Origin of the sequence: Chitinophaga sp. RAB17, assembly GCF_052114225.1 — a bacterium.
Classification (GTDB): Bacteria; Bacteroidota; Bacteroidia; order Chitinophagales; family Chitinophagaceae; genus Chitinophaga.
This window is the reverse complement of the sequence record NZ_JBFREI010000011.1, coordinates 115344-230686: the sequence shown is the minus strand read 5'-3', so window position 1 is coordinate 230686 and position 115343 is coordinate 115344. Positions and strand designations below refer to the sequence as shown.

77 protein-coding genes, 1 tRNA gene and 2 pseudogenes (2 of these 80 cut by a window edge) are annotated in these 115343 nt (G+C 44.7%); 59 read left to right on the top strand and 21 right to left on the bottom strand.

Features of this window, described 5'->3' with window-relative positions:
• The 12 genes and pseudogenes from AB4Z08_RS28700 to AB4Z08_RS28645 form a co-directional block, all read left to right on the top strand.
• Positions 1-7657, top strand: the 3' portion of a protein-coding gene (locus AB4Z08_RS28700; RefSeq protein WP_441577227.1) for an amino acid adenylation domain-containing protein. The gene continues 755 nt to the left of window position 1, outside the view; only the last 7657 of its 8412 coding nucleotides appear in the window; its start codon lies beyond the left edge, outside the window; the stop codon is at positions 7655-7657.
• A 41-nt stretch (positions 7658-7698) separates the two neighbouring features.
• A pseudogene (locus AB4Z08_RS28695) lies at positions 7699-14721 on the top strand (amino acid adenylation domain-containing protein); the annotation flags it as partial.
• An 87-nt stretch (positions 14722-14808) separates the two neighbouring features.
• Positions 14809-16206, top strand: a pseudogene (locus tag AB4Z08_RS28690) (non-ribosomal peptide synthetase); the annotation flags it as partial.
• Positions 16186-19341, top strand: coding sequence for a condensation domain-containing protein (locus tag AB4Z08_RS28685; RefSeq protein WP_441577270.1), 3156 nt, complete (start codon positions 16186-16188; stop codon positions 19339-19341). The pseudogene AB4Z08_RS28690 and the gene AB4Z08_RS28685, both read left to right, overlap by 21 nt.
• 34 nt (positions 19342-19375) lie before the next feature.
• Entirely contained in the window at positions 19376-21022 is a 1647-nt protein-coding gene (locus AB4Z08_RS28680) for a cyclic peptide export ABC transporter (protein WP_441577226.1), read from the top strand.
• A gap of 39 nt (positions 21023-21061) precedes the next feature.
• Entirely contained in the window at positions 21062-22360 is a 1299-nt protein-coding gene (locus tag AB4Z08_RS28675; protein ID WP_441577225.1) for a hypothetical protein, read from the top strand.
• Between the two features lie 53 nt (positions 22361-22413).
• Positions 22414-22848, top strand: coding sequence for a cobalamin B12-binding domain-containing protein (locus AB4Z08_RS28670; RefSeq protein WP_441577224.1), 435 nt, complete (start codon positions 22414-22416; stop codon positions 22846-22848).
• 26 nt (positions 22849-22874) lie between these two features.
• Positions 22875-23579 carry a thioesterase II family protein gene (locus tag AB4Z08_RS28665; RefSeq protein WP_441577223.1) on the top strand — a complete coding sequence of 235 codons (705 nt, stop codon included), beginning with the start codon at positions 22875-22877 and terminating at the stop codon, positions 23577-23579.
• A complete protein-coding gene (locus AB4Z08_RS28660; protein ID WP_441577222.1) occupies positions 23576-24280 on the top strand; it encodes a 4'-phosphopantetheinyl transferase family protein in 705 nt (234 codons plus the stop codon). Before AB4Z08_RS28665 ends, AB4Z08_RS28660 begins: the two co-directional genes overlap by 4 nt.
• Positions 24281-24330: 50 nt before the next feature.
• Positions 24331-26781 carry a TonB-dependent receptor domain-containing protein gene (locus tag AB4Z08_RS28655; RefSeq protein WP_441577221.1) on the top strand — a complete coding sequence of 817 codons (2451 nt, stop codon included), beginning with the start codon at positions 24331-24333 and terminating at the stop codon, positions 26779-26781.
• A 408-nt stretch (positions 26782-27189) separates the two neighbouring features.
• Positions 27190-28224 carry an endo alpha-1,4 polygalactosaminidase gene (locus tag AB4Z08_RS28650; RefSeq protein ID WP_441577220.1) on the top strand — a complete coding sequence of 345 codons (1035 nt, stop codon included), beginning with the start codon at positions 27190-27192 and terminating at the stop codon, positions 28222-28224.
• Between the two features lie 102 nt (positions 28225-28326).
• Entirely contained in the window at positions 28327-29439 is a 1113-nt protein-coding gene (locus tag AB4Z08_RS28645) for a serine hydrolase domain-containing protein (RefSeq protein WP_441577219.1), read from the top strand.
• 97 nt (positions 29440-29536) lie between these two features.
• Here the strand turns inward: AB4Z08_RS28645 and AB4Z08_RS28640 are convergent, their stop codons facing one another.
• Both AB4Z08_RS28640 and AB4Z08_RS28635 read right to left on the bottom strand, forming a co-directional pair.
• Positions 29537-31177 (bottom strand): dihydroxyacetone kinase subunit DhaK, encoded by a 1641-nt coding sequence (locus AB4Z08_RS28640; RefSeq protein WP_441577218.1) that lies wholly within the window; start codon positions 31175-31177, stop codon positions 29537-29539.
• A gap of 34 nt (positions 31178-31211) precedes the next feature.
• A complete protein-coding gene (locus tag AB4Z08_RS28635; RefSeq protein WP_441577217.1) occupies positions 31212-31583 on the bottom strand; it encodes a hypothetical protein in 372 nt (123 codons plus the stop codon).
• A 187-nt stretch (positions 31584-31770) separates the two neighbouring features.
• On the opposite strand from AB4Z08_RS28635, the gene AB4Z08_RS28630 reads away from it, so the two are divergent.
• From AB4Z08_RS28630 to AB4Z08_RS28615, 4 genes are all read left to right on the top strand, one after another.
• Positions 31771-32793 carry an LLM class flavin-dependent oxidoreductase gene (locus tag AB4Z08_RS28630; RefSeq protein ID WP_441577216.1) on the top strand — a complete coding sequence of 341 codons (1023 nt, stop codon included), beginning with the start codon at positions 31771-31773 and terminating at the stop codon, positions 32791-32793.
• A 38-nt stretch (positions 32794-32831) separates the two neighbouring features.
• Positions 32832-33464, top strand: a complete 633-nt coding sequence (locus AB4Z08_RS28625; protein WP_441577215.1) for a class I SAM-dependent DNA methyltransferase — start codon at positions 32832-32834, stop codon at positions 33462-33464.
• 32 nt (positions 33465-33496) lie between these two features.
• Positions 33497-34621, top strand: coding sequence for a helix-turn-helix domain-containing protein (locus tag AB4Z08_RS28620; protein ID WP_441577214.1), 1125 nt, complete (start codon positions 33497-33499; stop codon positions 34619-34621).
• Between the two features lie 97 nt (positions 34622-34718).
• Positions 34719-35366 carry a hypothetical protein gene (locus AB4Z08_RS28615; RefSeq protein ID WP_441577213.1) on the top strand — a complete coding sequence of 216 codons (648 nt, stop codon included), beginning with the start codon at positions 34719-34721 and terminating at the stop codon, positions 35364-35366.
• Between the two features lie 183 nt (positions 35367-35549).
• Here AB4Z08_RS28615 and AB4Z08_RS28610 read toward each other — a convergent pair whose 3' ends face one another.
• Positions 35550-37127 carry an arylsulfatase gene (locus tag AB4Z08_RS28610; protein WP_441577212.1) on the bottom strand — a complete coding sequence of 526 codons (1578 nt, stop codon included), beginning with the start codon at positions 37125-37127 and terminating at the stop codon, positions 35550-35552.
• A 318-nt stretch (positions 37128-37445) separates the two neighbouring features.
• On the opposite strand from AB4Z08_RS28610, the gene AB4Z08_RS28605 reads away from it, so the two are divergent.
• From AB4Z08_RS28605 to AB4Z08_RS28590, 4 genes are all read left to right on the top strand, one after another.
• Positions 37446-39962 (top strand): hypothetical protein, encoded by a 2517-nt coding sequence (locus AB4Z08_RS28605; protein ID WP_441577211.1) that lies wholly within the window; start codon positions 37446-37448, stop codon positions 39960-39962.
• A 251-nt stretch (positions 39963-40213) separates the two neighbouring features.
• Positions 40214-43471, top strand: a complete 3258-nt coding sequence (locus AB4Z08_RS28600; RefSeq protein ID WP_441577210.1) for a SusC/RagA family TonB-linked outer membrane protein — start codon at positions 40214-40216, stop codon at positions 43469-43471.
• A 9-nt stretch (positions 43472-43480) separates the two neighbouring features.
• Positions 43481-45262 (top strand): SusD/RagB family nutrient-binding outer membrane lipoprotein, encoded by a 1782-nt coding sequence (locus AB4Z08_RS28595; RefSeq protein ID WP_441577209.1) that lies wholly within the window; start codon positions 43481-43483, stop codon positions 45260-45262.
• 12 nt (positions 45263-45274) lie between these two features.
• Positions 45275-46381: a glycoside hydrolase family 99-like domain-containing protein gene (locus tag AB4Z08_RS28590; RefSeq protein ID WP_441577208.1), complete on the top strand. Its 1107-nt coding sequence runs from the start codon at positions 45275-45277 to the stop codon at positions 46379-46381.
• 113 nt (positions 46382-46494) lie between these two features.
• On the opposite strand, the gene AB4Z08_RS28585 is transcribed toward AB4Z08_RS28590, so the two are convergent.
• Entirely contained in the window at positions 46495-46866 is a 372-nt protein-coding gene (locus tag AB4Z08_RS28585) for a winged helix-turn-helix transcriptional regulator (protein ID WP_441577207.1), read from the bottom strand.
• Positions 46867-46958: 92 nt separating this feature from the next.
• Between AB4Z08_RS28585 and AB4Z08_RS28580 the strand changes: the two genes are divergently transcribed.
• Both AB4Z08_RS28580 and AB4Z08_RS28575 read left to right on the top strand, forming a co-directional pair.
• Positions 46959-47855, top strand: a complete 897-nt coding sequence (locus tag AB4Z08_RS28580) for an NmrA family NAD(P)-binding protein (protein ID WP_441577206.1) — start codon at positions 46959-46961, stop codon at positions 47853-47855.
• Positions 47856-47957: 102 nt separating this feature from the next.
• Complete coding sequence (locus AB4Z08_RS28575; protein WP_441577205.1) at positions 47958-48722, top strand: hypothetical protein; 765 nt, start codon at positions 47958-47960, stop codon at positions 48720-48722.
• 67 nt (positions 48723-48789) lie between these two features.
• Here AB4Z08_RS28575 and AB4Z08_RS28570 read toward each other — a convergent pair whose 3' ends face one another.
• On the bottom strand, positions 48790-49686 hold the full coding sequence (locus AB4Z08_RS28570) for a glycoside hydrolase family 25 protein (RefSeq protein WP_441577204.1): 897 nt from the start codon (positions 49684-49686) through the stop codon (positions 48790-48792).
• 534 nt (positions 49687-50220) lie between these two features.
• On the opposite strand from AB4Z08_RS28570, the gene AB4Z08_RS28565 reads away from it, so the two are divergent.
• The 10 genes from AB4Z08_RS28565 to AB4Z08_RS28520 all read left to right on the top strand — a co-directional run bounded on the left by AB4Z08_RS28565 (position 50221) and on the right by AB4Z08_RS28520 (position 65690).
• Positions 50221-50508 carry a hypothetical protein gene (locus AB4Z08_RS28565; RefSeq protein WP_441577203.1) on the top strand — a complete coding sequence of 96 codons (288 nt, stop codon included), beginning with the start codon at positions 50221-50223 and terminating at the stop codon, positions 50506-50508.
• A gap of 171 nt (positions 50509-50679) precedes the next feature.
• Positions 50680-53247, top strand: coding sequence for a hypothetical protein (locus AB4Z08_RS28560; protein WP_441577202.1), 2568 nt, complete (start codon positions 50680-50682; stop codon positions 53245-53247).
• Between the two features lie 295 nt (positions 53248-53542).
• The gene (locus AB4Z08_RS28555; RefSeq protein WP_441577201.1) at positions 53543-55600 is read left to right on the top strand and encodes a tetratricopeptide repeat protein; all 2058 of its coding nucleotides are present in this window, start codon (positions 53543-53545) and stop codon (positions 55598-55600) included.
• Positions 55601-55603: 3 nt separating this feature from the next.
• Positions 55604-55993 (top strand): SxtJ family membrane protein, encoded by a 390-nt coding sequence (locus AB4Z08_RS28550; protein WP_441577200.1) that lies wholly within the window; start codon positions 55604-55606, stop codon positions 55991-55993.
• Between the two features lie 21 nt (positions 55994-56014).
• Entirely contained in the window at positions 56015-56164 is a 150-nt protein-coding gene (locus AB4Z08_RS28545) for a DUF5989 family protein (protein ID WP_331961853.1), read from the top strand.
• Positions 56164-58020, top strand: coding sequence for a carbamoyltransferase family protein (locus tag AB4Z08_RS28540; RefSeq protein ID WP_441577199.1), 1857 nt, complete (start codon positions 56164-56166; stop codon positions 58018-58020). Before AB4Z08_RS28545 ends, AB4Z08_RS28540 begins: the two co-directional genes overlap by 1 nt.
• A gap of 139 nt (positions 58021-58159) precedes the next feature.
• Positions 58160-61150 carry a SusC/RagA family TonB-linked outer membrane protein gene (locus AB4Z08_RS28535; RefSeq protein ID WP_441577198.1) on the top strand — a complete coding sequence of 997 codons (2991 nt, stop codon included), beginning with the start codon at positions 58160-58162 and terminating at the stop codon, positions 61148-61150.
• A 48-nt stretch (positions 61151-61198) separates the two neighbouring features.
• Complete coding sequence (locus AB4Z08_RS28530) at positions 61199-62728, top strand: RagB/SusD family nutrient uptake outer membrane protein (RefSeq protein WP_441577197.1); 1530 nt, start codon at positions 61199-61201, stop codon at positions 62726-62728.
• A gap of 115 nt (positions 62729-62843) precedes the next feature.
• Positions 62844-65099 (top strand): GH92 family glycosyl hydrolase, encoded by a 2256-nt coding sequence (locus AB4Z08_RS28525; protein ID WP_441577196.1) that lies wholly within the window; start codon positions 62844-62846, stop codon positions 65097-65099.
• Between the two features lie 87 nt (positions 65100-65186).
• On the top strand, positions 65187-65690 hold the full coding sequence (locus tag AB4Z08_RS28520; RefSeq protein WP_441577195.1) for a 2'-5' RNA ligase family protein: 504 nt from the start codon (positions 65187-65189) through the stop codon (positions 65688-65690).
• A gap of 83 nt (positions 65691-65773) precedes the next feature.
• Here the strand turns inward: AB4Z08_RS28520 and AB4Z08_RS28515 are convergent, their stop codons facing one another.
• The 4 genes from AB4Z08_RS28515 to AB4Z08_RS28500 are packed head-to-tail and all read right to left on the bottom strand — an operon-like array spanning position 65774 to position 72220.
• Entirely contained in the window at positions 65774-66739 is a 966-nt protein-coding gene (locus tag AB4Z08_RS28515; protein WP_441577194.1) for a DUF5007 domain-containing protein, read from the bottom strand.
• Between the two features lie 23 nt (positions 66740-66762).
• Positions 66763-67446 carry a hypothetical protein gene (locus tag AB4Z08_RS28510; protein ID WP_441577193.1) on the bottom strand — a complete coding sequence of 228 codons (684 nt, stop codon included), beginning with the start codon at positions 67444-67446 and terminating at the stop codon, positions 66763-66765.
• 18 nt (positions 67447-67464) lie between these two features.
• Positions 67465-68940: a RagB/SusD family nutrient uptake outer membrane protein gene (locus AB4Z08_RS28505; protein ID WP_441577192.1), complete on the bottom strand. Its 1476-nt coding sequence runs from the start codon at positions 68938-68940 to the stop codon at positions 67465-67467.
• A 19-nt stretch (positions 68941-68959) separates the two neighbouring features.
• Positions 68960-72220 (bottom strand): SusC/RagA family TonB-linked outer membrane protein, encoded by a 3261-nt coding sequence (locus AB4Z08_RS28500; protein WP_441577191.1) that lies wholly within the window; start codon positions 72218-72220, stop codon positions 68960-68962.
• 484 nt (positions 72221-72704) lie between these two features.
• Between AB4Z08_RS28500 and AB4Z08_RS28495 the strand changes: the two genes are divergently transcribed.
• From AB4Z08_RS28495 to AB4Z08_RS28485, 3 genes are all read left to right on the top strand, one after another.
• The gene (locus AB4Z08_RS28495; RefSeq protein ID WP_441577190.1) at positions 72705-73211 is read left to right on the top strand and encodes a hypothetical protein; all 507 of its coding nucleotides are present in this window, start codon (positions 72705-72707) and stop codon (positions 73209-73211) included.
• A 218-nt stretch (positions 73212-73429) separates the two neighbouring features.
• Positions 73430-73732 (top strand): hypothetical protein, encoded by a 303-nt coding sequence (locus AB4Z08_RS28490; RefSeq protein WP_441577189.1) that lies wholly within the window; start codon positions 73430-73432, stop codon positions 73730-73732.
• A complete protein-coding gene (locus AB4Z08_RS28485; protein ID WP_441577188.1) occupies positions 73729-74412 on the top strand; it encodes an ATP-binding cassette domain-containing protein in 684 nt (227 codons plus the stop codon). The genes AB4Z08_RS28490 and AB4Z08_RS28485 overlap by 4 nt, the downstream gene beginning before the upstream one ends.
• A gap of 216 nt (positions 74413-74628) precedes the next feature.
• Here the strand turns inward: AB4Z08_RS28485 and AB4Z08_RS28480 are convergent, their stop codons facing one another.
• Positions 74629-75381 carry an XRE family transcriptional regulator gene (locus AB4Z08_RS28480; RefSeq protein WP_441577187.1) on the bottom strand — a complete coding sequence of 251 codons (753 nt, stop codon included), beginning with the start codon at positions 75379-75381 and terminating at the stop codon, positions 74629-74631.
• A gap of 62 nt (positions 75382-75443) precedes the next feature.
• Entirely contained in the window at positions 75444-76589 is a 1146-nt protein-coding gene (locus AB4Z08_RS28475) for a redoxin domain-containing protein (protein ID WP_441577186.1), read from the bottom strand.
• Between the two features lie 87 nt (positions 76590-76676).
• Here AB4Z08_RS28475 and AB4Z08_RS28470 point away from each other — a divergent pair, with 87 nt between their 5' ends.
• Together AB4Z08_RS28470 and AB4Z08_RS28465 are read left to right on the top strand one after the other, a co-directional pair.
• Positions 76677-76979 (top strand): hypothetical protein, encoded by a 303-nt coding sequence (locus AB4Z08_RS28470; protein ID WP_441577185.1) that lies wholly within the window; start codon positions 76677-76679, stop codon positions 76977-76979.
• A 79-nt stretch (positions 76980-77058) separates the two neighbouring features.
• Positions 77059-77826 (top strand): LuxR C-terminal-related transcriptional regulator, encoded by a 768-nt coding sequence (locus tag AB4Z08_RS28465; RefSeq protein WP_441577184.1) that lies wholly within the window; start codon positions 77059-77061, stop codon positions 77824-77826.
• A 135-nt stretch (positions 77827-77961) separates the two neighbouring features.
• Here the strand turns inward: AB4Z08_RS28465 and AB4Z08_RS28460 are convergent, their stop codons facing one another.
• On the bottom strand, positions 77962-79149 hold the full coding sequence (locus tag AB4Z08_RS28460) for an MFS transporter (RefSeq protein WP_441577183.1): 1188 nt from the start codon (positions 79147-79149) through the stop codon (positions 77962-77964).
• Positions 79150-79406: 257 nt separating this feature from the next.
• Between AB4Z08_RS28460 and AB4Z08_RS28455 the strand changes: the two genes are divergently transcribed.
• The 7 genes from AB4Z08_RS28455 to AB4Z08_RS28425 all read left to right on the top strand — a co-directional run bounded on the left by AB4Z08_RS28455 (position 79407) and on the right by AB4Z08_RS28425 (position 89847).
• A complete protein-coding gene (locus AB4Z08_RS28455) occupies positions 79407-80015 on the top strand; it encodes an RNA polymerase sigma-70 factor (protein ID WP_441577182.1) in 609 nt (202 codons plus the stop codon).
• A 275-nt stretch (positions 80016-80290) separates the two neighbouring features.
• A complete protein-coding gene (locus tag AB4Z08_RS28450) occupies positions 80291-81307 on the top strand; it encodes a FecR family protein (protein WP_441577181.1) in 1017 nt (338 codons plus the stop codon).
• A 47-nt stretch (positions 81308-81354) separates the two neighbouring features.
• Entirely contained in the window at positions 81355-84837 is a 3483-nt protein-coding gene (locus tag AB4Z08_RS28445; RefSeq protein ID WP_441577180.1) for a TonB-dependent receptor, read from the top strand.
• Between the two features lie 19 nt (positions 84838-84856).
• A complete protein-coding gene (locus tag AB4Z08_RS28440; RefSeq protein WP_441577179.1) occupies positions 84857-86464 on the top strand; it encodes a RagB/SusD family nutrient uptake outer membrane protein in 1608 nt (535 codons plus the stop codon).
• A 25-nt stretch (positions 86465-86489) separates the two neighbouring features.
• The gene (locus AB4Z08_RS28435) at positions 86490-87611 is read left to right on the top strand and encodes a SusE domain-containing protein (protein ID WP_441577178.1); all 1122 of its coding nucleotides are present in this window, start codon (positions 86490-86492) and stop codon (positions 87609-87611) included.
• Positions 87612-87619: 8 nt separating this feature from the next.
• Positions 87620-88765 carry a glycoside hydrolase family 76 protein gene (locus AB4Z08_RS28430; protein ID WP_441577177.1) on the top strand — a complete coding sequence of 382 codons (1146 nt, stop codon included), beginning with the start codon at positions 87620-87622 and terminating at the stop codon, positions 88763-88765.
• A gap of 14 nt (positions 88766-88779) precedes the next feature.
• On the top strand, positions 88780-89847 hold the full coding sequence (locus AB4Z08_RS28425; RefSeq protein WP_441577176.1) for a glycoside hydrolase family 76 protein: 1068 nt from the start codon (positions 88780-88782) through the stop codon (positions 89845-89847).
• 79 nt (positions 89848-89926) lie between these two features.
• Here AB4Z08_RS28425 and AB4Z08_RS28420 read toward each other — a convergent pair whose 3' ends face one another.
• On the bottom strand, positions 89927-90982 hold the full coding sequence (locus AB4Z08_RS28420; RefSeq protein WP_441577175.1) for an AOC03_06830 family ribosome hibernation factor: 1056 nt from the start codon (positions 90980-90982) through the stop codon (positions 89927-89929).
• Positions 90983-91230: 248 nt separating this feature from the next.
• Here AB4Z08_RS28420 and AB4Z08_RS28415 point away from each other — a divergent pair, with 248 nt between their 5' ends.
• From AB4Z08_RS28415 to AB4Z08_RS28405, 3 genes are all read left to right on the top strand, one after another.
• Complete coding sequence (locus AB4Z08_RS28415; RefSeq protein ID WP_441577174.1) at positions 91231-91635, top strand: carbohydrate-binding protein; 405 nt, start codon at positions 91231-91233, stop codon at positions 91633-91635.
• 84 nt (positions 91636-91719) lie between these two features.
• Positions 91720-91803: transfer RNA gene (locus AB4Z08_RS28410), tRNA-Leu, on the top strand.
• Between the two features lie 284 nt (positions 91804-92087).
• Positions 92088-92885: a hypothetical protein gene (locus AB4Z08_RS28405; protein ID WP_441577173.1), complete on the top strand. Its 798-nt coding sequence runs from the start codon at positions 92088-92090 to the stop codon at positions 92883-92885.
• A gap of 785 nt (positions 92886-93670) precedes the next feature.
• Here AB4Z08_RS28405 and AB4Z08_RS28400 read toward each other — a convergent pair.
• Positions 93671-94018: a 4Fe-4S binding protein gene (locus AB4Z08_RS28400; protein WP_441577172.1), complete on the bottom strand. Its 348-nt coding sequence runs from the start codon at positions 94016-94018 to the stop codon at positions 93671-93673.
• 250 nt (positions 94019-94268) lie between these two features.
• On the opposite strand from AB4Z08_RS28400, the gene AB4Z08_RS28395 reads away from it, so the two are divergent.
• Both AB4Z08_RS28395 and AB4Z08_RS28390 read left to right on the top strand, forming a co-directional pair.
• The gene (locus AB4Z08_RS28395; protein ID WP_441577171.1) at positions 94269-95321 is read left to right on the top strand and encodes a DUF2167 domain-containing protein; all 1053 of its coding nucleotides are present in this window, start codon (positions 94269-94271) and stop codon (positions 95319-95321) included.
• A 453-nt stretch (positions 95322-95774) separates the two neighbouring features.
• Complete coding sequence (locus tag AB4Z08_RS28390; protein ID WP_441577170.1) at positions 95775-96023, top strand: hypothetical protein; 249 nt, start codon at positions 95775-95777, stop codon at positions 96021-96023.
• Positions 96024-96125: 102 nt separating this feature from the next.
• Here the strand turns inward: AB4Z08_RS28390 and AB4Z08_RS28385 are convergent, their stop codons facing one another.
• Positions 96126-96359 (bottom strand): helix-turn-helix domain-containing protein, encoded by a 234-nt coding sequence (locus AB4Z08_RS28385; protein ID WP_441577169.1) that lies wholly within the window; start codon positions 96357-96359, stop codon positions 96126-96128.
• A 341-nt stretch (positions 96360-96700) separates the two neighbouring features.
• Here AB4Z08_RS28385 and AB4Z08_RS28380 point away from each other — a divergent pair, with 341 nt between their 5' ends.
• The 5 genes from AB4Z08_RS28380 to AB4Z08_RS28360 all read left to right on the top strand — a co-directional run bounded on the left by AB4Z08_RS28380 (position 96701) and on the right by AB4Z08_RS28360 (position 103173).
• Positions 96701-97699 (top strand): sensor histidine kinase, encoded by a 999-nt coding sequence (locus AB4Z08_RS28380; protein ID WP_441577168.1) that lies wholly within the window; start codon positions 96701-96703, stop codon positions 97697-97699.
• Between the two features lie 653 nt (positions 97700-98352).
• The gene (locus AB4Z08_RS28375) at positions 98353-99093 is read left to right on the top strand and encodes a hypothetical protein (protein WP_441577167.1); all 741 of its coding nucleotides are present in this window, start codon (positions 98353-98355) and stop codon (positions 99091-99093) included.
• Positions 99086-100795, top strand: coding sequence for a hypothetical protein (locus tag AB4Z08_RS28370; protein WP_441577166.1), 1710 nt, complete (start codon positions 99086-99088; stop codon positions 100793-100795). The genes AB4Z08_RS28375 and AB4Z08_RS28370 overlap by 8 nt, the downstream gene beginning before the upstream one ends.
• Positions 100783-101139, top strand: coding sequence for a hypothetical protein (locus AB4Z08_RS28365; RefSeq protein WP_441577165.1), 357 nt, complete (start codon positions 100783-100785; stop codon positions 101137-101139). Before AB4Z08_RS28370 ends, AB4Z08_RS28365 begins: the two co-directional genes overlap by 13 nt.
• A gap of 486 nt (positions 101140-101625) precedes the next feature.
• Positions 101626-103173: a M20/M25/M40 family metallo-hydrolase gene (locus AB4Z08_RS28360; RefSeq protein ID WP_441577164.1), complete on the top strand. Its 1548-nt coding sequence runs from the start codon at positions 101626-101628 to the stop codon at positions 103171-103173.
• 348 nt (positions 103174-103521) lie between these two features.
• Here AB4Z08_RS28360 and AB4Z08_RS28355 read toward each other — a convergent pair whose 3' ends face one another.
• Positions 103522-104265: a hypothetical protein gene (locus AB4Z08_RS28355; protein ID WP_441577163.1), complete on the bottom strand. Its 744-nt coding sequence runs from the start codon at positions 104263-104265 to the stop codon at positions 103522-103524.
• A gap of 662 nt (positions 104266-104927) precedes the next feature.
• Here AB4Z08_RS28355 and AB4Z08_RS28350 point away from each other — a divergent pair.
• Together AB4Z08_RS28350 and AB4Z08_RS28345 are read left to right on the top strand one after the other, a co-directional pair.
• A complete protein-coding gene (locus AB4Z08_RS28350) occupies positions 104928-105782 on the top strand; it encodes a hypothetical protein (RefSeq protein ID WP_441577162.1) in 855 nt (284 codons plus the stop codon).
• A gap of 1 nt (position 105783) precedes the next feature.
• The gene (locus AB4Z08_RS28345; protein ID WP_441577161.1) at positions 105784-107538 is read left to right on the top strand and encodes a DUF262 domain-containing protein; all 1755 of its coding nucleotides are present in this window, start codon (positions 105784-105786) and stop codon (positions 107536-107538) included.
• A 717-nt stretch (positions 107539-108255) separates the two neighbouring features.
• Here the strand turns inward: AB4Z08_RS28345 and AB4Z08_RS28340 are convergent.
• The gene (locus AB4Z08_RS28340) at positions 108256-109632 is read right to left on the bottom strand and encodes an aspartate kinase (protein WP_441577160.1); all 1377 of its coding nucleotides are present in this window, start codon (positions 109630-109632) and stop codon (positions 108256-108258) included.
• 85 nt (positions 109633-109717) lie between these two features.
• On the bottom strand, positions 109718-110488 hold the full coding sequence (locus AB4Z08_RS28335; RefSeq protein WP_441577159.1) for a nuclear transport factor 2 family protein: 771 nt from the start codon (positions 110486-110488) through the stop codon (positions 109718-109720).
• A gap of 149 nt (positions 110489-110637) precedes the next feature.
• On the opposite strand from AB4Z08_RS28335, the gene AB4Z08_RS28330 reads away from it, so the two are divergent.
• From AB4Z08_RS28330 to AB4Z08_RS28320, 3 genes are all read left to right on the top strand, one after another.
• Entirely contained in the window at positions 110638-111015 is a 378-nt protein-coding gene (locus AB4Z08_RS28330) for a winged helix-turn-helix transcriptional regulator (RefSeq protein WP_441577158.1), read from the top strand.
• A gap of 127 nt (positions 111016-111142) precedes the next feature.
• The gene (locus tag AB4Z08_RS28325; RefSeq protein WP_441577157.1) at positions 111143-112006 is read left to right on the top strand and encodes an NmrA family NAD(P)-binding protein; all 864 of its coding nucleotides are present in this window, start codon (positions 111143-111145) and stop codon (positions 112004-112006) included.
• A gap of 5 nt (positions 112007-112011) precedes the next feature.
• Positions 112012-112941: a helix-turn-helix domain-containing protein gene (locus tag AB4Z08_RS28320; RefSeq protein WP_441577156.1), complete on the top strand. Its 930-nt coding sequence runs from the start codon at positions 112012-112014 to the stop codon at positions 112939-112941.
• 30 nt (positions 112942-112971) lie between these two features.
• Here AB4Z08_RS28320 and AB4Z08_RS28315 read toward each other — a convergent pair whose 3' ends face one another.
• The 3 genes from AB4Z08_RS28315 to AB4Z08_RS28305 all read right to left on the bottom strand — a co-directional run.
• Positions 112972-113352 carry a hypothetical protein gene (locus tag AB4Z08_RS28315; protein ID WP_441577155.1) on the bottom strand — a complete coding sequence of 127 codons (381 nt, stop codon included), beginning with the start codon at positions 113350-113352 and terminating at the stop codon, positions 112972-112974.
• Positions 113353-113449: 97 nt separating this feature from the next.
• A complete protein-coding gene (locus tag AB4Z08_RS28310) occupies positions 113450-114622 on the bottom strand; it encodes a DUF1624 domain-containing protein (RefSeq protein WP_441577154.1) in 1173 nt (390 codons plus the stop codon).
• A gap of 69 nt (positions 114623-114691) precedes the next feature.
• On the bottom strand, positions 114692-115343 hold the 3' portion of the coding sequence (locus tag AB4Z08_RS28305) for a 5'-methylthioadenosine/adenosylhomocysteine nucleosidase (protein WP_441577153.1). 110 nt of this gene lie beyond the right edge of the window; 652 of the gene's 762 nt are visible here — the last part of the coding sequence; the start codon falls outside the window, past its right edge — the gene reads right to left on this strand; it ends in the stop codon at positions 114692-114694.

Sequence of the window (115343 nt, the reverse complement as noted above, 5' to 3'; positions counted from 1 at the left end):
CATGAACGTAATGTTCCAGTCGGTATGGGGTATACTCCTGGCGGCATATAATAATACAAATGACGTGGTGTATGGCAACGTGGTATCTGGCCGTCCGGCGGAAATACCGGGCGTACAGGATATCCTGGGGCTGTTTATTAATACCGTACCACTGCGTATCCGCTTCGGCCATGAAACAAGGTTTAACCAGTTATTGCAACAGGTGCATCATGATGCGATCGAAGGATTGCCCTATCATTATTCACCACTGGCGGAAATACAGGCTGGTACTGCATTAAAACGGGAGCTGCTCCAGCATATCATTGCAGTGGAAAACTATCCGCTGGAAGAAGGTATCATGCAATCCGGCAGCACCGGCGATATATTTGATGTGAAGGAAGTGAAGATGTTTGAACAAACCAACTACCACTTTCATATCAACGTAGTACTGGGAGAACAAATGGAAGTAATTCTATCGTATAACCCTGCCTGTTATACGGCTGTCTACATGAATGAGATCCTTCAACAGTTTGAAAGGATCATAGATCAGGTATTGACAAATGAAGATATTCCGGTAAAAGAAATAGCGATAGATATTCCTTCGGAAGTAACATCACAACCGGCTTATCAGCTGGCTTACTGGAAGAAACAACTGAATGGCGTAGAGCCGTTACAGTTGCCAACAGACTTTCCCCGTCCACCAATAGCAGGCACATATGCAGCGGTAGCAGCGTACAAAGTGCCCGATCATATCCGGGATAGTCTGACCATTTTGTCAATGGATGAAAATACGACCATGTTCCAGGTGTTGCTGGCGGCATTTCACGTGATGCTGTACCGGTATACTGGTCAGCAGGTGATCAGTTCCGGTATTCCTGCCCCACGTGGAAACAGGCTGCTGCCGTTAAGTACGGACATCGGTCACGCCCCGCTGTTTGTAAACCTGCTGCAACAGGTAAAGGATAATATCCGCGAGGCGATAGCATGCCAGGATGTATCCTTGCCCGATATAGCTGCATCCTTAGGTATACCCGATAATAATGACCCCGGCGCACTTTTCCGGGTAACATTTGGTGTAGAGGACAGCAACGCTGTTTTATTATTTTCCGGAGATGACTATACCGACTATGATCTGCAAATGCAGTTCAGGGACGGAGAAGCAGGTCTGCACATCTCTATAAAATATCCAACCGATCTTTTTACCGCAGCTACCATTGAGCGGATGCTGGGACACTATCAGCAGTTGTTGCAGGATATATTGAGAAATCCTGAGCAAAGAAACGATACGCTGAGGATGCTCACCTTACCCGAAGAAACGCAGCTGTTACTGGCTTCCGCAGAAAAAACAGCCGGCTATCCGTATCATAAAACAATCACGGATCTTATTGAAGAACAGGTAGCTGCTACACCGGATAATGTAGCCGTAAACATAGGCGCGTTACAACTCACCTACAGGGAACTGAATGAAAAAGCGAATCAGCTGGCACATTTCCTTCGTAGCAAAGGCGTAACAGCAGATACGCTGGTGCCAGTATGCATCGACAGGAGCCTGGAAATGATCATCGCATTGCTGGGTATTCTGAAAGCCGGTGGGGCCTACGTGCCGGTGGACCCGGCTTATCCGCAGGATCGCATTGCCTTTATGCTGGAAGATACCGCGGCGAAAGTGGTGATATCAGCAGCATCCGTAGTAGCTGCGGTAAGTGATGCTACAAATGCCACCATCATTCTGCTGGACAGCGATGCAGCAGAGATCAGTAAAGAAAGCGTACATAATCCTGCTCCGGTGGCTGCTCCGCACCACCTGGCCTATGTAATATATACTTCCGGTTCTACCGGTAAGCCTAAAGGCGTGTTGATAGAACACCGCAACGTAGTGCGTTTATTTGAAACAGACGCGCCGTTGTACGACTTTAACAGTAAGGATGTATGGACGATGTTCCATTCTTTCTGTTTCGATTTTTCCGTATGGGAAATGTATGGGGCCCTGTTTTACGGCGGCCGCCTGGTCATAGTGCCGAAGGAAGTGGCAAAGGATACCACCTTGTTTGCCGCATTGTTACAGGAAGAAGGTGTAACCGTCCTTAACCAGACGCCTTCCGCCTTTTATGTATTGCAGGATGATATGGTTGCTAACCCTGCTGCTTTGCAAATACGTTACGTCATATTTGGCGGGGAAGCATTAAATCCTGCGGCTATCAGGCCATGGAAATCATTATATCCCGATTGCCGTATGATTAACATGTATGGTATTACAGAAACCACAGTGCATGTAACCTACCAGGAAATCGGGGAAGCGGAAATGGCCAGTAGCAGCAGCGTAATAGGGATGCCTATTCCTACGCTGGGGCTTTATATACTCGATGCCCGTTTGCAGTTATCGCCTGCAGGCATACCGGGAGAGTTGTACGTGTCCGGGGCAGGCCTCGCCAGAGGATATCTGCATCGTGACGAACTTACCCGGGAGCGGTTTATTGCTAACCCATTTAACAAAGAAAATAATTCCCGTTTATATAAAACCGGCGACCTTGCCCGCTGGCTGCCGGATGGCAATATCGAATACCTGGGTCGTATTGATGACCAGGTGAAGATCCGCGGTTTCCGCATAGAGCTGGGAGAAATTGAAACAGCCTTGCAGCAGAGTGGTTATGTGAAACAGGCCGTAGTGATGGCTGGTAACGATGCTACCGGTGCTAAAAGACTCGTGGCTTACCTGGTACCCGAAGGTGTCTTTAACCGCGATGGATTACTGGCTTATCTGAAAGACAGATTGCCCGATTATATGGTGCCGGCTATCCTGATACCATTGCCGTATTTTCAGCTTACATCCAATGGTAAAACCGATCGTAAAGCATTGCCTCATCCGGATGCTGCAGCCGTATCTGTTGCAGGATATGTAGCGCCCGTGGGCAAAACAGAAGAGGTGCTGACGGGTATCTGGCAGCAGCTACTGCGCGTGGAGCGTATAGGCGTGCACGATAATTTCTTTGAACTGGGCGGTCATTCCCTTTCCGCCATTCGACTCACGGCCGCTATCAACAAACAGTTGAACGCCGCCGTAAAAGTGGCGCTCGTATTTCAATATCCTACTATCCGGCAACTGTCGCAAAATATTGGTGGTGGAGAAAATGTATATGCTGCCATTCCGCTTGCACCGGTACAGGAAAATTACCCGCTGTCGCACGCGCAGCAACGGCTTTGGCTTGTTTATCAGCTGGAGGAAGACCGTGCGAATTACAACCTGCCTGTTGCCTGCACTTTCAGTGGTGCACTGGACGTTGCTGCATTGTCAGCTGCCTTTAACCTGTTGGTAGCGCGGCATGAAATACTGCGAACAGTGTTTATAACGGTCAACGGAGAACCCCGTCAACAGGTAGTCTTCAACGATGCCCGTTTCGGATTACAGGTAGAAGATCTGCGCGGTAAAGAAGATGTGAAAGACCGGGTGGCAGCGGCTACGAGAAAGGTATTCGACCTGGAACAATCTCCGCTCTTCCGTGCACATCTGTGGCAAATCGGTCAGCAGGAATATGTATTTCTTTTGGTCATACATCATATCATCACAGATGCCTGGTCTACCGGTATTTTGATGAAGGAGTTGATGCAGTTTTATAACGGATTGCTGGATCATAAAAATGTGCTCCCTGCCGCTTTAAAAATACAGTACAAAGACTTTGCAGTATGGGATCATGCACAAGCGGCTTTACCTGTTTACCAGGAACACCGCCGCTACTGGCTGGATCATTTCCGCGAAACGGTGAATGTGCTGGAGTTGCCGGCAGATTATCCGCGGCAAACCAATGGCATACAACAAGGAAAGGTAGTATATGCCACTGTGCCATCAGCATTGACAGATAAATTGAAAAGTATAGCCGGCCAACAAGGCGTAAGTCTTTTTATGCTGCTGTTGGCAGGTTTTAAAGCATTGCTGTACCGTTATACCGGTCAGCAGGATATTACTGTAGGCACCCCTGCCGCAGGTCGTGAACATAGCGACCTCGAAGACCAGGTAGGCTTTTACATAAACACCCTGGCTTTGCGGAGCCGGTTCAATGCAGATGCTTCCTTCGCTTCATTGCTGGAAGAAGTGCGGAAAAATACCCTGGCTGCTTATGAACATCAGCATTATCCATTTGATCAGCTGGTAGAAGAACTGGCGATAAAGAGAGAAGCCGGCAGGTCGCCGCTCTTTGATATTATGCTGGTGCTGCAGAATGCAGACGGCGGTACGCATCTCCCGGAAAAATATGACGGATTTAATATAAAGGAATATCCGCTGGAACTGCAGAGCAGCAAATTTGATCTTACTATAGAGATGTGGGAAGCAGCAGGTAGCCTGAAAATGTCATTCGAATATAATACCGGTCTTTTTAGCGAAGCCCGTATTACCCGGATGACTGGCCATTATATTAACCTGCTGGCGGCGGTTGCTGATAATATGCAATTGCCGGTAGCAAGACTGGAATACATCGGTGCTGCCGAAAAGCAACATATCCTCGAAGTACTTTCCGGTGATAACAGAAAGCTGCCACAAGACAGTACAGTAACGCAGTTGTTTGAAGCAACCGCGGCGCGCTATCCGGATGCACCGGCCCTGGCAGATGAACAACATGCTTACACTTACCGGGAGCTGAACGAGCGAGCCGGCAACTTAGCAGCTTATATCAGCAGGCATCACGCTGTTGCAACCGGAGATGTAGTGGCAGTGGTGATGTCCAGAACAGCCGGATTTATTACTACGATGTTGGCGGTATTGAAAGCAGGTGCTGCTTACCTGCCACTGGAGCGTAATACACCAGCCGATAGAATCAAATTCCTGTTGGCCCAAACCAACGCCACTTTGCTGATTACAGATGATGCAGTATTAAAGGCTATACTGGAAGATGATATTACTGTGCTGACGCCCGAAGAAGCATACTTTAGCATCTCCACTGAAGTGTATCCTTTAGCACCGGCTATTACAGGTGATTCACTGGCTTATATTATGTTTACCTCCGGATCCACCGGCACTCCTAAAGGTGTAATGGTAACACATAAGAGCATTGTCCGCCTGGTAAAAGATACCAACTATATCCGGCTGGGGACAGCTGATAAAATATTACAGACAGGGTCACTTTCATTTGATGCGGCCACTTTTGAAATATGGGGTGCGCTGTTGAACGGCGGAGAAGTGCATTTGCTGGACCTGGTGCACCTGTTGGATACACCCCGGCTGGCCACTGCTATCCGCGAAAAGGAAATTACCACGATGTGGTTTACTGCCTCCTGGTTTAATCAGCTGGCAGATCAGGACCCATCGCTTTTCAGGCCACTCCGCCATGTACTGGCAGGAGGAGAACAACTATCACCTGCGCATATACGAAAAGTACAGGTGGCTTGCCCTGATATTACTATTACTAACGGATACGGACCTACGGAAAATACTACCTTCTCTATTTGTGGTGAAGTTCCCCTGCTTCCTGATACCCCTGTACCGCTGGGCAGGCCTATTAGCCATAGCACTGTGTATATAGTGGATCGTCACCTGCAACCGGTAGGCGTAGGCATTCCAGGTGAAATATTACTGGGTGGAGAAGGACTAAGCACTGGTTATATGGGTGATCCGGAACGTACCGCACAACAATTTATCGCACATCCATTCCTTCCCGGTGAAAAAGTATATCGTTCCGGGGATCTGGGCAAGTGGCTGGAAAATGGCATGGTGGCTTTTCTCGGCAGAACGGATGACCAGGTGAAAATTCGTGGTTACCGCGTAGAGCCGGGAGAAATCGCGCATGCCATACAACGTATAACCGGCGTGAAAGAAGCATTTGTATTGGTAGAAAAAAATACGAATGGCGATAAAATGCTGGTATGTTATTACGTACCCGCAGCAGAAAAAAGCATTACTGCCTTTAAACCCGCACTCAAAGCAGAGCTGCCCGATTATATGATTCCTGCTTTATTTATACCGTTGGATAAGGCGCCATTGAATAAAAACGGAAAACTGGACAGAAACGCGTTGCCGGACATCAACGAATGGTTAGCGCAGCAGGAGCAAAGTGATGATATTCCTCACAGTGAAACAGCCGCACAGCTGCTGTTACTATGGGAAGAAGTGCTGGGCCGGAAAGGCATTGGTATGCAGGATAACTTTTTTGAATCAGGTGGTAGTTCCTTATCTGCCTACCGCATTATTACCCGTGTAGAAACAGTGATGCGTGTTAAGCTAGGACTGGCCACATTTTTCAAGCATCCTGATATTCATTCGCTTGCTGCCTGGATAGATGAACAGGAACAACAGGACAGCCACAGCATACCATTGGCACCTGCCGCAACATTGTATGAAGCATCGCGTGCGCAACAACGTTTGTGGATAGTAGATAAACTGGAAACAGAAAAGAATGCCTTTAACATCACGGGTGCTTTTGTCATCAATGGTAAGCTGGACGCGCATTTGCTCGAACAGGCATTCGGACAGGTGATAGCGCGGCATGAAATATTACGTACGGTATTTGTAGAGAAAGATGGAACACCTTATCAGCGCATACTGGATACGGCAGATTGTCCGGTTACCTTGCCTGTAACGGTGGCAGCCACTGGAACGGATATTATTGAACAGGGAACGGCATTGCTGCGTGAAGAAGAAGAGCATGTGTTCCGGTTGAATGAATGGCCGTTGATCCGTTTCCGTTTGCTTACCAACGGTGAAGAGCAGGTATTGGTGTTGAATATGCACCATATCGTCAGTGATGGATGGTCATTACAATTATTTTATACAGAAGCGCTGCAACTCTATACACAACAGGTGAATGGAGACACTCCCGGTTTGCCGCCACTTCGTGTACAATACAAAGACTTTGCCGCCTGGCAGCAACAGCAGTTACTGCAGGATACTACCCACGATGAAAAGTACTGGCTGCAACAGTTACAACGTACAGGAGAATACCCTGACTTACCACTGGACAGGGATCGTACCCGTACCCGTACCTATGGCAGCAATAGCCTGACCTTTAACCTGAACGCCCCTACGCTGCAAACATTCCGCGACTGGACGGGTGAAAAAGAAGTCAGCCTGTTTATGATATGTCAGTCACTGATTGTACTATGGCTGCAACAATACCAGCATACCAGCGACATTGTGGTAGGTACCACCACCGCAGGTCGTGAGCATCCGGACTTACAGCAACAGCTGGGATTTTATGTAAACGTACTGGCATTACGTACGGTGTTACAGGAAGACGATACTTTCTTCAGCTTGTTGGAGAAAGTAAAAGCAACTACGCTGGCAGCATACGAGCACCAATCCTATCCTTTTGATTTGCTGATAGAAAAGCTGAGACTGAAGCGCAACCTGGGGAGAAACCCATTGTTTGATGTCATGATTGCATTCAACGATGGCTTTGGTACACAAATCCCCGATGCCCCGGATGGACTCCGTTTCACTGAATTGCCACAGGAAGAAAGGTTAAACAAATATGATATTACTTTCTTCATTGAGTCAGACCCGGCAGCCGGTATCAGTATAAGACTGGTGTATAACAACGCATTATTTTATGAAGATACGATGATGGCGGTGCAGCATCGTCTGGAAACACTGGCGGCACAGATAGTAAAAGATCCGCAGGTACCGCTGCATACCCTGCTTCCCAAAACAACAAGACCAAAAGTGTTTAGTCTTGAAGATGATTTCAGTTAATCCGATATCCTTAATAACCCTATTATAACTGGTTTAGATTTATGAGCGAGTTTACTTTACAGGAGTCTGCTACCACGAGTTACTGGACTAATAAAATAAAAAATGCAGGAGGCGCATCCTTCTACAATATATTGCCGCTTCCCGGTCATGCAAAACGACAGCAATATACGCTGCGGTTTCCTGCGGCGCTGTCGGCTGCAGTTATCCATGCTGCAAAAGATAAAGACATCAATATCTATAAACTGGCAATGGCCGCATTGTATATCGTGCTCGGCAAATACAGTCAACGCCCGGAGCTGTTACTTACTACAGGCGGTGTGCGTATTGACGAAGAGTTGCCTATAAGTGAACCTGCCTTGTTGTTTTTTGCCGTATCCTACGAGGAAGAGATGTCAGCAAGGGAGCTGTTGAAACAAATACACCTGGAACTGGAAGCCAATATTATCCAACGTGATTATGATTTTTCCAGACTTGCAGCAGTATTGAAAGAAGAGCAGCAGGAGTGGGCAAAGTATGCTTTTACTACAGGCTTCGGTTACGATCCGGTTACCATTTTGCAGGAGGAATTATATCAGACAGATATATTTTTCCTTTTCAGCCGGGATGAGGAGGGGCTTACATTACAGCTGGATTATAATGCTGCATTGTATGAAGATGTATATCTTTCTCTACTGGGTGGGCATCTTCTTAAAACACTGGAAATTATCAGTCATGATCTTTCTACGCCTGTAGGGAATATTAATTTCATTACAGCAGGGGATCACCAGTTTATTCATGGCAGTTTTAATGATACTGCCGTGGCTTTCTGTGAGCAGGCTGTGATAGAACAGTTTGAGCAACAAGCCCTGTTTACACCTGATAGTATAGCGGTTAAAAGTGGTGATGTAATACTTACTTATAGAGAGTTGAATGAACGTGCCAACCAGGTGGCTTATTATCTGAAACAGGAGCGCGGTTTACTCCATCAGGATAAAGTAGCGCTGATGGTAAATCGTTCTGAAAAAATCATCATCGGTATTATTGGTATTCTCAAAGCCGGCGGGGTATACATTCCGATCGACCTGAGTTCACCGCCTGAGCGTGTGCGGTTTTTCCTGGAAGACAGTGAATGCGCTATTGTGCTGACGGAAAAAACATTGATAGAACAAACGCCGGATGCCGCTGCCCTCGGATATGTAGCGATTGATGAGCTAACTGATGAGAGAGCGGATAATCCTGTTATTCAGCGTGATCCGCATGAACTGGCCTACATGATCTATACGTCAGGTACTACCGGGAAACCAAAAGGGGCGATGATTCATCACCTGGGCCTGGCCAATCATGTGAGCTGGTTCCGTAAACGGTTTGCCATTACACCGGCAGACAGCACCATGCTCATTAACTCCTACAGCTTTGATGGCTGTTATAGTTATATATGGGCTACATTGACTGCTGGCGCCACACTTCACGTGCCTAACGATAGCTTTTTTGATCCGGAAAAAACGTTGAGGTATATTAAACAGGAGGGTATCACCTTCCTGAAAATGGTGCCTTCTACTTTTGGTGTGCTGGTAAACAGTGCCACTTTTGATGAGGATCCGTTGGTATGTAGTTCAGTGCGTATGATCAAGCAGGGAGGGGAAACCATCAACGTAAAAAACCTCCGTAAGTATCTTCAGCGTTATCCGCACGCTGAATTGGGTAATCACTATGGTGCCACCGAAAGCACCATTGGCTCTGTGGCCTGGTGGATGCGGGAACATAGTATCGATGATTTTGCCCGTCAGCCGGTGTTGGGAAAACCATTTGATAATCAGCGGGTATATATTCTGAACAGCAGGAATGAACTGCTGCCGGTAGGCGTGCCCGGTGAAATTTGCATTGGTGGCGTAGGTGTTGGCAAAGGATATTATAACCGGGAAGAACTGACAGCGCGTAAGTTCATCGATGATCCTTTTTCTCCCGGAGGAAAATTATATAAAACAGGAGATCATGGCCGCTGGCTACCTTCGGGTACGCTGGAATTTTTTGGCCGTATCGATAACCAGGTTAAAATAAGAGGATATCGCATTGAACTGGATGAGGTAGCGGAAACGCTGAAAGCTTATCCGGATGTACGTGATGCGATAGTGCTGGTATATACTAAAGATGGACAGGATCAGCTGGCGGCATATATAGTAACAGACAATGAACCGCATATCCCGGCGTTGCAGGAGTTTATGAAAGGCAGGTTGCCAGAGTATATGCTTCCCGTATATTATATACCGTTAGCACGGATTCCGTTAACACCCAACGGTAAAATAGATAAACGCGCCTTGCCGGATGCCGGCGACTACCGCCCACAATTCCAGGGAGCAGCGGTTGCCCCGCGTACTGCAACAGAAGCGTTGCTGCTACAGATCTGGGAAACGCTGCTGGACATTTCAGGCGTGGGGGTAACAGATAACTTTTTTGAGATAGGAGGACACTCGCTGAAGGCCACACAGCTCATCGCGCAGATCCATAAAAAAATGCAGGTGCTGCTGCCTTTAAGGGAAGTCTTTTTGCACGCTACTATTGAAGAGCAGGCGGTGTTGATAGATGCCAGCGGCAAAGATGGTTTTGCCGACATTCTGCCGGTAGGTGAGCAGGAAGATTACAGGCTGTCGCATGCACAACAGCGAATGTGGTTGCTGGCAGCAATGGAAGAAGCACAAACCAGTTATAATATTCCACATGCTGCCGTGCTGGAAGGCAACATCGATGTAGAAGCGTTCCGTCATGCACTGGATGCACTGGTGACAAGGCATGAAATATTGCGTACCGTATTCATCACAAAAAACGGAGTACCAGGGCAACAAGTGCGAACCCTAGCTGATTCAGGTTTTACGCTGGTGTATAAAGATCTGCAATCTGAACCGGAACGCGAAAGCATAGCCGCCGATATTGCAGCAGCAGAAGCAGGAACTGTGTTTGACCTGGAGAAGGGACCACTGGTAAGAGCCGTGTTGTTGCGGCTTTCCGGCAACAGGTTTACTTTTCTGTTTACATTGCATCATATCATTTCCGATGGATGGTCTACACAGGTATTTTTCTCAGATATACTTAATCTGTATTACGCTTTCAGTAAAAAAGAAGCCGCCTTACCTGAGCCGCTTCCCATACAATACAAAGACTTTGCGGCCTGGCAGCGGGAATTGTTGTCTGGATCTGCTGGCGCAAAGTATCGGGAATACTGGCTTCGCAAGTTAGGTGGTGAACGGCCGGTACTGGAATTGCCGGCAGATTTTATCCGCCCCAGGGTAATGACCTTTAACGGAGATTATATTTCCAGCCACTTATCGGGTGATGTACAGCAAAAGCTGCTGCAATATGCTGCTGCTAATAACCTGAGTCTGTACATGGTACTGATGGGTGCCGTAAAAACGCTGTTATACCGCTATACAGGGCAGCAGGACCTGATAGTGGGTACACCGGTAGCCGGACGGGAACACGTGAGCCTGGCGAACCAGATAGGCTGTTATGTGAATACACTGGCTATCCGCTCAAAGATCAGTAATGGAGCATCTTTCGACGACTTTGTAAAAACAGATATCAGGGATAGTTTGCTGGAAGGATATCAGCACCAGGCATATCCGTTTGATCAGCTGATAGATGATCTGCAACTGGAAAGAGATATGAGCCGCTCTCCACTGTTCAATGTAATGGTGGTGATGCAGAATAATAACAGCACCCGCAACGCGCTGCTGGATATGAATGAGCTGAAAGCTTATCCTTTTAACAACCAGCGCCCTGTCAGCAAGTTTGATCTGACCATAGATTTTGAAGAAACCAATGAAGGGCTGGTACTGGGCATTGAATATTACACGGATCTTTTTGCTGCACCACGCATCAATCGTATGCTGGGGCATTTGGGAAATATTATCCATGCCATAGCGGACAATCCGTATGAGCTACTGGATGATATAGATTATATGACGGGAGAAGAGCAGCAGGAGATCAGCTCTTTTAACGGAAGTTTCACGCCATCGTCTTCCGCTCTTACAGTACATCATGTTTTTGAAAAGATGGCTGCGCAATACGCAGATGCCGTTGCATTGGAAGATGAACGGTCTGCCTGGACCTATGCGCAGTTGAATAATCGCGCCAACCAGCTGGCAGCAGCCTTATCGCCGTATGCAGTCAGGGAAGGAGTAGTAGCAGTGGTCATGGGTCGCGGTGCGGATTTTGTGACCGCCATGCTGGCTATCTTAAAAGCTGGTTGCGCTTACCTGCCGATAGAGTCCCATACGCCTGTAGAACGCATCACCCAACTGCTGGAATATACGGAGGCAGTAGCTGTGATCACAGACGATGAAACTATTTTTTCGCATCTGCAAAGCAGGGCAGGTGTGTTGTATTTACCGGACATAGACCTGGATGCAAATGCAGCTGTAACACCGGAGTTGCCGGTGGTAGATGGTAATTCATTGGCCTATGTGATGTTTACCTCCGGCACAACAGGTAAGCCCAAGGGGGTGATGATAGAACATCATAGTATTATTAACCTTGTCAGGGAAAACCCTCCGTCCGTTATCACTGAAAAGGACAGGATACTCCAGACGGGGGCGTTGTCTTTTGATGCAGCTACACTGGAAATATGGGGAGCATTGCTGAATGGCGCAAGGGTGATTGTGCTGGGGCTGCAGCATCTGCTGGATCCTTCCACCATGGCCGCCACGCTCCGTGAGAAGCAGGTGACATTGGCCTTTTTTACTACTTCCTGGTTAAATCAGCTCATAGATCATGACCCGCTGATGTTTATGCCATTACAGCATATATACACCGGTGGGGAACAACTATCGGTATCGCATATACGTAAATTAATAGCGCAATGCCCGGCGGTGCGTGTCATGAATCTTTATGGCCCTACAGAAATAACTACTTACTGCACCTGCACGGAAATGAACGGATATAGCGGTGGCCCGGTATCAATAGGGCAGCCTATAAAGAATGACCTGGTATTGATTGTAGATCGTCGCGGGAAACCGGTACCCAAAGGTATTCCTGGTGAGATGTTGCTGGGTGGTGCCGGGTTAAGCCGGGGGTATATACAGGATGAAATACGTACTGCACAGCAGTTTATTACACTTGCTGGTGACCGTTTTTATAAATCAGGTGACCAGGCCCGCTGGACAGAAAATGGGGGCATTGAATTTATTGGCCGTATAGATGAACAGGTGAAGATTCGTGGTTACCGGGTAGAGCCGGATGAAGTGGCTACTGTATTGCAATCGCATCCTGCCGTAAAAGAAGGGATCGTGATTGTACACCGTAAGAGCAATGGAGATAAAATACTGGCAGGCTACTATACGCTCACGGAAACGGCTACACGGGATGAAATCAAAAGCTATCTCGGTAAATTATTGCCTGCTTACATGGTGCCTGATTCACTGATCGTACTGGACAGGATACCACTGAATGCCAACGGTAAAACAGATCGCAACGCCTTACCGGAACCGCAGCTGGTAACTGAAGCCTATCAGGAGGCCCGCAATGAAACCGAACAGGCGCTGGTGACCATCTGGGAAAGATTATTAGGGGTATCACCGATAGGGATATACGATAATTTCTTTGCACTGGGAGGACACTCACTATTGGCAACAAGACTGGTATCAGCGATCCGTAGTGAGATGAACCGGGCAGTGACTGTAAAGGAACTATTCATACAACAAACGATTGCTACATTGGCGCCGCTGCTGGAAGCTCCCGTGAAGGAGAAGCTACCAGCTATCAGTCGCTATACCGGCAAGGGTAGGGTGCCATTGTCTTTTGCACAGGAGCGCCTTTGGTTTATTGACCAGCTGGAAGGCAGCGTGCAATATCATATGCCGGTGCTCTTGCGATTGAAAGGAACATTGGATACCGCCGGCCTGACACATGCCCTGCGTGAAATGATAGACCGGCATGAAGTGCTGAGAACCGTGATCCTGCAGGAAGATGGCCGGGGCTATCAACAAACGCGGGACAGTAATGAGTGGCAGCTGACGCTGACAAATGATACTGCTTATTCCGATCCTGCATTATTACATGCTGCCGTAGAAGAATGGGTGGCGGCACCTTTCGACCTGTCTGCCGACTTCATGCTGCGCGCAAGGCTGATAAAAGTCGCCGAAATGGAACATGTATTGCTGATCGTGATGCATCACATTGCTACGGATGGCTGGTCTATGGGTATTATTATCCGTGAACTGACGGAATTATATAATGCATATACCACACAGCGTACCGCTGTATTACCGGTATTATCCGTACAATATACCGACTTTGCCATCTGGCAGCGCCGGCATTTTTCCGGTGACATACTGGATAAACAGTTACAATACTGGAAACATAAACTGGATGAAGTAACCCCGCTTAATCTGCTGACAGATTATGCGCGTCCTGCTATACAAAGCGCACGTGGCTCCTACGTTACCTTCCATATAGATGCTGCACTGACAGCGCAACTACAGGAACTGAGCAGGCAACAGGAGGCAACCCTCTTTATGACTTTGCTGGCTGCATTCAAAGTATTGCTGCACCGTTATACTGGTCAGGATGATATCAGTGTGGGAGCACCGATAGCCGGCAGAACACAACAGGAGGTGGAACAACTGGTGGGCTTCTTTGTAAATACCCTGGTGCTGCGCAGTGACCTGAGCGGTAATCCTTCTTTCCTGCAATTATTACAACAGGTAAAAGAAACTACCCTGGAAGCCTACGACCACCAGGACGTGCCTTTTGAAAAGGTAGTAGATGAAGTAGTGGTTTCCCGCGAGCTAAGCAGAAGCCCTCTTTTTCAGGCCGTATTTGCCCTGCAGAATGCCCCCCGTGCAAACGGTATGGACCTGGGAGGAATACAGTTATCCGAAGAAGATATCGAGCAGACTACTGCGAAAACAGACATCAGTTTTTCCATGGAAGAAACGCCGGAAGGATTACAGGGCAGTGTGGTATACTGCGCAGATCTGTTCAGGCAGGACACCATTGTACAATTGCTGGCGCATTTCAAACAATTATTACAGGCCATCGCAACGGCTCCTGCTACTACCATAGGATCACTGCCGCTGTTATCTGAAGCGGAAAAACAGCAGCTACAGGATTTCAATAAAACGATACCCGGATTCGATATCCCTGCCAACGCAAATATCCTCTCGGTATTTGCACAACAGGTGGCCTTGTATCCGCAAAATCCCGCACTCGTATACGAAGATATTACCTTAACCTACAACGAGCTGGATACGCGTTCCAATCGCTTTGCACACTATCTGCGTCAACTGGGTGTTGGCCCCGATACACTGGTGCCGGTATGCCTGGAGCGCTCACCGGAAATGATCATTGGCATCATAGGTATTTTGAAGGCCGGCGCGGCCTATTTACCTATTGATCCGGCATATCCGGCAGAAAGGATATTATACACGCTGGAAGACAGCGGTGCTGACATCCTGCTGAGCAGCAAGGCCTGCGAAGGTCTGGTGAATTATCCGGAACATATCCGGGTGATAAAAGCAGACAGCGATTGGGATGCCATCAGCCAAACAACGGATCAGCCGTTGGATATACCATCGGTAAATAATCAATTGGCCTATGTCATCTATACCTCCGGCAGTACAGGAAAGCCGAAGGGGGTGCAGCTGGAGCACAAAGGCGTAGTAAACATGGTGCAAGGGCAAACAACAGCGCTGAGATTGAAGCCCGGACTGAGAATGCTGCAATTTTCTTCCTTTGGCTTTGATGCTTTCTGTTACGAGCTGTTTTGCATGCTCCTCAGCGGCGGCTGCCTGGTGCTGCCCAAACGGGAAGATTTATTGTCAGCAGAGGGTTTTGAAGCTGTGGTAGACAGACACCAGGTAGAACTGGTGGTGTTACCGCCTTCTTATCAGCGGGCCGTCAGGGAGAGAACAGGTACACTACATACCATCGTTTCGGCAGGAGAGGCGCTGAATACAGAAGATGCGCGTTACTTCAAAGAAAAAGGTATCCGCCTTATTAACGCTTACGGACCTACGGAAAATACAATCATCGCTACCTATACAGATGATCCGGTGAAGCCACATGCTGTTGTGATAGGGGTGCCGGTACCTAATGTACAGGTGTATATCGCAGACCGGTATAATAACCTGTGTCCGATAGGAGTGGCTGGTGAAATATGCATAGGAGGAGATTCACTGGCACGGGGTTATCTGCACCGGGATGACCTGAATGCAGAGAAATTTGTCGGCAATATTTTTAATTCCGGTGCTGCCGGAAAGTGCTATCGTGCCGGTGATCTGGGACGTTGGTTGCCTGATGGCAACATTGAGTTCCTGGGCAGGATAGACGACCAGGTGAAGATCCGTGGCTATCGCATAGAGCTGGGAGAAATCAATACAGTATTATTGCAATCTCCGTTGGTAAGAGAAGGAATAGTGGTGGTACATAAAAACAGCCGCCACAAAATGCGGCTGATAGGTTATGTGGTGCCGGAAGGACCATTCGATAAGGAGGGCATCCTCACTTACCTGAAAGGTCAGCTACCAGACTACATGGTACCATCGTTGCTGATAGAAATGGCAGCATTGCCGGTAACTACCAGTGGTAAAATAGACCGGCGCGCATTGCCCAACCCCGATGAAGCTGCCTTCTCTGAGCATACCTATACCGCTCCCAGGAATGAAACGGAGCGGGAACTGGCCCGTATCTGGCAGGAACTGTTGAGAGTAGAACGGGTAGGCATATACGATAATTTCTTTGAGCTGGGTGGAGATTCCATCATCACCATACAGATGGTGAGCAGGGCCCGCCGGGCAGGTTACGTACTGCATCCGAGAGACCTGTTCCTGCATCAGCAGATCGCTGCGCTGGCAGGCGCGGTAACTACCAGCAGAGAGGTGATAACAGAACAAGGTATCCTCACCGGTGAAGCAGGGTTGCTACCGATTCAGCAATGGTTCTTTGACCAGTCGTTCGCCGAAAAAGATCATTTCAATCAGGCTATCCTGCTGAATATTGATAAAGCACTAGACGTAAGCAAACTGGATGCAGTAGCCGCCGCGCTGGCCGAACGTCACGATGTGTTGCGCTGCCGCTATCGCAGGAAGGATGACCGTTGGATACAGGAATATGGTTACCTGTTGTCAGGCGTCACCAGCGAAGAGGCCGCAGATGAAACGGCGATAACAGCCATATGCCAGCACTACCAGGAACAACTGGATATAAGCGCAGGTAAAATCTGGCAGTGCGTATTGATAAAAACACCGCATTCAGATGCCCATCACCGCTTGTTCATCGTTATCCATCACCTTGCGGTAGATGGTGTGTCATGGCGTATTATACTGGAAGACCTGATGATATACCTGGATGCAGTTACCAAAGGACAGGTATTGCAGCCGGCTTCTAAAACTTCCTCTGTTCGCCAGTGGCAGCAGGCACTTTGCCGTTATGCCATAGCACCGGCTACGGTGGCAGAGCTGTCATACTGGAAACATATCGTAAACGGGTATACGCCGCTGCCTGTGTCTAAAGACATACAAGAAGTATTGCGTAAAGAAACCGATACACATACCGTGCTGCTATCAGAAACGGCTACACGTCATTTGCTGGGTAAGGTGCAGCAGGTATATAATACCGGCATAAACGATTGGCTGCTGGCTGCCCTGGCTTATACCATCGGTAACTGGACCGGCAACAATAAAGTATTGATTACCCTGGAAGGCCATGGCAGAGAAGCCATCGCCCCCGAACTGGATACTACACAAACGGTGGGTTGGTTCACCAATATGTACCCGGTATTGCTGGAAGTGCCAGACAGCGCTTCCACAGCGCTGATAAGATCTGTGAAAGAACAGTTACGGATGGTGCCGGCAAAAGGCATGAGCTATGCTGCTCTCCGTTATCTGCATCCGGACGATGCTGTCAGAAAAAGTTTACATCTGCCGGCTACTGATATTCTTTTTAATTACCTCGGACAGCTGGATAATTTACTCCACGCAGATGGAGATCTCAGCCTGTCAGATGAATCTACCGGCGATGCGGTAAGTGGCAACAATGCCTTCAACAGCAAGCTGGAAATTACGGCTTCCGTATCAGGAGGACAGCTATATATTTCCTGGACTTATAGTCCGGATCAATACGACCCGGCTGAAATCACCCAACTCGCTCAAAGCAATATTTCTTTGCTGGAGGAACTGATTGCCGCTGCCGCTGTACAGGAAACGGCGGCGCCTACGCCATCTGACTATGGTTTATCCGGCCTGCTCAGTATACAGCAGCTGGACAGCTTCCAGGCAGCGCAGCAGGATGGAAGTTTACATGAAACACAGCTGCGTACATTATACCAGCTAAGCCCCTTGCAATCGGAAATGTACCGTTACTGCCGTTCATCGGTGAATGCAGGCACTTACATCATCCAGGTAGGTTTTGAAGTTTCCTTCCCTCATATCCAGCTGATGAAAAAAGCCTGGGAACATGTTATTGCACGTCACAGCATTTTGCGTACGGCTTTTCATGATGTGGGAGGTACGCCGCTACAAGCCGTATACAGCCCGGTGCGTCTGCCTTTCGCAGAACTGGACTATAGCGGTCTTACACCTGCGGAGCTGGAAAAAGCACTGGCCGCCTTCCTGCTGAAAGATAAATGTACCGACTTTGACATGGCTACGCCGCCACTCATGCGGGTTACATTTATTCAGTTGCCAGGTGGCAACACCAGGATGGTATGGACCTGTCATCATGTCATTATGGATGGCTGGTCTATGCCGGTAGTAATAGATGAATGGCTCTCTGCCTGTAACGCCCTGTTGAAAGGCGATGCCATCAGCAGTGGAACAGCCGATCAGTATGAAGCATTTATCCGTTTTCACGATACAACCGATCGTCACACAACAGCGGCTTTCTGGAAGCAGCACCTGAAAGGCATTACAGCACCTAAATGGTTGCCTTTTGCGGATGATCGCCCCGACAGAAATAAGCTGCCGGGAGTGTTTAACGATGTACGATTAGTACTTGATGAAACCATCACGTCCGATATGCAGCAGTTTGCACAAACGCATCACATCACGGTAAATACACTGATACAGGGTGTTTGGGCTACGCTGTTGTACCGGTATAACCGCAATAGAAAAGTAGTATTTGGAGCTACTGTTTCTATCCGGCCGGCAGAAATAGACCAGGTGGAACAAAAGGTGGGCCCTTATATCAACATCATTCCATTACGTGCAGATGTAACGGCTTTGCCGTTGGCAGACTGGCTCCGCGAGTTGCAGGATACACATAGTCTTTCCCGTAGTTATCAGCATGCAGGATTGGCTGATATCCGTACCTGGACAAACATCAAGGACGACCTGTTCGACAGCGTACTATTCTTTGAGAACTATCCACTGGGAGAAGTCAGTGAAAAAGAGGAACAGCAACCGGAGATCCTTCACCTGGAGATGAGTGAGCATAATAATTACCTGTTGTCTGTTTTTGTGGGAGTAGGCAGTGAGCTGGTGGTTCGTTTTAATTATAACAGCAGCTTATTGAGTGATGTCAGCGTTAACATCATCAGCGGACATTTTAAAACAATGCTGTTGCAGCTACTGAAAAACCCGGACAAGCCGGTTACACAATTCCGGCTCATCACACCACAGCAGCTGAAATCAGCCTTTGACGCAACTGGTATCGGACAACGAAAAAGAATATCATTGTCTGCAACTTCCAGCGAAAAACCCCGTAAATCAAAATAAGTCATCACCACCGCTAATCAACAAAAAAATGAGCATGTTAAAATTACTCCAGCAAAAATCGAAAGCGTTCTTCTGGCTGTTGGCCTTACTGGGGTTAATCAACAGTATATGGAGCAGTACCTTGTTATTATTGATTAATAACAAGATCACCAATACACCTTTACCGTTTGGTGGAGGATATGACTGGCAGATGTATTGTGTCCTCATCGTATTGGCTTTTGTTACCGCCAGGTTTTTTCAGTCGTATATGATCCGGCTCACCTACAATCTGGGCAATGATCTGGGCCTGTCTATATTCAATAAACTGCGATTCACCAATTACGAAGAATACATGAAGCTGGGTGATGAAAAAGTTCGTACATCCGTTGCGGATGTAACCACCTTGCAGCGCTTCCCACAGGCATTTATAGAGACCTTTAATGCCGTAGTAATGGTGGTGATAGGTGTACTCTATCTTTTTTATATCAACCTGGCCGGCGCTGCACTGATTACCCTTATCCTTGGGATGCTGGCAGGTATTTATTATTACCGCAACCTGGCAGTGCATCGTGATATGACCACAGTTAGAGACCTGGCCAATGTGTATCAGCAGAATGTAAACGACTTTCTCCGTGGTTTCCGGGAAATCAAGATGAGCACCCTGCGCAGTGATAATATTTATCATGAACACATCACCGTCAACAGAGGCAAGGCAAAGGATCTTACCGTGAAAACCCTCATCCGGCATATGGGCAATGAGTTGATGGGTAGCTATGTTTGGTACCTGATGATCGGTATTATTCTCTTTCTGCTGCCAGCTTTGTTGCATACCACTACTGGCGCCAACAGCAACTTTATTGTAACACTGTTATATCTCATGGGGCCGATGGGGATTATCATCACAGAAATACGTGAATTCACCCTGATGCACATCGCGGTAAAGCGACTGGAAGAATTTGATAAAATTATCAGTGCTTCCAAAACCATTGCGTTGGGACATGGCCGTGTAGGGAATACAGAAAAGTCTTTCCGCAGCATTCGTTTTGAAAACGTGATATATGAATATTATGATGAGATCAGGTCAGAAACATTCCGGCTGCAGCCATTGAACCTGGAAATCAACAGCGGGGAAAGCATTTTCATTACCGGTGGTAATGGCAGTGGTAAAAGCACTTTCGTGCATTTGCTTACCGGCTTGTTTATGCCGAAATCCGGCAACATTTATTTCAACGATGTACGTGTTACCCCGGAAACCTACCCCTGGTACCGTGATCAGATGGTAGCCATTTACACAGATCATTGTCTGTTTACGGAAAACTACGACAACTATAAACTGGACCGTAGCAATGAAAGACTGATGCACCTGCTGGATAAAATGCGTCTGACCGATATCGTGACTTTTAATGAAGGTAAAAATGTGATTAAAGCCACGTTGTCCAAAGGTCAGCAGAAACGGTTAGCACTGATATATGCGCTGCTGGAAGAAAAAGACATCATTGTGCTGGATGAGTGGGCGGCTGAACAGGACCCTGTTTTCCGCGCCTACTTCTATAAAGTGCTGGTGCCGGAAATGAAAATGATGGGTAAAACAGTGATCGCAGTATCACATGATGATGCCTATTTCGATTATGCAGAAAGACTGTTGCGTTTTGACTACGGGCGTGTGCAGAGTGATGTGAAACAGCCGGTGATGACAGCATAGCGGCATCTATTTTATTGTTGACCAATAACAAACGTTTTTATGGATCAGAGTACGGCATTTTTTCACAACTACGTAAAAGAGAACGCACGCAATAAACGGCTGGTGGTACAACCCCGTATGGGCTTCAGTGATAAGACAAAAATGCGTCATGGTTTACAGGAAGTGAAGCAGCTGGACGCACCAACCATAGGCACTATTACACTGGATAGTTTTACCCGCAGTGGTGATTTTCGTAGTGCCGCCAAAGCAGTGGAAGAAGGAATGATGTTGAACGGTTATCCCATTGTAAGTTATCCGCAGAAAGAAAATGAACAATTGATAGCTGGCTTGCGGGAGCCGGGTTTCCCGGTGCAGATCAGGCATGGTAGCCCGTTGCCGGTGGAGATCTTCAAAGCAACCATCTCCGCGGGCATTGATGCGATTGAAGGCGGCCCCGTTTCCTATTGTTTTCCTTATGGCCGTATTCCATTGGCGCGCAGCCTGGAAGCATGGCGTACCTGTTGCCGTTTGTTTGCTGATGCCAGCGATGATCCCTGGCATATAGAAAGTTTTGGAGGATGTATGATGGGGCAACTATGTCCGCCTGCTATCCTGATTGCCATCACCGTGGCGGAAGCCATCTTTATGATCCGTAATGGGGTGAAATCCTATTCTCTTAGCCTGGCGCAGGGCACACATACATCGCAGGATGTGGCAGCATTGCATGCACTACGGCTGTTGGGTGTCAAATACCTTGGCCCGCAAAGTGACTGGCATATTGTGTTTTATACGTTCATGGGGAAATTTCCGCAGTCATACCACGGCTCAAAAGCACTGATTGAAGAAAGTGCCCACGCAGCGGTGAAAGGCGGTGCAGAAAGATTGATTGTTAAAACCGTAAAAGAAGCACATCAGATACCATTGATAGAAGACAACCTCGATTCACTGGGCTGGTGTCATCAGGCGGCTACTGCAGAACGGATAACGCCCAGTCAGCATGCTGGTGTGGAAGAGTGGACTACGCAGATTTATGAAGAGGCCGACTTCCTCATAGACCTGTTGCTTAACCTGGATAGCAACCTGGAAAAGAGCATGGCCAAGGCATTTAAAATGGGTTACTGGGATGTTCCTTATTGTCTGCATCCGGATAACCGCCGCCTCACCAGTGCGCAGCTGGACGAAGCGGGATATGTATACTGGTCAGATCCGGGTAAAATTCCTTTTCCTCCGCATATCCGCAACAATGCGGTGAAGCGGAAAAAGAAACTTTCTTCCGGTGAATTGTTACACATGCTGTCCTTCAATCAACAAAAGTATGATGGGCTGTATGTGCCGCAGGAGCAGCTATACACGCCCTGAATCCTATTTTTTTTATGAGTAGAAATATTATCCTGTTTATAAAATAACATCACATGAAGCCTATTGCATTATTAACAACCATTCCATCGGATTCCCATAACTGGAACCTGGTTTTTATACAGCTTTTTTTACAGGAAAACGGCTTTGAAGTCGTGAACCTGGGGCCCAGCGTTCCCTATGATTTGTTGCTGGATGCCTGTGTGCAGCATCAACCGGATCTGCTCATCGTTTCCACTATTAACGGTCACGGCTATATCGAAGGAAAGGAACTGATCAAACGGGTGAGAGCCCTCGATATTATGAAAGAGAGGCCAGTGTTTATAGGTGGTAAGCTCAGCACAGATGCCAACATGTCTTATCTGTATGCCGTAGAGCTGGAGCAGGCTGGCTATAGCAAAGCTTACTGCAGTGATCAGGACATGCAGCATTTCAAAACACAGCTACAGCTTATTTCGCAGAAAGCGGCTGTCAGCAGAGAGGTACAATAATATCCGCTTTTATAAAGTATAGGAAGATGAAAATAAACCTGATCACACTGCCTTATGCAGGCGGCAACAAATATGCATATAACACACTGAAGCCCTTTCTGCATAATAGCATTGCGGTTGTGCCGGTAGAACTGCCTGGCCGCGGACAGCGCATGGCGCAACCACTGCTGGAAGATATTCACCGCATGGCAGACGACCTGTTATTGCAGGTAAGCGGATATACAGATAAAGATTATATACTGTATGGGCACTCTATGGGAGGCATACTCGGTAATTTGTTGCTGCATCGCCTGAAGGAAGCAGGGATGAGGTTGCCGCTTCATTTTTTTGTGACAGGTTGCGCCAGCCCCAAATCCAATCACCTGCGTACTATCCGCCATCGTTTACCGGATAATGGGTTAAAGGAAGAATTGCGGATACTGGGTGGTTTGCCGGAAGAGGTATTAAGTAACGATGACCTCATGGAATTTTTCCTGCCCATCATCCGGGTAGACATGAAGGCATTGGAACTTTACCAGTATCAGCCGCTGGGACGTTATGAAGTACCGCTGACCGTTATCTGCGGCACCGAGGAACCTATTTCAGATGAAATGGCCGCCGGTTGGGCAGATGAGTCTGTGTATCCACCCAACATCCTGCGCATGAAAGGGAACCATTTTTTCATCCTCCATCATTTTGAAACATTGGCGGAGTTGATTAATAAAGAAATAAAAGGAGCTGTTTACTTATGATCACGTATTCCTTTTTTTTGTACACCCAACAGTTGAATCCACATCTGTATGATACGCTGCTGCAATGTGTCCCGGAGCAGATGCGCCCTGTAATAGGGGCCTATCATCGCTGGGAGGACCGGCAGAATCATCTCTTTGGGAAGCTATTACTGAGGGACCTGCTTTGCCAGGAAGGATATGATCCTGATTCACTGGAGCGGATATACGCAAATCCATATGGTAAACTTTTCCTGGATGACAGCATCGATTTTAATATTTCGCATTCAGGCAATCTGGTGATGGTGGCGGTATCACGTTGCGGGCGTGTAGGCGTGGACGTAGAAAAGAAGGGATGTCTGCAACCGGAAGATATTGCCGCTGCACTTCGGCCGGATGAACTGAAACAGCTGAAAAACAAGCCTGCAAACGAGGCATTGTATCAGCTGTGGATCAAAAAGGAAAGCCTGGTGAAAGCGAAAGGAGCAGGGCTTTCCATAGACCTGAATACCATACACCTGTATGCGGATCGTGGTATCCTTAACACCGGAAATGGTCTTGAAACATGGTATTATCAGTCATTACCTGTGCATGCAGAATATGTGGCCATACTGTGTACAGAAAGCCAGCGGCCACTATTGCAGTATGCACCCGCAGAAGATATGATAGACAGGGCTATCAGGTATGCGGGAATAAATATGCCGGAAATACACCTTTTTGGCTGAACATAAATGTGTCTATCTCGAACAAATAATAATCATCTTAATAAAAAATAATGAAAGCCTTATTTATTGCTGCATTGGCAGTTTTGTTAACCGGAACCTCTTTTAATGCCTGGTCACAGGAAGTCACGGGAAAGCTTGTTGGGAGCGTAAAGGACGACGCCCGGCAGCCCGTCATTGCAGCTACGGTAGTGCTGCGGAAGGTAGCTGATTCTTCGCTGGTAAAGGCTGCCTTATCCGATACTGCAGGTGTTTATACCTTCGAACAGATCGTATACGGCGATTATTTTATTACGATCAGCAGTATTGGTTATCAGCAGGCAGTATTGCAACCGGTGAAAGTAGCCGGCCCGCTGCTGGAGTTACAACCGGGAATATTAGGTACCGGGTCCAAAACATTAAAAGGTGTAACGGTAACGGGCAAACGCGCATTAATTGAGCAGTATGCCGATCGCACTGTGGTGAATGTAGAAGGAGTGGTGTCTGCTGCCGGCGGCTCCGCTATGGACGTGCTGGAAAAATCGCCCGGTGTGGCAGTAGATAAACAGGGAAACATCACCATCCGGGGAAAGCAGGGGATAAAGGTATTTATTGACGGAAGGGCTACATATGTCACCGGCGCCGACCTCGCAGGCATGCTCCGTAATATGCAGGCAAGTCAGCTGGATCAGGTAGAAATCATCTCCAATCCTTCGGCAAAATATGATGCTGCCGGCAACGGCGTGATTAATATCCGCACCAAAAAGACCAATAACAAAGGTTTTAATGGCAGTATCGCCCTGGCTTATCTGCAGGGACGTTATCCCGGTACCACGCAAAACCTCAATTTCAATTATCGTATTGGCCGCATTAACCTCTTTGGGAATGGAGGCTACAGCTATCGCAAAGGCTTTGAGGATATTTACATCTTGCGCAACTTCCGGACAGAAGCCAACGGTGGCATCAAAACCATCTATGACCAACACTCTTTTACACGTAGTACCAATCAAAGTCTGAATGGTAAGCTTGGACTGGATTACGATGTTTCCGACCGCACCACACTGGGAGTGGCCGTAAGTGGTTTCCACAATCCATCCCGTTCAACAACAGATAACAACACGCTGCTTAAAGGAGGAGATAATAAAGTACAAACACAGATAGTGGCGCCTGCCGATATGGATGGTAAGTGGAATAATACGGAAGTAGACTTGTCTCTCAAACATCGTTTTGACTCCAGTGACCATGAATTACAAATCGATGCAAGTTACCTGCAATATAATACGGCCAGTTTGCAGCATTTCAATAACAACTATTTCGATGCGGAAGGAAAACCTACAGGAACGCCTACACGGTTTATGACGGATATGCCCGGGGAAATTCGTATTTACACCGCCAAAGCAGATTACTCCGTGCCTGCCGGTAAAAATGGTAAAATAGAAGCCGGTGCGAAGTTTAGCTACGTAAACACGGATAACAACGCCATGTACTCCGATCGTATAAATGATAAATGGGTCGGCAATGACTCTCTCAGCAATCATTTTTTGTATAAAGAATACGTGTATGCCGGCTATCTGAATTACCGGAAAACTATCAGGGACTGGGAATTCCAGGCGGGCGTGCGCGCAGAGCAGATGCAGATGAAAGGCCAGCAGCTGAATGGAGGTGGTTCATTTGACCGTAACTATCTGCAATGGTTTCCCTCTGCTATGCTGGCTTATACGCTCAACGAAAAAAATAAATTTAGTCTTAACTACAGCCGCCGCATTGAAAGGCCGGATTACCTCAGCCTGAATCCTTTCCGTTTTTATGTGGATCAATATACCTATACGGAAGGTAATCCTTACCTGTTGCCTCAATACAGCAACAACATAGAGTTGAGTCATATATTCATGGATGGCGCACTCACCACCACTTTGCTTTACAATAAAACAACGGACGTAATACAGGAAATTGTACAGCAGCGTACTGCTACCAATGAAACCTTTATCCGTCCGGAGAATATCAGCACCCGCACCATTGCAGGTGTGAACACCAATCTGCAGTTGCCGTTGAGCGATAAATTAACCACCGTGGTATACCTGGAACTCAATCATTATAAATATGATGGCACCATTAACAATGCACCTTTTTCGCTCTCTAATAATACCTTTTCAGGGCAGCTGAGACAACAGGTGAAGTTAACAGATACCTGGATGGTGGAACTGGCGGGTATGTATACTTCCAGTGTGATTGATGGTACCTTTATTCAACGGCCGGCAGGTACTTTCAGCATAGGTGTGCAAAAAGACCTGTTGCACAAAATGGCTACCCTGCGCCTCACCGGTGTGGATCTTTTTAAATGGTACAAGTACGAAGCCTCCAGCCGTTACCAGAATGTAGATGTATACGCATTAAACCGCTGGCAAACGCAGGCACTGCGGCTAATCTTTACCTATCGCTTTCGCAGTGGGGCTAAGTTGACGGAACGCAGTACGGAAAATACCGCTTCCCCTGAAAAGGAAAGGGTGAAGATCAAGGAAAAATAAGCGAATCAGTTATATCGGTTGTTCACAAGTAGTAAGCCCTGCGTTTAACGCGGGGCTTACTGTTTTTTGAAAGGGTTTATACAAAGAGCCTTTTTGGCCAGGGAAACTTACCCCCGTCACATGTAGGAAGACATATCCCAAAGTACAACATTCAAATAATATGGACGGCTGATCTGTAGAGAATTGTCTTTTGGGTATGCGTTATTATTGTGTTGCATATGCATATTTCAGTCAAACGATTGACTAAGGTTTTGTGGCAAATGTTTAAAATAAACGCCTACATTTATCACATCTGTACCATACGAATATTTTTTATAAACAAACGGACCCATGATGAAAAGCCCTATTGGTAAACCTTTGCCGTAGCATAACGATATCAGCATCTTTAATAACCATAACATATATTTTATGAAAACACTAAACAGACACCTGTTGCTGGCTTCCGTCGTGATCAGCAGTATTACAGGGTGTACGTCAAAAGAAATGTTGCAAACGCCTGCGCGTCCCGGTGCCGCAGATCTGCAGAAAAAAATAACAGCAGCAGCCATAGATTACCGGCAGGAAATGAGAAACTTTGTTATCGGGATTAGTCAGTATGCCAAAGCAAGAAACACACAATTTGCCATCATCCCACAAAACGGGCAAGACCTCGTTACTACCGATGGAGAATCTACCGGACCTCTTGCCACTGCTTATGTACAGGCCATCGATGCAGTAGGCCGGGAAGATCTTTTGTTCGGCTACACCGGCGATAACAAGCCAACACCCACTGCGGATAAAAACTGGATGCAGGGATTTCTGAACAGGATTAAAACGACCAAAAAAGTATTGGTAACGGATTATTGCAATGGGAGTGTAAATATGGGCAAGTCGTACACGACTAATAACGCCAACGGCTATATTTCTTTTGCAGCAGACCATCGAGGCCTGGATAATATTCCGTCTTATCCGGCTACACCATATGGTGTAAACAATACGGATATCAATAACATTATGCTGGCAAAGAATTTTCTTTACATCATTGATCCGGGAAAGTATGCGAGCAAGAATGCGTTTATTACAGCTGTCAGTGCCACCAATTATGATCTGATCATCATGGATCTTTTTTTCGACAGCACAACTATATTCACCGCGGCAGACATAGACCTGCTTAAACATAAAGCCAACGGGGGGAAACGTTTGGTGGTGAGTTATATGTCAATAGGAGAGGTAGAAAACTACCGCTACTATTGGAAAACCGGCTGGAAAGTAGGCAACCCTCCGTTTATCAGTGCAGAAGACCCCGATTGGGCAGGCAATTTTTACGCGGAATACTGGAACAAAGACTGGCAGAATATTATTTACGGTAATAGCACTTCTTACGTACAGAAAATTATTGACAGCCATTTCGACGGCGCCTACCTGGATTTGATTGATGCGTTTGAGTATTTTGAAAACAGGTAAACAAACGGTAATAAATTTTATGAAACCGTGGGGGTAATATCTTTTAATGGTGTCGTATAGGTGATACACAGGATTGTTCATCACCGAACCCACCATCATATTATGAAATATCTGACCATAGCGTTTTTAGCAATTGTGCTTTTTGCCTGCCGTAATGATCACACGCCAGTGCCTGATACCACGGTAGAAGGATTTGAAGCCGGCTCTTTTGAAGAAGCCAACATTGATAAGCGTAAAATCATTAGCCTGGAACAGGAGATCAGCGGCGGCAAATTTAATACGCATAGTATCCTGATTTTACGACACAATAAACTGATATACGAACATTACTTTCCGGGTGAGGATGCTGTATTTCCAATACCGGTGGGCAAAGTAGCGCATACCAGGGATAGCTTGCATGATTGCCGGAGTGTAACTAAAAGTATTGTATCGTCTTGCATCGCCATTGCAGTCGGGCAAGGGAAGATCAGGAGTATCAACGACTCCATTTTCCATTATTTTCCGGCATATAAAAAGTATGCTACCGGAACCCGGGGAGGGATGACTATCAAAGACCTGCTCACGATGAGTGCCGGTTTGGAATGGAATGAACATACACCCTACACGGATCCGGAGAATGGAGAACGACAATTGATGGCGGCAGCAGATGTGGTAGATTTTGTACTGAGCCGGAATAGTGTGGCTACACCAGGTACTGTTTTTAATTACAACGGAGGATGTACACAGCTCCTGGCGCAGCTGATACAAAAGGTAACGGGAATGCCTGTTCATCTTTTTGCAAAAAAGTACTTGTTTGAACCAATGGGTATTAAGGACTTTAACTGGGCAGTAAGAGACGACAGCACTGTATGGGCGCCATCAGGTTTGCGCATGCGTCCAATTGATATGTTGAAGATCGGACGTTTGTACATGCAGCAGGGGCGTTGGAATAATCAACAGCTGATAGCGGCGGATTGGATCAGTGAGGCCATGAAATGGCAGCTCAATACCAGCGATATACCGGAAGGATATGGTTACCAGTTCTGGTGTGCCAAACCAGCGATCGCAGGCCAGTCAGCCCCCATTACGCTGGCAGAAGGAAACGGTGGACAGATTATCTGTATGGTGCCCGCACTTGATATGGAAGTGGTGCTTACTGCCGGAAATTATAATGAAGATGGGGAAGGTTCTTATGATGTGTTGCTGAAATATATATTTACTGCGGTAAAGAAATAGCTACGGCAGGTTGAATGACATATCAACATCCTGCAGCCGAAGGCCCTGTCTACACGTATTCACTTTTGGAGATAGGTGTAGATAGGGCGCTTTGGTTTTAATGCGTGACTGATTTTAACCCCGCGATTTTTTCAAATACCCGGGCAATCACTTCTGCACCCGGATCCGGAATATTTTTTAATACTTCTTCAGAAAGATAAGAGGAGCGACCAAATTTTGTATGAATAATATGTTTCGTATCATCGGCTCCTTTGCGTGCCTGTTGAGCTGCAGTGCTGATGCTTTCCCCGGCAGCCAGTGCTTCAAAAGCAGGTTGCAGTGCATCAATCATGGTTCTGTCGCCCGCCTGAGCGCCGCCATAATCTTTTACTTTCTGAAGGCCGGCCAGCAATGCTGCGCCGAGATCGGGCTGGCTGGCATATGTATTACCGGCGGCAGTAAACAAAATGGATAGCAGTACTCCGCTGGAGCCGCCTGCTTCCCTGGCGAGAATACGACCTATCGTCTGTAATAGTTTCCCGGTATCGTTCAATGGTAACTGTGAAATGTTAGATAACAGGCGTTTGCCGGTGAGTGCAAAAGTAGATCCGGCATCACCATCACCAACTTTGGCATCGAGGTCATTGATTTCTTTTTCGATGGCTACCAGCAGACTACCTGTGGAGGTAATAATTTCCTGTACACGGCTATTATCCGAAGGTTCGAATGGCAGAGTGGCCGGCAGTGATGGTGCGGCAATACTGGCCGGCTTTTTAAATGCCTGTAACTGCCAGGCAGCAGGCGTTGCCGGCGCCAGTAAGGCTTTTTCAATCACCTCGTTTAGTTGAAGTAAAGACACGGAAAATCCGCTCATATTAATGGACGACATTAACGCGGCAGGACCGATCATGTAATCTACTTTATCACCTAAGGACGTTTTTCGGAAGGCATTCACCAGCACGCTCATTTCAACAGGGCTTACGCTACCCATGTTATTAAAAAGCAGGGCGTATCTGTTGTTTGTTTCCGGCAAACTGGCGGCCAGTGTATCTACGGCAATGGCCATGAGTTGATCTGCTTTATCGTATGCAATCACTTTGATACCGGGTTCTCCATGAATGCCCAAACCTAATTCCACCTGTTCATCGTTGAGACGGGAGATAGTTTGCTGGCCTAAGTGCCGGCATTCTGTAAGCGATAAACCAATAGATGCAGTGCGATCAATCACCTGTTGTGCGATGTCCGCAATTTCATCGAGTGACTTTCCTTCTTCTGCCAGTTGCCCCGCTACTTTGTGGACAAACAGGGTACCTGCCACACCACGTTTTTTTACATCAGGTCCCAGTGCCACGTCATCATCTACCGTCACGGTTCTTACTTCATGTCCCAGGGCGCGGGCCTGTTCGGCAGCCAAACCAAAATTAAGCCGGTCTCCGGTATAGTTTTTTATGATTAGTAAACAGCCTTTAGGACCTGTTGCAGCGAGGATGGCAGATAATACAGCATCTACGCTCGGGGAGGCAAAAATATCGCCGCATACGGCGGCTGTCAGCATACCTTTTCCTACAAAGCCGGCATGGGCAGGTTCATGCCCCGAACCTCCACCGGAAATGACAGCTACTTTCGATTTATCCCAGTCTTTACGTATTACTACCCTGATAGCAGGAAAGCTATCTAATTTCGCCAGATCCGGATTCGTCAATAATCCATCTATTGCTTCATTCACGATCTGATCTACTTCATTGATGAAAAATTTCATAGCGCCAATTTTCTACAAGATACCGAAATGATCATTATGCCCCTGCCGCCAATACATCTTCCAAAGTATAATAAACCGGTAGTCCACGTTCCTGCGCGATGCGTACATCCTCATCCGCTCCTTTGGAGGCGCCTGTTATTCTTAATACTGCATCACATTTTGTAATCAGGCGGCCCGCAACAGGATATAGGATTTCTTCATACACCGCATCACCGGGATGCGTGGATCCTCCTGCTCTCAGCAGCGGTAAGGCAAACCACTCCCCGATAACAGGAATATGTCCTGCCCGGAATATAGGCAGCGCCATCTCTTCCAGTTTTCTTAAATTCTGTTCCATTAAAACAGGATCATCGTTGGTGCCTGAACGATAGGGGCCTGCAATTAAAATAGTCAGCATCTGTTTCATATCATGATGTTTTTTAAATGATCATTTATGATCGTTTGTGATTAGTATTGATCAAGTTAGTATTTATTTCCAATTTCCCGGAAAATAATAAAATGAGGTAAGCCGGTATGCAAAAGCATAGCATGCCAGGCAATGGTGCTCCGCAAAAAATTGGATATCTTACAGATAGTTTAATAAAGCACATTTTATGGAAGTAGGAATCGACAGCTTTGCAGCTACAAATGCAAAAGACACCGCATTGGATGCGGCAGGTAATATGAATGAAATGGCCAATTTACTGGCAAGGATAGAAGCCGCCGACAAGGCAGGTTTACATGTATTTGGTATAGGAGAACATCATCGTAAAGAGTTCCTGGATTCAGCGCCCACCATGATATTGGCGGCGGCAGCTACCCGCACCAAACAAATCCGCCTCACGAGTGCGGTAACGGTTTTAAGTGCCGCCGATCCGGTAAGGGTTTTCCAGAATTTTGCTACACTCGACATTATTTCCCGCGGGCGTGCAGAAGTAGTGGCAGGCCGTGGCTCCTTCGTAGAAGCTTATCCGCTGTTTGGTTATAACCTGGAAGATTATGATGCACTGTTTATAGAAAAGCTGGACTTGTTGCTGCACATCAGAGACCATGAAGTGGTAAAGTGGAAAGGCAAATTCCGGGCGGCGCTGAACAACGTAGCCATTTATCCGCGGCCGGTTCAGGATCCTTTGCCGGTTTGGCTGGGAGTGGGCGGTACGCCACAATCATTTGTGCGCGCGGGTACACTCGGACTACCACTCATGGTGGCCATCATCGGAGGAGAAACACATCGTTTCAGGCCATTGATAGATCTGTATCGTGAAGCCGGCGCCAAAGCCGGACATGCCCCGGAAAAGTTAAAGGTAGGTCTCCACTCATTGGGATATGTAGCCGATACTACACAACAGGCAGTAGAAGATTATTTCCCAGGCTACGCCGAAACATTCACCAGGATTGGAAAAGAGAGGGGATGGCCTCCGGTTACCAGGGCTCAGTTCGATGCTCAGGCAGGCGCCCGTGGCGCTTTATTAATCGGCAGCCCGGAAGAAGTAGCCGAAAAAATAAAACGCCATAGCGAAGCCCTGGGGGGTATTTCAAGAGTGACTTTTCAAATGGATAACGCAGGTCTTTCTCACGAAAAATTAATAAACGCCATTGAATTAATCGGTAAACGTATTATTCCGGCATTACAGTAATCGGTGCTGTAGGAGCCGCTTTTCAAACATACCCCTATATGGATAATAACCAGATGTCCGTTGATGTATTCAATAAACGAGCGGACCTGTACCAGGAAAAATTCATGAATGTAGCGTTGTATCACGATACATTCGATTTGTTTTGTAACAGCATCCCGCGAAAACAGGCCGATGTGTTAGAAGTGGCCTGTGGACCTGGCAATATCACAAAGTACCTCTTGGAAAAGCGGCCAGACTTTAATATCACCGGCACTGATCTGGCGCCTGATATGATCCGGTTGGCTGCATTGAATAATCCGGAGGCGAATTTTCAGCTAATGGATGCCAGGGATATCGGCAAAATCAACCGGACTTATGATGCCATCCTATGTGGTTTTGGTTTTCCTTATTTGTCAAAGGAAGAAGTCATCACATTTATTGCAGCTGCCGCCGGATTACTATCTGCCACTGGCGTACTTTATATCAGTACCATGGAAGATGATTACAGTAAATCCGGTATTAAGAGATCTGTCAGTACCGGTGACACTACCTATACTTATTATCATCAGGCGGATTATTTAACGGCGGCACTGACCGAAAACAATTTCCATTTGATATCGCTTACGCGTAAAGTATATCCGGGCGCTGATGGCACGCCTACGACAGATCTGGTTATCATAGCAGGGAAATAATGCGCTTGCTTCTTTTAAAAATACAGGAATAAATGCTGCTTAGATCAATTATACTATCCGGCGCTATACAGGGATGCTTTCTCATACTGCTGTTGAATGCCAAAAGAAGGAATTCAACAACCGATTGGCTGTTAATGGGCTGGTTAGGGATCACAGCTTTGCAATTATTATTCTATTATGATAACCTCTCTGTATACCCTGTAGCTCCTGAATACCTGCAATTATTGGGGTTTTCACTTCCGTTGCTGAGTGCACCGGTGCTTTATCTGTACATTTATTCCCTGGCTTTCGGGCCTGCATTTAAATGGCGGCGAACCTGGGCGCATATATTGTCTTATGTGTTATTCAACGTGGTGATTGCGGGGTTGGTGAGCACGCATCCGGATAATGTGCATGCGGCAAATGGGTTCCTGCATTTTGGAATAAGTGTGCCCGGTTGGCTGGCGGGAGCTTTAAATATATTGCTGGCCATTGTTCCGGGAACCTATGCTATATTGAGTTTGCGGGTATTGCTGTTGTATCAGCGATCCTTACCGGATAGCTATTCCTATACGGAAGAAGTAAATCTGAACTGGCTGAAGTGGGTGGTGATCTCATTACTTATAGAGTTTGTGGTGTTATTTCTCCTCATTAGGTTTGGTGTGGATACGGGGCTGCTGACTTATTCTTATTTGTTTGCCGTGGTTGGAAGTGTACTGGCGGCATACATTTTCTTTATCGGTTATTTTGGCTTGCGGCAGACCGTGATTTTTACAAATATACCGGAAGCTGCCGTGACCAGTGCTGCGCCCAGTTATAAAAACTCCGGTTTGAATGAAACGATGGCAGCCGGGCTGTTTGATAAACTGAAACAGCATATGGACGAGCACAAACCTTATTTAGAAGAAGACCTGAGTCTGGCGACCCTGGCAGACCAATTAGAAATGACCACCAACCAGCTGTCGCAGGTGATCAATCAGCGGGCGGCCGTCAACTTTTTCACCTTCATCAACAGTTATCGGGTGGCTGCCGTCAAAGCGCGGTTAAAGGATCCTGCTTACGCACATTACGCTATTATTGACATCGGATATGATTGCGGGTTCCGGTCAAAATCGTCATTTAATAAAATTTTTAAGGAGATGGTGGGCATCACACCGTCTCAATACCAGAAATCCTGAAAACCCCGTATCTACTGGTCCGTCCCTACCTTGCAGGACTCCGGAGCGGGTTAAAAATCTTTCATTTGTATCATCTCCTCATTAAAAAAAGATGACGATGGAAGTATTACACCAGGCCAATATTTTGGTGCATATCGGGAGCGGTACAGCCGCCTTATTAACGGGTATCATGACATTAATTGTCAGAAAGGGAAGCCGGTTTCACCGGCGATTGGGAAAAGTATTCCTGATGCTTTTAGTGATCGTGATCATCACTGGTTTGCTGGGCGTCTTCGTTTTTGGCAGAAATACATTTTTGTTGTTGGTCACGGTACTAAGCGGGTATATGGGTTTTTCGGGTTACCGTGTTTTACAAACTAAATCCAACCGGCCGAAGTTATTGGATGTAGGTATTGCGTTGCTGGCGGTAGCAACAGTAATATATGTGCTGTATTATTTCAGGTTCTTGGGCATGATATGGGCGCCGGTAGTGATGTACAGCAGTGTAGGATACCTGGTTTTTATAGTGTCCTGGGATTTTGCCCGGTACCTGATCCCTACCGCTGCGTATACCAGTGCTAACATATGGTTGTACGAGCATATACTAAAAATGGTCAGCGCTTTCAGTGGATTGCTGTCTGCTTTTTCCGGTACTGTTTTATCGCAATACCAGCCACATAGCCAGTACCTGCCTTCGCTATTATGCTTCCTGGTAGCCATCGGGTTTATGGTGAGCAATTATAGAAAGAAGTCAGCAGTGATATGAAATTATTATTTCACCGTGTTATTTTAATCCGTTGATAAATAAAGGGATGGCAGGCTAGCCATCTCTTTATTTAATTTTGTGAGCGTGTATCGTTTGATTATAAAAGGAGCTTAGTGTTATTATGGGCTATAAGCGGGTGCCTCCAAAGGGCATCCGCTTATACCTTGTGGAGCCGGAATGATGTTACGGCAAATCTACTACACCTACTTTAGCGGCCCATGCATTATAATCCTGTTGCAGCTCGGCTACTTTGGCCGGATTTTTTGGGGCGATATTATGTGTTTCGGATCGGTCTTTTTCCATATCATACAATTCCCATGCATCCCCTTTTTCGGCTACCAGTTTCCATTTTCCTTTCCTCACAGCGCGACTGCCCTCATGTTCCCAACACAGCGTGGCATGGTCTTTAAATGGTTTATTGTGAAAGGCGTTGTAAAGAGATGTACCCGGTAATGGGGTAAGTTTTTTCTGATGGAAGGAAGCTGGATACGGGATCCCGGCTGCACTTAAACAGGTAGGCATAATATCTATCACATGCGCCACCTGGTGGTTGACGCTACCTGCTTTAATCACACCAGGAAAGTAAGCAATGAAAGGAGTGGAGATGCCACCTTCATGCGTATTTTTTTTAAATCCCCGGAAAGGCGTATTACTCACCGTTCCCCAGGGAATTTCATAGCTGTCGATAGACGCTACAGAACCGGGCGTACCGGATTGCTGGATTACGTAGTCCCAGTTTTTCACATCATCAGCGCTGCCGCCATTGTCAGACAGAAAAAGAATGAGTGTGTTATCGTCCTGGTGAAGAGCTTTCAGTTTATCGAGTAGTCTACCTATTTCCCTGTCCATGCGGTCTATCATGGCGGCATAAATGGCCATCCTGGTATCCTGTCTGTCTTTCTCTGCATCGGATAAGGTATTCCATGCCGGTATCTTCATTGGTTTGGAAGAGAGTAGCCACTCTTTTTTTATCAGTCCGGTAGCGATCAGCTTTTCGTACCTGCTTTGTCGTAAGCTATCCCAGCCACTTACGTATTTTCCTTTGTAGCGGGCAATGTCTTCCGGCAGGGCCTGTATCGGCCAGTGTGGCGCATTGTAGGCTAGATAGAGAAAGAATGGATTCGATTTGTTTTTTTGTTCTTCCAGTGCTTCCACCGCAAAGTTGGTAATCGCCTGTGTTAAGTAAAGAGAAGTATCTTCTCTGACTACTTCTTTATTATTCAACAGGAAGGTTACTTTTCTACCATCGTTATACAAAGGCTTTGAATTAAAATAATTGCTCCCATTGTTCTGCAGCGTGAATGATTTGTCGAAGCCCCGGTTGCCTGCCCATGCAGCAGGTACGAGTCCTACATGCCATTTACCGGAGATGATAGTGGTATAACCAGCCGTTTGCAGTAATTCGGCAATGGTAGCGCAGCTGTCGTTCAGATAGCCCTGGTAAGCAGGATAGCCTCTGTCCTGTACCATATCGCCTACACCTGCCTGATGGGGATATAAGCCTGTCAACAAAGCCGCTCTGGAAGGGCAGCACCTGCCTGCATTATAAAACTGGTTCATCACTAAGCCACCTTTAGCCAGCTGGTCGAGGTGAGGGGTATGGATTTCCGAGCCAAAGCAACCCAGATCAGAAAAGCCCATGTCATCCGCCAGTATGACAATGATATTGGGTTTCTTTTGCGCATGAATGGACGCTGAAGCCAGCAGCAGGCTTGTCGAAAAAAGGGCGAACGTTTTAATTCTTTTAATGATGTTGTCCATCTGCATTTTAAATATATTTATCTCCGCTGCATTTTACTAAAAGCTAAAAGCTAATGGCTAATAGCTAACATTACTATTCTACTAAATTAGTAGAGTAATAGGAATAAAACAACTCCTTTCGGAAAACAGGTGATCTTTTGTTACCTTGAAGCCCTAACAACCAAAATAAAGCGTATATCCTGGCATTATTAGCAGATGGGGTGGGTAAGGGTGATATGATTTAATATTATAACTTGCAGCCTGTTATCAGATCGATGTGCCCTTTAGTGTTCCACCATGAATATTTGCTCACATAAAGCCCTTCTCATTTTTGGGGCAGTGATATTTTTTTTCGCAGGCAATTGTTTACCTGCCAGATCGCAGGGCCTGGTCTTCTCTTCCTTTGAGCAGGTACAGGAAAAAAGGACATCGCTCATGCTGCATGGCAATGAACCGCTTTGTCTGGATGGCAGCTTTGGCTTATCGTTTAACTTTACCTTTTTCCCCGATCGCAGTGTTTATTATGGATACCTGGTGAGATTGATTAACAATCATCAGCAGCATATAGATCTCATCTACAATCATAAAGACAGGAAATTCAATATTATTTTCGGTGATACCTTTGCTCATCTTGATTTTCAACTGGACAGCGCCGCGCTATTCCATCGCTGGAACAGCTGTTCCCTGCAGTATGATCAGCAGGTACTGTCGCTGACGGTGAATGGGAAGTCTTGTGGAAGTACGAAAATAAATCTGGAAGATCAGTGTCTCCGGATTTTTTTTGGTGCCTGTCAGCTGCATAATTTTAAAACCACGGATCTCCCACCCATGCAGTTAAAGGAGGTGTCGTTGTTTAAAGACAAGCAGCTGTTTGCTTACTGGCCACTGAATGAGCTGAGCGGAAAAACTGCGGTAGACAGTGTCCATGGCAAAGTAGCCACTGTCAGTAATCCGGTATGGGGTACGCCGTTGCATCAGCAATGGCAACTGTTACAGGTACTAACGGTGAAGGGTAATGGTAGTTATACTTTTGATCCTTCGGAAGAAGAAGTACACGCCGTAGCTATCGACAGCATCTATCATTTTCTCCTGCGTGATAAGGTAATGCGGTCCGAAGCGCTTATCAGACCCGTATATCTTTCCGCCGGATTTCAGTCTATCTACCATCCCGGTGATCGTATCTTATACAGTATTCATATCGACCAGCGGCAGCTGTCGGGCTATATGCCAGGCAACCGCAACTGGGATATGTCATTTGATTCAGTAGACATCACCGAATACTGGCAAACGAATAAGTTTATTAACAGCAGTGAAAACGCCTTATATATTCTGGGCGGTTACGGACAGCTGAAATATAAAAATCTGGTACAGCGCTATGGATTTGCCACCCGAAAATGGGAGATCATGAATGTGCAGCAAACAGATTACAAGCCAAGATACCTGGCAGCACTGGGTGTGTCGCATGGAGGCGATACCGCGTATATCCTTGGTGGTTATGGCAGCGGTACCGGAGAACAGATGCTCAATCCTACCTACTATTACGACCTGCTGCAATTTGATGTGAAAAGTAAAAGTATTAGGAAGCTGTTCAATTTACGGGAACCCGCGGAACCATTTGTCTTCGCGTCTTCTATGGTCATCGATACCACTGATCATAGTTACTACGCCCTGATGTTTCCAAACGATCGGTTTAAATCACGGCTGCAACTGATCAAAGGTTCGCTGTTACACCCGGAGTATCAGCTGGCCGCCGATACTATTCCCTATGCATTCCTGGACAACCGCTCCGGGGCAGATTTGTTCTATTGCCCTCGCAGCAACCAGTTAGTAGCCGTAACGCAGATAACAGACAGAGATAAGTCCACTGAAATAAGGATCTACTCCCTGGCCTTTCCTCCCGGACAGTTGTCATTGACGCCTGTGGGTAATAAAGCAGGTATGGAGATGAAATGGTGGCTGTTACTCCTGGCCGCCACCAGTGTGGTGGGAATGATCATATATTATATGTATAAGCGGAAGCCACAAAGAAAAGTGATACCTGTTGTCGTAAAAGAAGAAGCGTCTGTGGTACAGGTACCGGTGCAGGCACCGGTAGTCACTGCTGCTCCCACAGAAGGATGGCCCGACCGGTCAGAGAATAAAGCCAGCTTGTTGTTATTCGGTGAATTCCAGGTGATCGACAAAGACAAAAATTCGTTGACACATTTGTTTTCGCCCCTGCTCAAAGAAATGTTCCTGTTGATTCTCATACATACTGAATGGTCAGGTAAGGGCATCTCTTCCGAAAAATTATATGAGCTGCTCTGGCATGATAAGTCGGAGAGGGATGCGCGGAACAACCGCTCTGTTAACATGGTGAAACTAAAAGGCATACTGGAAAAGTTGGGCAGCGGGGTAATTCTACGGGAAGAGGGCAGGTGGAAAATGCAATACGATCCGGCATTGCTGTGGATAGACCTCGCCGATTTCAGCTGGCTGGTAAAGTCGGGGGCACTGGGACCGGAACGTTTAGCTGCGTTATTGAAAATAGTCAAAGAAGGTACCTTTCTGTATCGCACAGAATACGCGTGGCTGGAAGATATTAAATCTGAGATTTCCTCGAAAGCACTGGATGTACTATTGATGGCGATAGATGAGTTACCCGCCACCACATCTCCGGAAACTTATATAGAAATAGCGAATGCCATTTTCGTTTTTGATCCTATCCATGAAGTAGCCCTCCGGGTAAAATGTAAAAGTCTCGTTCAGCAGGGCCGCCTTTCTCTTGCCCGGTCTGTTTACGAAAAGTTCTGCAAAGATTACCTCCATATGTATGGGGAAGCATTTGTTTTGAACTTCCAGGAAATCATCTCCTGATCCTCCTTTTTTCTTCTTTTTGAAAAAAAATCTACCGATTAACGGCGTATTAATACGATCGTTAATGGATTTATTAGCGTGTAGATCATTGATTTGCAGTATAATTTATTTTTTTTCAGCGATGCGCTTAGTTACTGTATTCCACGATCTGAAAGATGTCCTTTCCTAACCATCTTTTCATGGTAGCAACCGTTTTTTCTGAAAAAGTTCCACGATTCCCGTTTCTTTTTTAAACCATTAATTATCAATCAATGATGAAATTCTGCTTGCCAGTCTTGCTCTTGTTCTGTTGTACGCAGGCAATGGCGCAGCGAACCCTTATCAGGGGGAAGGCTACTGATGACAAAAACAATCCCCTACCTGGTGTTAGTATTATGGTCAAAGATACCCGCAATGGCGTGGCCACATCTGAAGACGGTACTTTCGCCATTTATGTCAATGAGCCACAGAAAACTATTTTACGGGCAACCATGACGGGTTATGAAAGCCAGGAAATTACCCTTAACGGGAAAACTGCCGTACAGTTTTCGTTAAGGACATCCGCTATTAATTTAAAAAATGTGATTGTATCCGGTGCACTTGGTTTGAACCGGCAAAAAAAATCAATCGGTTATTCCTCACAATCCGTCAACCCGGATAACCTTACGGAAGCCAGGGACCTGAACATCGTAAACGGTTTAGCCGGTAAAGTGGCAGGCTTGCAGGTGACTACCAACGGGCAGCCGGGATCTTCCAGCAGGGTGGTGATCCGCGGGGAAAACTCGATGACCCAGAACAACCAGCCATTGTGGGTAGTGGATGGGGTACCCATTAACAATGATATGGGTGAAAATTCGGCGGATGATAAACTGGATTTTGGAAATGGCGCTGCCGATCTGAATCCGGATGATGTGGAATCCATCACGGTGCTACAGGGACCTAACGCTGCGGCCCTTTATGGGTCAAGAGCAGCCAATGGGGCTATCCTCGTAGTGACTAAAAAAGGTAAGATAGAAGACGCCAACCTGGGTATCGCAATTAATCAAAATACGATCGTCAATAGCATCACGCAGTTTCCCGCCTATCAGAATGTATATGGGGAAGGGGGCAATGGCTTCCTGGTGGGAAATGGCAACAACATTGTGCCGGGTACAGGTGCGGTGCGCATGGGTACCAATGGCGCTACCTGGGGCATGCCTATGTTAGGACAACCTTACAACGACTTTAACGGTAAGCCCATACCTGGTGGCTACTCGCCTCAACCCAGCAATGTGACCTCCTTTTATAAACCCAGTGTCACCAATGCTTCCGGTATTGCTATCAGCAAGGCCGATGCGCTTTCTGCTTTCCGTTTGTCTTACACTTTTACCAACAGCGATGATGTATTGAAGAACCAGAATATTATCAGGCGGCACAACCTGGCATTGACCGCCAGCCGTAAACTGGGAAATATCATCAACATTGATACAAGAATAACGTATACCAACCAGGGCACTAAGAACCGTACCTATCGCAACCTGGACGCATCGAGTCCTATGTCGGCCTACGTGTATATGCCCCGCAGCTTAAATATCGATGCACTTACGCCGTGGGCAGATGCGAATGGCAACTCTGTTACCTATGGCTCAGTGAACAATACGGAAAATCCTATGTGGATGTTATATGAAAATCAGAATGAAGATACCCGCAACAGGATTCTGGGAGGTATAACGGCTACGGCTAAACTGACCAGTCACCTGAGTTTCCGTTTGCAGGCATCTACTGATATCGCTTTTGCCAGCTTTTATCAGTATAAGGAACTGGGTGGACTGAAAACACCATTGGGATATTATTCCAATTCTTCTCAGAACAACCAGATGTGGGATTACCAGGGAATGTTCATGTATAATAATAAGCTAAGTAAATCCATTACGTTGACAGCCAACGCCGGCGCGGAATACGTGACTACCAATAATCTTAACAGAGGCGCAAATATTTCTTCCTTGTTGGTACATGATATGCCGAGTATTCAAAACAGTAACGCGTTTCCCTTTGCTTTTGAATCCAATGTGCGGTCTAATGTACAATCGATTTACGGTAGCGCTACGGTTGGATTCAGGGACTTCCTGTTTTTCGATGTTACTGCCCGCAACGACTGGTCTTCTACCTTGCCGGTAGCCAACAGTTCTTTTTTCTATCCATCCCTGAGCGGCAGTTTTATTTTCTCCAACTTCTTACCTAAAACAAGTATCCTGAATTATGGTAAGCTGAGAGCTTCTGTTGCCCAGGTAGGTAATGCAGCACCGCCACAGTCACTGATCACTACTTACTCCTACGGTGGCTTGTTTCAGGGCTTTCCTTACCTGAGCTATGGCTCCGGCAACCAGCTGAATAACAACGCACTGAAACCGGAAAAAACATTCTCCCGCGAAGCGGGTGTGGAGTTGGCTTTCTTTCAAAGCCGGTTACAGGTAACCACCAACGTATATCAGTCTAACACCACTAATCAGATCATCAAAGCGCAGATCCCTACAGAAACAGGTTTTTCTACGCGTGTAATGAACGCTGGTGAAATGAGGAACAGAGGTGTGGAAGTATCTGTAAATGCGGTAGCGTTGCAAACGAAGAAATTGCGTTGGAATGTATTGGCCAACTGGTCAATGAATCGTAATACCGTGCTTTCCCTGGCGCCGGGTATTAATAAACTGGCCCTCGGCACCACACTGGGTGCTACTGTCAATGCTATTGTGGGGCAGCCTTACGGACAACTGACAGGTAATGCCCCTTATAAAAGCCACGATACTATCCTGGTGAATCCTTCCAATGGCAGAACGATTGCAGATCCGAATGTACTATTGGGTAATTTCCATCCTGACTGGATTGGATCATTGGGATCCAGCTTTAAATATGGCGCGTTCGATTTATCGTTTTTGTTTACGGTGAAATGGGGTGGCATCCTTTATTCTGCTTCCTATGGCCGCGCCAATTTTGCGGGCAATACTATCGCCAGTTTGTATGGCAGGGATGAGTGGCTGATGAGCAATGTCATACTGGGAGAGAACGACCAGGAACGTATGGGCGTAGGACAGGCCACCAGTACAGGTAACACTGCTTACCAGGATGCGGACAGACCCAAAGGCGCCAGGTATACCGAAGCTTATTTTCCTTTGGTAGATAAACAGGGAAAATATATCCTCGATAAAGATGGTCGTATGCAACCAGGTGTAAAAAGCAGTATCTGGATGAATCCCACCACCTACAATTCGGATATGGTGGTAAACAATACGCCTGCCATTACTTATAACGCTTCCAACATTAAACTCAGTGAGCTGATATTCGGCTATACTATTCCGTCCGGGATTATAAAGGGCACGCCTTTTAAAAGCACGCGCCTGGCCTTTGTAGGCCGAAACCTGTGGACACTTTTTAAACATACGCCGCAGGGTATAGATCCGGAAGCCGCTAATACAACGGGTAATGCCCAGGGTATTGAGTCTGGTGGATCTTTCCCGTATGCGATTTATGGATTTGACCTGAAAGTAACTTTTTAAATGAGTAACATGAAAGCAGCCGTTATATTTTCTTTTATCGTGATGATGTGTTGGGGGTGTACAAAAGATTTTACCCGTCTCAACACCGATCCTACACAGTTTACAAAAGCCACACCGGAAGCAGGCATTCTGGCGGCCGTAAAAAACCTGAATACCCAGATGGCGAATCACAATACCAGCAAGTACTGGGATCTTGGCCATTTGCTTTGCCAGCAAAGTAACCGGTATGACGTAACGGACGCCGGTTTATGGCAAACCATGTACCAGGGCGTACTTGGGAATCTGCAACAGATAGAGCTGAATTATGGAAACGATTCTGCCTTTAATAACCGGGTGCAGATAGCCCGGATAGTGAAAGCCTATGCGTATTCCATCCTGGCAGGTAACTATGGCCCGGTGCCATTAACACAGGCCAATGATCCCGAACATCTTTCCGCTATTGGATTCGATGGTGAAGATGCCGTATACAGTTATGTGCTGACCACCTTAAAAGATGCAGCAGGTAAAATAAAACCTGCCGGTGATAAAATGGCCTATGACGTTATTTACAACGGTAACCTGCAGAACTGGGTGAAGTTCGCAAATACGCTGCGGTTAAAGATAGCGCTGCAGTGCATGAAAAATCTGGGTAGTGCAGCCACGGATCATATCAGGGAGGTGATGTCATCAGAAGCGGCTACCATCAGTAACGAAATGGAAACCGCGAAGATGAGTTTTGAAAACGTGAATGGAAATGAAAATCCTTACTTCGTAAAGTATATCAAAGGCAATGGCTACTTTCCTTATAATCCCACTGCTACGGGGCAGGCGCCCAAGCTGAGCGAATATATGCTCACCCTTTTCAGGTCGTACAGTGATCCGAGATTATCTGTTTATTATGATACAGTACCATTGGCCAATCGCTTTTTGCTAACAGACACCCTGACGAGTGACCTGGACGATTCATTGCGGGTGGTAACTTATCCCGTGCCTTACCTTGGACAGCCTAAAGCAGGTACGAAGCTGGCCGGCTGGACCAATCTTGCCGGACTTGCCGATGTGGTAGGTGGTGCCGACATCAAGGCTTATTCAAATGCTAATCCGATCATCTTTCAGCCGAACCGGCCCTTTATTATGTTGTCTTTTTCCGAGTCACTTTTCCTGAAAGCCGAAGCGGCCAAACTGGGCTATGGTTGGGCAATGGCGCCGGAGCAATATTACTATGCCGGTATCGATGCCAACTTTGCTTACTGGGGAATCAACAGCGCCTTGCGGGATGCTTACAAAGCAAGAGATGGTATTAAGTGGGGCACCAGAGGGAAAGGATTTAATAATTACCTGAGCCTTGTCAACACCGATATTCCGCAGGATGATAACTACAAAATATGGACGCAGCGCTGGCTGAATTACTTCCCTGACGGCGGCTTTGACTGCTGGGCCCTGGAACGCAGAACATGGGTGTTCAACCTGCCACCACATACCAATCCCGGTGGAAATGCCACCTACTCGCCTAATCCAACGTATTCCGATATTCCTGGCAGAATGTCTTACCCGGTATCTGTGGTGAATCTTAATCCTGTTGGTTACCAGAGCGCATTACAAGCCTTGGGTACTGCCCGTGTAGATGATTACGACATTTACCAGGAGCTGCATTTTGCAAAACATCGTGAAATTCCTGACTGGGCCAGCGCAAATGCTACCTACGATTATGCTTTCCTGCGGAAATGGTATGGTACCACTATTCAGTCGCTGGACGCAGCTGCCGCTGCCAACGGTTTCAGATATAGTGTTTCCCTGACTTATCGCCCATAAAACAATGTAACCATGAAACGTTTTAATATACTCTTTGCTGCCGCAGTGTGCCTGTTGTTATACGCATGTAAGAAAGACATGACAGGACCATCTGTAGATGATAATGTGCTGAATTATAAAATAAATGAAATACCCGTCACACAGGATTATGTGGTAGGTGCTTTTTATTACAGCTTTGGTGGCTGGAATGGCGCCATTAAAGAAGTGCCGGTAGTGGGCACTTATAGCTATCCCAGTGGGGTGCCTGCTGCGGGCGTAATGGCAAAGCATATTGGTTTCGCTAAAAAAGCCGGACTGGATTATTTTGTTTTTTCTTTCCGTTCGCCCAACAGAGATGCCAACAATTTCAAATCGGATTCCACTGTGATCCGTTCTTTTATCAATGCCGATGGCGAAGGCAACATGAAGTTTGCGATGATGTATAATTTCTCTACCGGATCCTATGGCGTCAGCGCTGTTAATCCGCTGGAAAAAGACAAGGTAAAGCTGGAGCAGTTCTTTCAGGACTTCAACAGGGTGATACCTTATATGAAAGATGCCAACTACATGAAAATTGATGGTAAGCCGCTGATCTATATTCAGAATGCACAGGTGTTGTATTCAGATAATAACAAGGCCATCTATGATACCCTCAGGAATCGTTTGAATGCACAGGGTATCCAGGCTTACATTGTAGGGATGCAGGATCGCTGGACACCGCCGGCGCGCTACGCCATTCGCTTCAAAGGATGTGTAGATGCCATCTATCACCAGTCATTCAGTTCACAGCCCAACAACTGGGACCGCTGGTATGTATTGCCGCAGGCGATAGATCAGAACTGGAAATATTCCAAAGAATATTTTGCACAGAATTTCGGCGCGGACTATGTACCGAATATTACGCCGGCATATAACTGGCTCATAGGCAACCCCACGAGTACCAATCCAAACTATCCGCGTTCAGATAGTGGCGCTTTATTCAGGCAGCTGTGTAACGTAGCTAAAATGAATGCCAGCAGTAAAACAAGAATGGTGATGGTAGATGCCTTCAATAACTGGCAGGAAGATATGCAGCTGGAGCCTGCGCAGAGCTACGGCGAACTGTATCTCAATATCGTTAAACAACAATTTAAAAAATAACCCTGGATACCTATAGAATCGTGGAAGATTCTCTTTTGATCAAGTAATAATAGAAGGGGCTGATCCGCAGCCCCTTGTTTTTTATAGCAATAAATGAAATGATGGAGAAGGTATTAAATAGCAGCCTTCACTTTTTTCCGGTGATTCAGTCCCCAGTTGAGCATGGCTTCTGCCACAGGTATAAAGGTGCGGCCATATTCTGTGAGGGCATAGCTTACTGCTACCGGTCCGGATTCACTACTGCTGCGGATGATGAGGTCATTGATTTCCATTTCTTTCAACTCCTTCGATAACATTTTGGCAGAAATGCCTTCCAGGTCACGTTGCATTCGTTTGAAAAAAATGGTTTCTGCCTCATGGATATAGAGATAAGCCAGTATATACAATCGCCATTTGCCGCTCCATAACTCCGCGCTGTCGCGCAGCGCCAGTAAGGCTTCTTTGCACTGGTCGGAATGACGCTTTATTTTTTTAACTCTAATCATTGCTGCTGCCGGATTTGCCGGTTACCTGTAGTTAACCGTGTCGTGAAATAACGCTGTTTGTATGCAATTTAGCATAACAAAAATCAATAATAATGAACCAGGATAAAACGATTATAGTGACAGGTGCCACCGGGCAGGTAGGCAGTGCTACCGTAATGCAGTTGTTAAAAAAAGGATTTACAGTAAAGGCATTGGTGAGAGATGCTGCCACCACAAAAGCGCAGACATTGGCGCAGGAAGGTGCTGTGCTGGTAACCGGAGATATGAATGACGCGGCGGCTTTAAAAGTGGCTTTTGAAGGAGCATATGGGGTGGTGAGTATTCAACCGCAGCGTATCAGTGAAAATGTGGCAACGCCGGGCGCGCCTGCCGGTTTCACAGATGATGACCAGGTAAGGTATGCGCAACTGGTGGTGGATGCTGCGGTGGCGAACCAGGTAGCGCATGTCATTTATTGTTCGGTAGCCGGCGTAGATGTTCCCGGGTTGCGCATTTTTGATATGAAGCGCAGGGGAGAGGAATACCTGCGGGCTTCCGGTTTGCCGTTTACGATGTTGCGCCCATATAATTTTATGGAAAATTACTTTGGTGGATGGGGAGACTGGGCCCGGGAAGGAAATGGACAGTTGCCAAGCCCTATTGCCCCTCATGTAAAAGAACACCTGGTGGCTACTACAGATATCGGAGCCTTTGCCGCGATTGCATTTGCACAACCGCAACATTTTATCGGCCAATCCATAGAGCTGGCCGGGGATGCACAAACGGTAGCGGCTACAGCCGCCTGTATGGCCCGTTTGTCGGGTAAGGAAATCAATTACGTGAATATTCCTGCGGCAGCCTTGCAACAAATAGACGGACGCCTCGCGGAAGCCGTGGAATGGCTGAACAGCGCTGACCTGCGGGTAAATATTCCAGCCTTGCGGCAGTGGCATCCCGGGTTGCTTACATTTGAAGCCTGGTTGCAACAAAAGATCAACCACGCATTGTAAGGAAAACCTTTTTATTGGTTGAAAACGAATGAATGATTTATTTTATATATATTAGATGTGGAAATTGCAGTGGATTTTTTCTATGCCCTATAAATTCAACAAGTGAAATACATCATTCCTATTTTTATCCTGCTGGCGAATAGTCTGACTACGCTTGCCCAACAAAATGAACTGAAGGAAATCCTTAACAAGATCAATATGGCTGTGGGAAGCACTCCGGCTGGGCAATATACCTTAAATGAGGACTATAAAAAGTCGGTACCCGGCCAGAAGCCGGTTCATTCGGTGAGTGTATCTACCTCGTATTTCAAAATAAATAGTAAGGATAAAGTGATCGGTTATAAACTGGCCGCCGTCAGGAATGATAGTACCTACCACAAAATATACGATGGAACAACTATTGTGGAGCTATCTGAAAAAATAGCCACGGTAACGGATGCACGTAAATATCCTGATGAAGCAAAACGGCTGCGCAGCGATGAATTATTGTTTCCTTTCATTATTTCTGCCAATATCTTTTTGCAACAGTATAAAGCAGATAGTCTTATTAATAAAATACAGCTGCTGCCTGAGGAAGTCGTTAACGGCGAAAAATGCTGGAAGCTGATGCCGCAAATGGAGGGGAGCGAAAATAAAAAAGTAAAGGTGTATTACTATATCAACCAAACCTCTTTTCTGCCGGTAAAAGCTGTCACAGAGTCGCGGGTACCTGTAGGAAAGGTGATAGAGACCACTGTGTTTACACATGCCATAGAACAACTTAAAAAGTATAAAGTAGCGGACAGCGTTTTTACGATCAGTGCCATGAATGGTTACAATTCCGTGAAGGAATTTTCAGGTGCCGGCAATGCATCGAACGCTAAGTAAGCAGCGCACAGCAGATTACACCCGATGCCACCTGTCATCGGGAAAAAAGGGCCAGTTGAAACCATCATCAGGGTATTATCACCGTCAGGTCTTTCATGATATTCAGGTCCAGCATAGCATTGCCGCCAATGTGTGCCTTTTCGGAGAACTGCCAGATACTCCAGTCCTGCCAGCCAACCGGGCATTTCAGTTTGTTCGCATCTCTGATGGAGTAGGCCGCCAGCCAGAGGTGATATTTTCCCAACGTATGATCCTTTGGTAACTTCCGGTCGAGATATTCTTTCCTGCTGTAGATCACTGGTGGAACGCCGGTAGACTGAATGATCTGTTGAATGAATATTTCTATCCAGGCCAGGTAATCTTTTTTGGAGAGCGGCGTATCCCAACTGCTTTGATCTTCCAGGTCCAGCACCAGCGGGAGTGCCGGTTCGGGGAGCTGTTGAAGGATGATCACCGCAGCATTTGCTTCTGCTATAGCATCCGTTTGCAGTGTGCCTCCGTTGCGGGTATCTGGTCTGCAGAAATGATAATAACCTGTTTTAAGGCCATTTGCATGCGCATTCTCTGCATGTGCTTTGGCTTTCTGATCGGGAGTGCCTACACCTTCGGAAATTTTGATGTAAACAAAACTGATACCGGCATGTATCATCGCATCCCAGTCGGGCCGCGAGTTGTAATGTGAAACGTCTGCGCCCAACAGGTAATTCTCCGGAAGATTTATCGGCAAATCTTCCAGCGGAAACATTGCAGGCTCGGGGAGTGCCATGAGCCCACCACCCCAGTAAAAATAGCCATCCCGGTCTTTATACCATTTGCCCAGTGAAGGGTCCGAGATGTTTTTTACTTCCGTGCCTTCAAATTTAAATCCCTGGAGCACCGTGCCAATGATGCTGCTTTTGTCTGTAAGCTTGGCGGGGACACGATTCCGCTTGTTTAGTTTTTTAACAGTTACGATGAGTTGCATAATATGCTGCAGCCTCCTGCTGCTTTAAGAGTTAACAAATAAGGGTCTGTGAGTTACACATGATCCGTTGAAATAGCAGGACTGGCCCGCACGGACATAACGTCAAAACTTTTGTGTTTTGCATAAAAATCTTTTGGGGAGATGAGTAGTTATTTGGGGTTGAATTAAAAATCAAATAGTGATTCCTGTATCCAGACTATAGGTGTCCGCCAATGTCAGCGTCAAAAAAAGGATCTCGTCTTAATTTTTTGGGGCCCATCTGCATGGCAAATAGTTCCCAAAAATTAGTACAAAATCCTGAAAAATAAAAACATAAAATTATTACGGCTTAAACTCCAGCCTGTCCGGCGTGAACAGGTGCTGATAGAACAATGTATTTTTTTCAGGAAAAGGAGTGAGAGGAAACAATATAGGATAGACGCTTACAGTTGAAGATCATTGATTATGTGCTAATTTAATATCATAAGGCGCCATTTTGGTCCCTGCTTCCGTATATTTGAATCCCACATTTATATTAGCTGGTAAAATTTAAAGATGGATTTTATTGAATTTAAGCAATCCTTGCAGGATGCACATCCTCCAAAGCAACTTTCTGTGTACCTGGAATCGCTGTGGTATGATGGCAAAGGCAACTGGAAAAAAGCGCATGACCTGGTAGATGATTTACCGGGAACTGAGGCTGCCCGGGTGCATGCCTATCTGCATAGGGTAGAAGGAGACGAATCAAATGCAGACTACTGGTATCGCCGGGCTGGCACCAAACGTCCTGCCTATACGAAAGAGCAGGAATGGGAAGTATTAGTCAATCAATTTTTAAAATAAAGAACAACTGTTTATAAGGAAGATTATAGGCAGCTTAGCGTGTATATTTTACATTTGTCATTGATTATTAGTGCATAAAAAAGCACTAATTTGTTTATTATTTGTATATTCCACGTGGCGTTAGATCTATAAAATATTAAATAGTTAGTTATTTTAGTTTTTTAGCGGAGTATGTGGAAATTTATCCTTTTACTATTTATATCTGTTCACCTGATTACAAATGCTGGTTATGCTCAGTCCTATGGATTACGCTTTTCTAGTCATGAAGTAGTGCAGGAAAGACGAACAACGCTGAACCTCACTTCCTCCGGGCCCCTCTGTTTTAAGAAAGACGCAGAGATTTCTTTCGACCTGAACTTCTTACCTTATAAGGAAACATATTTCGGATATGTACTAAGAGTTATTGCTGCCAACAACCAGAATATAGACCTGGTATATAATCAGAAGGAACGCACCTTTAATTTTCTGATAGGAGAAAGTTTTTCACGGGTGTTTGCGGTAGACTCACTCGCGCTGTTCGGCAAATGGACGCATTTCTCGATTCGGTTTGATGTAGAACATAATGAGGCCGCCATCTTTGTAAATGATAAAATTATTGCCAAAGGCGCTGCCAAATTAGGAGCACCGGTATGTGTCCGCGTATTTTTTGGCACCAATACTTACGAAGGATTTCAAACGGTAGACATACCGCCCATGAACCTCCGGAATATACTGGTAAAAGAAAGCGGCACTGTTAAATACAACTGGCCACTCTCTGAAAATACCGGCAATACCGCCACTGATATCGTAGCAGGGAAAACTGCGGTTATCAACAACGCCAACTGGATAGGACCCAAACATCGGAACTGGAGCCTGGTACAGCATTGGGAAGTTAGTGGTACCCCAAGTGTAGCATTCGACAGAAATACAGAAGTACTCTATATTGTATCCGCAGACTCTTTATATAATATCTGCTTTAAAAATGAACAAACGCACGGCATCCGGCTCACGCAACGACTGGATAGCCTGATGCCGGGTAATCAGTCGGTATTCAATCCATTTAATAATAAACTATATAACTTTTATATTGATCATAAGAAAGCCGGTGCATATGATTCTTCCTCCCGTAAATGGGACGTGACCTATTCGCCGGATCTGCTGACCGTTTTCTGGCAGGCCAATAAATTTATATCAGCGGCGGATTCATCGCTCTATATCCTTGGAGGCTACGGCCAGATGCAGTATAAAAATACGGTGCAACGCTACCATTTCGCTGACAGGAAATGGGATTCCATTCCCACTACCGGTGAACGCCTCATTCCCCGCTACCTGGCGGCTGTTGGCAGCACCCCGGATGGCGATACGGCCTATATCCTGGGAGGATATGGCAGCAATAGCGGCAACCAGGTGGTGAACCCACGACACTATTACGATTTGATGGCCTTTGCGGTAAATGATCATTCCTTTCATAAAATTTATCAGTTGCCGGAACCACCGGCGCAGTTTTGCTTTGCCAACAGCCTGGTCATAGACCCGGATACCAAAGCCTACTACGCGCTTATTTTTCCGGATGATAAATTTAATACCACCCTGCAGCTGATTGAAGGATCCTTGCTGGAACCTAAATACGCTCCGCTGGCCGATGCGATCCCGTACTCTTTTCATGATATTAAATCTTTCGCCGACCTGTATTATTGCAAAGACAGTAAAAAACTGGTGGCGGTAACATTGTACACATCCAAAGATAATGTCACGGCAGTAAAAGTATACACCCTGGAATTTCCGCCGGATGTGATGATCACAGATACTTCCGGTCTCCCGGATTTTGCCGGCTGGTATTACCTGTTGCTGATTCCACTGGGCGCACTCGGTATCCTTTTATTCCTGAAGAAGTACCGCAGGCAACCAGCAACCACCACCACTGGTCCGGTGACCGCAGATGCAGCGGCGACTGTAATACCGGCAACACCCGCTACTCCGGCGCCAGCTCCGGCATTGCCAGAAGAAGCAGCGCGCATTCCTGTACCCGAAGCTGAGAAAAAAGGCAATGTCTTTTTCTTCGGTCCATTTGAAGTACAGGATAAAGACGGACAGGATGTCACCAAATTCTTTACGCCTTTACTGAAGGAATTATTCCTGCTGATCGCCATTAATACGATCCGTTCCGGGAAAGGTATTTCTTCTGATAAACTATATGCTACTTTATGGCGCGATAAATCCAGCAAGGAAGCACAGAACAACCGGTCTGTAAATATGGTGAAGCTGAAGGCTATACTTGATAAGCTGGGTACCTGTGCATTCGTGAAAGAAGCCGACAGGTGGAGCTTACAATATGCTGCTGCTGATATCCGCATGGACCTGGCAGATTTTCAGCACCTGCTGCAGGCACCACGTCCTTTGCAAAAACAACCGGTGCGTGAACTACTGAGTATTCTGAGGAGAGGTTCCTTCCTGCCCGATGCCAATTACAGCTGGCTGGAAGATATTCAGTCAGAGATCTCCAATAATGGCCTCGATATTTTAACCGAAGCGGCTCTGCAGTTTAAGACAGATCCGGAACTCCTGATTGAAATTGCTGATAGTATTTTCCTGTTTGACCCGGTCAATGAAGAGGCCCTGCGGCTGAAATGTAGCAGCCTGGTCCTGCTCGGCCGGCACTCCCTGTCTAAAACAGCCTTCAATAAGTTCACCAAGGAATACCTGCACATGTACGGAGAAGAGTTCCCGCATCCGTTCACCGCCTATTCAGGCGACAAATAAGCGGAGGGGAGCGCCTTCGGCGCTTGTCTTTACCCAGGATTAAGATGATTTTGCTGATTTTATTTCTTGATTATAATGATCGTTTTTGTTTTTAAATGCTTTCATAAACAAGAGGTGGATCTATCTTAAAAAGAAATAAAATCATTAAAATCATCTTAATCCTGGGTAAAGACAAAGGCCAAGGGCCTTCCTCTCCACTCTCTCCGCGCTTAAATAAAACTTAATTCTCATTTTTTCCTGTTGTTAGTGCATTATTAGTGCTGCTATTAAGGCTGGCCGTATAAATTGCATTGAAATGAATAAGACAAGATTCCACGACTATGGCACTCAGGCCGCTTTATTACAAAAGAAAAGAATGCTGGTGATTAAAATCATCAGCATTCTTTTTCCCTTTATGTTGCTGGGTGGTTTGGAAGCAGGACTAAGATTATTCCATTATGGTCATGACCTGCGGTTATTTATTACTGCTCCGGACAACAACGATTATTATATACTGAATCCCGATGCTTCCCGTAAATATTTTTCCAACCAGGAAATTGCCACTACCGGCAACAGGGAGTTATTTAAAAAAGTAAAGGATACCAATACCCTCCGGATTTTTGTTTTGGGAGAATCTACTACTATCGGCTATCCCTATTTTCATAACGGCTCGTTTCACCGCTGGCTGCAATACCGGTTGATGCATAACTGCCCGGATAAGCGGCTGGAGATCATTAATCTGTCACTAACGGGCGTTAATTCCTATACCGTAGAAGGGTTTGCAAAGGAATTACTGCCTTATCAGCCGGACGCTGTACTTATATATACCGGGCATAATGAGTATTATGGTTGCCTCGGCACTGGCAGTACCGATAAGATAGCAGGCAGTCCTTTCCTGATTCACCTCATCTTACAATTGAGGGAGTACCGCCTCACGCAGCTGATGGCGAATACGCTGCAGCAATTATTCGCGCTGAAGCCATCCAACCCGGAAGGCGAAGGCAAAACGCGGATGGAGCTGATGGTGGCCGAGCAGGAAATTCCTTTCGGATCTGCCACGTACGAAAAGGGGATGGCGCAGTTCACGGCTAATATGGACAACACCCTGCGCCTGCTCAACGAAGCGCAGGTGCCTGTTTTTTTCAGTAACGTGGTGTCCACAGAAAAGGACCTGTTTCCTTTTATCAGCATCACACCGGATAGCACAAAGTTTCCCGGCTTCACTCCACTGTATAAAAAAGGAGAACAGCTATTAGCCGAGGGCGACTCCACAGCTGCGCAAAATGCGTTTCTGGCGGCAGACAATATTTACCCGGTGCATGCCGGCTGTAATTATTACCTCGGCACATTACTTTTTCAGAAAGGAGATACTACCAATGCAAAAGCATATTTCGATAAGGCGAGAGACCTGGATGGTCTCCGTTTTCGGGCACCTTCCCGGCTGAATCTGATCATCCTGGAATTATGCAGCAAATATAAAAACGCGCACCTGGTAGATGCTAATGCGGCATTTGAAGCCAACAGCAAGGGACATATCATCGGCAATGACCTGATCCTCGAACATGTGCATCCGGACCTGAAAGGATACGCTATATTATCCGATGCTTTTTATAAAGCCATGAAACAACAGGGCCTTATAAAAGTAAGTGCTGCCGAAGAAATGACCTTTGCCGCCTTGCAGCAAAACATGCCGTTAACGATTGTAGATTCCTTATCGGGGGCCTATAAAATAGCCAAGCTGAAAAGAAGCAAGCCTTTTAATACTACTTCAATAACAAGCGATACTACGCTGATTTCCACCCCGGAAGAGCAACTTGCTTATGAAGTTGCTTTCAGACATACTTCCTGGGCTGCCGCCATGGAGCAACTATATCAGGGATACAATCAGCAGGGCAATTTATCGAAAGCGGGCACCATCGCAGAAGCATTTGTACAGGAGCATCCAACGGAAGCGGCCTGGTATGAAATAGCCGCTAACTATAACGGCAAAGAAAATAATACCGCCGCAGCCACTTTTTATTTCAAACAGGCATTCGCTTTATCGCCTTCTTTTAAATCGGCCAGGATGCTTTTTGTATTGTACCTGCAACAGGATAAAACAACCGAGGCATTGCCTTATCTGGATTACGCCATCGCCAATAATGAGCAGCATTTGAATTTGGCACCTGTGAAAACGTTACTGATGCAGGTGTTGCAATTGCAGCGGGCGGCAGCTAAAGATCCCGGGAATGTAGACCTGATGAATGAAATAGCCGAGCGGTATTTTAAAATGGGTAATAAACCAGGTGCGGAGTTATACGTAGAAAAGGTATTACAAACCTCACCCGGCAACAAAGCCGCACTCGCATTACAAAGTCAGCTGAAAAAAGTATAGGTCATGCAGAAAAATTCCGCCGTTATCACCCGGCAACAATGCATAGAATTCGGACAGGTAGTTGTGTTGGCAGCTATCGTGGCCGCGTTGTATTACCGGAATTTTCAACTGGTGGCACTGGCATTGGGGGCATTAACGATCACCATTTTAGTACCACAGCTTTTTCATCCGCTGGCCTGGATATGGTTTGGCTTTTCAAAAATACTCGGTGAAATAAATATACGCGTATTGCTGACACTTGTTTTTGTGTTAGTGGTATTACCGGTAGGATTATGGCGCAAACTGCGTGGCAGGGATAGTTTGCTCCTGCGCCGCTTTAAAAAGGACGATGCCTCGGTAATGGTAGTACGAAATCATTTATATACGAAAGAAGATTTGCAGCATACATTTTAAAATAACTATAATTCACAGGTAATGGAATTTCTGCAGGAACTATTTCACTTTTTAAAAACACGTAAAAAGTTCTGGTTGCTTCCTTTGATTGTCATGCTGTTGTTGCTGGCTTCATTGGTGGCATTGACCAGTGTATCTGCACTGGCGCCTTTTATTTACTCCATATTTTAATGGCATTGAGGAAAATCATTCTGGGCATATCAGCATTTTATCACGATAGTGCAGCGGCGCTGATAATAGATGGACAGATAGTGGCGGCTGCCCAGGAAGAGCGGTTTACCCGCATCAAACAGGATCCTTCTTTTCCGGCACAGGCGATTAAATATGTATTGTCAGAAGCAGGCATTTCATTTAATGAACTCACCGCGGTGGCATTTTATGATAAGCCGTTACTGAAATTTGAGCGATTGCTGGAAACGTATCATGCGTTTGTACCACGGGGCTGGCGCAGCTTTCTGGAAGCGATGCCGGTATGGATGAAAGAGAAGGTGTTTATGAAGAAGTTGTTGCGCAAGGAGTTTCGGGTGCTCGGAGCCAGCAGCAATATCCCACTGTATTTTCCGGAGCATCATTTATCACATGTAGCCAGTGCCTTTTATCCCTCGCCCTGTGAAGAAGCGGCAATACTTACGGTGGATGGTGTAGGAGAGTGGGCAACGACTACCATTTCCTATGGAAAAGGAAAAGATATTACCGTGTTGCGGGAGCTGCGTTTTCCGCATTCACCGGGTTTACTATATGCCGCCTTTACTTATTTCCTGGGCTTTAAAGTAAACAGCGGTGAATATAAATTAATGGGACTGTCGCCGTATGGGCAACGGGGCTCCCTGCAGACCGCTGCTTTCCGGGAAAAGATCCTCACTACGTTAGTGGATATACGAAAAGATGGATCACTGTTGTTGAACATGGACTATTTCGAATTTGCCACCGGTATGAAAATGACGGCTACGGCTAAATGGGAAGCTTTGTTTGGCATGTCGCGGCGGGAGCCAGAGTCGGACATCACGCAGGAGCACATGAACCTGGCGATGGCTATTCAGCAGGTAACGGAAGAAATAGTGGTGGCGCTGGCACGCACGGCAAAAGAAATCACGGGCAGTCATCACCTGGTGATGGCAGGTGGCGTGGCATTGAATGGCGTAGCCAACAGCAGGATCAGGGACGCCGGTATTTTTACAGATATATGGATACAGCCGGCAGCAGGTGATGCGGGAGGAGCTATCGGTGCTGCATATGCAGCGTACCATATTGGTATGGAACAGGAACGGATTTTTGTTCCGGGAGAAGATAGTATGCAGGGCGCCTTCCTTGGCCCAGCCTATGGCGACCGCGATATCAAAAATATGATAAGCCGGTATGATGCAAAAGGAGTGTACTGGTCAGATTTTAATGCACTAACGGATTTTATTAGTGCACAGTTATCTGAAGGAAAAGTAGTAGGCTGGTACCAGGATCGGATGGAGTTTGGTCCGCGCGCACTCGGCAACCGCAGCATCCTGGCTGATCCGCGGAGAGCGGACATGCAACGCCTGATCAATCTGAAGATTAAATTCCGCGAAGGTTTCCGTCCGTTTGCGCCGGCAGTACTAGCTGAAGATGCGGCCGATTATTTTGAAATGAACACGGCATCTCCTTATATGTTATTTGTAACGCCGGTGAAAAAATCGTTGCGGCTTGCCGTGAATGATGATGCCTCTACTTTATATGAACGGTTATATGAAGTACGTTCTACTGTTCCTGCTATCACGCACGTAGATTATTCTGCGCGTGTACAAACCGTGCATCGTACGCTCCATCCAAAGTTCTGGGGACTTATTAATAGTTTTAAAAAACGTACTGGTTGTGCGATGCTTATCAACACCTCTTTTAATGTAAGAGGGGAGCCGGTAGTGAACACACCCTCCGATGCGTGGCTGGCTTTTATGCGCACAGAAATGGATTATCTCGTAACAGGTAATTATGTTTTTGAACGCAGTCAGCAAAGAGCTTTGCCCGCAAATATGTTTACCGCATTCGATAAAGACTGACCAGGTTATTCATCTCACTAAAATTTTAAAAAAAATATAACATTAATGCCCTTGTTAGTTCATTATTAGCGCTGCTGTTAGGCCAATGATACTTACTTGCAGGGTATTATTTTTTATCAATCGAAATATCGTTCGCGTTATGAAAAGATTACTATTGCTGATGCTCCTCGCATCGGGCCTGCTGCAGGCCTATGCACAAAAGCAGTTGACAAAGGGTAAAGTGCTGGATGAAGCCGGCCAACCACTACCCGGAGCAACTGTCAGAGTAAAAGGTACCAACATCTCAAGTCCAGCCAATGGTACGGGCGACTTCCAGATCGCAACCGGCGATGCCGCGTCTCCGATACTGGTAATTTCTTACATCGGCTACATCACAGAAGAAGTAGCTATTACTGGTGACAACATCACCGTTCACCTGAAAGCAGATTCACGGTCACTGAATGATGTGGTCGTAGTAGGTTATGGTACGCAAAAGAAAAGAGATGTAACAGGTGCTACCAGCTCCGTAAAAGCAGTAGATATTGCCAAACGTCCTTTGGTAAGGGTAGAACAGGCTTTACAGGGTACTACTTCCGGCGTCACTGTTCAGAGTAACAGCGGTCAGCCTGGTAAAGGTATCAGTGTAAGGATCAGGGGTGCAAGTTCCATCACCGGCGGTAACGATCCGTTGTATGTAATTGATGGTTACATTGGTGGCAACCTGGAGTCTATTGCTCCCAGCGACATTGAAAGTATGGAAATTCTGAAAGATGCTTCTGCCACAGCTATCTACGGTTCCAGGGGGGCCAACGGTGTGGTAATGGTAACTACCAAATCCGGTAAGTCTGGAAAAACGAGAGTGGATTTCAGTACCTGGTTAAGCAAAAATATGCTGCCAAAGAAACTGGATCTGATGAATGCATACAACTTTGCACTGCAGAAAAATCTGAAAGGCCAGGTAACCGGTACAGGTAGCCCTTTTACAGCTGCCCAACTGGCTGCATTCCAGCAAAATCCAAATGTTACCGACTGGCAGGATGAATTAACACAAAAGCCATTAGTGCAGAATTACCAGGTAGGTGTATCTGGTGGTTCAGAGAATGTGAAATATTATTTCTCCTATAGCCATCTTGACCAGCCAGGCATCCTGATTAACTCCGGTTATAAAAGAGATGTGCTGAGAGCGAATGTGGATGTTAAGCTGAATAAGAAAATGGACCTGAAAGTAAATATTACGGGTTTGTTGCCAACATCACATAATACAGATTTCTCAGGCGACCTCACGGATCCGTTTTCACAGGCGAGTATATGGGATCCCACCAGTCCTGTTAAAGATGCGCAGGGAAACTATATCTCAAGATCTAATTTTGCGGCGCTTTCTACCAACCCGGTACAGAATATCATGAGCCGTTCAGTAGATGGAAAAACTTCCAACATGACCGCTACCGGCGTTTTTACTTATCGTATTATGGATCACCTGACATTTACATCCAATAATAGTTATGAGTTGCAAAGTCAGCAAACGCAATGGCTGATAGGCCCGGGAACAAACGAAGCATTTAACGGTAATGACTATGCGAAAGTGGAAAACAGCCGCTACAGAAGCTGGCAGAATTCTAACTTCCTGACCTATAATAACCGCTTCGGAGACCACTCGCTGACAGTAACGGCTCTCGTGGAGCAAGCTTCTAAAATGAATAACAATACCATTGCGCAGGCTAATAATTTGTCTACCTACAGTCTTGGCTACTGGAACCTTGGATTAGGTAAAACCCAGTCCACCAGCAGCGGCTACTGGGCAGACGCCTTGATTTCCTACATGGGTAGAGTAAACTATACCTTTAGAGATAAATATCTGTTGACGGTTTCTGTACGTACAGATGGTTCTTCTCACCTGATAGAAAAATATTCCACTTTCCCCGCAGTAGCTGTAGGATGGGCAGTTGACAAAGAAGGATTTATGGCCGGTTCCAAAGTAGTAACAGGGCTGAAAATCCGCGCCAGCTATGGCCAGACAGGTAACCAGGCAGTACCGGCATATTCCAGTATTGCGCAGGTGGGAACCTCTTCTCCTTACTATTTCGATGGCAGCACTCCCAGTGTAAATACACCATTAGGAACACCGGTATCTTCCAGCCTGAAATGGGAAAAGAATACTACTTATGATGTGGGCGTGGATATGGAATTATGGAATGGCCGTTTAACATTTGCTGCGGATGCCTATAATAAGAAAGTTACAGATCTGTTGTATAACACAGATAACCCTTTCTATTATGGTGGCGGAAGCTATCAACGTAATATCGGCAGCGTAAAAAATACAGGTCTTGAGTTCAGCGTGGGTGGTACACCTGTTGTTGGAAAAGATTTCAAATGGACCAGTAACTTCAACATCTCTTTTAACAGGAATGAAGTATTGGATCTGGGAGGTCAGGACAATGTTATCGTAAATGGTATTGGTTCTGCTCAGCAGGGTGTATCTATTATTAAAGTAGGTCAGCCGCTGGGTACCTTCTATGGTTATAAATACCTGGGCACCTGGAAATCTGAAGAGAAAGCGGAAGCTGCTTTGTATGGCAAGAAACCAGGCGATACAAAATATTTAGATATCGATGGTGACAAAAAACTTTCCGGAGCAGACCTTACTACTATCGGAAATGGTATGCCTAAATACTATTTCGGTTTCACCAATGATTTCTCTTACAAAAACTGGAATCTGAATATCATGTTCCAGGGTACACACGGTAACCAGATGTATTCTTTCAGCCAGGCCTTTATCATGGGCGGACTGGGTGATTCCCGTGATGCTACCAGTTCAAAGATCCTCGACATGTGGACACCAGATAAACAGACGGATGTACCTGTTTACGGTAACCCTAATGAAATCAGAAGCAGCCGGTATGTATATGATGCCAGCTATATTAAACTGAAGAATATTTCTTTGACTTACGGCGTACCTGAAAACCTGTTAAGCAGAATTCATGTACGCAGCCTGGATGTTTATATCAGTGCCCAGAATATCTGGACAATTACGAATTTCCCCGGCTATGATCCGGAAGTAACCAATGCTACCAACGCTATCACACAGGGTTTGGAAGCAGGTACCATACCTAATCCGAAAACCTATACTGTTGGTTTAAGACTTGGTTTATAATTGAATAGCGCGTAAGTAAAGGATTCTGTTTTCTAAAAAATTATTATCATGAACAAAAAATATTTCCTTCCTTTAGCCATTGCAGCCATGATTGGTGCATCGTCCTGCGTGAAGCTGACGGAAGATCCAAAAGCAACACTTACTCCCGGCAACTACTTTAATACCCAAAGCGAGCTGGATGGCGCAGTTACTTCTGCTTTCAGAGCACTGGCTTTAGATGGCGCCTGGGGATTCACGAGTAAAATGACTTCCTACTACGGGTCTGATGACCTGACCACCCATCCGGAGTCGAATAAAGCAGAACAACGTGAGTTCGACAGGTTACAGGGTACCAGCACAAACGGTAGTCTGAGAGCGGAATGGGAAGGCCCCTGGAATACAATCTACCAGGTAAATAACGTGATTACCAACTACGAAAAAGTAGCCGCCACTACACCGGATGCAATTCAGAAGCGCACTTATTCCGGCGGACAGGCTTACTTCCTGAGAGGCATCTGCTATTTCTATCTCGTAAGAACATTTGGACCGTTACCGATTGTGACCGGCCCGGCAGAAATTACCGTTACTCCGGGAAGACAAGGACAGGATAAAGTATATGCGCAGATCATCAGCGATCTGAAAAAAGCAGCGGAGATGTTGCCCGACAAATGGCCTACAGGTGTAGACGTAGGCAGACCCGGCGCACTGGCTGCCAGGGCAGTACTGGCCAACGTATACCTGACCATGGCTGGATGGCCGCTCAACCAGGTATCCAATTACAGTCTGTCAGCAACAGAAGCCAAGGCAGTAATAGATTCCAAAAAGTTTGACCTGATGGCTGATTACCTGGATGTATTTAAAACCAATAACAACATTGAATCTGTATTTGGCCTGGAATATAACGTGGCTGGTCAGTTGCCTAACCGTTCCTTTGGCGCTACCTGTATTCCTGATGATGAAGGTGGATGGGATGACTTCTTTCCTGAAATCAACTACTTCAAGGATGCACCGGTTTGTAAACGTACAGATGAAACATTCCATACGCAGATTAAGAATAATAAATTTGGCCTGGTGAGCTGGGATGATCCAAGAACCGCTACTCACCATCCTTATTATAATAAGTTCCGTTATGGCGCAGGCGATGGCATCGTTGAAACACCTACCAAAGTGATCAGCTTTAACGCCAGCACCAACAAAACAACGGATGTAGTTCGTTTCGCAGAAACATTGCTGACTTATGCAGAAGCATCTGCTATGGCTGCCAACTCCGTTTCTGATGACGCATACGAAGCATTGAACAAGGTGAGACGCCGTGCCGGTTTAGCTGACATTAAAAAGGGTCTTACTGCCGTAGCTTTCCGCGATTCCGTTGTGGCAGAACGTAAATATGAATTCGCCGGTGAGTTTGGACAACGTTGGTTTGATATCGTTCGTTTGCAATTATTACCACAGGTGATTGCCCGGCGTGATCCGAACGAATTCGTGGATCGTCCGCTGAACCCTGCTGCCGTATTGAACCCAGGGCCGAAATACCTGGCGCCGATTCCAATCCGTGATCTGAATCTGAGCCCGGGATGGACGCAGAACCCATCTTACTAAGCAATTTTTGATTTGGCCTATAAATAGTTTAATCATGCCTTGTGCATGATTAAACTATTTTGTTAATTCGCTGCACAGGCTATGAGAATTTCTTACTGTGCATAAACTTTAGTGAATGAAAAAAACAACGTGGAAGCTGTACAGCCTTTTGTTGCTGACACCCTTTGTATGCTTGTCCGGCAGCGCTACAGCGGCTGTTCCGGACACAATTCCCGGCCATAGGCAGCCTGTTGACCTGATTGACCCTACCATTGGCAACGTTGGACAATTACTGGAACCTACCCGCCCTACGGTGCAGTTGCCCAATCAGCTGATCCGGTTTACGCCGCAACGCAAGGACTACATGGATGACCAGATCTCTGATTTCCCATTGACCATTGTATCGCACAGATTAGGACAGGTATTTTCGGTGAAACCTTCTGTAGACGCCCCCGCAGCAGCCGGATGGGAGAAGAGACTGGCATATGATCATAACCTGGAAATCAATCAGCCCTGGTATTATTCTACCTGGTTACTGAATGAAGAAGTAAATGTAGAATTTACCGCCGGTAAAAAAACGGGCTACTACCGTTTTCGTTTTCCGCAGGGGAAAAATAAATCTTTATTATTTGATGTATACAATGACGGCGATGCCTCGTATAACTTCCTGCCAGGCAATGTAATGACCGGCATGGAAACTTATAACGGTTATGTGAAGGTATATATGTATGGCGTTTTCAGTGAAGCCGGTACACCCGGTGTAGTAGAGCAGGGGCAATTGAGTAACAATAAAAGCATTGCTGGTAAAGGCGTTAAAGCTTATATCAGTTTTCCGGTCACTACAAAAGAAGTCACTTTTAAATATGCCATCAGTTATATCAGCCCGGCACAGGCAAAGAAAAGTTATGAAGACGAAATCAGTCGTCAGCAATTTGATGCCGTAGCCGCCAACGGTAAAAAAGTCTGGTCCGATGTAATGTCGCAGATCAAAGTAAAAGGAGGTACCCTGGCACAGCAACGTTCTTTCTACACAGCCTTATATCGCTCGTATGAGAGAGCCGTAGATATTACAGAAGATGGACAGTATTACAGTGGCTATGATAAACAGATCCATAAAGACAACCGTCCTTTTTATGTAGATGACTGGACCTGGGATACTTACCTGGCGCTGCATCCGCTGAGAATGATCCTCAATCCTGCGAAGGAAGAAGATATGCTGGAGTCGTTCGTACACATGTATGAGCAAAGCGGCTGGCTGCCTACTTTCCCGGTGTTGTTTGGAGATCATGCCTGTATGAATGGTTTTCATTCTTCCGTAGTCGTATTGGATGCCTGGAGAAAAGGGCTGAAGAAATTTGATATTGAAAAAGCCTACGAAGGCATGCGTAAAAATGCCACCGATGCTACCATGTTGCCATGGCGTAATGGTCCTAAAACCGTACTGGATGATATCTATCATACCAAAGGTTATTTCCCCGCTTTGCATATAGGGGAGAAGGAAACCGTAGCAGAAGTACACCCATTTGAAAAACGGCAGGCCGTAGCAGTAACGCTGGGTGGCGCCTACGATGACTGGGCACTTGCTGAACTGGCAGGAGATCTGAATAAAAAAGATGATCAGCGTCTTTTTGCACCAAGGGCAAAAAATTATAAAAACCTGTGGAACGCCGATAAGCAATTCTTTTTGCCGAAAGATGAGAAAGGCGCCTGGATCGATATCAATGTAAAATATGACGGCGGCATGGGCGGTCGTGATTACTATGATGAAAATAATGGCTGGACTTATCTCTGGCAGGTGCAACAGGATATTCCTGGTTTGATTGGACTCATGGGTGGTAAACAGGCATTTGAAAACAGGCTGGATCAGTTGTTCCGCGAACCATTGGATATGTCGCGTTATGCTTTCTGGAGCAAATTCCCTGATGCCACTGGCCTGGTGGGTCAGTACTCTATGGGAAATGAGCCCAGTTTCCATATTCCGTACCTGTATAACTATACCGGTTCGCCATGGAAAACGCAGGAGCGTATCCGCTTCCTGCTGGACACCTGGTTCAAGGATAACATCTTTGGTATTCCCGGTGATGAAGATGGTGGTGGGATGTCTGCTTTCGTGGTGTTTTCTTCTATGGGCTTTTATCCGCTTACACCTGGAATTCCGGAGTATACCATTGGTAGTCCTGTATTTGAGAATGTAAGCATTGCCTTGCCCAATAAGAAGCAATTTACCATTGTCGCACACAACAGCTCGGTGGTCAACAAATATATACAGCAGGCGAAGTTTAACGGCAAGCCTTTAAACAAACCTACTTTCACCCATCAGCAACTGGTAAATGGTGGTACCCTGGAACTGTTCATGGGACCTAAGCCTAACAAAAGCTGGGGCGTTCAGTAAAATCGTTTTCCGGTTTAGTGAGCCGGTAACATTGATGAAGACGTAAGAACAGGCCGCATTAGTGCGGCCTTTCTTATTTTTGCGTATATGACATCAGCACTGATTCTTACTTTACAATTGGATCCTGTTGCCACTGGCCTTTTTAACCGGTTACGCCGTTTGTATTACCCGGCTTATGCCAATGTGGTGGATGCCCATCTTACTTTATTTCACCGCCTGCCGGCAGATGAACCCCGCATCGTTGCTGCCCTTGATAAAATTTATGCACAGCCAGCCTTTACTTTACGGGTGAACGGCTTGCAACGATACCCTCACGGTATCGCCTATACGCTGAGATCCGAACCGTTGCAGGTACTGCATCAGTCGTTACAACAGGAATGGGCGCCCTGGCTGATCTGGCGTGATCAGCAACTATTACAACCGCATATTACCATTATGAATAAGGTAACCGACTGGAAGGCGCAGGGAGTGTATGAAAAGCTGATGGCGGATTTTCAGCCATTTGACATACAAGCCATCGGTCTGCAGTTGTGGCGTTATGAAAAAGGGCCGTGGGGTTTAGTGGAAACGTATGCATTTGCACCGGAGTAGAAGAGCCACTGCAGGGCTGGGTTTAGCATAAAAAAAAGCCTTCCCATTTAACCGGGAAGGCTTTTTGTTGCTTGCATGCTCGTTTATTTTCTGGTCACATGTTTTACTTTCACGGTCACCTCATAAGTTCCTTCCTGGAAAATCTGGAACTGGAACCTTGGATTTACGTTATATATGGGATCACTGGTAGGTGCATAGCCGGCGTCCACTTTAACAAAGTTACTCGGGATACGATAATAGATCAGGTATCCGTAAGCGCTCTGTAATAAAGGAAAAGGCGTTGTTTCAAAGTTGCAGGTCATAGAGGTATCTGTCAGTTCCAGCGGATGGAACTGGGCATACGTCTGGAAGTCACTGCGGTCGCCTCTTCTGATAATTTCGCCTTTAGACGGATTAAAATACCTGCCATTCTGATCCGCTATCTTCAGGATGATATTGGTGCCCTCATCAGATAATTTTTTTATCGTGACAATGGGTGCGCCAAGGTCGCCACTGGTGGTGGTGCCGTCTCTGAACCAGGCAGCACCGCCGTCACCAACGCTATAGGGTGGTTCATCCTGCATGGTAATGGTGGCAATGTTCTTGAAAATTTTAGAGCCATTCTGATTCGATGCCTGGATATCAAATTCATAGGTGCCAAGAGGTACTTTCACGGACGTACCGAAAAAAGTAAAGGAACCGGTGAACTCATTAAACTCCCAACAGGGCGTATTTACCTTTTGTCTTTTTTTGTTCAGCAATGCTACTGTAGTATCCTTTGTAGGATCAAACTGTGCGGTCCACTCATAGCGTTCATACCTGGTATACATACTGTCGGAGTGTTGATGTTTGATGACATCACGAATATCCAGCAGCTTATACGTTACCGGGGCACTGGATCCATCATTACTAACAGGAGAGGTTTTTTGCACCTGCCCGCGCTTTATCCTGATGGGATTATCTACATAACGTATCTGGTCACTGAGATAACCGTTTTCCACTTTTGAGCAACTGTATATTGCAGTAGCAGCAAGCAGTATAGTGCTGAAGGTTTTTATATGTCTTTTCATGATAATTGCGTAAGGGTAAAAACTTAGTTAAACAGATCCGCGTAATAAGTGAAGACGTGCCCATTATTGACTACGTGCAATATGCCGGTAGTAGTAATAATGCCTGTTGTCTGACAACGTGTTTGTAAAAACTGGTCAGACGTCAGGTTAGGTAGCCCTGATTCATCCGGAGGAACCGGTCTGCCTGGCTTAGCGATCACTTTGGTCAGGTACAGGTATACCGGGTACTGTGTAAATACGCCGTTGTTGGTATAATCACTGCTGGGAATCCCTTGTATCAGGCGTTTTTCACCATCATTGGCCGTGTAAAACTTTCCCACTTTGGTGGCTTTGTCCAGGGTGATTTTATCCTTGAACATATAGGCGCGGAGAGAGTCTTTTATCGCTTTAAAATCTATTGAGTCATAGTCAAATTTCACGTTGGGATCTGTCAGCCTGGCTACATCACGTTTTTTGTCGATGTAGTTGTCCAGCGCATAATTGGTGATGGCAAAAAAAGTACCGCTGGCATTTACTTCATCCTTAAGACCTGTTTTATCAATCAGCAACACGATCGTATCAAAGAGGTGGTTCGTTTTCAGATAGTCGTAAGTAGTCATGTTTACATGCGGATCATGCACACTGCCACCGATGGTGTAATCCTTTTTACAGGAAAACAGGATGATGCTCACAAAGGCGATGATACCAAGACATAATTTATTTTTCATACAGCTGATTTTAGTTGATTAAAGTTTACCTCTCCAGTAAGGTGTTTGCACCAGGGTATAGTCGTCTTTGAACATGGCGGGATCCACCGGCCATAACCAGCCACCTGTGGGGGCGCCGTTCATGAACTGTGCGCTGGTAAAGTGCTCATTATAGTCGGAGATTTTTTTGGTGCGCACCAGGTCGTAATACGCATGTCCTTCGTAGTAAAGTTCTCTTAAGCGTTCTTCCAGTATAGTAGTACCCAGGTCGTCAGTAGCCTGGTAATCACCGATGCCAGCCCTGTTACGCACTTTGTTAAGTAAGATAATAGCGTCTCCGTCCTTGCCCAAGGCGTGGAGCGCTTCCGCTCTTAACAGCATGATATCGGCCAGCCGGAAGATGATAAGGTTGTTGCTCAGGCGTCCGTCTTTTTTCGCTGCACCATCTGCGTAGGCAATGTTGGAAAATTTGATGATCTGTCCTTTATCGCTTTGCGATTCATAAAAGAAGCTCTTAAACCGGATATCGTTCGCAGTATCTTTATAGAGTCTGTTTACGAAGTTGGTACTTACCGGCCATTCTATCGGATCTTTACCATCAATGAAGGGCATTCTCATGGTTACACCAAAGCCTGGGTTGTTTTGCAGGGAAAGTCCTTCTGACTGGGCATCGCTGATGTTGATTTCAAAAATGCCTTCGTTTGTTTTGCCAATAAATACTTTCATATAATTAACGGCATCCTGGAGTACATATCCGCCTTGTGTGATCACTGTATTGGCGGCTTCTGCACAACCGGCATAATCATGCTTCCAGGCCAGGATATGTGCCTGCAAAGCAAAAGCACTTCCTTTATTTGCTCTGACAGCTCTTTCTCCTCCGTCAGCATCATAGCCGAAGTCGAGATTTTGCTTCGCTGTTTCCAGGTCACTCAGGCACTGTTTCCATACACTGTCTGCCGGGCTTCTGGCGATGTTCCTGGCTGTAGATACATCCAGATCGGGTTGCAGTTTTAAAGGCACATCTCCCCAGATCCGGCTCATATAGAAATAAGTAAAGGCACGCAGGAAGTAGGCCTCTCCGATCACGTGACGCTTGGTATCAATAGAAGCGAATTTGGTATCCGGAATACCGGGTGCTTTATTAATGATCAGGTTTATCTGTTGCAGCAGCTGGTAGTACTGTTGCCAGTTCCAGTTGTTGCCACCCACATTTAAACCGATGAACTCCCCATTGGAAATGTTGAAATTACCGTTGTCTTTACTACCATCAATACTCAGTTCCCCCGATACGATGTCGCCGTATTTATGCCAGGAGTTATCCCTGATCAGGATATTTCTCAGGATAGAATACGCGCCGGAGAGCGCGGTTTTGGCATCGGACTCACTGGTGAAGTAGGCACTGGTGAATGTGGAGTTATGCGGCTCCAGATCCAGTATTTTTGAACAGGAAGATACCAGGGCTGTTGCTGAAATAACAGCAGCAGCATATGCGATATATAAGCGTTGTTTTTTCATGATGTCGTTTTTTGATGGTTTAAAGGCTAAGATCCAGTCCCAGTGTGAATTTTTTAGGAATGGGATAACCACTGCCGCTATATATTCCGAAAGCATCTACCTGTTCCGGATCAGGAATGTTTTTAGATTGTTTAAAGAGATAGAGATTGTCAGCCAGTGCATAGATTCTCAAACGTTTGAAATGGAGTTTGTCTAATACGCCCTGGTTGAAGGAGTAGGAGAGCGACACATTTTTTACGCGGAAGTAAGCACCGCTTTCTATCCAGGCAGAACTCACCATGGCATATTTGTAACGGGTACCATATACGGAACTCAGACTAGGATATTGCGCATTATCACCCGGGTTGTTCCAGTAGTTGATGCCGCCGAGGTCAGGTAAAGCATGGGTGGAAATAGAGTGATATGGATTAGGATCGCCATCATCTGTAGGCACCAGCTGCGACAGTTTACCAGCGAGATAGTCATTAAAGATTTTTCTGCCCGCGGTGAATGTGCAGAATACATAGAGTGTAAAGCCTTTGTAGCTGAAGGTATTACCAAAACCACCGGTTACTTTGGGATTTGGATTTCCCGCAGGTATATAGTCTTTATCATCTAATATACCATCACCGTTGGTATCCTGCCAGATTGGATCTCCACCTCTGAACGCACCACCATAAAAGCTGAGTGGCTGCCCGGTTACTTTATTGATAGGTACATCCGCATCTGTTTTGTAGATGCCCGTTTTATTAAATACGTTGTAAGAATTGAGTGGCTGTCCCTGACGCAACAGGAATTTATCGAGATAAATATCGCGTCCGCCATTAGGCAGGGAAGTAATAATATTATCGTTATGAGCCAGGTTTAATAATGCCTGCCATTGGAATTTGGAAGATGGTTTTAATACGTTTGCAATGAGCTGCAATTCTATCCCGGTGTTGCGGATACCAATCGCATTTGCGGTGAGGATAGAATAGCCGGTAGTTATAGGTACGTTCAGGTTAAATATACCGCCATTGGTATTTTTAATATAAGCATCTGCTACCACATTGAACCTGCCGTTCAATAAACTCGCATCTATACCAAGGTTGGTTTGTGTATTCTTCTCCCAGCTCAGGTTATTATTGGTCAGTCCTTTATCAAAATTCAGTGCTACAGCTGGTATGCCGTTGTATCCAAAAGCATAGTTATTGCCGGTAGCAGGGTTGCTGCTGCCCGGAAATCCGCCGGCGCCGATGTTGTAGGTGTTATAAGACAGGTAGTTGTCGCCACCATCCGGTTGTCTTCCTGTTACACCATAGCTGGCGCGTAATTTCAGCAATGTGAGCCAGTTACCGGCAGACTTCAGTGCAGGTTCATCACTGATGATCCAGCCGCCGGATATGGAGGGGAAGTAACCCCAGCGATTGTTCTTACCAAAACGGGAAGATGCATCCGCAGTGATTACCCCGGACAACAGGTAACGTTCTTTATAGCTATAGTTGGCTCTCAGGAAGAGAGACTGAATACCACTCTGCAGCAGATCGGATCTGGTGTCGGCCAGGTTCTTATTCAATACGGTCACCGTATGGATCTGATCATTGGGAATACCAATGGCATAAGCATAGGTGGAGCGGTATTCCCAGAACTCTGTGTTTTGTCCGGCAAGCAGATTGAGGGAATGATTGGCACCCAGTGTAGTGGTATACTGGATGGTATTGCTCATTAAATAGTTATTGGATTTATCAGTAAAGCTGGTGGCTAAACCGGTACCATCTCTTCTCGCAATACCCGGTGTATAGGCATCCATCCGGCTGTTGGTTTGGGTAAATGAGATGACGGTATTAAAACTGAATTTCTTTGAAATCCGCCAGTCGATCACCGGGCTGATAGACAGGTTATCATTGGTATTCTGATCGGTAGCGCTGCTGCTGGTGCCAAAAATGAAATCCTTCGAAGCATCCGTCATATACATGAGGGAAGTTGGCAGTGGACTGGAAGCATAATATCCTCCATTAAATGCACCAAAGCCGCCGGAGAGATCATTGATAGACCTTGGCCTGTCGAGTTTTGAATAACGGATCTGGGTAGAGATCTTCAGATTTTCTGACAGGTTCAGACCAGTGCTGCTGCTGAAGCTATAGCGCTTTAAGCCTGATTTGCGCACAATGCCCTGTTCATTAAAATAGTTAAGTCCGTAGCGGTAGTTTACCAGGTCATTGCCGCCGGAAACGGATACATCATAGTTGTCAACCCTACCGGTGCGGTACATGCCACCCTGGTAATCGTTGGCGTTGTTAAAGGCAGGATTGAGACTGTCGGTCAGTATCTGTGGCAGATCTTTCAGGTTACCCCAGCTGCCGTAGTGGTTGATCAGGTCCATTTTTGCCCTGCGCTCTTCTGCGCCAATCACTACTTTTTCCAGTTGTGGTTTTTCGGTGAAGCCGTGATAGGTAGCGAAATCTACTTTAGGTTTTCCGGAAAGACCTCTTTTTGTTTTGATGATGATGACACCACCGGCGCCTCTTGATCCGTAGATCGCAGCAGCAGAGGCATCTTTCAGGATATCTATACTTTGTATATCGTTGATGGCAATACCGGCCATTACGTCTGTATTGGTACCGGTACCGTAGTTGATAGCAGCAATATCTTCTGTTGTTTGAGGTACGCCGTCAATCACGTAGAGCGGTCCGCTCAATGCGCGGGCGAGACTTGTTTTACCGGTAGTACTGCTGATATCGCTGTTGATCGTGCGACTTACCGCTGTGTTACCACGCATCACCACATTACTTCTTACGCCCGGTTCACCGGAGTAGTTCTGTACGTCCAGTCCTGGTGCACGGCCCTGCAGCAACGCATCAAAAGTAGGGGCGGGAACATCCAGTAATGTTTTTGGGTTGATGGAGGTCACTGCAGCCGTCACCGTTTTACGGGAGGTTTCCTGGTAGCCGATGATCACCACATCTTTCAATACTTTTTTGTCTATAGGTAAGGAAACATTCAGGTGGGCATTGCTTTCCTTTACGGTGATGGAACGTGGCAGATAGCCTACAATGGTAAAGGTAAGCATGCTGCCGGGATTCACTTTAAGGGTGTAGCTGCCGTCGGCATTGGTGATAGCACCCGATTTGGAATCTGAAATGCTGATAGATACGCCCGGTAGGGGATTTCCGTCAGATCCGTCCCGTACAAATCCGGCTACCGTGATTTTCGTTGTGGCAGGGTTTACCTGTGCGAAACCGGGTAGGGAAAGGACGGTGAGGCAGAACGTTAATAACATAACAGCACAGCTATGGCTGTATTTTGTAAAATTAACAGTCATGTAATTTAATTTGAAGCTTATGAAATGATACTGGAATGCTGATGCCAGTTGTTACAATGAAATTGGTTGACGTATTGTACTTGAATTAATAATTCCTATCTACTCTTTTCGTTGGTATAATAAATTTTGGTTTGATATATTTTATCGGATGCTAAATCGATTTTCTAAATAAATCACAGGTCCCGAATAAGGCAATGAAGTTAGTATGCAGGAGAAATCTAACTTGTTAATGAAATTTAAAAGATTGTAAACAATGTTAAAAGCGGGGCAGGAAGAGGAGGAGGGCAGTGGGCTGTCTGGGCACGGTATGCGCGTCCTAAATATCTGAAAGATAATTGAATTTTTGGCGTTGTTTTTTTGCTGGTTCGGGGCTGATCCGTTTTCCCGGGGAAACGCTCTTCTTCTTCCGTGGGGAAATATCAATATATAATTTAAATATATTATATTTATGGCGTAAGAAAACCTTTACCCGGAAATTATACCTATGAAAAAACGCTACTCACTTTTTTTAGTGCTGTTTACTTTTTCGTTTATCAGCACTTTTGCACAGCAACAAGCCATCAACGCCGGCAGCCGGGCGAAAGCTGCGATTCAATTCACCAAATTACTGAATGAAGCCGCCACCATTTATCCGCCGCAGTTGTCTTATCTGACCGAATCTGGCGCCAAAATCGAATCCTCTTTCCGCATCAGCGAAGATGGGATCCTATCAGTTACCTTTCGCTACCCGGTGGAAAACAGCTTTACGCTGTATCGCTTAACTGCGCCGGTGAGTGCCATTAAAGCCGTATTCTACGACTATTACATAGGACTGGAATTTGATGGCAGCGTGGTAACGATCGCTGAAAGCGATAAGGGCAGCCGGGAACTGAAAGAGAACAATTCACTGGCACTTTTTCATATTGCCAAACCGGGTGACGGCCCGGAGGGAGAACGCCTGAAAGCAAGGATGGAACAGGGATTGCAGGCGTTCAGGGAAAGTTATAAATAAAGGCGGTTTTTGTCTTTCCCAGGATTATACTGATTTCGGGATTTCGCTTTTTTAATATTTGGAAATTAGCGAGGGTGGCCACCTATGGTGTTCATCTTCGCTAATTTTTTTTAATCGTGTAAAACCATCCTGGAATCATCAAAATCAGTATAATCCTGGGAAAGACAAAATTCGTATTTGACTTTTAAGACCTTATATTTAGCAGGCAAAAGTCCAACATGAAAATTTTATTACACTATTATAAATCCCTGCATAGTTTCAATATCCCATTTTCTCTACTCTTAGGTTGTTTCGGTATGATTGGGGGCGATAAGCTGGACGGCTTTCTACTGATTTTTGCTATTTCTCTTCTTACGGGTGGTTTTGGGTTAGCGCTATTTTTTTACGGGCTGAAATATGAACACTGTTATTACTTTTATTACAACAAAGGCTTTTCCAAAATGAAACTGGTGGGGTTATCGTACGGTATCAATGTAGCCGGCATCACTGTTTGCCTGCTGATTAAAAACAGCATCGCATGAGTACCAATCAATTGGTAGCCGACAGTATTTTCAAGTATGTGGGCCACCGGGAATTGCTGACGGATTGTTTTGTGAGCTGTAATACCGGCGAGGTGATTGGTATTTTAGGAAGAAATGGTTGTGGTAAATCTACTTTTCTGAAAATCATTTTCGGCACGGTTTCCTGCCACCATAAATTTGTAAGCATCAACGGTAAAAAGTATGATGCGCCCTATAAAGAAAAGGGGCTGATCGCTTATCTGCCGCAGCATGATTTCCTGCCGGGTAACGTTACGGTCCGGCAAGTGATTGCCCTGTTTTTAGATAGCCAGGTGGAGCAGGAACTGGTAAAGACGAATGAAAATATTGTACCCCATCTCCATAAAAAAGTAAGTGCGTTATCGGGAGGGGAATTAAGATACCTGGAAATATTATTGCTGATGCATTCTCCGGCTAAGTTCATTTTGCTGGATGAGCCTTTCAATGCGCTGGACCCACTCTTCAAGGAAAAGATTGTGGCATTGATCCAGGGATGCCGGGCGAGCAAGGGGTTTATTATTACGGATCACGACTACCGGAATATTATTGCCAGCAGTGATCGTATTATCCTGGTCACCCAAGGAGTATTCAAGAACATCAAGGTGTTGTCGGAGCTGGAGGATTTGCACTATTTACCGAAGGGAAGTTTGAATGATTTGTAGTACGGTTTCATTTATTAAAACGGTAAAGCGAATTTTATCTTTTTCAGGATTATACTGATGATGATGATTTCGGGATTTTTTCAGCATTAAAAAGGATTAGCGAAGATGAACATCTTATGTTGTCAGTCTTCGCTAATCCTTTTTTAATCTTTTAAATCAATAAATAAAATCCTGAAATCATCATCAGTATAATGCTGAAAAAGACATAAACTCACCTCAGACAGCTTTCGCTTCCGGTAATTCTTTACTGAGATACCCGATGAAAGTCCATATTTCCAGGACTTCTTCAATATTTATAATTGCGGTATCGTAATTACTATTCAGCGAATGCAGTGTTAAGGTGCCATTCTGTTTAATATGGTTACCGACTACTTTGAAAATAATTTCTTCTTCTCCACCTTTCAGTATGAGGATACAGGCTGTATTATTTTTTAAGTGAGACCAGTCCTGCAGGTACTGTGCAATGATATGGCTGCCATCAGGGATGGGCTCCATAGAGTCGCCGCTGATGGGGAACATGCGGATGGTTTTACCTCTGGGTAATTCCGGCAGGGTGAATTTCGGCAGGGCGGCAATGAAGCCGGGGTCGCTGAAACCGCTGCGGTATCCTGCTTTGGCCCTTGCCGGCACGTATTCCATATTCTCCTCGTTACTGTTATCTACCGTAATGGGAAGAATACGTATATGCCTGCCTGTGAGGTCCACTTTTTTACCGGCTTCCAGTTCTTCCAGTTGCGCTTCAGGGATTTGAGCCAGGTCCGTTTTGATGAGGAGGTCTATGTCAATCCTGAAAAAGGTGGAGATCAGGACCAGGTCTTCCATGCGTGGATTGCGTGTTTTGCCGCTTTCCTGTGCAGTGATCTTGTTCCGGTTCAGTCCCAGTAAATCAGATAGGTGTTGTTGTGAGATCTTCTTTCGTGTCCGTAATAATTTCAGATTAGCGGCCCAGAAAAGGGGCTGTTTGTCCATGTTTTATATAGTTACAATAAATTATATTTATAATTGACAAGGACAAATGTAGGGCTTTTTACTCATTCCTGGTTAAGTAAAAGACTACTCAGCTGTTGTGAGAGGGATTCTCCGTGGAGGTCCCGGTTGAAGATCATCCCGGTAGAATCGATCAGGTAATTTTGTGGAATGAGTTTGATACTATAGGCTTTTGCCGCCTGGTTTTTATCTTTGGCAGGATCGGCCAGGTTGGTCCAAACGAGGCTGTCTTCCTGTATGGCCTGTATCACATAAGCCCTATCCGCGGGGGGATCCAGTGCAATGCTGATCACCGTAAAGTTTTTATCCTTGAATTTTCTGTAGGCATCCCGGACATACTGGTGTTCTCTGCGGCAGGGCTCACACCAGGAAGCCCAGAAGTCGAGCAGCACTGTTTTACCTTTAAAATCAGACAGGCGCACCATTTTGCCTTCCATGTCCTGTACTTCAAAGTCGGGCGCATCGTTGCCTACGGTAAGGTTACGGATGCGGGTGAGTTCTTCCTGGAATGCTTTTCCTTCAGGCGTATTGCGTATTTCAGGTGTTAATTTCTGAAAGAGGGGTTCAATCTGATCCGGATCTATTTGTATGCCAGCCACATCTTCCAGGGCCAGCAGGCTGAAATAGGAGCCGGGATTTTCCGCAATATATTTTTGCTGCATGAGCTTTTTGGCTTCGTAGGCCACTGCATAGCGCTGATTCATTTTTTGCTGAAATTCCTTATTGGCTTTTTCGGCAGCAGATGCTTTTGTATATGATTTCGTGATCAGGCTAATGGCTTTTTCAACTGTTTTCAGGGAATTATTATAATCGATTTCGAGCTGATTGGTGGTGGAGGTAACGTGTGCTTTGCTGACGTTTTCCTGGGTTTGTATTTTGGTATCGCCTTTTTCCAGGTAAAATATCCGGACATCGGCATCGGCGGGTAGTTGCATAAAGTCCATCGTAGATCCCTTGTGGTCGAATATGAGCATAGCCCGTATCGGCCCATCCACGGTGCCTTCAAAGCGAAATACTCCATCCCGTACATCTGCGGAATCAATGACGAGCTTTTCGTTGATCAGTTGGTTAAGATATACTTTAACCGGGCCGCTTTGCTTGGTCACCTTGCCATTCAGAACAAACTTTGCGGGCTGTGCCTTTATGAATACAGGGCAACTTAACAGGGCTAAGATTGTTATTTTTTTCATAAGATAATTTCTACTGACGAATGTCTTGACTAAATTTCTTCAATTCGTGTTACAAAGCATTTGTTAAGCAGGAATAACAAAAAAAATATGGCAAATCATAGCAAGTCGCCGCACATACTGAATACCTCCACCAACCTTTTGGGTTTTTGTTTGATTGTTCTTACCTCTATAAAAGTGGCCAGATTTAATAACGCCACCATTATTGACGACTTCACCGGTATTGCCGCCCTGCTCCTGATGGCCAGCTGTCTGCTCTCTTTTTTATCTTTAAAAAGTAAAAATGATAACAGAAGCGAACGACTCGAACAAGTAGCGGACTACACTTTCCTGGTGGCATTAATTTGCGTCAGCATTACAATAGTTTTTGTATCTTTTAATTTATTGAGCTGATCGTTAGCACTTTGTTTTCCCGTTGCCAGGACATGTTACATTTTCCTGTTACGGCTTATTTATTCTGCAATATCCTGGTATGCTGAAAATTCGTTTGTATGAAGAAGCCAGAAAGATCTGGAATATCATGGCGGAGAGTAAGGACCCGCCCGACCTTACGCTGGAGCTGGAAATTCATAAAAAAGTATTGAGCTTTTTCCAGGTAGGTGATTTTTGCTATTTTATTTTTAATGTCGTGAAAGGGGAGTTTGATTATGTGCATCCCGGTGTATATGATTTGTTGGGGTATAACGCCAGCGAATGCACCGTATCGGCTATGGTGAGTTATATTCATCCGGAGGATATGGGATGGTTCCTTGATTTTGAAAATACCGCCGTGGCATTTTTTGCAGAACTGCCACCGGAGAAAGTCCTGAAGTATAAGGTACGTTATGACCTGAGGGTACAGAAAGCCAATGGTGAATACCTGCGCGTCCTTCAACAAACCACGCCCGTTCAGCATGATGGGGCAGGGGGCCTGCTTCGCACCCTGGTGGTACATACAGATATTTCGCATCTTAAAATGGCCGGGCGTCCGGTACTCTCTTTTATAGGATTGGAAGGTGAACCTTCTTTTCTGAATGTGGAAGTAAAGAAGGCTTTTGTACCCGCGCGGGAAGTGCTGACAAAGAGAGAGAAGGAGGTACTGAGACTGATGCTCGGAGGGTTGCCCAGCCGGGAAATCGCTCAGCACTTAAATATCAGCCGGCAAACAGTAGATCAGCATCGTAAAAATATGCTCAAGAAAACAGGCATTAAATCATCCGCTGAGTTGGTAGTGAAAGCCATTAAAGAGGGATGGGAATAGCAGCTGTTAGCCATTGGCTGTTAGCTATTGGCTTTTAGCGTTTGTCAATAGCGGTTAGCTGTTAGCCATTGGCGGTTAGCTGTTAGCGAAATGCAGCGAAGGGGAGTCTTGCTGCATTTTGCCAATAGCCAATAATTATTTTCTGAAGGTGATCATGGTGGTGCCCGCCGCCAGCAGTACAAAGATAGCTGCAATCCAGGGAGTAGCTCCCAGTCCAAGCGATGAAGCCACAATGTTTCCTCCTACATAAGCCCCAATTGCTGCTCCGGCATTAAATGCCGCAATATTCAGTGCAGAGGCCACATTCACCGTGGCGGGTGCGGTCTTTTCTGCGGTTTGTACCACATATAATTGGGAGGCCGGTACGGTCGCAAATGATAATCCTCCTATAATAAAGAGATTGATAATTGCCGTGATACTGTTATGTACCGTAAAGGTGAAAATCAGCATCGCCACCATCTCGGCTATTAATATATAACGGAGGGAGCGAAGTGGATTTTTATTGGCCAGACTCCCCCCGGCAATATTACCAATGGCTACTGCTACACCATATATTAAAAGGATCATACTCACTTTGCTTTCCGCGATGCCGGTAAGGTCGGTCAGTAAGGGCGACAGGTATGTAAATACCAGGAATACGCCGGCGTAGCTAAGGACGGTTGTCAGCAATGCCAGTAATAAAGGTTTGTTGGACAGCACCAGTAGTTGGGCTTTCCGGCTGCTGGCGGCTTCCTGGGGAATATTCCCCGGCAGCAGGAGCAGATTGGCCAGCAAACCGATGGCGCCTAAGATGGCCACACCGGTAAAGGTGGCTCTCCAGCCCAGTTGCTGTCCGATGAAAGTCCCTAAGGGCACCCCGGTCACCATGGCGATGGTGAGGCCGGCAAACATAAGCGCAATGGCACTGGCTCTTTTGTCGGGAGATACAATAGCTGCCGCGATGGTAGCCCCCACGGAAAAGAATACGCCATGGGCAAAGCCGGTCAGCATACGGGCGGCTATGAGCAGGTAATAGCCTTTTGAGAAAGCTGCCAGCGTGTTACCTGCGATAAATAATATCATGAGGGAAATCAGTAATTGTTTACGTGGTACTTTAGCAGTTAAGGCTGTGAGTACCGGAGCCCCGATAGCTACTCCGATGGCATAAAAGCTGACCAGCAGTCCCGCCGCCGGAATGCTCACCGCCAGGTCTTTTGCAATGACAGGCAATAATCCAACAATCACAAATTCTGTGGTGCCAATACCGAAAGCGCTGATCGTTAATGCCCATAACGCAGCAGGCATGCGGCTTTGGGATGTAGCCGCTGTTAATGTTGTTTCCATTTTTAATTGATTTGAAATATTCACCCCGCAAAGGTGGTATAACTATATGTATAAAATAAATAAGGTGATTTTGGGAGATCTATAAATAAATTTATATTGAAAGGAAGGTTTGTTGTTTTTGTTAATCCTTTTTTTTATTATTGCTATGGCAAGGGGGCCAACCAGACTATTCCCTTACAACAAGCAACCAGATCAATCAGGAAAAGTTTTCGTTTTTTTTTGTCTATTTAGCAAAAACGTTTTAGCTACACATGAGCATGGATGAGATTCGTGAATGGCAGATGCAAATAGCGCGTTATGATGATGAGCAGGCTTTCTCCCGCTTGTTTCGCCATTTATACGACCGGCTCCTGCATTTTTGTATCAGGTATGTACATGTAAAAGAAGCTGCAGAAGAAATTGTATCAGATGTTTTTGTGAAGCTCTGGAACCGCCGTACGGAACTGGAACCCATCATAAACCTGGAAGTATATCTTTTTGTGGCGGTTAAAAATCATTCGCTCAATTATCTCGAGCAGTACTCCCATTTGCGTATTGTACCCCTATCCGGTTCGGATACCGCTGATCTGCGTAACAGCGTGGACCTGGAGCGTGACCTGGAATGGAAAGAGATGCGCTTTAAAATGGATAAAGTAGTATCCTCTCTGCCAGCTCAATGCCGCCGCATCTTCCAGCTGATCAAGGAAGACGGCTTTAAATATAAAGAAGTTGCTGAAATCCTGGGTATCTCTCCCAGAACAGTTGAAACACAACTTTTCCGGGCTATGCGCCGCCTGAATGAAGAACTGGGCGCCATTGGCAAGGGCAAAAATGTGTTGCCGCCGTTGATTATGTTACTGGCATTGTCTTTCCCCGGCTTTTGCTGATGCGATTTTTTGTCTTTCCCAGGATTATACTGATTTAGATGATTTCCCGGATTTTTGCTTTTTTGATTATATAAGATTTAAAAAGATCAGAGGAGATAGAACTTGGTATACCCGCTTCTATCTCCTCTGATCTTTTTAAATTAAAAATATTATCTGGAAAATCATCTAAATCAGTATAATCCTGGGAAAGACAAAAAATCGCAAAAATATTTTCCCCGCTTGTAAGTAATTCTCCTCCCGTTACCTGTCCTTATCTCTGAACACGATTCCATTTTATGATTAACGAAGAATATTTCGTCTTACTGGTGACCCGTAAGTTAGCCGGATCCGCCACTCCGGCAGAATTGTCGGAACTGGAGTCCATGCTGGACCAGCACCCGGTATTGAAAGAGCGGTATACCCACCTGCACCATTATTTTGAAGATCCATTATACCATGCGGCAGAAAATACCGAACAGGCCCTGCAACGCACGCTGGCAAAAATAAAATCCCAGCAAACGGTGGTCACATCTCCCACAACAAAAATTAAAAAGATACATCCCTGGAAATGGGCAGCAGCAGCTGCAGCAGTATTTATGCTGGGCGGCGCGTTCTACTTTTTCAATAAAGGCAGTAAGCCGCCGGCAGCAGGTAAGGAGCAATGGGTAAAACGTAGCAATGGCAAGGCTACCCGGTCATTTATAGAACTGGCAGACGGCAGTAAAATATGGCTGAATGCAGAAAGTATGCTCACCTATCCGGAAAAATTTAAAGGCGACAGCCGCGAAATTTTCCTCGAAGGAGAAGCCTTTTTTGATGTGGCTACCAATGCCAAACGCCCCTTTATTGTTCACCTGAAAAAGGGAACGATCAAAGTACTGGGTACCTCCTTTAATATCCGCGCCTACGAGAACGAACCAGTGCAAACCGCGGTGGTAACCGGTAAGGTAGCCTTTATTCCGCGGTATGAAGAGGCAAAGAAAATTAATGATACCATCCTGATTACACCGGATGTGAAAGTAAGCTTTACTGCCAGCAGTGGTACCCTGATCAAAGGCAATACCATTGGTGCGGAAGATAAAGCCTGGACGGAAGGCCGCCTCATTTTCAGAAATGCTACCCTGGAGGAAATCGGCGCCAGCTTAGAACGCAATTTCAACAAGCATGTGGAGTTTGAAGCCAATGCACCTAAACAATATCGTCTTACAGGTTCTTTCCATAATAACTCCCTGGAAGATATCATGTATTACCTGAGTAAGTCAAAAGCATTCCACTATCGTATCACTGATTCAACGCTTGTCATCGGAGAATAATATAAAGCCAACATTACCATTTATTCATTTTTAATCACCACTACGTTATGAGAAAGGAACTATACAAGCCTTCTTTTCGTCCACCTTTCGGGTCGCTGATAATTTGTTTATCGCTACTGAGCGTGCTGGACCTGCATGCGCAGGTAGCTTATGCGGCTGGCACGCGGCGGCAGGTACAGCATCAGCCGGCGAAGGAGCGCGAAAGACCGCCATCTCTCAACTACCTGGTTAGCCTGCAGGTAGAGAATGCCAGTCTGGCCCAGGTGCTGGACAAAATCGAAGCACAAACTTCCCTCGTGTTTGTATATGCTAATGATGATATTAAAGCTGCACAGAAAATATCCCTGAACGTAAAAGATAATAAACTGGATGATGTATTACAGATGATCCTCTTACCACTGGAGATCAACTATGAATTCATTGCCAACAAAATCATTTTGAAACGGAATGGCGCCACCTTTTCCGCAGAACAGCAGCAGGAAATCATTATTACCGGCCGCGTAGTGGATAATAAAGGACAAGTCATCCCCGGTGCCAATATTCGCCTGAAAGGACAGTCCATCGGTACCGTAACAAGTGCAGATGGTACCTACTCCCTGAAAATACCTGCCAACGCGGCGAATGGGGTATTGATATTTTCTTCGATAGGATATGTTCCTTCAGAAATATCTGTCGCCGGCAGAACTAATATCGTGGCCATGCTGACGGTAGATTCCAAAGATCTCGGTGAGGTAGTGGTAACAGCGTATGGTCAGCAAAAGAAAGGACAGGTAACTGCGGCTATCAGCACGGTGAATTCCAAAGACATTACCAGCAGACCGTCTGTAAACATGTTCCAGGCCCTGCAGGGACAGGCACCTAACCTCATTATGCAGCAGGCTACGGCCGAACCCGGCGCCGGCATGGTGATGAACATCCGTGGCGTAGGCAGCTTAACCGGCAACGCGCCCCTGGTGATCATTGATGGTATACAGGCGGGTACCTCCGGTTTACAGAACCTGAATCCCTATGATGTGGAAACTATTTCTGTATTGAAAGATGCAGCTTCTTCTGCTATTTATGGTTCGCAGGCAGCTAATGGTGTTATCTATATTACTACGAAAAGAGGTAAGAAAGATGAACGCCCTTCTGTACAATACAATGGCATGTATGGTTGGCAAACCCCCACCACGCTGCCCCGCAACGTGGAAGCATGGCAATACATGACCCTGAAAAATGAAGCACTGGTGAACTCCGGTAAAACGCCGCAGTATACGCCGGAAAATATTCAGTACTGGCATGACCGTGGTTCTGAACCCGCTATGTTGCATGAAATGCTGCGCAAATATACCCCTCAGCAAAACCACAGCTTAAGTTTAACCGGTGGCGGCAAAAGCAGCAGCTACCTGTTTTCCATGGGCTACCTGGACCAGGGCAATATGCTGCAGAATAAATATGTACCACAGGATTTTTACTACAAAAGATACAATGCCCGTTTGAACGTATCCGTTGACGTTAGTAAGTATGTAAAGGTAAATGCCAATGCCGCATATACCCGCTCCAACTACCGCACACAGGTGGCTGATATCGGTTTCCTGATTCGTGATGCGATGCGCGTTCCACGTACCAATGCCGTAAAAGATTCCTTGGGTAACTGGGTGGTGCCTAGTCTTACCAGCAACAGTGTTATCGCATTACTCGCCAACGGAGGCTTTAATTCGAGAACCATCGATAACCTCATGGGAGGATTGGATGTGGTGATCACGCCAGTCGATCACTTCAGGATTAACCTGAACGCTTCCGGTGTTTACAACATTGATAATAACGTACAGCGTATTAATAAATTTACTTACGCTCCTTATTATACAACGGCTACACCACCTTTATATAATCAGTCGCAGCAGGATGAATACAAAGACTTAACGACAAACGTATATGCTACTGCCGAATATGAAAATACTTTTGGTAAGCATTATGTAAAAGGACAGGTGGGTGTACGTAGTGATGCGGTAGATGAAGGCTATGGCTTCAGATCCACACGTTATGGAACCACCAACCTGGATCCCACCTGGGCGATCGGTGGCGGTTATATCCCCAAGCCGGATGGTACTTACGATTACAAGGACATCGGCACTTATAATGATTTGCGTAATCCTAATCTGTACGCGCTTAATTCCCTGTTCGGTCGTTTGAACTATGCGTATAATGATAAATACCTGGCGGAAATCACCTGGCGTTATGACGGTTCTTCCAAGCTGGCGCCGGGTCATCGCTGGCAGTTCTTCCCGGCATTTTCACTGGGCTGGAGACTGACAGATGAAGCCTTTATGCAGGAGGTGAAAGACAGGATAGGCAATTTCAAGCTGCGCTATTCCTGGGGTCAGGTGGGTAACTCCAACATTGGCGGATTCAACTACCTGTCGAGAGTATCTATCAACGGCGCCAACTATTCGTTTAATAATTCTATTGCCCCTGGTAATACATTTTCTACCTATAATGACCTGTTGAAATGGGAAATCTCCACCATGAGCAACTATGGTGTGGATGCAGATTTCTTCCATGGTAAGTTAACCGCGTCCTTCGATTATTTTAGTAAGATGACCGATGGTATATACCTGTTCCAGACGGTTCCCGGAACTGCCGGTACGTCTGCTCCGCTGGAAAACGTAGGTAAGGTAAATAACAAAGGCTGGGAGCTGGCATTGTCGTATCGCGCCAACACCGGTGCTTTCCATCACACCTTTGGCTTTAACCTCTCCGATAACCTGAACAAGGTGATTAAATTCGGACAGGAATCTGTTCGCGGATCTGATGTTAGCTTTATCATTAAAGAAGGATTCCCGATTTCGTCTTACTATGGCTACAAATCGGATGGTTTGTATCAGAACCTGGACGATATAAAAAATGCGCCTAAAGTACCATTTGCCTACAACCAGCAGGTAATGCCGGGAGATGTGAAGTACATAGACCGCAACAAGGATGGTGTGATTGATGAAAACGACCGCTATGTATTCGGTAATCCTTTCCCCCGTTATACTTTCGGCTTTACCTATAATGTAAGCTGGAAAAACTTTGACCTCACCATGTTCTGGCAGGGAGTGGGTAAAAGAACACAGTTCATGCGCGGCGATATCGTAGAAGCTTTCCATAACAACGAAGATCACGCGATGGTGCAGCACCTGGATCGCTGGACACCTACGAACCCGGGTGCGTCTTATCCACGTTTGACCATCGGATCTGCTGATGCCAACAACTTCGCCTATTCCGATTACTGGCTGTTTGATACCAAATACCTGCGTCTGAAAAATTTCCAGATAGGATATAACCTGCCCGCCTCTTTAATGAAGAGAGCCGGTATGCAGGGCGTACGGGTTTATTTCACCAGTCAGAACCTGATAACGATTATGCCTAAACGATTCCGTGAACTGGGTGTAGACCCTGAGTTTACGCAGTTCGATGATAAGTTGAATATGAATAATTACAACGCCATTGCCGGACGTAATTATCCGAATGCAGCCACCTTCGCTTTTGGTTTGGATGTAAAGTTTTGATGCCTAAACAATCATTGTTATGAAGAAATTAGTTTTATCAATATTAGTCGCCGCGGGATTGTTTGGCTGTCGTAAGCTGGACCAGCCCATCACGCGGGAGTTTACCGAAACTGCCTACTGGCGTGATTCACAGGATGCGCTGGATGCATTAACCGCTTGTTATGAGCATCTTTCAAAAGATGATTATTTCTTTGGAGATGAAGCACTGAGTGACAATGCCTATAATAGTGGTGGTGGGTTATTGAATGTCACTGCGATTGCCAATGGTGGCTATGATGGTGYCAATGGCCGTGTTGTGGATACCTGGCCTTATTATTATACCACTATCCGCCGTTGTAATACCGTTACTGCGAACATAGACCGGGTGCCCAATATGGACGCCACGCTGAAACGCCGTATCATAGCAGAAGCGCGTTTTATCCGTGCCTATGCCTATTTCCAGCTGAGTGCCTGGTACGGTGATGTACCATTTTACACGGATCTGATTACGATAGATCAGTCACGTACCATTAGCCGCACCGATAAAAACACCGTTCAGCAATTTGTATTAACAGAGCTGGCGGATATTCAGAAAGACCTGCCTACCAATCTGCAGCAGTCGCAGAATGACCGTGGTCGTATTACCCGCGGTGCAGCAGTTGCCCTGAGTGCCCGTGTACACCTGTTCCGCAGCGAATGGCAGGGTGTTGTAACAGATTGCGAACAGCTGATTACTAAAACTGATAACGGCACTTATTCCCTATTTGGTAATTACAGCAACCTGTTTACCGTAGCCAATGAATACAACAGTGAGGTAATACTGGACCTGGAATATGGTGGCGCCAGAACCTACGACAAGCAACGTCAGTTTATGCCGCAAACCATTGCTGCGCTAAGAAGTGTGCTGGTACCTACCCAGGACCTGGTAAATGATTACATCATGACCAACGGTAAAGCTATTGGCGACGCTGGCTCCGGGTATGATGAAAACAATCCTTACGTCAACAGGGATCCACGTTTTGAAGCGACTATCCTGCATGATGGTTCCAAGGTGACAGACTTCAGCGGTGTGGTGCAAACGATCCTCACCAGGCCAGGTTCTACACCTGCTACCAACACCGTAGATGACCAGGGTGCTTCACCTACCGGTTATTACTTCTATAAATACTATGACCGCGCGGCCACCAACTATGCCTCCGGTTTAAACCTGGTGCTGATCCGCTACGCTGATGTATTGCTGATGTATGCAGAAGCGAAAAATGAACTGGGACAGATGAATGCCGCTGTATGGAATCAGACCATTCAGCCTTTGCGTACCCGCGCCGGGTTTACAGATGCCGGAGCGCTGCAGTTTAATGGGGCGTTGAGCCAGGCACAACTGCAAACCGTCATCCGCCGTGAAAGACGTGCTGAATTTGCGTTTGAAGGGTTACGTATATGGGATATACGCCGCTGGAAAACATCGGACATAGTCATGAACAAACCTGTAAGAGGTATCAAAGTAACCTCCGGTGCATTCAACAAAGATCCCAACGGATATATCATCGTAGAAAACAGGTTGTTTACCAATCCGAAACATTACCTGTGGCCTATACCTACCATTGAACGCGATCAGAATAAAAATCTTTCACAAAACCAAGATTGGTAATCCTTCCACCTAAAACTGTAATAACATGCAAAAATATTTAATCATCTTACTGAGTGTTATATTGTTTAGTTGCAAAAAAGACTATACACTCAATACCAATATACAGCCGGTAGCAAAACTCACTGCACCACTGGATAATAAATACATCAAGCTGCAACCTGCCACCAGTGCTACACTGAGCTTTGAATGGGATCAGGCCCGTGCAGAAGACGGGTCACTGGTGATCTATGAAGTAGCTTTTGATAAAGAGAATGGAGACTTTTCCAATCCAGTTGCCAAATTCGCTTCCGATGGTGGTGGGGTACAGAACAAACTTACCTTATCTCACAAAGACCTGAACAGCATTGCCGGTAAAGCAGGTATTGCGTCTCTGGCTACCGGTAAATTGAAATGGACGGTGCTGGCAGCTAAAGGGTATAATATCCAGAAAGCAGCGGAAACAAAACTCATCGAAGTAGAAAGACCTAACGGTTTTGCTGAAATTCCTACAGATGTATTTCTGACAGGCGAAGCGACAGAAGCAGGCGCTGATTTATCGAAAGCGCTGAAGATGAAATCCACTGCGCCGGGGGTATATGAAATTTACACCTCTCTCAAAAATGGTAAATATCATTTTACCAACAGAAATACAGGTGCACCTACTACTTACTCTATCCTGGGTACTGCCGTAAAAGAAGGGGGAGAAGGAACGCAGACAGCGGGTACCAAAGTATACCGTTTACGCCTGGACTTCAACAACGCCGCGGCTTCCGTAACAGAAGTCACCACCATAGGGCTCTGGTTTGCGCCACTGAACAAATTCTTATTTGAGATCAGTTATGCCGGTAATGGTACCTGGAGTATCAAGAATCAACTGATTACTTTCAAACAGGAATCATGGGGTCGTGATGAGCGTTATAAATTCCGTTTAGCCGTTAAAGATAGTGATGGCAATGCAGGCGAAGAATGGTTTGGCAGCGCCAACAGCGATAACAACCGTCCTACGGCTGCCACGCCGCTGAGTTTCTGGGAATTGCGGCCTATTGCGGGTAATGACCAGTGGGGTTATTGCTACAAGTTTGCCACCGAAGCAGATACCAAGAACTGCGATATTAATGTATACTTCACCACTGACAAGAATTACACGCACGAAATAATCGTCAAATAATTATAGCTATGAAGATAGTACGGTATTCTATATTAATGCTCACCCTGGCCTTCACTGCCTGTTTGAAAGAACCGGTAGATGATGGCCCGGGTCCGGGCGCCGGCAAAGCGCGTTATGCGTATAACTGGCCGCAGATCGCAGATTCGTCTACCCAGGGGTTGATCAGTAACTTCTGGAACCAGGAAAAATATTTTAATCAGAACAGTACCGGCGGTACCACCTTTAATTACTGGCCTAATGCGCACGCATTGGATGTACTCACGGATGCGTATATACGTAAAAATGATCCAGCCATTAAATCCCGTATGGATGATTTGCTGGCCGGCATGAAAGTGAAGAATGGCGGCACTTACATTAACCACTTTTATGATGACATGGAATGGATGAACCTGGCCTGTCTGCGTGCTTTTGAAGCCACCGGTGATACGCGTTACAAAGATGTAGCGGTGATCCTGTGGAATGATATCAAAGGTGGTTGGGATGATGTTTGGGGCGGTGGTATTCACTGGAATAAAGACAAATCCAAGAACTATAAAAATACGCCAGCCAATGCACCGGCCTGTATTATTGCCTGCAGAATGTACGGGGTTACTCAGAACGCCGACGATATCGCCTGGGCAAAGAAAATATACGACTGGCAGAAGAGTGTGCTGGTAGATCCTGTTAGCGGTCTTGTTTGGGACGGTATTAACCAGGATGGCAGTGGGCAGGTAACCAAGAACTGGAACTTCACTTATAACCAGGGCGTTTTCATCGGTGCTGGTGTGGAGTTATACAAACTCACCGGTCAGGCCAGCTACCTCAACGATGCGCTGAAAACAGCCAACAATACGCTGGGTGGCGGTTTTACCAATGCCAATATCCTGAAGGATGAAGGTGCTGGTGATGGCGGTTTGTTCAAAGGGGTACTGGTCCGCTACCTGATGTTATTGATTACAGATGGAAGCATCAGCAGTACGGATGTTACCAAATATGCCAATTTCCTGCAGCTGAATGCAGAAACGTTGTGGCTGAAAGGCACCACCCGTCCGCAGGTATTATTTAATAAAGACTGGACCACGCTTGCTCCCAATAGTGATCTGACGACACAGCTGAGTGGCGCGATGTTGATAGAAGCCGCCGCCAAACTCAAAAGTATGGGATTGATCAAGTAACGAAAATTACAGTGATGGGGAGCAAAAAGATGACTGTTACCTTATGGTGTTTGCTTGTTGCCGGCGGCCTATGCGCCCAGAGCAACAGGCAGCGGGCAGCAGTATTGCAAAAGGCAGTGGACCAGTATCTGTATGAGCGCAAGACCGGTTTATATATTCAAACCAGCGACCGCACCAAAAATCATAATCTGCATGCCGACCTCTGGGGCCTTTGCGGGCTGATACAGGCGGCCAATGAAATGGAGAAATTAAACCCGGGTAAATCGTATATGTCGCCGGTAGTAGCGGCGATTAATCAATATTATGATCCGATTCCGCCTGCACCTGGGTATGCATCGTATGTGGTGAAAGAGAGAAGGGAAGACCGTTATTATGATGACAACCAATGGATCGGCATCGCTTACCTGGACGCCTATACGAGAACAGGTAAGAAATGGTACCTGGAGAAAGGGGCGGAGATCTACCAGTTTATGATGACAGGCTATGATACGGTAAGTGGTGGTGGTTTGTATTGGAAGGAGGGGGACAAGACCACCAAAAATGCCTGTTCCAATGGTCCGGGTATATTATTGGCGCTGCAATTATATGATGCCACGCATAAAAAAGGCTATCTCGATACGGCGAAGCTATTGTATAGCTGGGTAAATAAATACCTACGTTGTGGGGATGGTGTGTACTGGGATGCCCTGAAACCTGAGGAGAACAACCGGATTGACTCAGCAGCCTATACTTATAATACCGGTACGATGCTGGAAGCCAATGTAAAGCTGTATCATATCACTAAAAATGTGCAGTATTTAAAGGAGGCGCAGCATATTGCTGAAGGAGGCTATCAGCGGTTTTTCAGGAAGGGTCGTTTTCATTCTTCTTACTGGTTTAATGCCGTGCTGCTGAGAGGCTACGAGGCATTGTATAAAGCCGATAATAACAAAAAGTATATTAACGCTATGCAGGAATACGCAGATAAAGTGTGGTGGAATGATCGTGACAGCATCACCAATATGCTTGGCAACCGTCCGGAAAAGGAGTTGCTGGGACAGGCGGGGATGATAGAGATCTACGCAAGACTGGCTGGTATTTAATATTTAACGCTACACGCTACAAGACAAGCCCGCAACGTTCTCGCTGCGGGCTTTTGTTTTGTGTATATGAAGCATGCGTTTATGAGAATCGTGTTACCAGTGCAATGCCCTGGTAGGTATTCAGTGTATTTTCATCCATGAATACTACTTTACCGCCTTTCTGCAGTACACTGTCGATGATATTCAGAGAAACATCTTCAGCGCCTGGCTGATCTGATTCCGTAATGGTGCCGTCTTCAATGGTACCATTGTGGAAGTAGGTCTTTTCCAGGTAAAGTGTGTCGGCTGCGCCGGCTTCTGCAGCCCGGTAAATATCTCCCAGGTCTACCAGCAGGCGTTGTCTGGATTGTGCCTCACCGATAGCAGACAGGGCTGCCGTTTGTTTGTCGGCCATGTGTTGCTGTACCAGTGGGAAGGTCACCTTCAGGATTTCGTGGCTGCTGGTGTCATCGTAGCTGCCGGCGGCGGTGGCCATCACGATATTTTTGATATCCATTTGCTCCTGGTAGTAGGCAATACTTTTGGTGTCGCCTAAGAGTACCACGGGGAGCGGATTTTCGTGGTAATATTTTTTGAATTGTTTATCGGCCACATTGAAATATTCTTTCAGCAGGTCATCTACAATAGCGTCCTGTTGTAATTTCATGGGGTCTTTGGTGTAATATTCGTTGGAGAAAGGGAAGTCGTCATTATGTATTTCCCTTACCAGGGTATCGTTATAAGCTTCCAGCAGCCTGATTTTCTGGCGTGCGATGGTGAGGATATAGTAATGTTCCTGTTGTTGTAACGCTTTGAGCAGCGGTCGTACTTCAAAGCGGTCGCTGATCACTACACGGTCCGTTGCCGGAACGGGGAGTTTCACCACCTGTACGCTGTCGTGGTTCGCAAAAATGGTGAGGCTATCCAGATTATAGTCGTGATTGATGTCCAGTTCAGCGGCCTTGATTTTATCCAGTACGGGCCATACTTCCCTTTTGTCGAAGGTGTCGTATAACCTGGTTTCCGCTTCTGCTACCAGTTTTTTCAGGTTGATAGGGTCCTGTTTATTGTCGGGGTGAGTTCTGTGAGTAGAGAGTAGTATGGTGACTGCCGGTGCTCCGTGGTATTGACTCAGTGTCATTAATGCTTGTTCCATAATTTCCGTTTTTATTGCTTAACAAACAGTTGAATACAATGTTTAACTGTTTGGTAAAGGTAGTATACAAGCATTGCGCCATTCATGATAAGTATCACTCGTTCGGCTGATTTTCATCAGTTCACGTTATTATTTTGCTATAATATTACATAATTCCTTAATTTTATGATATTTATTATTAATTTATCACCGGGAACAGCTATTCCTGTTCCTCTGTAAAAAGAGTAGACGAAACCTATCCTATCCTTATGAGGCTGATGATATTGCTGTTTTTTGCTTTCGTGCACATGTCTGTTTATGGACAGACGGCTGTGCCGCCGGCAAAAAAAGGCAATCGGGCAACAGAATTCCAGATGAAGGAGGGGAGCTATCTGAGTTTTGCGCAGGTGAATTTAAGTCTGGGTGAAATTGGTTTCCGGGTAGAAGTCGCCTCTGAACATAAAAAAAGTAATGCGCGTATTGAATTCCGAATCGACAAGCCCAAAGGGAAAATTATCGGGACACTGGAAATACCCTATACAGGTGATAGCACCTACGCATTGAAATTAACGGGTAACCTGCGACACGCAGAAGGCGTGCATGATTTATACCTCGTAGCAAAAGGCGCCATGCCATTTAGTATCACTTCTTTTGGCTTCATCTACAATTATTAATATAGCCATTTACGTTAGGTTCAATTTTTTTTTGGTGGAATGAAATAGGTATGTATATTTGCAACCCCTGACACGATATCAGTTGCCCAGATGGCGAAATTGGTAGACGCACTGTGTTCAGGTCGCAGCGCCCGCAAGGGTGTGCTGGTTCGAATCCAGTTCTGGGCACGAAGGTGGACAAATCGAGATTGCTCTTGGTTTGTCCATTTTTATTTTTATCAAAACCCGCGTCCAGCGTGTATATTAGCTTGACAGCTTCGTTTAGTCGAGCGGTTCGATAATAGATTCCGTTAAAAACGAGTTTTTCGGGGAAAATCAAACCATCTTTAGCTTTATAACTGAGTGCCTAAAAGAATTAATAGCGCGAAATCATCACAATATCTAAAAACTATAGCAATCTTATCCCGATTTAAATCTCTCTCTCATTTAATTCTCTTACTTTAGAAATACTTATGACTAGCGGCATTACATTCCCTGAGAGCCTTACCGATTTTCTTTACTGGATAAAAGAAACGACAGAATTTGCATGGAGTAAAAGTCCAAACGTGGAGTTTAGCCCCGAATATAGCAAGATAATGTATGGGGCGAAATGGATGGGATTGAACGATCAGGAGATTAATGAAATAGAGCGGGAGTATTCGATAAAATTTGGGAGTGAGCATCGGGAGTTTCTGAAGATACTACATACAGTCAACCGGAACCGTAGTGTAGCAATCGATGAAAACGATCCAACGGCCGAAACTCCGCCGGCCTTTTATAATTGGATAGCTGATAAGCCGGGTATTGAGAGAAGGCTTGATTGGCCATACCGCACTATCTTACAAGATGTTTTAGAGGCAAATAAAATTTGGTTAAAGTCCTGGGGACCACGACCCGAGTTTGAAAAGGAAAAGAGTCAGGTGTTTTCAGATTGGTTTAACAGCGCACCTAAGTTACTCCCTATCAGGGATCGCACATTTTTGATGGATCATTCCGAATCGGGCCTCAAACCATTGTTGTCCGTATGTGGATCAGATGTGATTATTGCAGGATGGAGTCTTCGCCATTTTCTACTGAGAGAATTTGCTGTCGAATTAAGTCTTGTGTATCGAGTATATGAAGAAGAAGGCCAATATTACTATAATGAAATTATAAGTGGGATAGATGAACTGGATCAACTCGAAACAATCCGATTGGACGATGCAGAAATACCGTATTGGAAAGAGATGATTACATACTGGTCTTCTAATTGGCAAGGCTATAGAGTATAGTGATCTATGTGAATGCACTATTCTCTGAATGCGATAGCATGAGGAACTAGTAGTTTTGGTTTTACCAAAACATAGCTGGCAATCAGGCAATGGCCTATCAATAACACTCTCTTTTCATCAGCAAATAAAATATAGATGATCCATTTTAAGCTGATGAAAAGAATAATAATTCACTTGGTCTACTAGCTGAACTTGTACTGCATGCTATCGGGAAGTAGCCTTTGGTTCGAGAAAAGTGCACTCCGGTGCACGAAAATGGACAAACTTAGGTTTGTCCATTCTTATTTTGGGGAATATCAACGTCCAGACTGTATATTTTGAATCATGCCCAAAATAGATTCAAGTGATTTCCCATATCTGTGGAAAGATAATTGATACTTGCTAATCTTATTCATATGAGCCAAGTGGCTAATTATTACAGAACCTTTTTTCAAAGTTGAAAGTAAACAATTATCTCACAGATTTGCTAAAAATAATAAACATATACTTAAAATAACGACTAATAATTATTTATTACTTAGAGGGTAAAACTACGAAAGCATCAGGAACCTCGAACCGAGATTTTTACAAAAAGGGCCTCAGTTTTTCCTTATAATAGTCTATGTCAACATTCATGATTGGGAGACGCATTCCCTAAATATTCCGTTACATGACGGTTAAAATTTAATTTTACAATTGCAATGGGGAGAAAAGGCAATTAGCCTTTTCTCCCCATTTAGGTTCGGTATGCGTGCCAGCGATTTGTGTCTGACGAACAATTACCGATAATTCTTTATGCTTTCTGATTAAAGATGTAATTTATCTTTCTTCGCCAGCAGTTCTTCTTCAGACTCCTGGCACATTTCGTCTGGTACACAACAGTCTACCGGACATGCAACTGCACATTGAGGTTCCTCATGAAATCCCTGACACTCTGTACATTTATCTGGAACAATATAATACAGATCGGTAGCCAAGGGAGCATTGCGCTGGCTGGCATCAATAATAGATCTGTCCATCAACACAAAATCACCTTTAACCGCTGTGCCATCAGCTATTGCCCATTCTACGCCACCCTCATAGATCGCGTTATTCGGACATTCCGATTCACAAGCTGCACAGAAAATACATTCATCTGTAATTTTAATAGCCATAGTAATTTTAATTTGGAAGCTTTCTATGCTTCATTATATAATAATAACCAATAAGGTGATAAAATTAGGAGAAAAATAGTTTATTATCTCAAATGTGGGTCATAATGCTGCATTGAAGCAACGGAAAAAATATTAAATCTTATCTTGTGTAAATCCATGTAACCCCGTCCCACATTAGTTGTAATATGGGACGGCTGTTTCTGTATTCAAATTATTTGTTGCAATTTAGCCGCGTAAACACAAATTACCTATGTTGAAGTACTTGTACCTGGCAGGATGCCTGTTTGTAACCCTGCACCTGTCCGCGGTCCCCACTGCCTTTGCCATTAACCCCACAGAAGATTCTACAAAGATCTTTCAAAGGGAGATGGATAACTATGTGGATTCCATTAAAAAAGCGCAGCACTATGAAACCGGTACCATCAAACTGGAAGGTGGTAAAGCGGAAATAACTGTGCCGGCTGGATTTAAGTTCCTGAATAAGAAGCAGAGCCAGTATGTGCTGACCACCCTTTGGGGTAATCCGCCGGAGAATTCCAACAATACGCTAGGGATGATTTTTCCAGAAGGTTCTGATCCTTTTGCCGATAGCAGCTACGCTTTTGTAGTGGAATATGAAGACATCGGCTATGTAAAAGATGATGACGCGGAAAAGATTGATTACAAAGAGATGATGAAGAATCTCCAGGAAGGAGAGCAGGCATCCAATGAAGAACGGATCAAACAAGGCTATGCCGGTATCCACCTGATTGGATGGGCGCAGCAGCCTTTTTATGACAAGCAGAACAAAGTATTGCACTGGGCTAAGGAAATCCGTTTCGATGACCAGGAAGGCGCCCATACGTTGAACTACGAGATCCGTATTCTGGGCAGACATGGTGTTTTATCCCTGAACGCGGTTTGCAAAATCAGCGAGCTGTCGGTGGTAAAAGCCGATATCAACAAAGTATTGCACATGGCTACTTTCACGGATGGTAACACCTATTTCGATTTCGATCCTAAAGTAGATAACGTGGCGGCATGGTCTATCGGCGGACTTGTAGCCGGTAAGGTACTGGCTAAAGTCGGTTTCTTTGCCATTATCCTGAAATACCTCGCGGCCGGCTGGAAGTTCATCGCACTGGGCTTTATGGCGTTGATCGCATTTTTCAAACGCCTGTTCAGCCGCAGAAAAGAAGAAAAGGAAATGGTAGCTTTTAACACAGTCAGCGAAGAAGAGCATAAAGAAGAAGTGGCAGCAGAAGACTCCCCTGAGCATACCCATCCCCCGGGAGAAGAACAGCAACCGGAAGATAAACCATGATAAAATAAAGAATGGAAATTTTAATAAGGGCATTTCTTTCGGGAGATGCCCTTACTGTTTAAAGACGTATGATGGCCTCCATCCGTTTGATAAGGTATTTGCCGTGATTGCGGATATGCTAGGCAATGCTGAATGCGATAGCATGTGGAGAGCTACTGGTTTTGGTTTTACCAAAACATAGCTGGCTACCAGTGATAGGTGTAATCTTTCTTTTCACTGGCAAAAGACACAGCCGCGGAAAGATGATGCGGATGAAAAGAAAAAGCCATTTATGTAGAAGTGGTTCGAGAAAACTACACTCCGGTGCACGAGAATGGACAAACTTAGGTTTGTCCATTTTTATTTTCGGGAAGGCCCGATTCATAATTTGTATTAGCTTCACCTTATCGAATACCTATAGATAGCAGCATAATATTTCCTGAAAACTTACTTAATAGCGTCTAATTTTTAATCATGAAAATTAAGTTTACCGATAGTGATCCCAGTGGATTCAAGCAAAATAAAGTTCTTAAATTTTCTATTTTATTTGTAGGTATTGTGTTGATCTTACTGGGGAGTAGTGGTTTTATTATTGATTTATTTTTCCCTGCTTCTTCTAACAGTTTCCATAATATTGCAGGTTATAGTAATGGTGGGCGTTTCCTGGGCGGAGCGGTGTTGTTGGTATGTTTTTATGGGTTGACAAAATCATCGAACAAATAAACGTTTCGAAGAAAACGAATATTTCGTGTTTATTTAATAATATTATCGGATGGTAATTGGAAGACGATTCAGGATTGAATTGATATAAAGTAGGTGGGGATTTTATAAATGCCCTTCTACTTTTTTATAGAAGTCAGACAATGTTAATCCGAAGTATTTGCACATTGCGGAAATAGTGCTAACAGTAGGGTTGGCCTTTGCCGTTTCAATTCTGCCAACATGGATGTTGGTATCATTATAAACTTCTTCCTGGCTTACGCCTTTCTGTTCCCGTAGATCCTTTAGGACAGCGGCAATTCCCTTTATTAGTTTGTTGTCTCTTATTTGCGTCACCATGAGTACAAGATGGCGAGAAAATATTTTATCATTAATGACGAATATGTCATTATTTTAACTAAATTAGCACTGAGACAACAATTCACTTATGCATAAAACCATATGTTTATGACTTTAGTCAGTGGACCATATTGCAAGATGAGTATTCTTGCGGTATTTTAGTCTGGCTTCCTGCAGGCTTAATAGCAGAGAATTAGCAGCTGCTCTTATTTGTTTCCCCTCCACTTTCCACAAGGTCAGCTTTTAAAATTTCTTCATCACAAAACAGGGAATTGCTACATCGGACATTGACCGATAGGGAGTGATTTGCTCATACTCTTCATTATCGAAATTATAAAACCATGAGAAACCAAACTTCATCAACGCTGTATCCTGAATGGCATCGGCAGCCATTCCGATTAACTAAAAGTGAAATTTCTAACCCGGAAACAGTGGTGAAAACCTTCATAGACGATTTTCCATTACCGGAGATTAGAAAAACCTTTGACGACTGGCTAAGCCGTATTTTAATCAGCAATGCGCCAGATCCCTTGAATTATATTTGGTTCAGAGAGGAATTGGAGCGATTCATGGAAGCGTGTTACATATCTCAGAATGGAAAAGCATTTTCTGAATCATCCACCAGGTACTTTATCGGTTTGCTGGGTCATGAACTAAAGGGGCAGCTTGCCGGAATAACTCAGGCGTTGGATGCTGTCGATTCACATAAACAGCCTGATGGTGCCTTCTCAGAAGAAGCGGCTGCCTATTTTGACTATACTAAAATGATAGTCCTGAATGCAACGGCAGTATATGAAAATATGATTGCCTCGTCTGTTGCTGCGAATGGTAATTTGAAAATCTTGAAGGAAGAAATGTTAGTGGAACCGTTTATCCATTCCTGTATAGATTCTTTTTATGTACTTAGTAACCTTCAAAATGTTCGGATTGAGCGGGATGTTTTTATGCGACCCGGTACCGTAGGCGTAATTGATTTTGTAAAGCTACGTCAGGTATTTTCCAATCTTTTACTCAATGCTTTTAAATATGCCCAGCCAGAAAGCTGCATCATTGCCCGCGCTCATGTCTATGGGGAGAAGATAATTCTAAAGGTAATTAGTCGTGGAGAAACAATTCCCAAAGCGAAGCTCCAGAACATTTTTGAGCCTTATCAGACATTAGAAAATGGCAAATCCGGCATAGGGTTGGGGTTATACTTGAGCAAACAGTACACTGATTTATTAGGTGGGAATATCGAGGTTCGAAGCAAAAGAGGTATCACTGTTTTTTCAGTCATCCTTCCTTTTTCATCAGTCAAACTTGAAAATCATGATAAGCAAGCATCCAAATTGTCTTTCTGACCTACACGGCGTTTTTACCAGAACTCCGGTTTTATTCAGGGAAAGAATGTGTGAGGAGTACAATTGGAGTACCCCAACTTTCTACCGGAAAATGAGGCTAATTAATGATTGGGATAAGGATTCCAGAGGGACAACCACGTTAAGTAATGCTGAAAAAGCGATGATGAAAAAGGTGGCTGCTGAAATAAATGCGTGGTTTCAAAGTCGCATTGTTCAGTTTATAGAATCGTAACTTAATATTGGGTTATTTAAGATCGGCAGGCTATCGGCCTGCCGATTTCATTATAATTATTTTCCGGATTTGAAGATAGATAATCGCGAGTTCCGAGCGATTATCTATCACAAAAGTGCCAACTTTGGCGACAACTTTTCAGGTGTTTGTGTAACAACCATACAACTTGCTGATGCCGCAAAAGACGCCTAAGTTTTTCACAATCACTACAAATAGCATTTTAATAACTTCCAGCCAACCTACAAAAAATGCACTATTGAAGTTTTCTCTAAGTAGCAAAATTCGCATTTAAAGAAGGTTAGTTAAAATTTTCCCTAGGACCTCAAAAAAACCTAATTTAGAGTCTGCCATCTCGCAATGGCTGTCAACCAATTTTGCGATAATATTTAAATAATGTGGCATTTGATGCCCAATTCATATTATGGATATTTCCTTGTACCTGGCTCAACAGCTGGCTGAAGTGGAGAACACTAATAACAATTTAGCAGATAGAGCCTCAATTTTGTATAATTTAATAGCGGTATTGTCTAATGAAGGCCTGAAAAGAGACCTCTATTTGTATGTAAAGAAGTTTATAATTCTTTATTTGGATTCCATTGAAGACAAAACTTATGGTTACGATACATTAGACAAAACAAAAATTACATCTCTATTGGTATTGTTGACTGTTGATGAACAGTTAGGACTCTTAAAGTATTTAAGGAGAAATTTGAGAAAGCGTCATTTTGATGATTTATGGGATCAGTTCGCGAAAACGGAGTTTAGATTGAAAATCCAAGGAGTGCAAGGTAGTACGTACTGGTATTTCAACCCCTGGTGCTTATTGAAGGTTTTATACTATAGAGCATTAAACTCTATAAGTTATATGATTATTTTACTTCTTGTTATCCTAGTTATACAAATAATTATATTGTTACCAAACCCTGGTACTATATGGCCAAGTATTTTTTCTCTCGAATACATGCCAATATCTGATAATTTCCTTCTAAATCATACGTGTAATGTTTTTTTAAAATTATTCGAAGTTGATTCCGATTTCAAAATAAAGCCTATTGGAGCTTTAGGCGTGCTTTTATTAGGTTTCGGGACAGCTTTCAAACTTTTAATTATTACCAAATTTATTTTTGACTCTTTACTAAAGAAAATAAAGATTTATGAGTGAGCTGCTTAATCTTGACAGAATAATTAGAGTTTTATACAGTTTTCTGTATAGAATAATATTACTGCTTTTAGCAATCATTGTATTAAATGCACGCACATTCTTATATTTTCCAGTAGAATACTACTGGTTTTCAATAGCACTGTATCTTATTATTATAATCCCACTTCGCTTTACATCCTTAAATAAATATGACACACTTAGGTTGATTGTAGATCAGACTTTCATCATATTTGTATTGTATGGAAACTTCGATAGTACACTGCCAGAAGCGATTTTTCTGTTAATCCCTCTAATCAATAGTCCGAATTTCTCTGGCAGAAAGAAGTCCTATATACTATTAATTATATTACAGTTGTTTACAATTTCAATATGTTATAAGAGGAATCCAAATTTCTCCGAAGTTTTTGCTATATGTATTACAACACTAATAAAGTACTTTGAGAGCATTAGGATTGATGTTCAAAATTATATTCACACATTTCATGAAGAGATGAGTGAGATTTACTTATCCAGCAGTTACTTTAACAAGGCTACTATTGTTTATTCTGAATTTTTAAAGAAAATAAATACATCTAAACTTATCGAAATTGGACAGGTAAAAGGAATATATCGCATAATATTTAGTACAAGGAAGTTGACAAGTACAATTATTGGAGGTAGCCAATTTGGAAGTAAAATGATAATTAACGATCCCGGGGAATTTGCAAAATCAGTAACTGCAGAGAAAATCTTTAGCAATTGGAAAATTAATATTGATAATGACGATCTATCTGGCAATATAATTATTCCGATAAAAAAGAATAACGATTCATACAACATATATATACTCAAATTTGAGCCTACTAAACATATTGTTAATTTTTCCAATTTAATTAGGGATAATGTTTTATTGAAGCCTTGCTTAGTTCCTGCATTCAATCAATTTGAAAAGCACCTTCAAGTTGAACAGGCAATTAGGCAAGAAAAAAAATCGCAATTGCGAGGAATCAAAGGAGGGTATCGCTACGTACTGAGGACTATAAGTGCTGTTCATTTTGTTAGAAATAAGCTCAGCCCGATAAAGAACTATTTGGATATAGCAGAGGATACAAAAACCTTTGGGCCTATTTCTGATGATCAAGCAGATACCCTTGCTCATATTATGTCAGCGGAGAGGGTAAAAGCTATCTCTTCATTAAAGGAAATTCTTACTAGGACGTCACATGTTCTCAATAACAAGCAGAACCCTTATAACGTCTCTTCAGATATTAAAACACAGAAAATAGATTTCATATATAAATTCACACATAGAATCACGAATGATTACTACCTTAAGGTGGCTATAAAGGAGGAGGCAGCTGCCGAAACACCGAATTTATTAGTCAATGTAAGTTTGAGAGGCTTGGAGCTTTTATTATCTGATATTGTAAATAATATGTATAAATATAATGATGGGACATGTTCTATAACATATAATATCACAGAAACCCACTTAGTTGCAGCCTTTCAAAATAATTTTAAAGAAGGAATAATGAGTGATGTAATAAAAGCCAAAAATTACATAAATTCAGAGGAGAATACAAATATTTTTAAAATGGAAAGTAAAGGTTTGTATTTAATGAAAGATATTTGTAAACAAATGAGTATCAATTTAAATTGTACCGTTAATACAAAAGATCGAACTTTTATTATTCTTTTAGAATTCCCACTATGCGCATTTTAGTATTGGAAGATGATTACAATAACATTAAAGGAGCATTTGATTACCTAAATGCTAAATATTACGACGGTAATATAATTATAGAGAATTATTCAAAGACGCAAGATCTTCCTGGAGATCTATTAGTATTTGATAAAATCTTTGTGGATATTAGTTTGCAGAAATCAAGTACGCAAGATGGGTATGCATTTATAAGAAGTATTTTGCCATCTTTTGATGCAAAAAATATTATTATCATTACAGGATCTGACAATGTGAATCAAAAGATAGAGGAGCATAATCTCGGTGATATCAAAATACTCAAAAAACCCATTTCATTTCTCGACGTAAAAAATGTACTAACGTAATTGCGACATGCAATTGACATAAGTAACTCACAACATATTCACTCAGAATAGATTAAGAATCCAGCTCTGAGCACTAAAATGGACAAACTTAGGTTTGTCCATTTTTATTTTGGGGTAAAACCTTTGGCTGGCATGGATATTAGCTTGACGGCTTCGTTGAGTCAGGCAGTATCAAATTGAAGAACGTCTGACCATTTTTTATGGAACAATAAATTACTACACGTTTCCTTCTATACCTAAAAGATCAAATATCCTCCCATATGGTATTAACAACTCACCATTTTAATATGCAATGCTGTTATCAGTGAAAAAATATTTACCACTTTATAAATTGATAGATACGACTTATCTCTAAACCTTAAAAAGACAAAACATTCAGGACGTATTTGCTGTGAAAATACCGCAGTTTTCATCCGTCTATAACTAATCAGGCGTTTTATATACTCCCATTTAGCTATATTTATACATACATCTAACCCTCCGTGTATGAAAAAAATGTTTGTTTTTATCCTATTGCTGCCAACAGCATTGTTTGCCCAACAAGAACAGGTAGACTTATCCATGATGCAGAAGATCCGTACAGAAGGACTCGAACACTCACAGGTAGCGGATATTGCGTACCATCTGACAGATATAGCGGGTCCGCGGCTCACGAATTCTCCAGGTTACAGAAGGGCCAGTAAATGGGCCGTACAAACCCTACAGCAATGGGGGTTAAAGAATGCAGCACTGGAACCATGGGGGCAGTTTGGTAAAGGCTGGAGTACAGAACATGCTTATGTGGCTTTAAAAACACCTTACTATCAGCCATTGATCGCCTATCCCAAAGCCTGGAGCAGTAGCACAAAGGGACTGGTAACAGGTAAGGTTATTTTACTGGACAGTCTTTCTATTGCGACTATTGATCGATTGGGAGCGGCCGTGAAAGGAAAGATCATAATAGAAAATACAAATGATACTTTGCTGCGACCAGTTCATATACTTTACCGTTATCCGGATAGCGTACTGAATAATTTACCGGATAAATACATGATAGAGAGCCGCGAAGAAGTAGTACACTACCTGGAAATAGTCAGGAAGCAGGCCGCTGTAAAGAAATACCTCGCAGCAAAAGGCGCCCTGGCTTTGATAACGATGTCTCCTAACGGGAGAGATGGCACCATGGAAGTAAGTGGCAGAAGTGGCTATGTAAAAGGGTATGAGCTGCCTTTACCCGAAGTGGTAATATCCAGGGAAGATTATCTCCGTTTCAGACGTTTACTTCGTTCATCCGTACCAGTGAGCCTGGAAATGGATATCCGCAATCAATGGTATACCGATGAGCTCAAGGGCCATAATGTTGTAGCAGATATCCCCGGAACAGATCCGGTACTAAAAAACGAAGTAGTCATTATAGGCGCACACCTGGATTCCTGGCATAGCGGCACAGGTGCTACAGATAATGGCGCTGGCTGCGCAGTAATGATGGAAGCCATCCGGATATTACAATCATTGGGCGTACAACCCAGACGCAGCATACGTATTGCACTATGGGGAGGAGAAGAACAAGGGGTACTGGGCTCTTTTAATTATGTGAAAAATCATTATGGTAATCCCGCTGATATGAAGTTGTCACCGGAGCAGCAGCAGGTTTCTGCTTATTTTAATCTTGATAACGGCACAGGAAAAATCAGGGGAATCTATCTGCAGAATAATGATGCCACCGGTCCCGTTTTTCGTAGTTGGCTACAGCCTTTTGCCGACCTCGGTGCTACCGGTATCACCAGAAGCAACACCGGCAGTACAGATCATTTGTCCTTCGAGGCTGTAGGTATACCTGGTTTTCAGTTCATTCAGGACCCATTGGAATATGAAACCAGAACACATCATACCAATATGGATACTTATGATCACCTGGCTGTACAAGACCTTCAGCAATCTGCCATTATCGTAGCCGCTTTTATCTATAATGCCGCTATGCGTAATGATAAGCTGCCGCGTAAACCATTACCACAGCCGGGGAGATTTTTATTTGACCTCGATTATCCGTTGTAAATGGCAGCGGTATTTTTCGAATAACAAAGAAGGGGTTTCAAAATTCCGATGAATCCCATAGAACTCATTACCTGCAACATGCATTTTCATTATGTAGGCTCCGTCGAGCCTATGCCTAGCACCCGCTAAGTGCCTATAGTAGCATTGCAGTAGAGGTGGACTTGATGCGGGGATGACGTCCGGATGTATAATCCCTATGAAATTGCATCAGAAGACGGATGGAGGTCAGCACTGGCCATAGCAAAGCTGCTTCAGTATTAAGGCTGTAGCTGTGAGAAGAGAATACTATTAAAAGGAAGCAGGTATAAGGGGTTTATTTATCAAAATATCTCCGTGGGCAAGATCGCTTTATTCCAGTTGAATAACAGCTGGATATGCGTGTGTATAGGTAAGAAGGGAAGGCAATATCGTCCGCTTTGGGGGAGTACGTTTTTTAGCATATTTGGGTACTTGTGGCGCTGCCACTGCAATGATATCGGCGGCCGTATATTGTCTGCTGCGCGATGGGCCATCCTTGTACATCGCTCTTACCTGGAAAACTACTACCAGTGAGCCTTGCCCGGGTACATCGAGTGAAACATTTGTTTCCTGGAAAGTGGTATCCGTATCTATCATGAGCGTAACCGTTTCGCTTCCCGCCACCTGGCGTGATTTAAAATCAATACGCGTTGCGATCACTTTTACTTCGAGGGCAGCCATACCTTTATACCCGTCGATGGTTTGTGCGGGAATATTTAATATCCCGTTATTCAAGAGCCGGGGAGCCACCGGAAAGAAACGATCTACTCCTGTATGCTGATTGAAGCGGAAGCCTGTTAGAGCCTCGTGATGATCGCCGGCAGCAATGAGCAGCCTGTTGAGCCGATTGATGTGGCCGCCGTCACAATGGATATCCAGGTTGCCGTAAAAAGCCTTACGGATAAAAGCGCCTTTTCTACTGGCGATGCCAAAGCGGCGGGATGCGCGACGGGTAGCAGCCGTTTGCTGCACGCTTTGAGGCATGGAGCGCAGAAAGTATTGGCCATTGCGCTTATACCCAATGAGAGGACCGAGTTTTCCCGTAAAGGGAAGGATAGACATTTGTTTTGCCATGGGAGATTATTTTGATTACTATAAATATAACATAATTCGGGGAACCTGTTTTCGGGACAGATGGAAGCTTAGCTAAAGGGAGTGTAATGGGTATTATATAATATTCAAAGATAGTGTAGTGGGGATTTGAAAATGACAAATGGGAGTGTATGGGCCTTTAGAGAATATTGAAAAATGGATATCCCCCCAGGTTTTCGGCTTGATCCCATCGTATCCTGAATTGAGCTTATGGGGCTCTAATTTTCATCTCTAGTTCCTGCTGCCTGCCTTCGGGTCCTGTACGTAGTTTTTTGCTTTCAAAGATTCCGACAGCTGCAATACATCTGGTAATGGCGCATAATTCAACCTTTCACAATGGGGGAGACAGTGAAAGTATCGAATACTAAAAATGATGTCACGCGAAATGTTATTCTTTGCACTTAGACCTCTGGCTGGCGTCCAGACATCTAAGTGATAAACTGTTGGTCAAACTGCCAGCGGTTCGTTTTCATAAAATGCTCCGGACAATTAACTTGCCATAAATGGTACCTTATTACTCTCTGTTGTGTATATATACTAATGTTCAGGAAAGTCACCTGTAGGCATTCCCACATAATATAGCTGCGGAGATTAGCTAAATCGGGAAGATGGTGGCAAAGGAAATTTATAAATAATAAAATTTAATGGCAATTAATACTCATATAAATAACTGGATTGATAGGGCTGACTTAGTAATGGATTACTACACGCTATTTATTAAAGCATGGATACCCTACAATGCGTGGTACATGCTTAATTTTTATGATGAATCAAGTAATCCAAAGAGAGATAGGGACGGCGCCATAATTAATCATATAAATGCAACATCAAATCGATATCGGGACAAGATAAAAAGTTTACTTAAAGGGATGGATGATTCTTCCAAGGAATTTCGTTGGCTTATCGGTCGCTTACATTATGAATTAGAAGCTAATCCTATTCCTGATTTTGAAAACAGAATCTCATTTTCAACAATTAGCTTAAATAGGAATAATACAAAAACACATTCTCAATCATCAGGACAATTTATATATTTCGTTGAATATAAAGACTCATTGCCTAAGACCTCAAAAAGGTGGTTTTTAGAAGTTCAGAAGAAAAGAACTAATCAAACGATTCACCGGGTAGAACTTTTTAATTGGTCCATAGTTGAGTTAACTAATGACTCTGATTTTAACGCCATTCCTGATTGGGAAAAGAAAAACCAATTGAAAGAAGCCTTTCAAAAAATTAATCCTAATAAACCAATTGAAATTATTATTCCAGGAATATCAAAGACAGGTAAATCTACGCAACCCAATAACAGTATTGTGATTGATGGAATAAGTGACCTTTATTTTACAAATGACTATGATTTGGTGAGTAAGATAATTGTTCAAATGCTTTACGAGTTGAGATGCAAATTGTTTCATGGTGAATTGGATCCGATAGAAGCAAACTCCGGAGTCTACGAGTTTGCTTATAAAATTCAAAAAACATTAATTAAAGAACTTAGATAACATGCAATTTATAGAAGCAAAAGACAAGAATTTAGCAGATGTCCTTTCAAATAACAGGTATAAAATAGATTCATTTCAGCGAGAGTATCGTTGGCAGCGAAAGCATATTGAAGCTTTGATAAGCGATTTGTGCATTTGCTTTGATAAATTTTATAATGTAGACGACACAATTGAAAGTTATGAAGATTATGGCGGCTATTATATGGGGCCAATAGTGCTCTGTGATGATAAGAAAAGTTTGTCGATCGTTGACGGACAACAGCGTTTGACTTCATTCACATTGTTGCTTATTTATTTATATCACGCACAGTTACAACTAATGCTGCCAGAGAATCAAGTCAAGGATTTAAAGCAGTTTTTGTATGTGACAAAAGGTGGAAAAACCACACTCGTTCTAAATGTTGAATCACGAAATGATGTAATTGAGCATTTGTTCACCAACCCCACGGAAGTATATGAAGCGGACGAAAAAAATAAGGATGAATCAATTCATAATCTAATAGCAAGATATGAAGATATAACTAAGCTATTTCCTGAAGAATTTATTTCAGTAGAGAAATTACCAATATTTATCGAGTGGATGCTGGATAAGATTATAATGGTTGAGGTAAAAGCATATTCTATGGAGAATGCGTATACAATTTTTGAAACCATGAATGACAGAGGACTAAGTTTAAACCCAACAGAAATTCTTAAAGGGTTTTTACTTTCAAAAATTGAAGATGAGAATAAGGGAGAAGAAATGAACTCATTTTGGAAAAATAGAATTGGTGAATTGAAGTCTGTTACTGGAATTGATGGTGATTTGGACTTTTTTAGAGCATGGCTAAGGGCAAAGTATGCCGAAACAATAAGGCCTAAGCAAGTTGGGTCTGAAAATGAAGATTTTGAATTGATAGGAACGCAATTTCATTCCTGGGTCAAGAATAATTCAACCAAAACATATTTGAAACAAACTGAGGATTACTATTTTTTCATTCGTTCTGATTTTGATTTCTTTTCAAATCTTTATATGAAAATTTTCGAACTTAGAAACACTTGTATTGAGGGATTCGAAAATATTTACTCATCAAATTTTTATCCAGTTGCGGATTCACTGACTTATCCATTGATTATTGCTCCAATTACAAAAATAGATGATTCATTTTTGGTGGATGAAAAAATCAAGATTACATCAAAATTTATCGACATTTATACTTTGACAAGAGTGATGGCAGGGAAAGCAATTACTCAGAGCTCAATAAGATATGCAATGTATGAGTTGGTGAAATTAGTCAGAAACCTGGACCCTTCTTCGCTAAAAGAAAAGCTCTCTTTTGAACTTGAACGATTGGGAAGCAAACCATTTTCACCGCTTAGTATCCTTCATAAAATGGACAATTGGGGTTTTTATCACTACCTTTTTGCCAGACTATTGTACAAAGAAGATAATGAAGTCGAATTTTCATCTCTCTTAAGAAGTAAAAAACAGAATTCTTTAATACTATTTAAGTTCTTTTCTTTTGAAGAAAAGCCTGAAAATATAGAAGATTTGAATTGGCAAATGAATATTGATTCTGTTGCGGGGCACTGTTTGGTAAGAAGATCTGATTTAGATAAGATTCATTCAAAAAAAGGAATGAAGCGACTGAACTACTTAATAAAGGCGGAGTATATGCCTGAAATGGCAGGGGTCGAGGTAGATAATATTGAGGAGTTTATTTCAATTAGAGATCAAAGACTTAGGGATCAGATTGATGAATTACTGGTTTATTGAGATAAGGACGGTCTCTTGGTATTCGAATCAATTGTAATGTATTTAGCTTTTGATGCTGGCAAAACGCAAAACGCAAAACGCATTCCGTATTCTTTAAAGATTTTAACATTATAAAAAAATATATACTTGGATTCAGGAGGATACACTCCATTTTATTTTGGAACAGATATTTTTTCTTTTGTTTAGCTAGTTTTATTGTAAAGCAATCCCGTAGCAAGACTGTATGTAGATGAAACAGGACGTAGTTACTCAGATTCAATGGCTAGGTGGAAACATAGAAAATGTGAAAGGAGCTCACGGGAAGATGACCTGGCTGTAATAGAATTCAGGCATCCTCGGTATCCTGATCACTATGGCGATGAAGCATATGGCGAAGACAAGTGATTATAAGCCGCTTTATATAGACGATAAACAAGGCTTTGCAAAAAGCTGATAGATCACTTCTTTTCTGACCATGAGGTTCCATACGGACAAACATTCTTTAGAAATAGACTGTTAACTCCATTTAAAGAGGGGCGTTTGGCTTTTATGAATGGAATGATATGTTTATTGACGAAGAGCAAGTGGATCTTAATTGTGATTGACGATACTGTCATGGCCTCAAAAGATGAAAGACTGAACCATCAACAAGTTGCCTGTTAAATCGGATTTGCTGCAAATTTAACTATGGTGGTTAGAAAATAAAGAACCTATCCTTGATAGGTCTATTCCATCATCCTATTGCCCCACGGCCTTATTAAGCGCAACAATCGCTGCTTTGAAATGTTGCCTCGTAATTACAAACTGGAAATTGACTTTTCTCAACGCTATCCCCACGCTTAAAATATTAATCTCGGCCTGGGCCAGTGCGGCAGTCGCTTTGGCCAATAATCCCGGCTGATCCATGTTTGAGCCTAGCAGGCAAACCATTGCCACAGGTTCAACCGTCACATGTTCATATTTTGCTTTCAGGTCCTTCAATAACTTCTGATTCAAATCACTTTCCCAGATGACGATGCTGATGCTGTTGGCGCTGGTAGCTTTAAAGGTATAGCTGATGCTATAACGGGCAAATACCTGCATGATATCGAGATCACTTCCCACGGCGCCTACCATTAGCGGGTCATAGATGTCGATGAGTAGTTGTTGGTCCGAACCGGTGATTACCTCCACGCGCTTATGTGCAGACACGTAATTTTTAGTGATCAGCGTGCCTGGATGTTCGGGTTCAAAGGTATTTTTGATACGAAGATTGATAAGGGCTATCTCCAACGGTTTGGCCGCTTTAGGATGAATAGCTTCCATGCCAACATCGGCCAGTTGGTCAGCAATGTCATAGTTGGTATACCCAACTGGTTGTACGTTTTCTATGCCTACCAATGCCGGATCGGCGGTTGACAGATGGTATTCTTTGTGGATGATGGCTTCTTCCGGCCGGAGGAGTTGCGCTATTCTGCTGAAAGTGACCTCAGAATAGCCGCGGTCAAATTCTCTCATGATCCCTTCCGTTCCCTTTACATATCCTGTGGCAATACAGAGACAGGTTTTAAGATCGATGGTCGCAAATTCTTCCCTGATGCGTTCATCAATCGTGAGGGAGCGTCCATCACCCAGGCCGCTTAGGTCCGCCAGGGCTACGTTAAGGGCTTTGTTCTGCAGGATGTTTGTCAGCACAAAGGCGGAATGGCTTTCGCCTACGGAGGCGAGAATCTCCCGAACCGCCAGCAGAATGCCTTCATTGAGGTATCCGGAGGCCAGCATGGTGTTGGCGCTATCGAGATAGGTCAGCACCCGGTTAATAATGCCATCAGTTACTTCGTCGGCATGCGCTATATTGAGCCCGAGAGGCCCGTAGTGGGCATTCAGCTGTTTAAGGTGAAGTCTGACGGCTTCAAGTGCCTGATGGTAATCATTTCCTGTTGCGAATTGATGATAGGCACCGGGTGCTTTTGTCTTTTTATTCTCCAGCAGCAGGTTGGTGACGCCGGAAAAAGCAGAAACAATAAAGACACGATTGTATAGTCTATCGCCGGTACGGCCGTAATAAATGATATTGTCGATTACATCTTTGAGGGCACTCATTGATGTGCCCCCGATTTTTTCCACAGTTAACATACTGCGAAACTATATAATTTATTAATGAAATGAAAGCGGGGAGCCGCCAAAATAATTTTAGTGCTAAAGGTAATCTTTCCGGCAGCTAGAACTTACCATTTGTATTTTTTCTGTCTTCTATTGGCGGAATGGTTTCAAATACGTCCCAGTGTTCTACTATCTTGTTCTCTTCCACCCTGTATAGATCATAGACGGCAGTATGTTTTCCCTGCCAATATGCTTCGCTCAATGCCAGTACAAAGTTTCCTTCTCCCAATACAAGGTGTAACTGTTTATATTCCAGGGGTTGTCCATTGGCTTTCCATTCCTGCATGGCTGTCACATAAGCAGCTACGCCATCGCCCAGGTATGGATGATGCTGTATGAGCAGGTCATTACTGAAATAGGTATGTATTTCGTTCCAGTTTTGTGGTATGAGGACATCTTCTGTGAACCTTGTTATGATTTCTTTATTGGCGGCCGTTTTATGATGATCTGTTGCCTTTGTTTTACCATCTGTCATGGTACGGCCAGCCGGATTTCTTTCTTTGGGTGTGGGTTGAAGATTATCCCAATGTTCAACGCTAATACCTTCTTCAAAGCGGTGTATGTCGAATGCCACAGTAGGTTCGAACAGGTAATAGTCTACATGTACGAAGCCATAGTCTCCGTCCTGGAATGCACGTACTACATTGGTATATATTTTTTCATGTGGCATCTGCGCGTGTAAGTCCAGGATGGCCTGTCTGCCGGTGGCAACATTCGGATTGTGCTGTTTGTACCTGGTAGGATGTAGCAGGCCCGTTTCCAGCAATGTGTTTGTTTCTATGCTATTCTGGATGGCTGCTGCTTTTTCGCTGTTTGATAAATTGTTCATGGTAGCTTGTTGTTTTAACATTTACGGAAGCAAAACTCCTGATAAGCCGGGATGCAAACAATACCCGTGAAAATTATCAGATAGGGGGAAAATTATCGCTATGGCGAATGAATGGCGTAAGGTGTATTTTTGCAGTAATAAGTATTAAGATGTATCAGAAGAAAACAACAAATGATCTGATTGCCTGTGGTATGGGCATTACAATGGAGGTGATTGGCGGAAAGTGGAAGCCCTGCCTGATACTTTCTATTAACAGGGGCCTTAAAAGGCCGAGTGAACTGCATAAAGCACATCCTCATGCATCCCCACGGGTGCTTAGCCAGCAACTATCGGAGCTGGAAGACTATGGGATCGTTAAAAAGTATGTTTATCCGGAATTACCGCCCAAAGTTGAATACACGTTGACGGCTTATGGTGAAAGCCTGTTGCCTATATTATTTGCGATGGAAACATGGGGAGAGAATTTTGAAAATGTATTTCAGCCTATGCACTTAAGCAGACAGCACAAGCTCAATAAAGTGCTGTGAGCGCAAGGGTGGCATCTTTCACAAGGCCACCTTTTATTTTTAAGTACATTTTCATACAATTTACTGAGATCTGAACACTTTTACGCGGGCATTCGGTGGGACCTTTGAGTACATCAAAATATTTAAAATGAAAATTGTACTTACCGGCTCTCTCGGGCATATCAGTAAACCGCTCACTGAAATACTGGTGAAGGAGGGACACCAGGTTACCCTCATCAGTACAGATCTCAACAAGCAGGCCCAGATACAGGCAATGGGTGCTCAACCCGCTATTGGCAGCATTCAGGACCTGCCTTTCCTCGTTAACACCTTTGCCGGCGCAGATGCTGTTTATTGTATGAATCCACTGGATTTCACCGCAAGGGATCTGGATGTATGGGATAGAAATATGGATAATTATATTCAGGCTATCAGGGAAACCGGGATAAAGCGGGTAGTCGTGCTCACCGGCTGGGTAGCGCACCTGCTGAATGCTATACACCCGGAGAAAAAGTTTGAGACATTGAAGGACGTGGCTATTACCTTTGTACGACCAGGCCCTTTTTACAGTAATTTCTATCACCTGAAGGATATGATCCGCCAGCAGGGCATGATTGCATCCAATTATGGGGGAGAAGATATGGTAGCTTTTGTGGCTCCGGAGGACATTGCAGATGCCATCGCGGAGGATATCAATACTCCGGCAGCTGCCGGTTTGAATGTGATGTATGTGTCCAGCGAGGAACTTACCTGCACACAGGCTGCACAAATCATAGGAGAAGCCATTGGCATACAAGACCTCCAATGGATAGTACTTCCCGGAGAACAAGTAAAACAAGGGCTCGAAGCTGCCGGCGTATCGTCTGAGGTGGCGGGATTATTGATGGAAATGCAGGAAAATATGCATAATGGGAAAGCACAGAAGGATTATTACCTTAACAGACCAATACAAGGAAAAAGAAAACTACGGGATTTTGCCAGGGAGTATGCTGCCTGGTACCATCAAAACTAAATACTATGGCCGGAAACCTGCCCCTGAAAATAAAAAGTATTCATGAGCTATTGCAGCTGAGAGGCTTGCCTGATACAAAACACCCGCTGATTAGTGTACTCAATATCGGGGAATTAAAAAAACAGTCTAAGAATATTGATATCGTGGTGACTGCTGATTTTTATTTTATAGGTATGAGCAAGTCCACACAGGCTTGTTTGAAAATGAAATATGGTCAGCAGGAGTATGATTTTGACAAAGGTGTGATGAACTTCATCGCACCGGGGCGGGTATTTAGTTTTAATGCCGATCAGATGGAGGCATTGAGTCAGTCCGGATGGTTGCTACTGCTCCATCCGGACTTTCTCTGGAATCATCCTCTTGCATTGAAGATAAGGCAGTACGAATTCTTTGATTATGCAGTAAATGAAGCCCTGTTCTTGTCTGATCAAGAGGAGCAGACTATCAGTGGGTTGTTTAAGAACATAGAACAGGAGTATAGTACTAATATAGATAAATTCAGCCAGGGGATTATTATTTCACTCATCGAATCTCTACTGGGATATGCAGAACGCTTCTACCAGCGGCAGTTCATTACCCGTAAAATCACCCACCATGGTATTGTGAGCCAGCTGGAAGCATTGCTGGAAAAAGCTTTTGCGCAGGAAACACTGGAAGACAAGGGGATACCTACGGTGAAAGAGATATCCAGTCAGCTTAATATTTCGCCTAATTACCTGAGCGGTTTGCTCAAAACGCTTACAGGCAACAGTACCCAACAGCACATACAGGAGAAGATCATAGAGAAGGCGAAGGAGAGACTGAGTATGACAGATTTGTCCGTAAATGAAATAGCTTTTGAACTGGGGTTTGAATATCCGCAGTCTTTCTCGAAACTGTTCAAAACTAAAACGAATATTTCACCACTGGAGTTCAGAAAGTCCAGCAGGTTTTAATCAAAAGAGGTAGGCGTGGTCATTCATCAGTTATCGTTGCCATTCTTTATTAAACTTTTCTACCTCGGCTTCTGAAGGAGCAGCAACTGCCATCACCTGTCCGGTCCCATTCTTTGATATATAAAACTTTAATGGGCTGAATTGTTTTGAGCTTTCCAAAATGGCTTCATAATAAACGTCACCATTTTTTACGCTTCGGTCTAGTTTAAAGAAGGACGCGTATGGTGCCAAACCAAGTCTGTACACGTTGCCGGTATCCACCGATATCGTACTTGCTGCGGTTACAAGAGAATAAGAATTGTTGGTGATAGCGGTATCAGGTTCAGGCAAATTTGATCCAGTCACAGCACTGTTTTTTTTACAGGCAACAATAAGCGGGAAAATCAGGAAGCAAACAAAATTTATATTCATAAATGAATTTACAAATATTATTTATACTTAAATGCTCATTTGCCACCCCATATTCCAAAACTTTTTCTTTGTAAAGTTTATTAAGTTAAATGAATAATTAAATATAGCTATGCCACCATTTCTTCTCCCTTTGTTTAAGGCGCATATACCAACGGCAGGGGATATAGAGCGTAGCCACTACCATTATCCAGACAAGATAAACTACAGGAAGATTGAATCCCCACCCGGAAGGCGGTGCGCCCCGGAAAGGAAAATTGAGCATGGTTTCAACAGAGAAACCACACAGAACTGTAACCAGTAACTGAGTAGCATGCATTAAATAGATGTGCAGCACGTAAAAGAACATCGGCACTTTTCCATATACACTTAATATATCCGTGAGCCAATTCTGTTTATACTCAAGAAGCGCCAGGGCAGTAATAGCTACTCCCAATGTCATCAAAATATAAAGTAAGGAGGGAGGATATTTATTACATTTTATAAAATCAAGGATGCTTTTCCACCAAACGTCCTGTAGTTGCCATGGAAATGGATCTCCATAAAAGTTGAAAAAACGCAATAGTATAAATAGTACCAGGCATCCCAATCCTATCTTTATAAATAGGGGCACTCTGAAAGCAGGAGGATATTTAAAGAGCGTTCCGAAAGCATAGCCAACAGCCATTACGCCTATCCACGGAATGAGCGGATAAAGAACGAATATACTTTCATAATTGTTTATCTTATAAATTCCGGACTCGTGCAGTAACATCCAAAGGTAGGAGGAACGCCCAAAGCTACTGGCGGGTAGCTGATCAAGGGTGTTATGTCCAAAAATGATCACTAAACCAATCCAGAGAATATATTTAGGATGTAGAAATATCAAACCGGATAAGAGGATCATACTCCAGCCAATGGCCCATATCACCTGTAAAAATATCAGGTGAAATCCCGGATCAAACTGCCAGCCAAAATTAAGAATGGTAAGCTCCATGAAGATGAGCCATACACCTCTTTTAAGTAGCGTTAAAGAGGCCTCTTTGTGGCTCTTTTTTGACAGCGATAGAAATGCACTGGTCCCTGACAGGAACAGAAAAGTTGGCGCACAGAAATGGGTGATCCAACGCGTCATAAAGAGCAGGACAGACGTTTTATTGAGGTCTAAAGGATCATAGTTAATTGAACTAAAGTAATCACGGGCATGATCAAGCACCATAATGATCATTACGATTCCCCGAAGCGTATCTATGGAGTTAATTCTCTGGTCAGTTTTGGTTGAAATTGCTTCCATTTTTTTATTATAATATCATTGTATAAAATTGTCGCATGACGAGGCCAGGGATGGCTTGTTTCCAAAAAGTTATAACAACGTAAATACATTTTCAATGATCTGATGAGCGTACCTGCTGGATACATGTTGTATAAAATCAGGGAAATCGATGGAAGAGTTTTCATTACACTCATCTGAAATGATCCGGATAACCGCAAAGGGTACGTCATACTCATAACAAACCTGGGCTACAGCCGCACCTTCCATTTCTACACAAAGGGTTTCCGGGAGAGCACCATACAGTTGTTCTTTATCCTGCTGACTGGCGAAAAACTGATCACCACTGGCTATCACCCCGGTATACAAGCGCGGATTATCCAGCGCAAAACGCGCTATTTCAACGGGTGCAATAAATGATCCGATACCTTTCTTTAACATACCTTCCACAGCTTGTTGCGCAATAGCCAGGTGCTGCTGATCTGTTTCAAAGTAGCTCATTCCCAACAGCGGAATTTCATACTGCGGCATTAAAGGACGTGCATCCATATCGTGCTGAATCAATCGGTCGGCTACTACAATATCTCCAATTTTTAGCTTCGCATCGATAGCTCCTGAAACACCAATGAACAGGAGATCCGTGATGTTAAATTTAGTAATCAGACTCGTGACAGTGGTGGCTGCTGCGACCTTTCCCCACCTGGAGAAAACCAAAACAGTTTTTATTCCATTGATAGTTCCTGCA

Bases quoted from the DNA above. Each gene is read 5' to 3' on its own strand.
- AB4Z08_RS28470 (WP_441577185.1), top strand. From the start codon at position 76,677: ATGGCAAATCATAGCAAGTCGCCGCACATACTGAATACCTCCACCAAC.
- AB4Z08_RS28420 (WP_441577175.1), bottom strand. From the start codon at position 90,982: ATGGAACAAGCATTAATGACACTGAGTCAATACCACGGAGCACCGGCA.
- AB4Z08_RS28325 (WP_441577157.1), top strand. From the start codon at position 111,143: ATGAAAATTGTACTTACCGGCTCTCTCGGGCATATCAGTAAACCGCTC.
- AB4Z08_RS28585 (WP_441577207.1), bottom strand. From the start codon at position 46,866: ATGATTAGAGTTAAAAAAATAAAGCGTCATTCCGACCAGTGCAAAGAA.
- AB4Z08_RS28520 (WP_441577195.1), top strand. From the start codon at position 65,187: ATGACATCAGCACTGATTCTTACTTTACAATTGGATCCTGTTGCCACT.
- AB4Z08_RS28355 (WP_441577163.1), bottom strand. From the start codon at position 104,265: ATGGCAAAACAAATGTCTATCCTTCCCTTTACGGGAAAACTCGGTCCT.
- AB4Z08_RS28525 (WP_441577196.1), top strand. From the start codon at position 62,844: ATGAAAAAAACAACGTGGAAGCTGTACAGCCTTTTGTTGCTGACACCC.
- AB4Z08_RS28595 (WP_441577209.1), top strand. From the start codon at position 43,481: ATGAAAGCAGCCGTTATATTTTCTTTTATCGTGATGATGTGTTGGGGG.
- AB4Z08_RS28415 (WP_441577174.1), top strand. From the start codon at position 91,231: ATGAGGCTGATGATATTGCTGTTTTTTGCTTTCGTGCACATGTCTGTT.
- AB4Z08_RS28530 (WP_441577197.1), top strand. From the start codon at position 61,199: ATGAACAAAAAATATTTCCTTCCTTTAGCCATTGCAGCCATGATTGGT.
- AB4Z08_RS28425 (WP_441577176.1), top strand. From the start codon at position 88,780: ATGGGGAGCAAAAAGATGACTGTTACCTTATGGTGTTTGCTTGTTGCC.
- AB4Z08_RS28590 (WP_441577208.1), top strand. From the start codon at position 45,275: ATGAAACGTTTTAATATACTCTTTGCTGCCGCAGTGTGCCTGTTGTTA.
- AB4Z08_RS28480 (WP_441577187.1), bottom strand. From the start codon at position 75,381: ATGGACAAACAGCCCCTTTTCTGGGCCGCTAATCTGAAATTATTACGG.
- AB4Z08_RS28580 (WP_441577206.1), top strand. From the start codon at position 46,959: ATGAACCAGGATAAAACGATTATAGTGACAGGTGCCACCGGGCAGGTA.
- AB4Z08_RS28540 (WP_441577199.1), top strand. From the start codon at position 56,164: ATGGCATTGAGGAAAATCATTCTGGGCATATCAGCATTTTATCACGAT.
- AB4Z08_RS28345 (WP_441577161.1), top strand. From the start codon at position 105,784: ATGCAATTTATAGAAGCAAAAGACAAGAATTTAGCAGATGTCCTTTCA.
- AB4Z08_RS28570 (WP_441577204.1), bottom strand. From the start codon at position 49,686: ATGCAACTCATCGTAACTGTTAAAAAACTAAACAAGCGGAATCGTGTC.
- AB4Z08_RS28670 (WP_441577224.1), top strand. From the start codon at position 22,414: ATGAAGCCTATTGCATTATTAACAACCATTCCATCGGATTCCCATAAC.
- AB4Z08_RS28650 (WP_441577220.1), top strand. From the start codon at position 27,190: ATGAAAACACTAAACAGACACCTGTTGCTGGCTTCCGTCGTGATCAGC.
- AB4Z08_RS28490 (WP_441577189.1), top strand. From the start codon at position 73,430: ATGAAAATTTTATTACACTATTATAAATCCCTGCATAGTTTCAATATC.
- AB4Z08_RS28640 (WP_441577218.1), bottom strand. From the start codon at position 31,177: ATGAAATTTTTCATCAATGAAGTAGATCAGATCGTGAATGAAGCAATA.
- AB4Z08_RS28460 (WP_441577183.1), bottom strand. From the start codon at position 79,149: ATGGAAACAACATTAACAGCGGCTACATCCCAAAGCCGCATGCCTGCT.
- AB4Z08_RS28455 (WP_441577182.1), top strand. From the start codon at position 79,407: ATGGATGAGATTCGTGAATGGCAGATGCAAATAGCGCGTTATGATGAT.
- AB4Z08_RS28405 (WP_441577173.1), top strand. From the start codon at position 92,088: ATGACTAGCGGCATTACATTCCCTGAGAGCCTTACCGATTTTCTTTAC.
- AB4Z08_RS28615 (WP_441577213.1), top strand. From the start codon at position 34,719: ATGGAAGTATTACACCAGGCCAATATTTTGGTGCATATCGGGAGCGGT.
- AB4Z08_RS28660 (WP_441577222.1), top strand. From the start codon at position 23,576: ATGATCACGTATTCCTTTTTTTTGTACACCCAACAGTTGAATCCACAT.
- AB4Z08_RS28635 (WP_441577217.1), bottom strand. From the start codon at position 31,583: ATGAAACAGATGCTGACTATTTTAATTGCAGGCCCCTATCGTTCAGGC.
- AB4Z08_RS28505 (WP_441577192.1), bottom strand. From the start codon at position 68,940: ATGAAAAAACAACGCTTATATATCGCATATGCTGCTGCTGTTATTTCA.
- AB4Z08_RS28600 (WP_441577210.1), top strand. From the start codon at position 40,214: ATGATGAAATTCTGCTTGCCAGTCTTGCTCTTGTTCTGTTGTACGCAG.
- AB4Z08_RS28445 (WP_441577180.1), top strand. From the start codon at position 81,355: ATGAGAAAGGAACTATACAAGCCTTCTTTTCGTCCACCTTTCGGGTCG.
- AB4Z08_RS28465 (WP_441577184.1), top strand. From the start codon at position 77,059: ATGCTGAAAATTCGTTTGTATGAAGAAGCCAGAAAGATCTGGAATATC.
- AB4Z08_RS28365 (WP_441577165.1), top strand. From the start codon at position 100,783: ATGCGCATTTTAGTATTGGAAGATGATTACAATAACATTAAAGGAGCA.
- AB4Z08_RS28315 (WP_441577155.1), bottom strand. From the start codon at position 113,352: ATGAATATAAATTTTGTTTGCTTCCTGATTTTCCCGCTTATTGTTGCC.
- AB4Z08_RS28430 (WP_441577177.1), top strand. From the start codon at position 87,620: ATGAAGATAGTACGGTATTCTATATTAATGCTCACCCTGGCCTTCACT.
- AB4Z08_RS28685 (WP_441577270.1), top strand. From the start codon at position 16,186: ATGGCAGCATTGCCGGTAACTACCAGTGGTAAAATAGACCGGCGCGCA.
- AB4Z08_RS28555 (WP_441577201.1), top strand. From the start codon at position 53,543: ATGAATAAGACAAGATTCCACGACTATGGCACTCAGGCCGCTTTATTA.
- AB4Z08_RS28645 (WP_441577219.1), top strand. From the start codon at position 28,327: ATGAAATATCTGACCATAGCGTTTTTAGCAATTGTGCTTTTTGCCTGC.
- AB4Z08_RS28655 (WP_441577221.1), top strand. From the start codon at position 24,331: ATGAAAGCCTTATTTATTGCTGCATTGGCAGTTTTGTTAACCGGAACC.
- AB4Z08_RS28680 (WP_441577226.1), top strand. From the start codon at position 19,376: ATGTTAAAATTACTCCAGCAAAAATCGAAAGCGTTCTTCTGGCTGTTG.
- AB4Z08_RS28545 (WP_331961853.1), top strand. From the start codon at position 56,015: ATGGAATTTCTGCAGGAACTATTTCACTTTTTAAAAACACGTAAAAAG.
- AB4Z08_RS28560 (WP_441577202.1), top strand. From the start codon at position 50,680: ATGTGGAAATTTATCCTTTTACTATTTATATCTGTTCACCTGATTACA.
- AB4Z08_RS28495 (WP_441577190.1), top strand. From the start codon at position 72,705: ATGAAAAAACGCTACTCACTTTTTTTAGTGCTGTTTACTTTTTCGTTT.
- AB4Z08_RS28370 (WP_441577166.1), top strand. From the start codon at position 99,086: ATGAGTGAGCTGCTTAATCTTGACAGAATAATTAGAGTTTTATACAGT.
- AB4Z08_RS28310 (WP_441577154.1), bottom strand. From the start codon at position 114,622: ATGGAAGCAATTTCAACCAAAACTGACCAGAGAATTAACTCCATAGAT.
- AB4Z08_RS28385 (WP_441577169.1), bottom strand. From the start codon at position 96,359: ATGGTGACGCAAATAAGAGACAACAAACTAATAAAGGGAATTGCCGCT.
- AB4Z08_RS28450 (WP_441577181.1), top strand. From the start codon at position 80,291: ATGATTAACGAAGAATATTTCGTCTTACTGGTGACCCGTAAGTTAGCC.
- AB4Z08_RS28565 (WP_441577203.1), top strand. From the start codon at position 50,221: ATGGATTTTATTGAATTTAAGCAATCCTTGCAGGATGCACATCCTCCA.
- AB4Z08_RS28610 (WP_441577212.1), bottom strand. From the start codon at position 37,127: ATGGACAACATCATTAAAAGAATTAAAACGTTCGCCCTTTTTTCGACA.
- AB4Z08_RS28515 (WP_441577194.1), bottom strand. From the start codon at position 66,739: ATGAAAAGACATATAAAAACCTTCAGCACTATACTGCTTGCTGCTACT.
- AB4Z08_RS28320 (WP_441577156.1), top strand. From the start codon at position 112,012: ATGGCCGGAAACCTGCCCCTGAAAATAAAAAGTATTCATGAGCTATTG.
- AB4Z08_RS28675 (WP_441577225.1), top strand. From the start codon at position 21,062: ATGGATCAGAGTACGGCATTTTTTCACAACTACGTAAAAGAGAACGCA.
- AB4Z08_RS28375 (WP_441577167.1), top strand. From the start codon at position 98,353: ATGGATATTTCCTTGTACCTGGCTCAACAGCTGGCTGAAGTGGAGAAC.
- AB4Z08_RS28395 (WP_441577171.1), top strand. From the start codon at position 94,269: ATGTTGAAGTACTTGTACCTGGCAGGATGCCTGTTTGTAACCCTGCAC.
- AB4Z08_RS28360 (WP_441577164.1), top strand. From the start codon at position 101,626: ATGAAAAAAATGTTTGTTTTTATCCTATTGCTGCCAACAGCATTGTTT.
- AB4Z08_RS28665 (WP_441577223.1), top strand. From the start codon at position 22,875: ATGAAAATAAACCTGATCACACTGCCTTATGCAGGCGGCAACAAATAT.
- AB4Z08_RS28630 (WP_441577216.1), top strand. From the start codon at position 31,771: ATGGAAGTAGGAATCGACAGCTTTGCAGCTACAAATGCAAAAGACACC.
- AB4Z08_RS28485 (WP_441577188.1), top strand. From the start codon at position 73,729: ATGAGTACCAATCAATTGGTAGCCGACAGTATTTTCAAGTATGTGGGC.
- AB4Z08_RS28620 (WP_441577214.1), top strand. From the start codon at position 33,497: ATGCTGCTTAGATCAATTATACTATCCGGCGCTATACAGGGATGCTTT.
- AB4Z08_RS28350 (WP_441577162.1), top strand. From the start codon at position 104,928: ATGGCAATTAATACTCATATAAATAACTGGATTGATAGGGCTGACTTA.
- AB4Z08_RS28435 (WP_441577178.1), top strand. From the start codon at position 86,490: ATGCAAAAATATTTAATCATCTTACTGAGTGTTATATTGTTTAGTTGC.
- AB4Z08_RS28535 (WP_441577198.1), top strand. From the start codon at position 58,160: ATGAAAAGATTACTATTGCTGATGCTCCTCGCATCGGGCCTGCTGCAG.
- AB4Z08_RS28475 (WP_441577186.1), bottom strand. From the start codon at position 76,589: ATGAAAAAAATAACAATCTTAGCCCTGTTAAGTTGCCCTGTATTCATA.
- AB4Z08_RS28380 (WP_441577168.1), top strand. From the start codon at position 96,701: ATGAGAAACCAAACTTCATCAACGCTGTATCCTGAATGGCATCGGCAG.
- AB4Z08_RS28340 (WP_441577160.1), bottom strand. From the start codon at position 109,632: ATGTTAACTGTGGAAAAAATCGGGGGCACATCAATGAGTGCCCTCAAA.
- AB4Z08_RS28335 (WP_441577159.1), bottom strand. From the start codon at position 110,488: ATGAACAATTTATCAAACAGCGAAAAAGCAGCAGCCATCCAGAATAGC.
- AB4Z08_RS28330 (WP_441577158.1), top strand. From the start codon at position 110,638: ATGTATCAGAAGAAAACAACAAATGATCTGATTGCCTGTGGTATGGGC.
- AB4Z08_RS28500 (WP_441577191.1), bottom strand. From the start codon at position 72,220: ATGACTGTTAATTTTACAAAATACAGCCATAGCTGTGCTGTTATGTTA.
- AB4Z08_RS28400 (WP_441577172.1), bottom strand. From the start codon at position 94,018: ATGGCTATTAAAATTACAGATGAATGTATTTTCTGTGCAGCTTGTGAA.
- AB4Z08_RS28390 (WP_441577170.1), top strand. From the start codon at position 95,775: ATGAAAATTAAGTTTACCGATAGTGATCCCAGTGGATTCAAGCAAAAT.
- AB4Z08_RS28625 (WP_441577215.1), top strand. From the start codon at position 32,832: ATGGATAATAACCAGATGTCCGTTGATGTATTCAATAAACGAGCGGAC.
- AB4Z08_RS28550 (WP_441577200.1), top strand. From the start codon at position 55,604: ATGCAGAAAAATTCCGCCGTTATCACCCGGCAACAATGCATAGAATTC.
- AB4Z08_RS28510 (WP_441577193.1), bottom strand. From the start codon at position 67,446: ATGAAAAATAAATTATGTCTTGGTATCATCGCCTTTGTGAGCATCATC.